77 protein-coding genes, 2 tRNA genes, 1 rRNA gene and 3 pseudogenes are annotated in these 93,057 nt (G+C 65.1%); 37 read left to right on the top strand and 46 right to left on the bottom strand.

Going from position 1 to position 93,057, the window contains the following annotated elements; all coding sequences use genetic code 11:
• The first annotated feature begins 5 nt into the window (after nt 1-5).
• Nucleotides 6-119, top strand: a 5S ribosomal RNA gene (gene rrf, locus LJ656_RS31335).
• A gap of 323 nt (nt 120-442) precedes the next feature.
• Here rrf and LJ656_RS31330 read toward each other — a convergent pair.
• The gene (locus LJ656_RS31330; RefSeq protein ID WP_230513346.1) at nt 443-904 is read right to left on the bottom strand and encodes a hypothetical protein; all 462 of its coding nucleotides are present in this window, start codon (nt 902-904) and stop codon (nt 443-445) included.
• Between the two features lie 358 nt (nt 905-1,262).
• On the opposite strand from LJ656_RS31330, the pseudogene LJ656_RS31325 reads away from it, so the two are divergent.
• The 3 genes and pseudogenes from LJ656_RS31325 to dhaK all read left to right on the top strand — a co-directional run.
• Nucleotides 1,263-1,409 (top strand): annotated as a pseudogene (locus tag LJ656_RS31325) (M81 family metallopeptidase); the annotation flags it as partial.
• A gap of 196 nt (nt 1,410-1,605) precedes the next feature.
• Nucleotides 1,606-1,682 (top strand) — tRNA-Val (locus tag LJ656_RS31320).
• Between the two features lie 257 nt (nt 1,683-1,939).
• Nucleotides 1,940-3,646: a dihydroxyacetone kinase subunit DhaK gene (gene dhaK / locus LJ656_RS31315; protein WP_230513342.1), complete on the top strand. Its 1,707-nt coding sequence runs from the start codon at nt 1,940-1,942 to the stop codon at nt 3,644-3,646.
• 106 nt (nt 3,647-3,752) lie between these two features.
• On the opposite strand, the gene LJ656_RS31310 is transcribed toward dhaK, so the two are convergent.
• From LJ656_RS31310 to LJ656_RS31275, 9 genes are all read right to left on the bottom strand, one after another.
• A complete protein-coding gene (locus LJ656_RS31310; RefSeq protein WP_230513341.1) occupies nt 3,753-4,049 on the bottom strand; it encodes a YciI family protein in 297 nt (98 codons plus the stop codon).
• Between the two features lie 43 nt (nt 4,050-4,092).
• Nucleotides 4,093-5,430 carry a short-chain fatty acid transporter gene (locus LJ656_RS31305; protein WP_230513340.1) on the bottom strand — a complete coding sequence of 446 codons (1,338 nt, stop codon included), beginning with the start codon at nt 5,428-5,430 and terminating at the stop codon, nt 4,093-4,095.
• Between the two features lie 60 nt (nt 5,431-5,490).
• Nucleotides 5,491-6,546 carry a cyclase family protein gene (locus LJ656_RS31300; protein ID WP_230513339.1) on the bottom strand — a complete coding sequence of 352 codons (1,056 nt, stop codon included), beginning with the start codon at nt 6,544-6,546 and terminating at the stop codon, nt 5,491-5,493.
• A 72-nt stretch (nt 6,547-6,618) separates the two neighbouring features.
• A complete protein-coding gene (locus tag LJ656_RS31295) occupies nt 6,619-7,362 on the bottom strand; it encodes an IclR family transcriptional regulator (RefSeq protein ID WP_230513338.1) in 744 nt (247 codons plus the stop codon).
• Nucleotides 7,363-7,605: 243 nt separating this feature from the next.
• A complete protein-coding gene (locus tag LJ656_RS34925; RefSeq protein ID WP_256701958.1) occupies nt 7,606-7,740 on the bottom strand; it encodes a hypothetical protein in 135 nt (44 codons plus the stop codon).
• Between the two features lie 26 nt (nt 7,741-7,766).
• Entirely contained in the window at nt 7,767-8,822 is a 1,056-nt protein-coding gene (locus LJ656_RS31290; protein WP_230513337.1) for a permease, read from the bottom strand.
• Nucleotides 8,823-8,844: 22 nt separating this feature from the next.
• A complete protein-coding gene (mnmH, locus tag LJ656_RS31285) occupies nt 8,845-9,909 on the bottom strand; it encodes a tRNA 2-selenouridine(34) synthase MnmH (protein WP_230513336.1) in 1,065 nt (354 codons plus the stop codon).
• A gap of 117 nt (nt 9,910-10,026) precedes the next feature.
• Nucleotides 10,027-11,085 carry a selenide, water dikinase SelD gene (selD, locus tag LJ656_RS31280; RefSeq protein ID WP_230513335.1) on the bottom strand — a complete coding sequence of 353 codons (1,059 nt, stop codon included), beginning with the start codon at nt 11,083-11,085 and terminating at the stop codon, nt 10,027-10,029.
• Between the two features lie 122 nt (nt 11,086-11,207).
• Nucleotides 11,208-11,501 carry a beta-xylosidase gene (locus tag LJ656_RS31275; RefSeq protein ID WP_230513334.1) on the bottom strand — a complete coding sequence of 98 codons (294 nt, stop codon included), beginning with the start codon at nt 11,499-11,501 and terminating at the stop codon, nt 11,208-11,210.
• A 293-nt stretch (nt 11,502-11,794) separates the two neighbouring features.
• Between LJ656_RS31275 and fdnG the strand changes: the two genes are divergently transcribed.
• The 10 genes and pseudogenes from fdnG to LJ656_RS31225 all read left to right on the top strand — a co-directional run bounded on the left by fdnG (nt 11,795) and on the right by LJ656_RS31225 (nt 23,991).
• On the top strand, nt 11,795-14,863 hold the full coding sequence (gene fdnG, locus LJ656_RS31270) for a formate dehydrogenase-N subunit alpha (protein ID WP_230513333.1): 3,069 nt from the start codon (nt 11,795-11,797) through the stop codon (nt 14,861-14,863).
• Nucleotides 14,864-14,872: 9 nt separating this feature from the next.
• Entirely contained in the window at nt 14,873-15,793 is a 921-nt protein-coding gene (fdxH, locus tag LJ656_RS31265) for a formate dehydrogenase subunit beta (RefSeq protein ID WP_230513332.1), read from the top strand.
• Entirely contained in the window at nt 15,790-16,446 is a 657-nt protein-coding gene (locus LJ656_RS31260; RefSeq protein WP_230513331.1) for a formate dehydrogenase subunit gamma, read from the top strand. The genes fdxH and LJ656_RS31260 overlap by 4 nt, the downstream gene beginning before the upstream one ends.
• A 112-nt stretch (nt 16,447-16,558) precedes the next feature.
• Nucleotides 16,559-17,554, top strand: coding sequence for a formate dehydrogenase accessory protein FdhE (gene fdhE, locus LJ656_RS31255; protein ID WP_230513330.1), 996 nt, complete (start codon nt 16,559-16,561; stop codon nt 17,552-17,554).
• Between the two features lie 75 nt (nt 17,555-17,629).
• Nucleotides 17,630-19,102 (top strand): L-seryl-tRNA(Sec) selenium transferase, encoded by a 1,473-nt coding sequence (gene selA, locus LJ656_RS31250; RefSeq protein WP_230513329.1) that lies wholly within the window; start codon nt 17,630-17,632, stop codon nt 19,100-19,102.
• Between the two features lie 24 nt (nt 19,103-19,126).
• Complete coding sequence (gene selB, locus LJ656_RS31245; RefSeq protein ID WP_230513328.1) at nt 19,127-21,040, top strand: selenocysteine-specific translation elongation factor; 1,914 nt, start codon at nt 19,127-19,129, stop codon at nt 21,038-21,040.
• Between the two features lie 31 nt (nt 21,041-21,071).
• A tRNA-Sec gene (locus LJ656_RS31240) sits at nt 21,072-21,167 on the top strand.
• A gap of 29 nt (nt 21,168-21,196) precedes the next feature.
• A pseudogene (locus LJ656_RS35165) lies at nt 21,197-21,307 on the top strand (IS6 family transposase); the annotation flags it as partial.
• 116 nt (nt 21,308-21,423) lie between these two features.
• The gene (locus LJ656_RS31230) at nt 21,424-22,323 is read left to right on the top strand and encodes an NAD-dependent epimerase/dehydratase family protein (protein ID WP_230513326.1); all 900 of its coding nucleotides are present in this window, start codon (nt 21,424-21,426) and stop codon (nt 22,321-22,323) included.
• Between the two features lie 165 nt (nt 22,324-22,488).
• Nucleotides 22,489-23,991: an HD domain-containing phosphohydrolase gene (locus LJ656_RS31225; RefSeq protein WP_230513325.1), complete on the top strand. Its 1,503-nt coding sequence runs from the start codon at nt 22,489-22,491 to the stop codon at nt 23,989-23,991.
• A gap of 7 nt (nt 23,992-23,998) precedes the next feature.
• Here the strand turns inward: LJ656_RS31225 and LJ656_RS31220 are convergent, their stop codons facing one another.
• From LJ656_RS31220 to LJ656_RS31210, 3 genes are read right to left on the bottom strand one after another with little or no spacing between them, the layout of a single operon-like run.
• On the bottom strand, nt 23,999-24,613 hold the full coding sequence (locus LJ656_RS31220) for a hypothetical protein (protein ID WP_230513324.1): 615 nt from the start codon (nt 24,611-24,613) through the stop codon (nt 23,999-24,001).
• Between the two features lie 56 nt (nt 24,614-24,669).
• Nucleotides 24,670-25,461, bottom strand: a complete 792-nt coding sequence (locus LJ656_RS31215; protein WP_230513323.1) for a molybdopterin-dependent oxidoreductase — start codon at nt 25,459-25,461, stop codon at nt 24,670-24,672.
• Nucleotides 25,462-25,463: 2 nt separating this feature from the next.
• Nucleotides 25,464-26,057 carry a cytochrome b/b6 domain-containing protein gene (locus LJ656_RS31210; RefSeq protein ID WP_230513322.1) on the bottom strand — a complete coding sequence of 198 codons (594 nt, stop codon included), beginning with the start codon at nt 26,055-26,057 and terminating at the stop codon, nt 25,464-25,466.
• Nucleotides 26,058-26,247: 190 nt separating this feature from the next.
• On the opposite strand from LJ656_RS31210, the gene LJ656_RS31205 reads away from it, so the two are divergent.
• Entirely contained in the window at nt 26,248-27,063 is an 816-nt protein-coding gene (locus tag LJ656_RS31205; RefSeq protein ID WP_230513321.1) for an SDR family NAD(P)-dependent oxidoreductase, read from the top strand.
• A gap of 76 nt (nt 27,064-27,139) precedes the next feature.
• Here LJ656_RS31205 and LJ656_RS31200 read toward each other — a convergent pair whose 3' ends face one another.
• From LJ656_RS31200 to LJ656_RS31185, 4 genes are all read right to left on the bottom strand, one after another.
• Nucleotides 27,140-27,847, bottom strand: coding sequence for an alpha/beta fold hydrolase (locus LJ656_RS31200; protein ID WP_230513320.1), 708 nt, complete (start codon nt 27,845-27,847; stop codon nt 27,140-27,142).
• Between the two features lie 55 nt (nt 27,848-27,902).
• Nucleotides 27,903-28,781 carry a DMT family transporter gene (locus tag LJ656_RS31195; RefSeq protein WP_230513319.1) on the bottom strand — a complete coding sequence of 293 codons (879 nt, stop codon included), beginning with the start codon at nt 28,779-28,781 and terminating at the stop codon, nt 27,903-27,905.
• A 64-nt stretch (nt 28,782-28,845) separates the two neighbouring features.
• A complete protein-coding gene (locus LJ656_RS31190) occupies nt 28,846-29,463 on the bottom strand; it encodes a TetR/AcrR family transcriptional regulator (protein ID WP_230513318.1) in 618 nt (205 codons plus the stop codon).
• A gap of 131 nt (nt 29,464-29,594) precedes the next feature.
• Nucleotides 29,595-30,497 carry an AraC family transcriptional regulator gene (locus LJ656_RS31185; protein ID WP_230513345.1) on the bottom strand — a complete coding sequence of 301 codons (903 nt, stop codon included), beginning with the start codon at nt 30,495-30,497 and terminating at the stop codon, nt 29,595-29,597.
• Between the two features lie 188 nt (nt 30,498-30,685).
• On the opposite strand from LJ656_RS31185, the gene LJ656_RS31180 reads away from it, so the two are divergent.
• The 3 genes from LJ656_RS31180 (at nt 30,686) to LJ656_RS31170 (ending at nt 33,602) form a co-directional block, all read left to right on the top strand.
• The gene (locus LJ656_RS31180; protein WP_230513317.1) at nt 30,686-31,453 is read left to right on the top strand and encodes an SDR family NAD(P)-dependent oxidoreductase; all 768 of its coding nucleotides are present in this window, start codon (nt 30,686-30,688) and stop codon (nt 31,451-31,453) included.
• A gap of 115 nt (nt 31,454-31,568) precedes the next feature.
• The gene (locus tag LJ656_RS31175; protein WP_230513316.1) at nt 31,569-32,741 is read left to right on the top strand and encodes an SGNH/GDSL hydrolase family protein; all 1,173 of its coding nucleotides are present in this window, start codon (nt 31,569-31,571) and stop codon (nt 32,739-32,741) included.
• Nucleotides 32,742-33,041: 300 nt separating this feature from the next.
• On the top strand, nt 33,042-33,602 hold the full coding sequence (locus LJ656_RS31170) for a DUF2242 domain-containing protein (RefSeq protein ID WP_425606049.1): 561 nt from the start codon (nt 33,042-33,044) through the stop codon (nt 33,600-33,602).
• A 30-nt stretch (nt 33,603-33,632) separates the two neighbouring features.
• Here LJ656_RS31170 and LJ656_RS31165 read toward each other — a convergent pair whose 3' ends face one another.
• Complete coding sequence (locus LJ656_RS31165) at nt 33,633-35,072, bottom strand: glycosyltransferase (RefSeq protein WP_230513315.1); 1,440 nt, start codon at nt 35,070-35,072, stop codon at nt 33,633-33,635.
• 345 nt (nt 35,073-35,417) lie between these two features.
• Between LJ656_RS31165 and LJ656_RS31160 the strand changes: the two genes are divergently transcribed.
• On the top strand, nt 35,418-35,843 hold the full coding sequence (locus LJ656_RS31160; RefSeq protein ID WP_230513314.1) for a VOC family protein: 426 nt from the start codon (nt 35,418-35,420) through the stop codon (nt 35,841-35,843).
• 39 nt (nt 35,844-35,882) lie between these two features.
• Here LJ656_RS31160 and LJ656_RS31155 read toward each other — a convergent pair whose 3' ends face one another.
• The 3 genes from LJ656_RS31155 to LJ656_RS31145 all read right to left on the bottom strand — a co-directional run bounded on the left by LJ656_RS31155 (nt 35,883) and on the right by LJ656_RS31145 (nt 38,414).
• Nucleotides 35,883-37,550: a hybrid sensor histidine kinase/response regulator gene (locus LJ656_RS31155; RefSeq protein ID WP_230513313.1), complete on the bottom strand. Its 1,668-nt coding sequence runs from the start codon at nt 37,548-37,550 to the stop codon at nt 35,883-35,885.
• 133 nt (nt 37,551-37,683) lie between these two features.
• Entirely contained in the window at nt 37,684-37,923 is a 240-nt protein-coding gene (locus LJ656_RS31150) for a hypothetical protein (protein WP_230513312.1), read from the bottom strand.
• A 47-nt stretch (nt 37,924-37,970) separates the two neighbouring features.
• Nucleotides 37,971-38,414 carry an NUDIX hydrolase gene (locus LJ656_RS31145; protein WP_230513311.1) on the bottom strand — a complete coding sequence of 148 codons (444 nt, stop codon included), beginning with the start codon at nt 38,412-38,414 and terminating at the stop codon, nt 37,971-37,973.
• A 394-nt stretch (nt 38,415-38,808) separates the two neighbouring features.
• On the opposite strand from LJ656_RS31145, the gene LJ656_RS31140 reads away from it, so the two are divergent.
• Nucleotides 38,809-41,640 carry an ATP-dependent Clp protease ATP-binding subunit gene (locus tag LJ656_RS31140; protein ID WP_230513310.1) on the top strand — a complete coding sequence of 944 codons (2,832 nt, stop codon included), beginning with the start codon at nt 38,809-38,811 and terminating at the stop codon, nt 41,638-41,640.
• Nucleotides 41,641-41,688: 48 nt separating this feature from the next.
• On the opposite strand, the gene LJ656_RS31135 is transcribed toward LJ656_RS31140, so the two are convergent.
• From LJ656_RS31135 to LJ656_RS31120, 4 genes are all read right to left on the bottom strand, one after another.
• Nucleotides 41,689-42,318, bottom strand: a complete 630-nt coding sequence (locus LJ656_RS31135; RefSeq protein ID WP_230513309.1) for a 2OG-Fe(II) oxygenase — start codon at nt 42,316-42,318, stop codon at nt 41,689-41,691.
• A gap of 57 nt (nt 42,319-42,375) precedes the next feature.
• Complete coding sequence (locus LJ656_RS31130; RefSeq protein WP_230513308.1) at nt 42,376-42,726, bottom strand: hypothetical protein; 351 nt, start codon at nt 42,724-42,726, stop codon at nt 42,376-42,378.
• A 257-nt stretch (nt 42,727-42,983) separates the two neighbouring features.
• Nucleotides 42,984-44,045: a 3-hydroxybutyryl-CoA dehydrogenase gene (locus LJ656_RS31125; protein WP_230513307.1), complete on the bottom strand. Its 1,062-nt coding sequence runs from the start codon at nt 44,043-44,045 to the stop codon at nt 42,984-42,986.
• On the bottom strand, nt 44,042-45,142 hold the full coding sequence (locus tag LJ656_RS31120) for an NAD/NADP-dependent octopine/nopaline dehydrogenase family protein (protein WP_230513306.1): 1,101 nt from the start codon (nt 45,140-45,142) through the stop codon (nt 44,042-44,044). The genes LJ656_RS31125 and LJ656_RS31120 overlap by 4 nt, the downstream gene beginning before the upstream one ends.
• 240 nt (nt 45,143-45,382) lie before the next feature.
• Between LJ656_RS31120 and LJ656_RS31115 the strand changes: the two genes are divergently transcribed.
• Together LJ656_RS31115 and LJ656_RS31110 are read left to right on the top strand one after the other, a co-directional pair.
• Nucleotides 45,383-46,381 carry an AraC-like ligand-binding domain-containing protein gene (locus tag LJ656_RS31115; RefSeq protein ID WP_230513305.1) on the top strand — a complete coding sequence of 333 codons (999 nt, stop codon included), beginning with the start codon at nt 45,383-45,385 and terminating at the stop codon, nt 46,379-46,381.
• Nucleotides 46,378-47,403 carry a LysR family transcriptional regulator gene (locus tag LJ656_RS31110; protein WP_230513304.1) on the top strand — a complete coding sequence of 342 codons (1,026 nt, stop codon included), beginning with the start codon at nt 46,378-46,380 and terminating at the stop codon, nt 47,401-47,403. The genes LJ656_RS31115 and LJ656_RS31110 overlap by 4 nt, the downstream gene beginning before the upstream one ends.
• Before the next feature lie 33 nt (nt 47,404-47,436).
• Here LJ656_RS31110 and LJ656_RS31105 read toward each other — a convergent pair whose 3' ends face one another.
• Nucleotides 47,437-48,534, bottom strand: a complete 1,098-nt coding sequence (locus tag LJ656_RS31105) for a porin (protein ID WP_230513303.1) — start codon at nt 48,532-48,534, stop codon at nt 47,437-47,439.
• Nucleotides 48,535-48,922: 388 nt separating this feature from the next.
• Here LJ656_RS31105 and LJ656_RS31100 point away from each other — a divergent pair, with 388 nt between their 5' ends.
• Nucleotides 48,923-50,359, top strand: coding sequence for a spinster family MFS transporter (locus LJ656_RS31100; RefSeq protein WP_230513302.1), 1,437 nt, complete (start codon nt 48,923-48,925; stop codon nt 50,357-50,359).
• A 43-nt stretch (nt 50,360-50,402) separates the two neighbouring features.
• Here LJ656_RS31100 and LJ656_RS31095 read toward each other — a convergent pair whose 3' ends face one another.
• Together LJ656_RS31095 and LJ656_RS31090 are read right to left on the bottom strand one after the other, a co-directional pair.
• Nucleotides 50,403-51,815 carry a heavy metal sensor histidine kinase gene (locus LJ656_RS31095; protein WP_230513301.1) on the bottom strand — a complete coding sequence of 471 codons (1,413 nt, stop codon included), beginning with the start codon at nt 51,813-51,815 and terminating at the stop codon, nt 50,403-50,405.
• Nucleotides 51,806-52,495, bottom strand: a complete 690-nt coding sequence (locus LJ656_RS31090; protein ID WP_230513300.1) for a heavy metal response regulator transcription factor — start codon at nt 52,493-52,495, stop codon at nt 51,806-51,808. Before LJ656_RS31090 ends, LJ656_RS31095 begins: the two co-directional genes overlap by 10 nt.
• Before the next feature lie 385 nt (nt 52,496-52,880).
• Here LJ656_RS31090 and LJ656_RS31085 point away from each other — a divergent pair, with 385 nt between their 5' ends.
• The 6 genes from LJ656_RS31085 to LJ656_RS31060 all read left to right on the top strand — a co-directional run bounded on the left by LJ656_RS31085 (nt 52,881) and on the right by LJ656_RS31060 (nt 59,025).
• Complete coding sequence (locus LJ656_RS31085) at nt 52,881-53,258, top strand: DUF4148 domain-containing protein (protein WP_230513299.1); 378 nt, start codon at nt 52,881-52,883, stop codon at nt 53,256-53,258.
• A 172-nt stretch (nt 53,259-53,430) separates the two neighbouring features.
• The gene (locus LJ656_RS31080; protein WP_230513298.1) at nt 53,431-54,021 is read left to right on the top strand and encodes a carbonic anhydrase; all 591 of its coding nucleotides are present in this window, start codon (nt 53,431-53,433) and stop codon (nt 54,019-54,021) included.
• A gap of 86 nt (nt 54,022-54,107) precedes the next feature.
• A complete protein-coding gene (locus tag LJ656_RS31075) occupies nt 54,108-55,595 on the top strand; it encodes a SulP family inorganic anion transporter (RefSeq protein WP_230513297.1) in 1,488 nt (495 codons plus the stop codon).
• Between the two features lie 373 nt (nt 55,596-55,968).
• Complete coding sequence (locus LJ656_RS31070) at nt 55,969-57,702, top strand: pyrroloquinoline quinone-dependent dehydrogenase (RefSeq protein ID WP_230513296.1); 1,734 nt, start codon at nt 55,969-55,971, stop codon at nt 57,700-57,702.
• Nucleotides 57,699-58,334 (top strand): c-type cytochrome, encoded by a 636-nt coding sequence (locus LJ656_RS31065; protein ID WP_230513295.1) that lies wholly within the window; start codon nt 57,699-57,701, stop codon nt 58,332-58,334. The genes LJ656_RS31070 and LJ656_RS31065 overlap by 4 nt, the downstream gene beginning before the upstream one ends.
• A gap of 16 nt (nt 58,335-58,350) precedes the next feature.
• Complete coding sequence (locus LJ656_RS31060) at nt 58,351-59,025, top strand: ankyrin repeat domain-containing protein (protein WP_230513294.1); 675 nt, start codon at nt 58,351-58,353, stop codon at nt 59,023-59,025.
• A gap of 15 nt (nt 59,026-59,040) precedes the next feature.
• Here the strand turns inward: LJ656_RS31060 and gph are convergent, their stop codons facing one another.
• The 5 genes from gph to LJ656_RS31035 form a co-directional block, all read right to left on the bottom strand.
• The gene (gene gph / locus LJ656_RS31055; protein WP_230513293.1) at nt 59,041-59,754 is read right to left on the bottom strand and encodes a phosphoglycolate phosphatase; all 714 of its coding nucleotides are present in this window, start codon (nt 59,752-59,754) and stop codon (nt 59,041-59,043) included.
• Nucleotides 59,745-60,596, bottom strand: a complete 852-nt coding sequence (locus LJ656_RS31050; RefSeq protein WP_230513292.1) for an HAD family hydrolase — start codon at nt 60,594-60,596, stop codon at nt 59,745-59,747. Before LJ656_RS31050 ends, gph begins: the two co-directional genes overlap by 10 nt.
• 125 nt (nt 60,597-60,721) lie before the next feature.
• Entirely contained in the window at nt 60,722-61,144 is a 423-nt protein-coding gene (locus tag LJ656_RS31045; RefSeq protein ID WP_230513291.1) for an ExbD/TolR family protein, read from the bottom strand.
• Nucleotides 61,135-61,902 carry a MotA/TolQ/ExbB proton channel family protein gene (locus tag LJ656_RS31040; RefSeq protein ID WP_230513344.1) on the bottom strand — a complete coding sequence of 256 codons (768 nt, stop codon included), beginning with the start codon at nt 61,900-61,902 and terminating at the stop codon, nt 61,135-61,137. The genes LJ656_RS31045 and LJ656_RS31040 overlap by 10 nt, the downstream gene beginning before the upstream one ends.
• A 98-nt stretch (nt 61,903-62,000) precedes the next feature.
• Nucleotides 62,001-62,819, bottom strand: coding sequence for an energy transducer TonB (locus LJ656_RS31035; RefSeq protein ID WP_230513290.1), 819 nt, complete (start codon nt 62,817-62,819; stop codon nt 62,001-62,003).
• A 178-nt stretch (nt 62,820-62,997) separates the two neighbouring features.
• Between LJ656_RS31035 and LJ656_RS31030 the strand changes: the two genes are divergently transcribed.
• Entirely contained in the window at nt 62,998-64,173 is a 1,176-nt protein-coding gene (locus LJ656_RS31030; RefSeq protein WP_425606048.1) for a YVTN family beta-propeller repeat protein, read from the top strand.
• A 54-nt stretch (nt 64,174-64,227) separates the two neighbouring features.
• Here LJ656_RS31030 and LJ656_RS31025 read toward each other — a convergent pair whose 3' ends face one another.
• Nucleotides 64,228-66,543, bottom strand: a complete 2,316-nt coding sequence (locus tag LJ656_RS31025; RefSeq protein WP_230513288.1) for a TonB-dependent receptor — start codon at nt 66,541-66,543, stop codon at nt 64,228-64,230.
• Between the two features lie 180 nt (nt 66,544-66,723).
• Between LJ656_RS31025 and LJ656_RS31020 the strand changes: the two genes are divergently transcribed.
• Nucleotides 66,724-67,761: a histidine kinase gene (locus LJ656_RS31020; RefSeq protein WP_230513287.1), complete on the top strand. Its 1,038-nt coding sequence runs from the start codon at nt 66,724-66,726 to the stop codon at nt 67,759-67,761.
• On the opposite strand, the gene LJ656_RS31015 is transcribed toward LJ656_RS31020, so the two are convergent.
• The 12 genes from LJ656_RS31015 to LJ656_RS30960 form a co-directional block, all read right to left on the bottom strand.
• Entirely contained in the window at nt 67,731-68,393 is a 663-nt protein-coding gene (locus LJ656_RS31015) for a response regulator transcription factor (RefSeq protein ID WP_230513286.1), read from the bottom strand. The two genes, LJ656_RS31020 and LJ656_RS31015, sit on opposite strands and share 31 nt — an antisense overlap.
• Nucleotides 68,390-69,610, bottom strand: a complete 1,221-nt coding sequence (gene pqqE, locus LJ656_RS31010; protein ID WP_230513285.1) for a pyrroloquinoline quinone biosynthesis protein PqqE — start codon at nt 69,608-69,610, stop codon at nt 68,390-68,392. The genes LJ656_RS31015 and pqqE overlap by 4 nt, the downstream gene beginning before the upstream one ends.
• Before the next feature lie 4 nt (nt 69,611-69,614).
• A complete protein-coding gene (gene pqqD, locus LJ656_RS31005) occupies nt 69,615-69,914 on the bottom strand; it encodes a pyrroloquinoline quinone biosynthesis peptide chaperone PqqD (RefSeq protein WP_425606046.1) in 300 nt (99 codons plus the stop codon).
• Nucleotides 69,911-70,672 carry a pyrroloquinoline-quinone synthase PqqC gene (gene pqqC, locus LJ656_RS31000; protein WP_230513284.1) on the bottom strand — a complete coding sequence of 254 codons (762 nt, stop codon included), beginning with the start codon at nt 70,670-70,672 and terminating at the stop codon, nt 69,911-69,913. Before pqqC ends, pqqD begins: the two co-directional genes overlap by 4 nt.
• 97 nt (nt 70,673-70,769) lie before the next feature.
• A complete protein-coding gene (pqqB, locus tag LJ656_RS30995) occupies nt 70,770-71,684 on the bottom strand; it encodes a pyrroloquinoline quinone biosynthesis protein PqqB (protein ID WP_230513283.1) in 915 nt (304 codons plus the stop codon).
• The gene (locus LJ656_RS30990; protein ID WP_230513282.1) at nt 71,681-72,646 is read right to left on the bottom strand and encodes an alpha/beta fold hydrolase; all 966 of its coding nucleotides are present in this window, start codon (nt 72,644-72,646) and stop codon (nt 71,681-71,683) included. Before LJ656_RS30990 ends, pqqB begins: the two co-directional genes overlap by 4 nt.
• Before the next feature lie 38 nt (nt 72,647-72,684).
• Nucleotides 72,685-73,287 (bottom strand): cytochrome b, encoded by a 603-nt coding sequence (locus tag LJ656_RS30985; RefSeq protein ID WP_230513281.1) that lies wholly within the window; start codon nt 73,285-73,287, stop codon nt 72,685-72,687.
• 132 nt (nt 73,288-73,419) lie between these two features.
• Nucleotides 73,420-74,379, bottom strand: coding sequence for a formylmethanofuran dehydrogenase subunit C (locus LJ656_RS30980; protein WP_230513280.1), 960 nt, complete (start codon nt 74,377-74,379; stop codon nt 73,420-73,422).
• Nucleotides 74,376-75,335, bottom strand: coding sequence for a formylmethanofuran--tetrahydromethanopterin N-formyltransferase (fhcD, locus tag LJ656_RS30975; protein WP_230513279.1), 960 nt, complete (start codon nt 75,333-75,335; stop codon nt 74,376-74,378). The genes LJ656_RS30980 and fhcD overlap by 4 nt, the downstream gene beginning before the upstream one ends.
• Nucleotides 75,336-75,393: 58 nt before the next feature.
• Complete coding sequence (locus LJ656_RS30970) at nt 75,394-77,094, bottom strand: formylmethanofuran dehydrogenase subunit A (protein WP_230513278.1); 1,701 nt, start codon at nt 77,092-77,094, stop codon at nt 75,394-75,396.
• Entirely contained in the window at nt 77,091-78,530 is a 1,440-nt protein-coding gene (locus tag LJ656_RS30965; RefSeq protein WP_230513277.1) for a molybdopterin-binding domain-containing protein, read from the bottom strand. Before LJ656_RS30965 ends, LJ656_RS30970 begins: the two co-directional genes overlap by 4 nt.
• A 294-nt stretch (nt 78,531-78,824) precedes the next feature.
• Nucleotides 78,825-79,553: a HisA/HisF-related TIM barrel protein gene (locus LJ656_RS30960; protein ID WP_230513276.1), complete on the bottom strand. Its 729-nt coding sequence runs from the start codon at nt 79,551-79,553 to the stop codon at nt 78,825-78,827.
• Nucleotides 79,554-79,566: 13 nt separating this feature from the next.
• On the opposite strand from LJ656_RS30960, the gene LJ656_RS30955 reads away from it, so the two are divergent.
• From LJ656_RS30955 to LJ656_RS30930, 6 genes and pseudogenes are all read left to right on the top strand, one after another.
• Nucleotides 79,567-80,697 (top strand): ATP-grasp domain-containing protein, encoded by a 1,131-nt coding sequence (locus tag LJ656_RS30955; RefSeq protein ID WP_230513275.1) that lies wholly within the window; start codon nt 79,567-79,569, stop codon nt 80,695-80,697.
• Nucleotides 80,694-81,788 carry a hydantoinase/oxoprolinase family protein gene (locus LJ656_RS30950; protein ID WP_230513274.1) on the top strand — a complete coding sequence of 365 codons (1,095 nt, stop codon included), beginning with the start codon at nt 80,694-80,696 and terminating at the stop codon, nt 81,786-81,788. The genes LJ656_RS30955 and LJ656_RS30950 overlap by 4 nt, the downstream gene beginning before the upstream one ends.
• Nucleotides 81,789-81,960: 172 nt before the next feature.
• On the top strand, nt 81,961-82,551 hold the full coding sequence (locus LJ656_RS30945; RefSeq protein ID WP_230513273.1) for an amino acid kinase family protein: 591 nt from the start codon (nt 81,961-81,963) through the stop codon (nt 82,549-82,551).
• 520 nt (nt 82,552-83,071) lie between these two features.
• Nucleotides 83,072-83,368, top strand: coding sequence for a DUF3828 domain-containing protein (locus LJ656_RS30940; RefSeq protein WP_230513272.1), 297 nt, complete (start codon nt 83,072-83,074; stop codon nt 83,366-83,368).
• 109 nt (nt 83,369-83,477) lie between these two features.
• Nucleotides 83,478-83,951, top strand: a complete 474-nt coding sequence (locus LJ656_RS30935; protein ID WP_230513271.1) for a DUF3828 domain-containing protein — start codon at nt 83,478-83,480, stop codon at nt 83,949-83,951.
• A gap of 345 nt (nt 83,952-84,296) precedes the next feature.
• Nucleotides 84,297-91,978: pseudogene (locus LJ656_RS30930) on the top strand (two-partner secretion domain-containing protein); the annotation flags it as partial.
• Nucleotides 91,979-93,057: the final 1,079 nt, after the last annotated feature.

Raw genomic sequence — 93,057 nt, 5'->3', positions numbered from 1 at the left:
TCATGCCTGATGACCATAGCGAGTCGGTCCCACCCCTTCCCATCCCGAACAGGACCGTGAAACGACTCTACGCCGATGATAGTGCGGATTGCCCGTGTGAAAGTAGGTAATCGTCAGGCTCCTTATGCTGTATGTCCAGAACCCCGGTGTCTCCGAAAGAGCGCCGGGGTTCTGGCGTTTACGTGGCTGTTCCCGAATAGAACCTCACCCCGGCGGTGGGGTTTTTGCGTTTACGCGCGGACAAACCCGCTGTGTGCGGAGCGCAAACCCATCGTGGCTCCTCTCATCACAGCCTGCCAATCCGTAACGCTTTCGCGTAGCCGGTTAGTTCCAGGTACGCGTGCCCGAATTAGGTATTCGCACCGCTAATTCGGGCCGAACCGGTTCAATCACCGGTGAGCCTTGTTCGAAAAGGCCCTGCCCGCATGTTGTCCACGCGCCGTTAAGCCCGCTTACGTGCCGGGGCAGGGTCGGGCGAGCCGGCCATGAAGCGGTCGAGTCGCTCGCTCGCTTCCGTGATCGCCCATAGCGGCGCGCGATGCAGTTGCCGGTCGTAATTCATTGCGATCGACGCGAACAGTTCGAATCCCGCTTCGTCCAGTTTCCACTCGTCGTGGGTTCGACCGATGTCGAATACCGCCGACGCCGTCCGATCAGCGGCACAGAGCTCTTCGCGGCTCATCGAGCCGAAACCCGCTTCTGCCAGGTGCGCGGTCAATAGCATGATCTGCGTGAGCGTCTGCGCGTCGGTCTTGCTGCCGACGCCGCGGCGCAGTGCGTCGAGCGACAGATGGACCCGCAACGCGAGGTCGTCGGCGATCGCGCGCGCGATCGGCAGCAGCATGGCTTTGGCGTGTCGAGCGCGCGCTGCACCGGAGTTGCGAAACGAAATAGGTTGTGCCATGGAAGTCGATGGATTGCCTGAGCAAATGCAATAACGGCGCGTCCGGCAAAAGGTTGAGCCCTGATTGCAGTTAACTCGCATCGATGGACGAAAACGTTTGCTGGCAGTCAATTCCGCGCAGATCGGGTTTGTACGAGGGCCAGCAAAGCTTCGGTATTCGATACGTCGATCACGACGCATTGCGCATATCCGCTGGTGCCGCGATAGCAGTCCTCCGGGCGCGTACGCGCCGTAGCCGAGCACCCGCCCGCGCAAACCTCTCTGGCCCGACAAGTCGAGCAGCATCGAACTGACGAAAAGTGGCCAGCGATCGCGGCCATCGTGACGAGCCGCGATCTAAGACAGGGAGCGTACCCACATGAAGATCCTGATCGCGCGCATGAACCACGAGACCAACACGTTCTGGCCGGTCGAAACTCCGCTTACCGCATTCGGTCGCAACGGACCGAGCTATGGCCGCGATACGTTCGTCCAGAACCATCGGATGCGGACCGCGATGACCGCGGGGTGACGAATTCCAACTACGCACGGTTCAACTTCATGCACATCAAGCGGCTTGTTTATCCGTTGGACCCACACACCGCACGCACCGAATGGGCCGCGCCAAACTGATTGCACGAGGTAATTGCACCTGTGTCGCGATAATTCGCGCGAAGGGCTTGTGCGGCGCGCGACGAGTCTCTATAATTCGCGCTCTCTAAAGGCTCGTAGCTCAGTTGGTTAGAGCACCACCTTGACATGGTGGGGGTCGTTGGTTCGAATCCAATCGAGCCTACCAACGCATCTGTGACGTAGAAGAAAGCGGTTCCGCTTTCTTCTACGCTCCAGTCAAACGCAGTAGTCCCCGCAGTTCTTCATTCCGCATTACGTCCCCCTGCTTTCGTAATCAGCTCGACGCTCGCATGCATTCGCGCGTTCGCGGTATCGCATTGTCGTGGCGAAGGCGCGGTACAGTTAAGCCTTCCGGTTTCGCCATCGACCCGGCTGCCCCACGTATCGTCACGGAGCGCGGCAGCATTGAACGGAGCTGATGCAATGAAGAAGCTCATCAACGATGTGTCCACCGTGGTCCCCGACATGCTCAAAGGCCTCGTGGCGCTCAATCCCCAACTCTCGCTGTTACAGGGCGGCTCGATCGTCGTGCGCGCCGATGCCGAGGCTGTGGCCGCGCGCGGCGAGGTCGCGCTGATCTCGGGCGGCGGTTCGGGCCACGAACCCGCTCACGGCGGCTACGTCGGCGACGGCATGCTGAGCGCGGCGGTGGCCGGCGAGGTGTTCACGTCGCCGTCCACCGACGCGGTGCTCGACGCGATCCGCGCGGTCGCCGGTCCGGCTGGCGTGCTGCTGATCGTCAAGAACTACACCGGCGATCGCTTCAACTTCGGGCTCGCGGCGGAGCTCGCGCGCGCCGAGGACATTGCGGTCGAGATGGTGATCGTCGCCGACGACGTCGCGCTGGCCGCGAGCGGCGACCACGCGGGCCGTCGCGGTCTCGCGGGCACGGTGCTGGTTCACAAGATCGCGGGCGCGGCGGCCGCGCGCGGGCTGCCGCTGAGCGAGGTCGCAAAGCTCGCGCGCGATGCCGCCGCGGCGCTCGGCACGATGGGCGTCGCGCTGACGCCGTGCACGGTGCCGGCTGCGGGCAAGCTGGGCTTCGAGCTGGCCGATGGCGAGATCGAATGGGGGCTCGGCATTCACGGCGAGGCGGGTGTCGCGCGCGGCGCGCTGGAGCCGGCCGATGCGATCGCCGGCAAGCTGCTCGCGAAGATCGTCGGCGATCTCGCGTTGCAGGCGGGCGAGCGCGTGGTGCTGCTCGTGAACAACCTGGGCGGCACGCCATCGAGCGAACTGGGCATCGTCGCGGGGGCCGCGCTGCGCGAGCTCGACAAGCTCGGCATTGTGGTCGAGCGTGCGTGGGCCGGCACGTTTCTGAGCGCGCTGGAAATGGCCGGCGTGTCGCTGACGCTGTTGCGTGTCGATGACGAACGGCTCGCATTGCTCGACGCTCCCGCTCAGACCAGCGCGTGGCCCGCGCTGAGCGGCCGGGTCGCGCGAGTGTCGGTGCGCGCCGCGCCCGCGCCCGCGCAACCGCATCCGAAAGGAGCGACGCTTACGCGCGAAGCGACGCTGCGTCGCGCGATCGACGCGGTGTGCGCGTGTCTGCTGCAAGCGGAGCCGACGTTGACCGAAATGGATCAGCGCGTCGGCGATGGCGATCTCGGCATCAGCCTCGCGCGCGGCGCCCGCGCGGTGCAACAGGAACTCGACACGTATGCGGTCGAGACGATGCCGGGTGCGGTGTTGCGCAGCGTGTCCGCGACGCTGCGGCGGGTCGTCGGCGGCACCTCCGGGCCGTTGTATGCGGTGCTGTTGCTGCGCGCGGCGGCCGTGCTCGAACAGTCGGGCGGGACCACCGCGCGGCAATGGGCGCAAGCGTTCAGCGCCGGCGTCGACGCGTTGATGGAACTGGGTGGCGCGAAGCCGGGCGATCGCACGATGGTCGATGCGTTGAAGCCCGCCGCCGACGCATTGGAAACCGCTCTCGCCAACGGCGCAACGACGAATGCCGCCCTGACGGCAGCGGTCGATGCGGCGACCGATGGCGCATCACGCACCGCGTCGATGCATCCGCGCCGCGGACGTTCGAGCTATGTGGGCGACCGCGCGCTCGGTCACGCGGACCCTGGCGCGCATGCAATAGCGTTGTGGCTCGCGGCGCTTCGCGACTCGCTAGCCGATTAGCCACGCACGCCACGCACGCCAGGCACGCCATGCAAACAGAAGCGGCTAACAACGCCCCGCGCTGTTAGCCGCACACATCACGCGAAGCAAAGCCCTTCGCCTCTCGCTACAAGTAGCACTCCCGATCGAAATAAGCCTTGCGCCAGCGCGTAATCGTCACACGCTCGAACAGCCCGACCACTGAAAACGGATCGGCCGCGATAAAGCGCTCGGCCTCCTCGCGCGTTTCGACATCGATCACATACATGCCGCCGCCCGCGCCACTGCCGTCGTCGTTCAGCTTCGCGCCGCAGGCGAGCAGCAGTGCTTTGTGTTGTTCGAGAAACGCCAGATGCGAGTCGCGCTCGCGAATACGTACGTCGGCGTGACCGGGTTTGTCGAATGTCTCGATGATGTAGGGCATCAGTTCTCCAGTTGAGTGGGCGCGCGCGTCGAGGTCGAACGCATTAGCGCCACAATAGAATGGCCGCCGTGTACACGATGCCGATCCAGAACATCATGATGACCGTATAGCCCATGATGTCCTTCAGTTTCAGCTTCGACAGCGCGAGCGCGGGCAGAATCCAGAACGGCTGCACCAGATCGTTCCACGCGTTGCCGAGCATCACGGCGGTCGCGGTATGGCCGACCGATGCGCCGAGCGACTGCGCGGCCTCGATCATGAACGGCCCCTGGATCACCCAGTGTCCGCCGCCCGACGGCGCGAAAAAGTTGATGAAGAACGAACTGACGAGACCCCAGAACGGCAGCGTCGCGGGCGTCGCGATCTTCACGAACCAGTGCGAGAACGTGTTGACGAGACCCGACGACGCCATGATCGCCATGATCCCCGCGTAGAACGGGTACTGCAAAATGATGCCGCTGATCGTGCGGATGCCTTCGTTCAGCTTCTCGACGTAGCGAATCGGCGTGCCGAGCAGAATGATGCCGAGAAACAGGATGATGAAGTTGATCAGGTTCAGGTCCATCGAGCCGCCGCCGTGGAAATACAGCACGACGTACACGATGCCGGCCGCGCCGATCAGATAGCTGAGCAGACGGCTGTTGTTCAGGCGATGGGCGAGCGTACCGCGTTCGTCGTAATCGGCCGCGGACGTTGCAGGCGTGGCGGCTTGCGGCGTGTCGTACAGCGCGCGGTCGATTTCCTTGACCGGCTGGCCCGGCTTCGGATGCAGCCACGCATTGAGCAGCGGCAGCGTGACGATCACGACGAGACTCGTGATCAGCATCGTCGGCGCAAAGATCGTTTCCGCGAGCGGGATCACGCCCATCTGCGCTTCCATCGGATGGCCCTTGGTCGAGATCAGCACCGGAATGCTCGCCGACAGCCCGAGCCCATACATCGTGAAGCCGCTATAAGCGGCCGCGATGATCAACGGGTAATGCACGCCCTTGATGCTCATCGCGAGCTTGCGCGCGACGATCCCGCCGATCACGAGCCCGAAACCCCAGTTCAGATAGCTGCCGATCCCGCCGACCAGCGTCGCGACGATCACCGCCATACGCGGATCGTGCACCCGCGCGACCAGCCGGTCGAGACAGCGCTCGGTCAGCGGCGCGGTCGCGAGCACGTAGCCCATCGCGAGAATCACCGCCATCTGCGTGGTGAAGGCGAGCAGCGCCCAGAAGCCCTTACCCCAGCTCAGCGTGAGCGCGCTGAGTGCCTGGCCCTGCACGAGTACCGCGAGGATCATCGTGAGTAGCGTGAGGCCGATCGCGAAGACGAACGGATCGGGCAAATACCGGCGCATCAGCTCGGTAAAGAAAGCGGTGATTTTCTGCATCAGACTGTCCCTGACTTTGGTTCTTGTTGTGACTTCGTGTTGTTGCGGTTTCGTGATTCGTTACACCGTCGCGATCGGCGTGACCGGCGAGCCCATCGCGCCCGGCAGCCGCAGCGGCGGCGCTGTCAGCATGAAGCGCGAGCGGCCATTGGCGCGCAGCCACGTCGCCAGTTCGCGCAGATACCAGAGTTCGCCGAGCGGCAAACCGAGTTTGAACAGGCAGTGGTGATGCAACGGCAGCAGCGGATGCTCGCCGGCTTCGACGGGCGGGCGCGCCGGATAGCGTTCGACCGCGTAGTTGTCGGCGGCGAGCGCGGCGATGCCCGAATCGGTCAGCCATTGCAGCAGCCGCTGGTCGCGGCCGTCGAGCGCGCTGCAATGGCTGTTCAGCACCGCTTCGTCGGGCTGGCGGTTCATCGACAGCAGCAGTTCCGCGAAGCCGGTGCGCAGCACCAGCATGTCGCCCGGTTCGATTTCCACGCGATCGGCGTCGATCGCGAACATCAGGTCGTCGTAGCCGAGCGTGCGATACGCGTTGCCGTAGTGCGCGACCAGGTCGATCAGCACGCCGCGTCCTTGCATGCCCTTCACCGCGAGGTTTTCGATGCCGAGCACGTCCGCGTGGCTGTGCTCGCCGCAGCCGCACGCGTACGGCGCGTAGCCGTCGTCGGCGCGATATTCGACCGGTCCGACGATATCCTTCTGCGCGCGATAACCGTTGTAGTAGACGCTTTCGGGCACGCCGTCGCCGTCCGCGTCGAAGCGCGCGCCGACGTGCGCGAGCGAATCCCATTGAGTCGAGTATTGCAGGCTCAGCAGCACCTGATCGTCGCTGACGATGTCGGTCGCGCTGGCTTCGGTGCGCGCGAACGGGAAGTTCACATAGGGCAGGCCGTCCCGGACCGTCGGCCGCAGCACCGGCGGATGGCGTCGCGGATTCAGCTTGTTTTCGCCGGGCACGTCGAGCGGTAGCGACAGACAGAAGCTCAGGCCCGCGCGGATCTCGCGCGCGCCCTTTAGCACCTGGTCGGTGCCGAGCAGGTTCGGCCGGCCGAGTTGATCGTCGGCGCCGAATTCGCCCCAGTTCGATCCTTCAGGTCTATTTTTCCAGCGCATCGCAACGTCCTTTGGCAAAGAGGGCTGGGGTGCGCTGATCGTTCGGATCCCTATTGAACGAGCAGCGCGCCTTCACGCAAGCAGGGTCGGTGGAATCTGTCGGTAAATTTCCAGCAGGGCGGCGCCCGCGCCCGGCTCGTTTTGCAGCAGCCGCGCTTTCGGGCCGCCGATCACCAGCGCGAACGCCTCGCCATGAATCAGGAAGCCGCGCGCGAGGGCCGCGACGTCCTCGACGCTTTGCCCGGTCGAGCGATGCCAGCCGTTTTGCAGCCCTTCGTCGATCTCGGCTTCGAGCGCGGCGCGCTCGATCACCGAACCGTCGGCCGACGCGCTCAGCGGTTCGCAACTATCGAGCAGCGCACGCCGCGCGGCGGCCGGCAGCGCGCCGAGCAGCGCCTTGCCCGCCGCGCTCGCATGCACCGGCATGAAGCCGCCGGGCTCGTCGCTATAGCGGATTTTCTGGCGCGATTCGAGCACTTCGAGATACACCACCCGGTTGCCGGCGAGCGTCGCGAGCGCGGCGGTCTCGCCGGTCGCATCGCGTAGCGCGCTGAGCAGCGGCTGGAACAGCAGCGTGAGCGGGTCCTCGCCGCAGATGTCGCGCGCGACGTGCAGCAGCCGCTGAGTCGGGTAGTAGCCGGCCTTGACGCCCGGCGCGTACAGATAGCCCTTCGCGACCATCGTTTGCAAAAGGGCGTGGCAACTCGACAGCGGAATGCCGGTGCGACGGGCGATTTCGCTGTAGATCATCGGTTGCCGCAGTTCGGCAAACAGGTTTATCACGTCGAAGACGCGTGCCGCGGTTTTCACATCCATGAGAGCATTATCGACAGGCTGATAATGCGGTGACAATAGCTGGCGACGCGGGGTATACACCTAAGTTCGCCGAAGGCGGGGAACCAGAGAGGACAGGCGCGACTATGCAAGTCGCGCTGCGCTGGCGAGAAAAAGGGAAACGGTGGAAGCGGGGGAGCGGCACGGAAACGGCGATGCAACATCGCCGCCGTCACACCGCCGACAAAGAACGAAACGGAGGAGAAAAAGACTGCGCCGCGGCCGTTACGGCCGCAGCAGATCGAAGCCCGCGAACGCGACCACACCGCTCAATGCGATCAGCGCGAGCGAGTGCTGACCGACATAGAGCAGCCCGGCGGCGGACCAGCAGGTTACGGCGAATGCGGCGATGCGTTTCATACTCGAAAATCCACAACCTCTCAAACTCAGAATCCCAGCGCCACCGCCAGCAATCCGCTAACCACCCCGCACGCCATCACCGCGCACGCGACCACCGTCAGCACGCGGCGCGGGAACGAGCGCGCCAGCATCGCGAGCGACGGCACGCTGACGAGCGGCAGCGTCATCAGCAGCGCGCCGGCCGGACCGGCCGCCATGCCGAACGACAGCATCGCCTGAATGATCGGCACTTCGCCGGCGGTCGGAATCACAAACAGCGTGCCGGCAATCGCCAGCGCGACGATCCACAGCAGGCTGTTGTCGATGTCCGGTCCGATGTGCGGGAACAGCCACGCGCGCGCCGCGCCGAGAATCAGCACCAGCACGATGTACTCGGGCACGAGCCGCAGCGTCATGCGGCCGAGAATCTTGACCCAGCGCGAGAACGCGGTGCCCGGATCGTCGCTTTTAACCAGTTCGGCGATGGCCGCGCGCGATGCCTCGGCTTCTTTCGGCGTGACCATCCGGTTCACCAGATAGCCGAGGCCGAACACCATCACGATGCCGAGCGCGAGCCGCAGGCCCATCCACTGCCAGCCGAGCACGAAGCCCATGAAGATCAGCGTGGCCGGATTCAGCGCGGTATTGCCGAGCCAGAACGCGATCGCCGCGCCCGGCGCCGCTTCGCGCGCGCGCAGGCCGGCGACGACCGGCGCCGCGCAGCAGGTGCACATCATCCCCGGCAACGACATCAGGCCGCCCTTCACGACGCTGCTGAAGTCGCTGCGGCCGAGCGCGCGCGCGACCCACTGCGGCGGAATCAGCGCCTGCACCGCGGAGCCGAGCAGCAGGCCGAGCACCATCGCCTGCCAGATCGCCTTGCCGTAGGCGAACGCGTAATCGATCGCCGACTGCCACGAAGCCGCGGGCGCGCTCGCCGACGTGCCCATCAGGATCGACTTGCCGATCGAATGCTGGCTCGCGGCGACGAACGCACGGTTGTAGTACGGAAACCACTTCACATAGAACAGGCCGACGACCGCGATCAGCAGGAAGACGATCCAGCCGGCGGCGACGCGAGGTTGCCGAAGAGTTGATTGCATGATGATCCTGAGGTTGTTTTTGTTAGCCGACGACAAGCGTGCGGCTGTCGAGCTGCGCGAGCAGCGCTTTCGCCTGCTCGACGACGTCGTCGTCGTTAGGACGGAAATCGAGTCGCAGCGCGTTCGGCAACTGGTCGAAATGCTCGCCGCTGCTGCGCGCGTAAGCGGGATCGTAATGGCGCTCGATCAGTTCGTGGGCGAGTTCGGCGCGCCGGTTCTCGTCGACCAGCCGTTGCCAGCCCGTCACCCGTTCGCGGCTGTGCAGGCCGATCATCCGCTGCAGCTGCCCCTTCAGATAGTCGGGGTGATCGAACAGGTGCGCGTAATCGTGCAGCAGGAACGCCGCGCGATCTTCGAGACTCGAGTGCACTTCGACGCACGCGCCGCGATGAAACGTTTCGAGCAGCGCGAGCGGCAGCGTGATCGAGCCGATGCGCCGGCTTTCCGCCTCGACGAATACCGGCCGGTTCGCATCGAAGCCGCGCAGCGCGCTTACCAGCCGCGTGTCGAATGCCTTCTGCGACGGCTGCGGCACGCCGCTCCACGCGCCGAGCAGCGAGCCGCGATGCGCGGCGAGCGCTTCGAGATCGAGCGTCTGCGCGCCGGCCTCGGCGAGCGCCGACAGCAGGCGGGTCTTGCCGCTGCCGGTCGGGCCGACCAGCGCGATGTAGCTGAAGCGGCGCGGCAGGGTTTCGAGCCGTTCGAGCGTCGCGCGCCGGTAGCTCTTGTAACCGCCTTCCAGTTGCCGCGCCGACCAGCCGATCATGTTGAACATCGTGGTCATCGAGCCAGAGCGCTTGCCGCCGCGCCAGCAATAGATCAGCGGCCGCCAGTTGCGCGGGCGATCGGCGAAGGTGGTTTCCAGATGATGGGCGATGTTGCGCGCGACCAGCGCCGCGCCGAGCCGGGTGCCCTCGAACGGCGACTGCTTGTAAGCGGTGCCGACCAGCACGCGCTCTTCGTTGCTCAGCACCGGCGCGTTGATCGCGTCCGGCAGATGGTCTTCGGCAAACTCGAGGGGCGTGCGGACGTCGACGATTTCATCGAAATCACCGGCTTTGTCGAGGGTGACGAGAAGGCTTTTCAAGGGAATAGGGACGAAACGGACCGCGGGAAGGGTGAAATTATCGCATGGGCGTCGCCAGCAAGCGCTGGTCAGCGCCGCGAAACCGCCCTTCGCGCGGCCGTGCGTCCCCTGGACGCGTCAAACCACCTCGACGCGCGGCTCGCCGTCCACCATCTCGCCGATCACGCGCGCGTCGTCGAAGCCGTCGGCGCGGAACACCGCCAGCACTTCATCGACCGCTTCCGGCGCGCACGACACCAGCAGGCCGCCCGACGTCTGCGGATCGGTCAGCAGCGCGCGGCCGGCGGCCGGCAGCGTCGCCGGCAGCACCACGTCGCGGCCGTAGGCGTCCCAGTTGCGGCCCGACGCGCCGGTGAAGATGCCGGCTTCCGCGAGGCTCGCGACGTTCGGCAGCCACGGCAGATCCGCATAGCGCACCCGCGCGGTCAGTTTCGAGCCGCGCGCCAGTTCCAGCGTGTGGCCGAGCAGCCCGAAGCCGGTGATGTCGGTCAGCGCGTGCACGCCGTCGAGGCGCGCGAGTTCGGCGCCCGGCCGGTTCAGCTTGGTGGTCGCGCCGATCATCGCCGCGTAGCCGGCCGCGTCGAGTTGGTCTTTCTTCAGCGCCGCGGACAGGATGCCGACGCCGAGCGGCTTGCCGAGGATCAGCACGTCGCCGGCCCGGCCGCCCGCGTTGCGCTTCACGCGCTTCGGATCGACCACGCCGAGCGCGACGAGCCCGTAGATCGGCTCGACCGAATCGATCGAATGGCCGCCCGCGAGCGGGATGCCGGCGTCCGCGCAGACCGACTCGCCGCCTTTCAGCACGGCCGCGATCACGTCGTGCGGCAGCACGTTGATCGGCATGCCGACGATCGCCAGCGCCATGATCGGCTTGCCGCCCATCGCGTAGACGTCGGAGATCGCGTTGGTCGCCGCGATGCGGCCGAAGTCGAACGGATCGTCGACGATCGGCATGAAGAAGTCGGTGGTCGCGACGATCGCCTGGTCGTCGTTGAGCTTGTAGACGGCGGCGTCGTCGGCGGTGTCGTTGCCGACCAGCAGGTCGGGGAAGAACGGTAATGGCGCGCTACGCTTGAGCAGGTCGGCGAGCAGGCCGGGGGCAATCTTGCAGCCACAGCCGCCGCCGTGCGACAGACTCGTGAGACGGGGGGGCTGGCTGGCTTGAAGTTGGGTCATGAGAGCGGAAATCCGGTTCTTCGAATCACCGCATTATGAGGGTTGTTTTCGTGCCGTGCAGCATCGCGCCGGGCCGCTTGTCCCGCCCGCCGGATTGATACCCGTCGACGTTTTAATCGGACCTACTTATTGCTGCCCGCGCCGGTTCCGTACAAACCATTGTCAAATCCGCCCGCACCTTTCGAGTTCTGTTTCTGACCGGCGGTTTTGCCGCGCGAATTACCTTGACCGCTATCTTTCGATTGCGATTTCAGCGATTCGTGCAACTCCGGCGTCGACGACGCCGGTTTCGAACCCATCTCCGATACGCGATTCTCCTGTGAGTTCGTGCCTCCGCCCTGCGGAATCTGCGCGTGACCGGGCGCGCTGGCGGTCAGCATCGCCGCGCCGGCGAACGCCAGCGTCGCGATGCTCACGACCGCCGAACGGGTAGAGCCGATGTAAAAATTGCACAGTCGCGCACGCGCAACGCGGCTAGACAATGACCAGGAGAACGGGCGGGACAGAGGAAGAGTATTCATGGCAGCGCAATAATCCGTCGTTAAGGTGGATTTATTGCTGATCGATGGAGCATGAACAATGCCCGCCGTCCGCCACCCGGACAGATTTATAAATATTTAGCGCTGGCAATTGCTTTACGATCTTCACTGCGTGCTGCGAAATCGGCACCTATAATCATTTTTGTCCCCAAAAGAGCCGAGGCCATTCAATGACCCAAATGACCCGGCGACAATTCCTGAAGGTCTCCGCCACCACGCTCGCCGGATCGAGTCTTGCCCTGATGGGCTTCTCGCCGACGCGCGCGCTGGCCGAAGTCCGGCAGTACAAATTGTCGCGCGCAACCGAAACCCGCAACACCTGCCCGTACTGCTCGGTGGGCTGCGGCATCCTGATGTATGGCCTTGGCGACGGCGCCAAGAACGCGAAGACGAGCATCTTCCACATCGAGGGAGATCCCGACCATCCGGTCAATCGCGGCACGCTGTGCCCGAAGGGCGCGAGCCTGATCGACTTCATCCATAGCGAGAGCCGCCTTCATTACCCCGAGTACCGCGCGGCCGGATCGAACGAGTGGAAGCGCATTTCGTGGGAAGACGCGCTCGACCGCATCGCCAAGTTGATGAAGGAAGATCGCGACGCGAACTTCGTCGAGACCAGCGCGGACGGCAAGAAGGTCAACCGCTGGCTGACCACAGGCATGCTCGCGGCGTCGGCCGGCAGCAACGAAGTCGGTTATCTGACGCACAAGGCGGTTCGCAGCCTTGGGATGCTCGCATTCGACAATCAGGCGCGTGTCTGACATGGCCCGACGGTGGCAGGTCTTGCCCCGACGTTTGGCCGTGGAGCGATGACGAACCATTGGGTCGACATCAGAAACGCGGACGTGATTCTCGTGATGGGCGGCAATGCGGCCGAGGCACACCCATGCGGTTTCAAATGGGTCACCGAAGCCAAGGCGCACCGCAAGGCGCGTCTGATCGTGGTCGACCCGCGCTTTACGCGCACAGCATCGGTAGCGGATTACTACGCACCGATTCGCACCGGCACGGACATCGCGTTCCTTGGCGGCGTGATCAACTATCTGCTCACGAACGACAAGATCCAGCACGAGTACGTGAAGAACTACACGGACATGTCGTTCATCGTCCGCGAGGATTTCGCGTTCAACGACGGTCTGTATTCCGGCTACGACGCCGGGAAACGCAGCTACGACAAAACCTCGTGGGACTACGAGCGCGGCGACGACGGCTTCGTGAAGGTCGATCCGACCATGCAGGATCCGCGTTGCGTGTACCAGCTGATGAAGCGGCACTACTCGCGCTACACGCCCGAGCAGGTCGAGAAAATCTGTGGCACACCGAAGGATAAATTCCTGCACGTGTGCGAGATGCTGGCGTCCACGGCGGTGCCGGGACGCGCCGGTACGATCCTGTACGCGCTCGGCTGGACCCATCACTCGGTCGGCGCGCAGAACGTGCGCAGCGGCGCGATGGTGCAGCTGCTGCTCGGCAACATCGGGATTGCCGGCGGCGGCGTGAACGCGCTGCGCGGCCACTCGAACATCCAGGGGCTGACCGACCTCGGGCTGATGTCGAACCTGCTGCCGGGCTACATGACGCTGCCGATGGAAGCGGAGCAGGACTTCGACGCGTACATCACCAAGCGCGCCACCCAGCCGCTGCGACCGAACCAGTTGAGCTACTGGCGCAACTACCGGGCGTTCCACGTCAGCCTGATGAAGTCGTGGTGGGGCGACAACGCGACCGCCGAGAACAACTTCGGTTTCGACTATCTGCCGAAGCTCGACAAGTCGTACGACCTGCTGCAGGCCATCGAGCTGATGAGCCAGGGCAAGATGAACGGCTACATCGCGCAGGGCTTCAACCCGCTCGCGGCGGCGCCGTGGAAAGCGAAGGTCGGCGCGAGTCTGGCCAAGCTCAAGTGGCTGGTCATCATGGATCCGCTCGCCACCGAAACCTCCGAGTTCTGGAAGAACTACGGCGATCACAACGACGTCGACGCCGCCTCGATCCAGACCGAGGTGTTCCGTCTGCCGACCACCTGCTTCGCGGAAGAACGCGGCTCGCTGGTCAGCTCGAGCCGCGTGCTGCAGTGGCACTGGCAAGGCGCGGACGGCCCGGGCGAAGCGAGGAGCGACCTCGAGATCATGTCGGAGCTGTGGCTGCGCATCCGCAACGCGTATCGCAAGGACGGCGGCAAGTATCCCGATCCGATCCTGAACCTGAGCTGGCCGTACTCGAACCCGGCAAGCCCGACTCCCGAAGAACTCGCCATGGAGTTCAACGGCAAGGCGCTCGCCGACGTCACCGACCCGACCGACAAAACCAAGGTGCTCGCGAAACGCGGCGAGCAGCTCGCGGGCTTCGCGCAGCTGCGCGACGACGGCTCGACCGCGAGCGGCTGCTGGATTTTCTGCGGCTCGTGGACCCAGGCGGGCAACCAGATGGGCCGCCGCGACAACTCGGACCCGACCGGCATCGGCAATACGTTGAACTGGGCCTGGGCGTGGCCGGCCAATCGCCGGGTGCTGTACAACCGCGCATCGTGCGACGTCAGCGGCAAGCCGTTCGACCCGACCCGCAAGCTCGTTGCGTGGAACGGCAGGACGTGGGGCGGGGCCGACGTGCCGGACTTCAAGCTGGACGAGCCGCCTGAAAACGGCATGAGTCCGTTCATCATGAATCCGGAAGGCGTGGCGCGGTTCTTCGCGCGCGACGGGATGGCCGAAGGGCCGTTCCCCGAGCACTACGAACCGTTCGAAACGCCGCTCGGCTACAACCCGCTGCATCCGGACAACAAGCTGGCCGTCAGCAATCCGGCGGCGCGCGTGTTCCCGGGCGACAAGGCGGCGTTCGGCACGCACGAGAACTTCCCGCACACGGCGACCACCTATCGTCTGACCGAGCATTTCCACTACTGGACCAAGCACGCGCGGCTGAACGCGATCATCCAGCCCGAGCAGTTCGTCGAGATCGGCGAGGACCTCGCGAAGGAGATCGGCGTGGTCGCGGGCGACCGCATCAAGGTGTCGTCCAACCGTGGGCACGTGGTCGCGGTCGCGGTCGTCACCAAGCGGATCAAGCCGCTGATGATCGAGGGCAAGAAGGTTCAGACCGTCGGGCTGCCGCTGCATTGGGGTTTCAAGGGGCTTACGAGGCCGGGCTATCTCGTCAATACGCTAACGCCCTCCGTGGGCGACGGGAATTCGCAGACACCGGAATTCAAGTCGTTCCTCGTCAAGGTCGAAAAGGCATAAGGAAAAGAGATGGCACTCCAATCACTGGATATCAGACGTATCTCCGCGACGACCGTCGAGCCGCCGCAGGCGCGCGCGCCGGCCACCGGCACGGTCGCCAAGCTCATCGACGTATCGAAGTGCATCGGCTGCAAGGCCTGTCAGACCGCCTGCATGGAGTGGAACGACCTGCGCGACGAAATCGGCGTGAATGTCGGCGTCTACGACAACCCGGCGGACCTCACCGAGCATTCGTGGACCGTGATGCGCTTCTCGGAATACGAGAACTCCGCCGGCGATCTCGAATGGCTGATCCGCAAGGACGGCTGCATGCACTGCGACGAGCCGGGCTGCCTGAAGGCCTGTCCGTCGCCGGGCGCGATCGTGCAGTACACCAACGGCATCGTGGATTTTCACGAGGAAAACTGCATCGGCTGCGGCTTCTGCGTGACCGGCTGCCCGTTCAACGTGCCCCGCATTTCGAAGCAGGATCGTCGCGCGTACAAGTGCACGCTGTGCTCCGACCGCGTCGCGGTGGGGCAGGAGCCGGCTTGCGTGAAGACCTGCCCGACCGGCGCGATCATGTTCGGCACCAAGGAGGACATGACGCAGCAGGCCGAGGAGCGGATCGTCGACCTGAAGGATCGCGGCTTCCAGAACGCCGGCCTGTACGATCCGGCGGCGGTCGGCGGCACGCACGTGATGTACGTGCTGCATCACGCGGACCGGCCGTCGCTGTATCACGGGCTGCCGGACAAGCCGCGCATCGATCCGATGGTCAGGGTGTGGAAGGGCATTGCGAAGCCGCTCGCGCTCGCCGGCATGGCGCTCGCGGCGGTGGCCGGCTTCTTCCACTACACGCGTGTCGGTCCGAACGAAGTCAGCGAGGCCGACGAACTGGCGGCCCACCAGGAAGCCGACGAAGCACGCCGTTCCCGGGAGGCATCATGAAGCACACCGAGCATAGCGACCTCATCGACGTGAAGGGTCACCGCCTGATCGTGCGTTACACGCCGAACGAGCGCACCAATCACTGGATCACCGCGCTCACGTTCATCCTGCTCGCGCTGTCGGGCCTCGCGATGTTTCATCCGGCGATGGCATTCCTGTACTTCGTGCTCGGCGGCGGGCAGTGGACGCGGATTCTGCATCCGTTCATCGGCTGCGTGATGTTCATCTCGTTCCTGATTCTTGCGCTGCGTTTCTGGCATCACAACTATCTGGACAAGGCGGACATCCAGTGGATGAAGCAGATGTGCGACGTACTGAACAATCGCGAGGAGAAGCTGCCCGCGATCGGCAGGTACAACGCCGGTCAGAAGCTGCTGTTCTTCGTGATGGTGATCTGCATGATCCTGCTGTTGCTGAGCGGCATCGTGATCTGGCGGCGCTACTTCTCGCTGTATTTCCCGATCGAACTCATCCGGCTCTCGTCGCTCGTGCATGCGGCGGTCGCGTTCGTGCTGATCGTCGGCATCATCGTGCATATTTACGCGGCGCTGTGGGTCAAGGGCTCGATCGGCGCGATGACGCGCGGCACCGTCACGTACGGCTGGGCTCGCAAGCATCATCCGAACTGGTTCAGGGAAATCATCGGTAAATAAACGTGCTGCGCCGGCGCGAGCAATCCATCGCGCCGCTCGCAGTGCCCCGCACCGGGCCGCCGCTCCTCGTCGATGACGGGCGGCGGCTCTTCAGTTTTCAGAGGTCGATACTTTGGTTCAACGCATTCTCGAAGCCGCCGACATCGAATCGCTCGACCCCTCGGCGATTCCCCGCCTGCGCATGCCGGAACGGCTCGCGGTGTTCGCGCCGCGCGCCGCGCGGCTGCGCCAGCTGGCGGCGCGCAGCAATCCGATCGCCGGTTATCTGCGGCTGATGGCGGCGCTCGCCGACGCGCAGCAGGCGATCATCACCGGCTTCAAGGCGCAGCCGCCGAGCGCCGAGCTGATCGCGAGCGCGCAGCAATACTCGATGCCGCTGGTGCCGGCGCTGTCCGGCGCGCGCGATCCGGCGTGGCGCGACGTGCTGCGGCAACTGCTCGACAAGGTCGAGGCGGCCGGCCCGCTGACGCCGCCGCTGGCGGCGCTATTCGCGCAACTGCGCGCGCTCGGCGCCGACGCGCTCGAAGCGCAGGCCGACGCGATCTTCGCGCAGCGCTTCGACGAGGTCGATCCCGCTGGCGCGCCGTTCATCATGGCCGCGCTGCAGGTGGTGTGGACCGATCTGGCCGCCGACATCGACAAACGCGCGGTGCCCTATCTCGACACGCCGGGGCTGTGCCCGGTGTGCGGCTCGCATCCGGTCGCGAGCACGGTGCGGGTCGGCGGCGCGTACGACAACTACCGCTATCTGCAATGCGGGCTGTGCGCGACCGAGTGGCATATGGTCCGCAGCAAATGCTCGAATTGCGATTCGACCAAGGGCATCGCGTATCACGTGGCCGGCTCGCCCGAGGCCGACGCCGAGGCGCGCGAAGCCGAAGCGAAGAACGCGGCGCTAAAGGCGGAGTCGTGCGACGAATGCCATACTTACCGCAAAATCGGCATTCAGGCGAAAGACTATGACTTCGAACCGTTCGCGGACGACCTCGCGAGTCTGACGCTCGATCTGCTGATGGGCGAGGAAGGCTACCGGCGCGCGTCGCCGCATCCGTGGCTGTGGCCGGAACGCACGGCCGGCGCGGCGGCGGACGACGACACGTCGGCCTGACGTCAAGGCGGCGGCAAGCAGGCAGGTACATGACCGTGATTGGCCCGAGAGGGATTGCCTGAGGGGGAGGGCTTCGTGAGCGATGTGAGCGGCTCGGAATTGCGCGCGCTGATGGCGCGCGTGCCGTCGGTGGAAAAGGTGATGGCGTCGGCGGAATTCGCGGCGCTTGTCGATGAATACGGGCGCAGCCAGGTGCTGAACGCGCTGCGCGATGCGCTCGACGCATGGCGAATCAGCGCGAAAGCGGCCGACGCCGCGGCCAGCCCGCCGCTCAGCGCGCTCGATACCGCTGGCCTGCACGAGAGCGTCGCAGCCGCGCTGCGCCAGCGCAACCGGTCGCAACTGCGCAGCGTGTTCAATCTGACTGGCACCGTGCTGCATACGAACCTGGGCCGCGCGCTGCTGCCGGACGAGGCGGTGCGCGCGGTGATGGGCGCGCTCACCCAGCCCGCGAACCTCGAATTCGATCTGGCCACCGGCAAGCGCGGCGACCGCGACGATCTGATCGACGAACTGATCTGCGAGCTGACCGGCGCCGAGGCGGCGACCGTGGTCAACAACAATGCGGCCGCGGTGCTGCTGACGCTGTCCGCGCTCGCGGCGAAGAAGGAAGTGGTGGTGTCGCGCGGCGAGCTGGTCGAGATCGGCGGCGCGTTTCGGATCCCCGACATCATGAGCCGCGCGGGCGCGAAGCTGCGCGAGGTCGGCACGACCAATCGCACGCATCTGAAGGACTACGACGAAGCGATCAACCCGAACACCGCGCTGTTGATGAAGGTGCACGCGAGCAATTACGCGATCAGCGGTTTCACCAAGGAAGTCGGCATCGACGAGATCGCGCCGCTCGCGCATATCCGCGGGCTGCCGGTCGCCGTCGATCTCGGCAGCGGCACGCTGGTCGATCTGAGCGAATGGGGTTTGCCGCGCGAGCCGACCGTGCGCGAGACCGTCGAGGCCGGCGCCGACGTCGTCACGTTCAGCGGCGACAAGCTGCTCGGCGGCCCGCAGGCGGGGCTGATCGTCGGGCGGCGCGATCTGATCGCGAAGATCAAGAAGCATCCGTTGAAGCGCGCGCTGCGGGTCGGCAAGCTGACGCTCGCGGCGCTGGAGCCGGTGTTGCAGCTGTATCGCGCGCCGGAGAAGCTGCGCGAGCGCCTGACTACGTTGCGTCTGCTCACGCGTGCCGCCGACGAAATCCATGGCGCCGCGCTGCGCGTGCAGCCGGCGTTGCAGCAGGCGATCGGCGCGCGCTATACGGTGGCCGCCGAGCCGATGTTCAGCCAGATCGGCAGCGGCGCGTTGCCGGTCGACGTGCTGCCGAGCTACGGGCTGGTTGTCAGGATGACGGACGGCAAGCGCGGCGGCCGGCACCTGCTGGCGCTGGAAAAGCAGTTGCGCGAAATGGCGCGGCCGGTGATCGGCCGGATCGCGGACGATGCATTGCGGCTCGATCTGCGCTGTCTCGAAGCGCCCGACGAAGCGCAACTGATCGCGCAGCTGGACGCGAAAACCGGCGCGCAACCCGGCACGCCGACCGATGGCAATTGATGTGAAATCGAAGGGCGGATACGCATGATCGTCGGTACAGCCGGGCATATCGACCACGGCAAAACGAGTCTGGTGAAGGCGTTGACCGGGGTCGACACGGACCGGCTCAAGGAAGAAAAAGCCCGCGGCATTTCGATCGAACTCGGCTACGCGTACGTGCCGCTCGACGACGGCGAGGTGCTCGGGCTGATCGACGTGCCGGGCCACGAAAAGCTCGTGCATACGATGGCCGCGGGCGCGAGCGGGATCGATTTCGCGCTGCTGGTAATCGCCGCCGACGACGGCGTGATGCCGCAAACGCGCGAGCATCTGGCGATCGTCGAGTTGCTCGGCATCCGGCGCGGCGCGATCGCGATCACCAAGGTCGATCGCGTCGATGCGCAGCGTCTTCGGGAAGTTCAACAGGAAGTGAGTGCGTTCGTCGCCGGCAGCGTGCTGCGCGATGCGCCGCTGTTCGACACCTGCGCGACGCAGGCCGGCGATCCGGGCGTCGCGGCGTTGAACGCGCATCTGCGCACGGAAGCCGCCGCGTGGCGAATGAGACGAGACGATGGACTGTTCCGGCTGGCGGTCGACCGCGTGTTCACGTTGGCCGGGCAGGGCACGATCGTGACCGGGACCGTGGTTGCGGGCAGCGTGAGTGTCGGCGACACGATGCTGCTCGCGCCGAAAAATCAACCGGTTCGCGTGCGTAGCATCCATGCGCAGAATCGCGCTGCCGACACTGGGCGTGCCGGGCAGCGCTGCGCGCTGAACCTCGCGGGTATCGAGAAGAACGCGATCGAACGCGGTGACTGGATCGTCGATCCGCGTCTGTCGCAGGCGAGCGAGCGGATCGACGTCGCGTTGACGCTGCTCGCCGACGCGCCGCAGGCACTCGAACAATGGACGCCGGTACACGTGCATCTGGGCACCCAGCATCAGGTTGCGCATGTCGCGCTGCTCGAACGCGATGCGCTCGGCCCGGGTCAGAGCGCGCGCGTGCAGCTGGTGTTCGAGCGACCGCTATGCGCGGTGCCCGGCGATCGTTTCGTTGTGCGTAACGCGCAGGCCAGTCGGACGATCGGCGGCGGCCACGTGCTCGATCCGTTCGCGCCCGCGCGCAAGCGTCGCTCGCCGGAACGGCTCGCGTGGCTCGATGCGATGCAGACGTGGCTCGACACCGGCACGCTCGACGCGCTGTTCGCGCGCGCGCCGCACGGTGTGTCGCGCGCGTTGCTCGAGCGTTTGACGGGGATGCCGGCGGCGGCGCTGGCGCTGCCGGCGGATACGCGGGTGGTCGAACGGCCCGGACACGATGCGCTATTGGTAGCCGGTGTCGCCTGGCAGACGCTCGCGGAACGGCTCACGAGCGCGCTCGCGCAATATCACGAGCGCTCGCCCGACGAACTCGGGCCGGACGGCTCGCGCTTGCGGCGCATCGCGGCGCCGCTGGTCGACGACGCGCTGTGGCGTGCGTTGGTCGATGACGCGGCGGCGCGCGGCGAACTCGTCAAACGCGGGCCGTGGCTGCATCTGCCCGGCCACACGGTGACGCTCGATGCCGCCGACCAAACGCTCGCGGCGGCGCTGCTGCCGCAGATCGAGGCCGGCCGTTTCGATCCGCCGTGGGTGCGCGATCTGGCCAACGCGCACAACGTGCCCGAAGAGCGGATGCGTCAGTTGCTGCGCAAGCTCGCGCGCCAGGGCGAACTGTTCCAGGTCGTGCACGACCTGTTCTATCACCAGCAGGTGATACGCGAACTCGCTGCGATTGCGGCCAGCGAGGCGCAGAAGAATGCGGGCACGGTAGCGGCCGCGCCGTTTCGCGACGCGACCGGACTTGGCAGAAAACGCGCGATCCAGCTTTTGGAGTTCTTTGACCGCGTTGGTTATACTCGCTTCCACCGTGGCCTGCACCTGATGCGCACGGATAGCCGCTGGCTCGATCTGGTTTGAGCTTCGCGGCGAGTACACAGCAATCACCTTAGGAAGGCATTCGTATCCGGTGGTGCGGCCGGGCTTCAAACCCGGTTGGGGGCGTCAGACGCTCTCAGGATGGTTCGACTCCATCTGCCTTCCGCCAACTCATGGTTCTTCCATAATTCGTTCAGGCGGTGTCGTTGTGGAAGAAACCATAAGACTTTCACCTGGCATCTGGACGAACTGTTCTTGACGCTGCGCGCCGAGCATGGCGCCGAACCCGATGTGCTGATGCAAAAGCGGTGCATTCACTTCGCGTTGCCCTGCCATCGAATGAACGCGGCCTGTCATCGTGCCGTACTCGGAGAACGCTTCGCCGCATGCCATGTTAAGTGGGAAAAACATTAAAGGAGGAGCACATGACGAAACGAGTGATTGTGACCGGCGGCAGCGGCCTGGCCGGAAAATGGGTCGTCCAGGACCTGGTCGAGCACGGTTACGAAGTGATGAATCTTGATCGCGTACCCATGGCCGAACGCACGGCGCGCACCTTGATCACGGACATCACCGATGCGGGTCAGGTATTCAATGCGTTGGCATCGAGCACGGCGCCGGGAGAATTCGCCGACGACCTCGAACCAAAGCCGATCGATGCGATTGTGCATTTTGCGGCGATCCCTCGGATCATGATAACGCCCGACAACGAGGTCTACCGGATCAACGTGATGGGCACGTACAACATCCTCGACGCAGCGTCGAAGCTTGGCATCCGCAAGGTGATCGTGGCATCGAGCGAAACCACGTACGGTATGGTGTTCGCGCACCGGGATCGCAGTCCAGAGTACTTCCCGCTCGACGAGGACTACCCCGTGAACCCGATGGACAGCTACGCAACGTCAAAGGTTATCAACGAAGTGACGGCGAAGGCGTTCCACGCGCGCACCGGCTCTGACATTTACTGCTTTCGTATTGGTAACGTGCTCGAACCCAGCGACTACGCGAAGTTTCCGGCGTGGCTCAAGGATCCAGCACTGCGCAAGAGGATTGCGTGGAGCTATATCGACGGCCGCGATCTCGCGAGCGCGTGCCGGCTCGCCATCGAAAAGGACGGCCTCGGTTTTCAGATCATGAACGTCGCGTCGGACGACGTGTCGTCCGACGTACCCACCGCGGAATTGCTCCGACACTACTACCCCGGCGTGCCGCTCAAAAAGCAACTAGGCGAATTCGAGACCCTGCTCAGCAACGAGAAGCTCAAGCGCCTGCTTGGTTGGAAACAGCAACACTACTGGCGCGACGAAGCGAAAAGGATCGTCTAGTAGACAGCGGCCCGCGGCCCGCCATCAAGCTGGCCAACCGCGCCTCGCGGGTCTTCATGGACTGCTTTGCAACGAAGATGACCCGCGCAATGGTGCCGGTCTCGCAGTGAGGTGGTGGGGCGCCCCGGTCGTTCGTCGCCGCTCACCCATGTAATCGGTGGATCTGTGAAGGGAAACGAAATCGCACCACTCGTACACACCGAGCTTCGCGCATACGACGCCGTCAAGGCGCTCGCCTTCGTCGGCGACCTCAGCATGGGGCAGCCGACCGACCATTCGCCACGAACGGCCTGGCTCGCTGCCCGGTTAGCCCACGCAACCGGCGAGGGCGGCGCGCTCGCCGCCACCGCTGCACAAGCGGCGCTGCTGAGGTGGTCGGGGTGCACGGCCAACGCGTCGGGATTCGCCGATGTGCTCGGCGACGATGTGGCCGGCCGCGACGCGATGCTCGCACAGCGGCAGGACTGGACGACGACAGTCGAACCGCAGGCCTTCAAAGGCGCGCTCCAATCGCTGGCGCAGATTCACTGCGAGGTCTCCGGTGAAGTCGCACGAATCCTGTGCCTTGGGACCGACACCGAAGCGACGCTGCGCCATATCTTCGAAACGTGGGACGGCACCGGCATCCCGGACGGCCTCGCAGGCGCGGCAGTGCCGCGCGCGGTGTACGTGGTCTCGCTGGCGGGCGATCTGGAAGTCCTTAGCCGCGTCTATGGCTTGCCGCGCGCGCTCGCTTTGATTACCGCCCAGCAGGGGACGCGTTATCCGGCCGAACTCGTCGCGCTCGTCGCCGAACAGGCGGCCGATTGGCTGGAGGCACTGGCGAATACCGAGCCCGCCGGATTCGATGCGTCGATGCAGACACCGCAGATGCAGGAAACCTCTTCGACCGAACTGATCGGCGATGTGATCGACCTCAAGCTGCCGTGGATGACCGGCTACTCGCGCGCGGTGGCGCGCGCCGCGGCGGCCTGCGGCAAGCAGCTCGGCGCCGACGCGGCGTGTCAGGCGCGTCTGTATACGGCGGCCCTGATTCACGGCATGGGGCGCGCCGCCGTGCCGAATGCGATCTGGAATTCGCCGGCGCGCCTTTCCGCCGCCGAGTGGGAAAAAGTGCGGCTCGTCCCGTACTGGACCGCACGCGCCGGCAAACAGACCGGCTCGCTTGCGCAGGCCGCTGAACTGGCTTCATATGCGTTCGAACGGCTCGACGGCTCCGGCTATTTCCGCGGCGTGAGCGGGACGGCGTTGTCGTTCGAAGCGCGCGTGCTCAGTGCCGTGGTCGCGTTTGTCGCGCTCGGCCAGAAGCGGCCGTGGCGCGACGCATTGCCTTCCGGCGAAGTCGCCCAACGGTTGCGCAGCGAGGCGGACGAAGGACGCTTCGACGGCGACGTCGTCGCGGCGTTGATCGACGCGGGAGACCCGCCGCCACCGGGTGCACGCGGCACCCGCGCTGCGCGTGCGCGCCAGCCAGCCGTCCGGCTTTCCGCGCGCGAGATCGACGTGCTGCGCTCGATCAGTCGCGGCGCCAGCAACAAGGAAGCGGCCCGCGAACTCGAGCTGAGCCCGAGCACCGTGCGCACGCACGTCGAAAGCGTATTTCGCAAGCTCGAGTGCTCGACGCGTGCCGCCGCGACGTTGAAGGCTTCGACGTTGGGCTTGTTGTAGAAGCGAGTTACATCGGGGGCGCGACGCCGTCCTTCTCGACGACGATCACGTGTCCGTCGTAGGAGCCGTTCTTATCCGGGGTGGCCACGACGAAGACCTTTTTGCCGGTCGTCAGGTCGGCGCGCGTCGCGGGAATGAGCGTCACGACCGGGACATTGACCGGCACGTTGATCGTGTTGCTGCCGCCCTTGTACGAAAGCTTCAGATCGCGTCCGCTCGTGCCTTGCACGACCGTGTCCACGTTCGCGTTCGTCATCGTGCTGTTGGCACCGAGATCCCACGCATAGTGACCTTCGCCCGTGCCGCGCGCGGCTTCGGGAAAGACCACCACTTCCTTCGCGGTCAGCTTGCCGTCCGGGCCCGGCATCGCGGCCGCGCCCACATACGAGCCGGCTTTGATATCGGCAAGCTCGATTTTCTTCACCGCGTTGACGCCGGCCTTCTGGTCGACTTCGATGGTGACGGTGTCGCCGCTGCGGCGGTGGACCTGGAGAGTGTCGCCGGACAGCGAGACGATCTCGCCACGAATCCGTTCGGGCTTGCCCGCGGACGCTTGCGCGAAGGCAGTGCCGGCGAGCGTCAGCGCGACAAAGGAAACGGCGAGTTTGAGTCGAATGGACATGGGTGCTCCGTTGGGTGGGTTGCGGTTAGATGATTCAGCGGCGCTGGGCTTAACGCTCAGCTACCGCCGAACCAGTTGTATCCCTGGTTTTCCCAATAGCCGCCAGGGAAGGTGTTGGTGACGGTGATCGCGACGATATGTTTCGGGTTCTTGTAGCCGAGCTTGGTGGGGATGCGCAGCTTCATCGGAAAGCCGTACTTCGCAGGCAGGGTATCGCCGTCGTATGTCAGCGTGAGCAGAGTTTGAGGATGCAGCGCGGTCGGCATGTCGATGCTGGTCCAGTAGTTGTCCGCGCAGTGCAGGGCCACGTATTTCGCGGTGGTATCGGCGCCGGCTCGCAACAGGAAGTCGGCGAATCGCACGCCGCCCCATTTGCCGATCGCGCTCCATCCCTCGATGCAGATGTGCCGCGTCACCTGGCTTTCCTGCGGCAGCGCATGCAGTTCGTCGAGTGTCCATATGCGTTTGCCGTTCACGAGTCCGCCGAGTTCGAGGCGATAGCTGTGCGCATCCACGGCCGGCACCTGATCGATGTCGTAGTACGCATTGAAGGGGAACGGCCGCGTGATCGTCGATTCCGGGTAAGTCGGCGCGAGCTTGCGCGGATCGAACAGCAGCGCTTGCGCGTCGTCGTTGAACGACGACACCCGGCGCAGCATGGTATTGACCGACTTGTCGTTCGTGAGGTCGCAGCCCGACAGCAGCATCAGGCCGCCCAGCGTGAGGATGCGCTTGCCGAGCAGGCGGCGCTGCGGCGATTGCAGTGCGTTTCGCGCGTCCTTGACGATGGATTGCGCGTCGGGATTCCATGCCGAACCGGGCTTGCGAACATGTTTCGGATTATTCATGATCATCGGCCTCGAATCATGGTGAGCAGCGAGCGTGGAACGAGCGCGACCATCGCGACGTGAATCGCGGTAAAGCCGATAAGCACGCTCATCGCGGCGAAATGGACAACGCGCGCGTTATCGAATCCGCCCATCAAGGTTCGCAGCACTCCGAACTGCACCGGCTTCCAGATAGTCAGACCCGACACCACCAGAAGCCCGATGTCGGCGATCACGACCAGGTAGGCGAGCTTCTGCACCGCGTTGTAGCGGCCGGGGTCGCTGTGGCTGAGCTTGCCGCGCAGCGCCGCGACGAAGTCGGCAACGACGGCCCGCGCGCCGACCGGCAACAGTGTCTTGCGCAGTCGTCCCGTCGCGATGCCCAGCACCAGGTAGGCGAGAAAGTTGGCGACCAGAATCCACATGACCGCGAAGTGCCAGAGCAGCGCGCCGCCCAGCCAGCCGCCGAGCGTGATCGATAGCGGAAACCTTACTGCCGGAAAAATCGGGGAGGCGTCATACACCAGCAAGCCGCTCAGACACATGGCGATAGCGGCCGTGGCGTTGACCCAGTGAAAAATGCGGACCCACGCGGGGTGTATCGTCGAATGCTTCAAAGCGACCTCTGTCGTTGGCGAATGACTCGTGCCTACTGCCTCGGGGGCGTTCGGCATGGACAGTAGGATCGCAGCGCCGGCGGCTTGCCGGTATCGGTCGAATGACGGATCCTGGCCATCGCGAGCTTGCGCTACATTCCTGGCTTTTTCTGCGCTGGAAAACTGCTACTTCAAAAATGGAGTACATACGATGGATCTGCAATTGCACGGCAAGAAGGCTCTCGTCACCGGCAGCAGCAAAGGAATTGGCGAAGCAATGACGAGGAAACTCGCGCAGGAGAAGGCAACAGCCATCGTTCACGGTCGCAACGAACGGCAGGCAGAGCAGGTGGCCAATGAAATCATCGTGCAGGGCGGGCACGCGTATGTGGTCGTGGGCGATCTGACGCGCGACGACGATGTGCAGCGATTGGTCGAGGACGCGGTAAAGCTCGCCGGCCCTATCGATATCCTGGTCAATAACGCCGGCGGGTCGGGCGGCTCAAAAGAGCTGTGGGCAAATACACAACCGTCTTCGTGGGCGTCCGCTTACGATCGCAACGTGCTGGCCGCCCTTCGTGTCACTAACCGGCTGTTGCCCGGGATGAAGCAGTCTGGCTGGGGACGTATCGTGAATATTTCGAGCATCGCGGCGACGATGCCACCACCGGCCGCGCCCGACTATTCCGCCTGCAAGGCCGCGATAAACGCGATGACCGCGTCGATGGCGAAGGCAGTCGCCGCAGACGGGATCACGGTCAACGCCGTCTCGCCCGGCACGATACACAGTGCGGCACTCGATAGCCGTTTCCGCGAAGTTGCGGCGGAGCGCGGCGTGGCCGATAAGCACGCGCCGTGGCCAGTTACCGAGCGCGCGGTTCTGCCGATGTTCGCTCAGGTTCCCGTCGGCCGGGTGGGGCGGCTGGACGAAATTGCGGATGCGGTCGCGTTTCTCGTCAATCCGCTCGCGGGATATATCACCGGCGCGAATCTGCGAATCGATGGCGGTTTGTCGCCGGGTTTGTGAGTGTTTGTCCGCGCGAGCGGTACGTTGGAACCACGTTCGTACCGTTGGCGACGATATTAAAGAGGACAGCGAAACCTCAATGCGGCGCTTCCGCCAGCAGTAGCGCCGCCAACTCCGCGGGACGGTCCAGCATGATCGAATGTCCACACGCGATTTTCTGGACTTTCCATCCGGGGGCGTTCTTCAGGCGGGCATGCGTGTCCACGAACCAGTCGCCGCCGTTCTCACTCGCGAATACATAGGTGCGATTGGCCACCGGCGCCGCATCCACGCCCGCTCGAACGCCCTGAACGAAAGTGGCCAGCGGCTGCGGCCCCGACATCCGGTTGACCCACGCGGCGTCCGCACCATTCACGTTGAAGACGGAGGCTGGAATAGGCGGAATCATTCCGTCGTGTTCGCGCGCCTGCGACAGGAATGCCAGCGCGGTGTCGGCGCCTGTAATGTCGACGAGCGACTGCCCATCGGCTGGCGCATACGCGTCGAGATAGAAAAGCGTGCGAATGCGATGGCCGATTTCATGCGCGACGCCAGTGATGACCAGACCGCCATACGAGTGGCCACATAAGATTGCATCGGTTATGTCTTCGTACTTGAAGACGTTGACGATGTCCTGAATGTGCGTGTCGAGGTTGATCGCCCGGTCGGCCAGATGAGAGCGTTCTCCGAGGCCGGTCAGCGTGGGCGTGTAGACATCATGTCCGGCCTTGCGTAGCCGGCGGGCGACTTGTGCGTAAACCCAGCCGCCCTGAAAAGCGCCGTGAACCAGCACGAATTTCGCCATGATTATGTGTTCCTTTGGTTTGTAGTGAAAAAAGCGTGGCGGTTTTGCGAATGCTTTATTGCGTGTTGCCTGCCGTGCGCAGCCGGGCGGGGACAGGCCACTGGCTGAGCGCGACTCCGATAACACAGATAACGGCGCCCCAGATCAGCGCCGGCGTAACGGGTTCATGTCTGAAGAGCACCCCAGCGCTAATTGCGAAAAAGGATTGCAGCAACGCGTAGGGGGCAACTCGCGCCATCGAAAATCGCGCGATAAGCCAGAACCATGTGATGAATGCCGCGATACCGCCGAGCATCACGGTAAAAGCGAAAGCCAGCCATTCAGAACTCGATGCTCTCTGAAGCGCTTGAACCTGACCGCTCTCCACGATCAGGGAAAGGCCAAGAAGCTGGATTGCGGTGAAGAACGACATCCACGCAAACAGCTTTACTGGGTCGAAAGGGCCGAACTTCTTGGCCAGTACATTGCCCATCGCCAATCCGAGCGCGGAGCCGATCACAAAGAGCGTTGGAATAGCCGGCACCTTCAGCCTGGGATCCGCGATTGAAAGCGCTACACCAACCAGCGCGATACCGACGCCGAGCACCGTACGGGCAGAGGGTTTCTCGCCGAGCATGGGCCACGCAAGCAGCAGCGTGAACGGAGTCCAAAGCTGATTGGCAATCCCGGCAACGCCCGCCGGCGCCTGCGTCAAGCCGACAAAAGCGCACGCGAAATTCACCCCGCCCATGAAACATGAGATGACGAAGATTGGCCTGATCTCCGGCGCCCGAATTCTCCCGACAAAGGGGATGAGAATCGCGGCAATCACCGCGAATCGCAGGCCGGCGAAAAATAATGGCGGCAATACCGTGAGCCCCGCTTTGATGACGGCGTACTGCAATCCCCACAACAGAGGGACAAGCAGGGCCGCTGCGATATGGATGGCTTTCATGGATTGTGGACTATTTGGTTTAAAAATGGGCGCGAGATAACGCGGCGCACCGCATTGCCAGGAGTTAAGTGGTCAGGCTGCTGATAAGCGCTCGCACGGCATCTCTTGCCTTGTCGGGCTCGGAGCCTGTCTTGCGAACGACACGTAGTCCTTCCAGAAAGCAAACGAGCAGGTGAGCCGTCGCTACGGGGCTAGCGTTCCTGAGCAGAGCGCCTTCTTTCTGCGCATGCTGCAAGGCCCTCGCCAGCCGGGCTTCCATTGCCGCAAAGAAATGAGCGATCCGTTTCGACACTTCCTGGTCGTGTGCCGCCAATTCCATTGCCGTAGCCACCACCAGGCAGCCGCGCTTGCCGGCCGCGCCATCGGTACGCGCGACATAACCGTCCAGACACGTCTGCAACCCGGCTAGCGCTGTCTGGCCCGACGCAAGCTCATCGTCCAGACGCTTGAGCGCCTGGACGATGTAGCGATCGAGAGCGAGCAGGAACAGCCCGTGTTTGTCGCCGAAAGCTGCGTACAAACTGCCTCGGGAGAGCCTGGTCGCTTCCAGCAAGTCCGGTAAGGAGGTGCCTTGATAGCCGCGCGTCCAGAAGATCTGCATTGCCCGCTCGATAATCCGGTCGGGGTCGAACTCGCGGGGGCGGCCGCGCTGGCGGTCGGCGGGGATGGTGGTGTTAGGCATGGGTGATTTATAAACCATTCAGTCCACAATGGTCAACACCCGCGAAAAATCTGGCGCCGTACATGCGTTCGCGGCCCGAATCATCGCCTGGGCCGGCGGCATCGGGCAAATGATCCAATGCGCTCAGGCGTTCACATTGGTTCGGACCATGCAAACGCGGCCTTCATCTGCGCGACTTCTTGCGTGGGCGCGCGGCCGAACAAACGCTTGAATTCCCGGCTGAATTGCGACGGACTTTCATAGCCGACTCGTGCCGAAGCGGCGGACGCCGTCAACCCGGTGCGGATCATCAGCAGACGGGCCAGGCGCAACCGCGTCGACTTCAGATATTGAATCGGCGTGGTATGGGTCACGGCCTTGAAATGGCGGTGAAACGTCGGGGCACTCATCCCGCATTCGCCGCACAACGTATCGACATCGATAGGCCGATCGTAATCGGCATGGATGCGCCGCAACGCTCGCGCGATCTGCGAGAAGTGTCCGGTGGTGGCGAGCGACGCGCGCATCGCGTCGCCTTGCTCGCCGGTCAACACGAGGAAGCAGATCTCGCGTACCACCAGCGGCGCGACGATCTTCGCTTCCAGCGGCGAGGCGAGCGCCTCGACCAGACGCAGCAGGGCGCCCGCAAGCCGCTGGTTGATCGGAGTGGAATAGATGCCGCGCGGCGCCGCTGGTAGTGGGGTGCCCGTGGCATCGACAGCAAGCATCAGGTCGGTGGTGATGCCCGGATCGAGACGGAGTGTGACCGCGAGCAGTGGTTCGTCTGGTGTCGCTTCAGTCTCGGTGGAAAACGGCAACGGCACCGAAAGCACCAGATAGTGGTTCGCATCGTAGAGAAAAACATCGTCGCCGAGAAAGCCGCGTTTGCGTCCCTGGCAAACGAGGACGATGCTCGGTTCGTATAGAACCAGCGTGCGACCAAGAGAGCGATTCGAGCGCATGAAGCTGACTCCGGGCAGCAGCGAGGCCGTGTATCCCTCGTTCGGCGCGAGCCGCTTGATCAGTCCGATGATTCGCTTTTGCCGCGCGAGCATGCGTGTTCCTGGGATGGCATTACCGGTGGTAGCCACTATAGACGAAGCGCAGAGTCGCTTCTTTCTGCTGATACTTTTAGGCAAGCATGCGAGAACCGTAGCTATGGTTCCGCGGGTCCGGCACACGTACATTTCTTTCTGCCATTTCGAACTGGGCGTCAGTTCGACCGACAATCAGCTATGAGGAAATGAACATGTACGGTATCGAAGAAGAAGTCGCCGGCAAGGTTGCGATCGTCACCGGCGCGGCAAGCGGGATTGGGCGCGCGATCACGGAGCTGCTCGTAGCGCGCGGCGCGCGAGTCGTCGCCGAGGACATCGATCCCGCGGTCGAGGCGCTCGCCAGTGCCAACATCGTGCCGCTCGTTGCGGATATTTCCGCCGATGGCAGTGCCGAGCGAGCCGTCTCACTCGCTATCGAGCGATTCGGGCAAGTGGATCTCCTCGTGAACAACGCGGGCATCATCATCAACAAGCTCGTGGTGGACATGTCGCGCGCCGATTGGCAGCGAATCATCGACGTCAACCTGACCGGTGCTTTCCTGCACTCGCGTGAAGCGATGAAGGCAATGATCCCCCGCCGCTCAGGCGCTATCGTCAATGTAGCGTCATACGCGTCGTACTTTGCGTTCCCCACGATCGCGGCCTATACCGCGTCCAAAGGCGCGCTTGCGCAACTGACGCGAACGCTTGCGCTGGAGGCCATCGAGTACGGCATCCGGGTCAACGCGGTGGGCTCCGGCGACGTACTCACGAATATCCTCAACACCGTGGCCGCCGATGGCGACGGCGTCGCCGCGCTTGCCGCTCACGGGCAGAGCGCACCGATCGGGCGCGCAGCCGATCCGAAGGAAATAGCGGAAATCGTGCTGTTTCTTGCGTCCGCGCGAGCCAGCTTCATGGTTGGATCGGTCGTGATGGCGGACGGCGGAATGAGTGTGAAGGTCGGCTCCTAGCAATCCAATAGTCCCATAGTGCCGGGATGAACGAATGACTCCCGGCACCATCGACTGCTATGCTCACGCGCTCTTGATACGCTATCGATCACACAATGCACGACCGGAGCGCCTTGTGATTACCACGCTTATTAGCCACGACCTGTTGCGCGGCGCTCTCGAACTCGAGCGGACCGAGCGCGGGATCATCCCGCATCGCCTGCCTGCCCGGGCGCGTGCTCAGTGCGCGGATGCTCAATTGGCGATGGCCGAGTCGCAACCTTCTGGCGTGCGCCTTGTGTTTCGCACCCAGGCGACGGATATCGAACTCGATGTCTTGCCCACGCGTTACGTCTATGCGGGTATCCCGCCGCGGCCGGCCGGTGTGTACGACCTGCTGATCGACGGCCGTCTCGTTTGCCAGAGTCGCGCAGGCAGCGGCGACATAGTGACGATCGACATGGCGACCGGCACGTCGTCGAAACAAGCGGGGCCGTTCGATACGCTCCGGTTCGCCGGTTTGCCCGGCCACGACAAGAGAGTTGAGATCTGGCTGCCGTACAACGAAACCGCGGAACTCGTCGCGCTGCGCTCGAACGCCCGCGTCGAACCGGTGGTGAACGACGGTCGAAAGATCTGGTTGCATCACGGCAGTTCCATCAGCCACGGCTCCAATGGAGACAGCCCCACGTCGATCTGGCCCGCGCTCGCCGCTTCCCTCGGTGAGGTGGAGCTAATCAATCTTGGCTTTGGCGGAAGCGCGTTACTCGACCCGTTCACCGCACGAACGATGCGCGACACGGCCGCCGATATGATCAGCCTGAAAATCGGCATCAACCTCGTCAACACTGATCTGATGCGGCTGCGCGCATTCACGCCGGCAATGCACGGTTTCCTCGACACCATCCGCGACGGCCATCCGACCACACCGCTACTGGTCGTCTCACCAATCTATTGCCCGATTCACGAACATACACCCGGCCCAGGGGCGTTCGATATGGATGCACTGGCGACCGGCAAGATTTCGTTTCGGGCAACCGGCGATCCAGCTGAGTGCAAGGCTGGGAAATTGACGCTGACCGTCATTCGGAAGGAGTTGCAGCGCATTGTGCAGCAGAGGGCGACGAACGACCCGCACCTGCGTTATCTCGACGGGCGCGAGCTTTACGGTCAACAGGATTTCGACGAACTACCGCTTCCCGATCAACTGCACCCGGACGGACGCGCGCACCGTCGAATCGGCGAACGGTTCGCCAGTCTCGCGTTCGGCAGCGAAGGCCTGTTTTCCACGGTGCGCCGAATGCGTTGACGCAGACAACCCGCGTCGAAGCTTCCTGTAGGGAAACCAAACTATAATGACGCCGCCTATTCACTTTCGGATCGGTGCATGATGTGTCCCTCTCATGCAGTGCAAGAGCCTTGGGTGTCCTGATCGTTTTAGTGCCGGACCCCGCTTCGCTCGCGCCGATCCACACTCTCAGCCATGCACACTCAGTCCCGCGTTTTTTCAGCGGCTGTCGTTCTTGCGCTCGCGAGCGCACTGTCCGCGTGCTCGACGCCGAAGCCGCTTTATCAGCAAGAACAGTTCGACTCAGCCGATAGCCCCTATGTGCACAAGTTCGACGCGAAGGCGGACGTCGCTTGTGAAGCCGCCCGCCGCGCATTGCTCAGCCAGGGCTATATCGCCAACTCGCCGAGGTCCGATGCGGTCGACGGCTCTAAAAATTTCCAGCCGAACGCCGATTCGCACGCGGTGATCGAAGTCCACGTCGTCTGTACCGCAGACGACCCCAGCAGCAATCACAGCACCGCCTACGTGAATGCGGTGCAGGATCGTTATGCTCTGAAGAAAAGCAACACGTCGGCGAGCGTCGGTTTGAGCGTGTTCGGCTCGTTGTCGCTGCCGATCGGGTCGAGCGACGACTCGATGGTGAAGGTCGCGAGCGAGACGATTCCGGCCGGTGTGTTCTATCAGCGTTATTTCGCGCTGGTCGACCATTATCTGAAGGTGCGGACGCTTCGCACGGACACCGTGGCGGCGACCGCCGGCGCGACCGAGGCGCGGGCGGCGCAGGAGCCTCAGCCGCTGCCGTCGATCAACGACGCGATTCCGCCGATCGGCGCATCGCAGCCGACTGGCGATCAAGGCAGCGCGCCAGCCACGAAATGAGCGACCACCGGGCTGCCGTCCGGCCCTCAGCTATGTCGCAACATCGTTAGCGCCAGACTCACACTCGCACGCCGAGCCGCGCCGCCGCTCCGCCCCCGTCGCATCGCCCCGCTGCGCCGGCACGCGCTGCCTGAAATGCCCGTCGATGTCCATCGTCTCGACGAGACGCTGCAGATAGCGCTCCGGCAGGTATTCGCCGACCGAATACGTTCTGCCGTGGTCCGCCAGATGTGCGGCCAGCCGGTCCAGCGCGAGCTTCAAACTGTCGGGCCGCGACAGGAATTTGATCTTGTTGCCGACTTCGTCGCCGGTCGTCGCCATGCTGCCGCTGTCGTGAACCAGTGCCGGCATGCCGAGCATCGCCGCCTCGATGATGACGAGCGGCGCGTTCTCGGCGCCCAGCGAAGGGACGACCACCGCGTCGGCGAAGCGCCGCATCTGCGCAAACAGTTCCTGCTGCGGCAAGCGGCCGAAAAAGATCAGCTTGCGCTGCCCAATCAACGATCCGAAACGTTGCTCCAACGCCGCGCGCTCCGGACCGTCGCCGAATACACCGATCACGCCGATACGATGAAAATCGATCTGTTGCGCGAGTTCGACGAATTCCCCGAGCCCCTTTTCCTGCGAAATTCGGCCGACGAAAGCGATATTCAGACTCGACGTGCCATTGGTCACCAATGGCTGCAGCGCTTGCGGCACTGAAGACGGATTACGCACCACTTTCGTATTCATTACCCCAACCCGGTGCAGTGCTTTCTCCATGAATTCGCTGGGGCACAGAATGGTTTCGAAGACACGCGTCGGATTGAATGCGCCGCGTACCGCATGCCAATACAGCTTGGTCATCAGATCGTGCACCATCCCTTTCGGCGTGGGCCGGCGCGTGAGCGCAGCGCGTGTGCCCAATGCCTCCAACGGAAAGATCACCGCGCGCCGCTTGTCGAAATACTGCAGCGCGGGGTTGTAGTACACCAGATGGTAGTCGTGGCTCGTGTGATAGACGCGATAACCGAGTTCGCGCTTGAGCCGCGCGATCACGTTCAGAATCGAGTTGGACAGAGCATTGTGGTAGTTGTGCACCATCAGCCGATGAGGCCTGAAAGCAAGGATCGTTTCTTCCAGCGCCCGGGCGGCGCGAACATTCCACGACCTCGCCCACATTGTGGTGCCGACGGGGAAATGGCTGTCGTCGAAGCATCTGACGTCGACTTCCGGCAGCGTGCCGAGAAGCTCGGCCGATTGCTGATAGACAACCTCCGCGCCGCCCATCTTTGCATAATCGTTTATTACCAGTACTCTGCAACGCTCCATGTCGAACCCTGATTGATAGCGCGTTAGCCCGAATTGTCGGGCAATAGCTTTAAGCCGGCCAATGTTGTCGAATAGTAGAGAGCCAATTTCGGTACTTATGTATGCCGGCGCACCAAGCAGGCGATTTACACGGTTTTTTATAATTGCAAAAGTGTCCAAAAAAATCGCAATCGAAAGGTATCTTATCGCTGGTAAGAATTGGTAATTTTCGGTGAGGTTTCTTTTAACAATTTTGATTAAGGAAAATTTAATCGCCGATATATTGGGAGGTAACCGGTAAAAGCGTTTTTGCAGTGATTACGGTTTGCTGACGCGTGCTTGCCGTGCGGACCTTTTGTTTTTTCGACCGGCAATTTAGTATGGTGGCAGTTGCGCTGACGGTTTCGGCTTGCCGCTCGCACCGTGTTGACCGGGCGACGCGAGTTCCGCCTCGCCGCTCCCCCAAAATTACGTCCGCCTGGATCGATCCACGGCAAAGACGTCACAACCTGGCCTTGTACAACCATGAGTCTTTCTCCGTTTCACCTCGCCATCCCGGTGTACGACCTTGCCGCCGCGCGTAATTTTTACGGCCACGTTTTCGGTCTCGCGGAAGGCCGTTCCAGCGCGCAGTGGGTGGACTTCGATTTCTACGGACATCAACTGGTCATTCACGAGCAGCCGAAAACGCCGGCGCAGGAAAAGCTCGGCAGCAATCCGGTGGACGGCCACGACGTGCCGGTGCCGCATTTCGGCATCGTGCTGAAGTGGGACGAGTGGGAAGCGCTCGCGGAGCGCCTGAAGTCGTTCGGCACCGAGTTCGTGATCGATCCGTATATCCGCTTCAAGGGCGAGGTCGGCGAACAGGCGACGATGTTCCTGCTCGATCCGTGCGGCAATGCGCTGGAATTCAAGGCTTTCAAGGATATGAGCCAGTTGTTCGCGAAGTAATTCGCGCGTTCGGCGCGGGCGCTTACGCGTGCTTGCCGCTCAGCGCGCGTCCGCGGCTTGCGCCAGAATCCCTCGCAACAACTCCAGCGACAACGGCTTGGTCAGATGATGATCGAAGCCGGCGGCCAGCGCCCGGGCCTTATCCGCCGGCGCTCCATAGCCTGTCAACGCGACCAGCGTCACCGCATCGAGGTCCGGATTCGCGCGGATCGCGCGCGCCACTTCGAAGCCGTCCATATCCGGCATGCCGACATCGATGATCGCGATCTCGGGCCGGGTCCGCGCGATCAGCGCAAGCGCGCCGCGCCCGCTATCGCTGATCGTCACCGCATGGCCGTCGAGTTCGAGCAGCACGGTCAGCACGTTCAGCGCATCGGTATTGTCATCGACCAGGAGCAGACGGGCCGGCCGCGGCGGCGCCGGAGCAGCGGCCGCTTCGGCGGGCGCTTCGGCTTGCCCGGCACGCAGGATCGGCAGCCGCAATGAAAACCGGCTGCCTTTGCCGGCCCCTTCGCTATGCACGCCGATCGAGCCGCCGTGCAGTTCCACCAGCCGCTTCGCCACCGCCAGCCCGATCCCGAGACCGCCTTCCGAGCGCCGGGCATCGCCGGCCGATTGCGCGAACAGATCGAAGATTTTCGGTTGAATCAGCGGATCGATGCCGATGCCGTTGTCCTTCACGTCGATCGCGACGATGCCGGCATCGTCGCCCGCGAGCGGCGCGACCGCCAGTTCGATCACGCCGCCGGCCGGCGTGTATTTCGCCGCGTTCGACAGCAGATTGCCGAGGATCTGACTGAGTCTGACGGGGTCCGCGTGGACGGCGAGCGGCGCGTCCAACCCGGTCCGGATCAGCGTATGGCCGCGCGCCGCGAGGTCGTGGCTCACCAGAGCGAGCGCATCGTCGACGATCTCGTTCAACCAGCCGTCGCGCGGCTTGAGGACCAGCTTTCCATGCTTGAGTCGCGCGGCATCGAGCAGTTCGTCGAGCAGCGTGCGCAAATAGCCGCATTGCCGTTCGGCGATGGTCAGGACCTTGTCGATCCTGGCGTCGCTGGACGGCATGCGCCTGGCGACGGCGAGCGCCCCGTCGATCGACGCCATCGGATTTCTCAACTCGTGTGCGAGCATCGCGATAAATTCGTCATGCCGACGATCGCTCTCCGCGCCGGCGTCGCGCACGTTGACCATCGTGACGGCCGCGCCGGCGACCGCCGCGAGATTCGACAGCAGCCGCAAGTCTTCCTGGTCGAAGCGTTGTTCCGCGCGGTGCGCCATCACCCAGACCGCGCCGAGATGACCGCTGTCCGATGGAATCGGCACGACGATTCCCTCGGGAATGTCGATCTCCAACGCGCGCAAACAGGCGAACTGCTGCTGCGGCGCGACGAACAGGCGCGGCAGGCCGGCGTCGAGCGTGATACCGCATGGACATTCGTTCCAGGCCGTGGTGCGGCCCTGCAGCCCCGCGCATTGGCCGGCCACCGACAGCCAGCGGAAACAGCGGCCGCCCGCCGTTTCTTCGACGAGGCTGATGCCGGCGCTGCCGGCATTGCACAGCTCTAACGCTTCGCTCGCAATCGCGTTCAGCAGGTCCGCGCGCGAACCCATCTGCGCGCGCGCGAGACGGACCAGCGCGAGGTTCTCGCGCGCGAAATCGGGCGTCCTCGGCAAGCGTTTCGCGAGTTCGTCAGCGTCGATCGACATGGTGGAAAATCAGGCAGAGAGTGGGGGCACGGCCACCGGTAACGCCCTCCAGTGAGTCTGGCCCTGGCGAGTATAGTGGACTTCGGGGCGGTTTCCGTGACGGCCAAAATATACTGCGCATACGGCCAGCCTATTAGAGCCGGCGCCGCTGGCCCATCATCCGGGTCAGATTCGCGACGATCAGCTCGCGATGATCCAGCATCGCCTCGCGGGTTTCCTGAAGTACCAGCAGCAGGTCCAGCGCGATCGAAATGTCGTGGCCGTCGCGGCGCATTTCTTCCGTCAGATGCTCCTGCCGCAAAATCCGCTCGTCGGCATGCCGCAGGTCTTCCTCTGCTTTCGCGAGTGCTTTCAGCTCCAGTTCAATGTCCATGATGACTCCGGTTGATCTGCCTTCTCCCGTCGGTCAAAGCGCTCCGCTCAGTTGCCGCTCGCCGCGGATTCGTCGTGCGCGTTCGTATGGAGTCCCGAGCGACGCTGCAGCGCGTCAGCGCCGGCGGTGCTCGCGGCGACGAACAGCAGAGCCACGATCTCCCGCGTCGGCACGCTGGTGACGAGCGTGCCCACCTTCGCGGGCCGAAACCACCGGCACCTGAGAATCTCGTTGCTCGGCGCCGCTTGCGCGTGGTCTGGCAGGATCGCGTGGAACACGTGATGGCGTTTGTTCAGTCCGCCGAACTGAAACAGATAGCGCAGATCGTGCGCGATGAGGGTGGCTTCTTCGCTCAGCTCGCGTTTGCCGGCGTCGGCCGGCGATTCGTCGCGCCGGATCGTGCCGCCCGGCAACGACCATCTCGAGCGCGCTCGTTGGACCAGCAGAACCTTGCCGCGCTGCCAGCACACGATGGTGGCTCGCTGCCTCATGCTTGTCGGTTTCCTCTCTTGAATATAGGCTTCCAAACGGCCGTCGAACAGCCGCACCGGGTCGGGCGGCTGCTTCGCGCATCGTTCAGCATAGCTTGAGCAAGGTGCAGGCCCGGCCTTTCAGTATGACGCCGCAGTGACGCCCCGTTGACGAAGCGGGCCGCGCGCGCGGGCGGCCCGCCCGGCGTGGGCGCGGGGGCTGCCGCAACGCCGGCGGGCCACCCGAGGAATAGTCGTTGCTGTTTGTCGTAAATCGTCGTAGAAAAGCCTGTCGAAAACCTGCTGTTCGCAACTGACCCGTAAGCGATCCGCGAGCGATAGACCGACGCGGATCGCTCGCACCAGACGACGGCGAGCCCGCGCCCGCCGCGACTCCGACATAGGGATAACTCAAATGCCACAACTGCTTTGCGATATCTGCGGCGTGCGACCCGCCACCGTTCGCCTTGCGTTGCTTCAGAACGGCCAGCGCAGAATCGTCGATGTATGCGATTTTCATTATGGACAACTGACCCGGCATCAACGCTCGCTGTCGCCGCTCGAAGCGCTGTTCCGGGCCGGCGCGCTCGACGGCGGCGAGCACGGCAAGCCCGGTGACGCGGACGCCGCCTTTCCGGACAGTGCGCCGCGCCAGCAGGTGGAGGGCGTCGAAGGCGCGGCGATCGAGCAGTACTTCAGCGACCTGACCCGCGAGTTATTGCAGCGCTCGGTGGAGCGCGCCGCGCAGTTCGGGCGGCGCGAGGTCGACACCGAGCATCTGCTGTACGAGCTGGCCGATCACGCGGTGGTGATTTCGATCCTCAAGAGCCTGGGCATCTCGGCCGACGACGTGCGCGCGTTCATCGACGCGAACGCGCAGCGCCGCGAGCCGCTCGACGCCGCGCACAGCGGCCCGATGGGCGTGTCGCCGCGGCTCAAGAGCGCGCTCGATCGCGCGTTGGCCGCGTCGCGCCAGCTCGGCCACAGCTATGTGGGCCCCGAGCACCTGCTGATCGGCCTCGCGCAGGTGCCCGACAGCTTCGCCGGCGATCTGCTCGCGCGCCTCGGCGCAACGCCGCAAACGCTGCTGCAACAGACGCACCGGGCGGTGGGCGCGGGCAGCGAGCCGCGCAAGGCGAGCGAGCCGTCGCGCACCCCGCACCTCGACAAATTCAGCCGCGACCTGACCGCGCTCGCGCGCGACGGCCGGCTCGATCCGGTGATCGGCCGCTCCGGCGAGATCGAGACCGTCGTCGAAGTGCTGGCGCGGCGGCGCAAGAACAATCCGGTGTTGATCGGCGAGCCGGGCGTCGGCAAGACGGCGGTCGTCGAGGGCCTCGCGCAGCGGATGATCAGCGGCGACGTGCCCGAATCGCTGCGCAACAAGCGGCTGGTCGAACTGAACGTGAACTCGATCGTTGCCGGCGCCAAGTATCGCGGCGAGTTCGAGGAGCGCGTGAAGCAGGTACTCGACGAAATCACCGCGCAGCGCGACACGCTCGTGCTGTTCGTCGACGAAGTCCACACGATCGTCGGCGCGGGCCAGGGCGGCGGCGAGGGCGGTCTCGACATCGCCAACTCGTTCAAGCCGGCGATGGCGCGCGGCGAGCTGAACCTGATCGGCGCGACCACGCTCGCCGAATATCAGAAGCACATCGAAAAGGACTCCGCGCTCGAACGGCGCTTTCAGCCGGTGCTGATTCCGGAGCCGAGCGTGGTGCAGACCATCAACATCCTGCGCGGCTTGCGCGACCGGCTCGAAGCGCATCACAAGGTGACGATCCAGGACGACGCGATCGTCGCCGCAGCCGAGCTGTCGGACCGCTATATCAGCGGGCGTTTCCTGCCGGACAAGGCGATCGATCTGGTCGACCAGGCGGCCGCGCGCGTGAACCTGTCGGCGACCTCGCGCCCGGCGGCCATTCTGGAGTACGAAGCGGAACTGGCGCAGTTGCGGCGCGAGCAGGACTATGCGGCGTCGCGCAAACAGTACGACCGCGCGCATACGCTAGGCGACGAAATGAAGGACAAAGAGCGCCAGCTGAGCGACGCGACCGACGCGTGGAAAAAACGCGTCGGCTCCGATACCTCGGAGGTGACGATCAAGCAGATCGCCGAGATCGTCGCGAAACTCACCGGCATTCCGGTCGCGCAACTGACCGCCGAGGAACGCGAGCGGCTGCTGAACATGGAAGCGCGCCTGCATCAGCGGGTGATCGGCCAGGACGAGGCGGTCACCGCGGTCAGCGATGCGGTGCGGCGCTCGCGCACCGGCTTGCAGGGCAAGCAGCGGCCGACCGCGGTGTTTCTGTTTCTGGGGCCGACCGGGGTCGGCAAGACGGAGCTTGCGAAGGCGCTGGCCGAAGTCGTGTTCGGCGACGAAAACGCGATGCTGCGCGTCGACATGAGCGAATACATGGAACGTCACGCGGTCGCGCGGCTGATCGGGTCGCCGCCGGGCTATATCGGCCATGACGAAGGCGGCCAACTGACCGAGCGGGTGCGCCGCCGTCCCTACAGCGTGATCCTGCTCGACGAGATCGAGAAGGCTCACCCGGACGTCTACAACGTGCTGCTGCAGGTGTTCGACGACGGCCGCCTGACCGACGGCAAGGGCCGCGTGGTCGATTTCAGCAACACGCTGATCATCGCGACCAGCAACCTCGCCGCCGATTTGATCAGCGGTCAGAGCCGGGTCGGTCCGGGCTTTCTGAATAGCGGCGCGGTGTCGGTATCGAGCGGCGTGATGGCGACGCTGCGCCAGCATTTCCGCCCGGAGTTTCTGAACCGGATCGACGACATCATCGTGTTCAAATCGCTCGATCGCGAGGAGACGCGCCGGATCGTGCTGCTGCAACTCGAACAGGTGCGGCGTATCGCGCATAGCCAGGACATCGAGATTACGTTCGACGCGTCGATCGTCGACTATCTCGCGACCGAAGGGTATCGGCCCGAGTACGGCGCGCGCGAGTTGCGCCGGCAGATCCGCCAGCTGATCGAAAACGAGTTGGCCAAGGAGATTCTGGCGGGGCGGGTCAGCGAAGGGAGCAAGGTGCTGTGCCGCTACGATGCGAACGCCGCACGGGTGGTGTTCGAGCCGTCCGGCAGCGGTGGCAGTAGTGGTGGAGAAAGCGGTGGAGAAAGCGGCGCCGCAACCAGCGCCGCAACGAGCGCCGAACCTGGCGGCAAAGCGAGTGGCGAAATCGCTGCGCCGCCGGCCGGTATCAACCCGCCGGCGGCGCAGTGAGGTCGCGAGCCGCGTGACGTGACCGGCGGCTGACGCGCGTCGAACGCGTCAGTTCGCCGGCACTTTCTCGGTCTTGAACATCAGCGTCACGCGCAACTCGGGGCAGGTGCGCGACACACCGCGGGCCACATGCGGAATGTCGCCTTTGAAGAACAGCAAGCGGTTCGGCTTCGGATAAATCGACGCGACGATATCCTTTTGCGCCCGATCCAGCAGGACGGTTTCGCCGGCCCAATTCGGATTCCACACGGGCTGCGGGTAGTAGATGCAGGTATAGCTGTTGGGCGAATCCGAGTCGGTGTGAATCGTTCCCTCGGTGCCGAACGGCATCCCGTTCGCATAGCAGCGCACCAGCGTATGGCCGGCCAGCAACGTGCTTTGCAGAAGCGTCCAGAAGCGGTGGATCGGTTCGGCCTCGCGCTTCAGCTCTTCAGCGCAATCCGGCGGCGGCCATTTGCCCGACGAGTAGCTATACGAAGCGGATTTTCTATAGCCGGCGAAATGCTTATGCCAGAACGAATAGATATCTTTTTTCGATTGGGACTTCCAGCCGAAGTCCCAACCGGGCGCATCGAGGAATGAATAAATAGCGTGTTGATCCACGATGTCGAGTACTTCGTCGTAGCACTCGAAGAAAGGCATCTGCGGGTCAACGCGTTCAACACTTTTGGCAGACAAGGCGGGACTCCGTAAAGAGGGCGGTGGTGGGGGGGGGGCTGGCGTGTGCGACGATGCTTAGTCGTCGCCGCCGTCATCGCCACCGTCGTCGCCGTGGCCCTTGGCGCGCGATTTCCCGTGAGCTGTGGCAGGGGCTTTGGCGGGCGCCTTGGCGTGGCCGCCACCGTCGCCGTCGCCGTCGCCATCATGGCCGTCGTCGCCATCGTGACCGTCGTCGTCGCCATGACGCGTCGCGGCCGCCATCGTGAAGCTGTTCATGCCGGGCACGCGTTGCTCGGCACTCGCCGGGCCGGCCGCCGGCGATACTGGCGGGCGGACAGTCTCGCTCGCCACGGCGTTCGCAATGCCGAGTTTTCCCAATATGCCGACTGTCGTCACCATCGTCGCAATATGACGTCGCTTGATCATCTCGAATGCCTCCGTTCAGTGAATTGGCAGCATTGGAATTTATCAAGCAAGTCAGGCGGCGCAATAGAACAAGTATTAAAGTCTGTTCGCCTAAATAAAGATATAAAGTGCCGGTCGCTTTTTGACGCGCATCGCGCATCGCGCGTCGGTCGCGCTAATTTTGCGACGCGCATCAGCGTGTCGAAGCGGCCGCTGTCAGCACGTCGTCGATAAACGCGCCGACGCGTCGATGCAAAATCCGCCGGCGCGTTGCACGCTCAGCGGCTGCGCGATGCGTTCGTGGCCGCGGCCGGGCAGCAGCGGGGTGTTGCGTCGCGGTGAGTCAGGGCCGACTGATAGCGCGGCGCGAGTTCGAGATGATCGAGCAAACCGCCGAATTCGCCGAGCCGGCGTTTCACGTAAGCCGGCACGTCGACCCCCGCGTAATCGTAGAAGCCCTCACCGGTACGGATCCCATCGCGGCCCTGCTCCATGTTTTGCGAGACGATCGCCGCGGGTTCGAAGCGCGGCCCGATCTCGCCGGCCAAGTAGCGCGACGCGTAATAGAGAATGTCGCAACCGCCCCAATCGATGAATTCGAGCAGTCCTAGCACCGAGAAGCGCAAGCCGAAGCCGGTGCGCACCGCGGTGTCGATATCCTCGACGCTGGCCACGCCTTCTTCCACCATCCGCGCTGCTTCGTTCATCACCAGCGCTTGCAGACGCGGCACGATATAGCCGGCCGCCGGCGCGCACTCGACGGGCGCCTTGCCCGCGCGCCGCAACAGCTCCTTGAGTCGCGCCACCACGGCGGGATCGGTGATCTCGCTACGGCTGATCTCGACCAGCGGCATCAGATGCGCGGGATTGAGCCAGTGCGCGTTGATGAAGCGCTGCGGCTGCGTGACGAGTTCGTGCAGATCGGTGACGAGGAACGTCGACGTGGTCGACGCGATCGTCGCCGTGCTACCGACTCGTTCGCACAGCCATGCGAAAGCGTCGCGCTTCGCGTCCATCACTTCGGGCACCGCCTCGAACACGACCTCGCAGTCGGCCAGCCCCGCTTCGGCGCGTCTACGATCGACCACCTCGACACGCGCGAGCGTGTCGGCGGCCTGCGCCGCATCGAGCCGCCCGAACTCGACCAGCGAGCGCAACTGCCGCTCGATCTCGCCGAGGGCGCCCTTCGCGAATGCCGCGCGCGCGGCGTCGTCGCGCTGCTTGAAATCGATCAGCGTGACCCGCAAGCCGGCGAACGCAAACGCGAGCGCGATCCCCTGGCCCATGCGGCCGGCGCCGAGCACATGCACATGGTTGGGCTGAGCGGCGCGCGTCGTCATGCGAGCCCCCGCTTCAGCAGCTCGCGCATCGCATCGCGCGACAACGACGCGAGCCCGAGGTTTTCGAGCGTGCGCCCCTCGCGATACAGATCGCGTTGCGCCACCGCGCTCGCGATACTCAGGAGTCCTTGCGCGACCGGCGTCGGCACGCCGGCCCAGCGACCGGTCGAGACGATCAGCGACAGCCCGAGCCGGGTGTCCTCCAGCATGTAGCGATGCGCTTTCAGGTCGATCTTCTCGCGCCAGTCGCCGCTGTCGGTCAGCTTGCCGTGCGCGCCCCGGCCGTACATCCATTCGTCGCCGTCGCTCGCGTAGTGGTCGGCGAGCGGAAAATGCGGCGCCGCGTAGCCGAGCGCTTCGCGCACCGCGATACGTTCGGCGTCGAGCGCATTGGTCACGCGGCGGATCGATGGCTGGGTGCCTTCGTTGTGAATGTCCCACGCTTCGAAATGTTCGAGCGGTCCCGCGTTCATCATGATCAGCGGCGGATGAATCACCGGGCCGGCATTCATCAGCGCGCCGCTCAGTGCATCCTCGATCGGCTCGACGCTCGGGTAGCCGTCCTTGAGCACCGGAAACGCCCAGTCGGCCGCCGCCGGCAATACTCCGGTCGGCAGGCGGGTCGCGTAGGCGCTGATCACCACCTGGTTTTCACCGTGACGGCGTACCAGATACGGCAGCGTGCCGGTTTCCGCGAACGCGACGTTCGCCCGATTGCCCGCGTCGGCCAGCGCCTTCGCGAACACATAGCTGCCGAACGTGCCGGGCGGCAGATACACGACCTGGCCATCGGCGAGCAGCGGCGCGAGCTGCTGCGCGAGCGCTTCGTGCGTGGTGGACGGCAGCGGGATCACGATCAGGCGCGCGTCGCGCACCGCGCTGCCGAGCTCGTCGGCGAGATGAATCGCGCCGCCGGCGTCGCCGACCGGCACGCGCCGCGTGCCGCGCCAATCTTTCACGTTCAGCTCGCCGAGTTCGCGCAGCCGCGCAGCCGCGTCCGTATCGCGCCGCCACCACGTGACGTCGTGGCCCTTTTCCAGCATGTCGATGGCCGCCGCGAAACAGCCGTGCCCGCCGCCCAGTACGCTTACCTTCATCGTTCGCCTCCTTATCCAGTGGTAGCGCCGAGATTAAGCGGGCGGCGCGGCGGCCGCACTTCAACACGCGCAAACGTTGTTCAACAGCGGCAACGCAATCGCGCCGGCCGCAATCGGCGCGATCTATAGGCGCCGTCCGGGCGAGCCGCGCTATACGGGTCAATCCGTTCTTGCGCTGAGATTTTGGTCAACCGATGATATGCGTGAGGCATTTCGCCGTCTTCTTGTGGCCATTGAACGATGGAAATTTCGATTCCGCGCAAACACAGCAACCGGCTCGGCGCGACCCGCGCGCGCGAGGACGTCCAACGCGAAGTCGCGAAACTGCTTTGCGAGCACCGGATGGAAGTGGCGGGCCACGAACCGCTGCATGCCGAGCTGTATGGGGTGCCGCTGCATCGCGCGAGTCTGCTCGAGCTGTGCTACGGCCGCGCGACCCGGATCGATGCCGGCGAACTCGACGATCACTTCCTGTTTCGCAGCACGCTCGCCGGCCATTGCGAACTGCAATCGGGCAGTCAGCGCGTGTCGCTGTCGGCCGGCAGCCTGAGCGTGTCGTCGCCGTCGCGCGCAAGCCGCATCAGCACGGACACCGACTGCCGCAGCCTGCTGCTGCGGGTCGATCGCGCCGCGCTCGAACTGCGTCTTGCCGACATGCTGCAAAGCTCGCTGCGCCAGCCGCTGGTGTTCGATCTCGAAGTTGGCCGCGCGCATAGCGGCGCCGCCGCGTTTCATTCGACGCTGCGCTATCTGTGCAACCTGTGCGAGCAGATCGACGCGAGCGCGCGCGACAGTCTGCTCGGCCCCGAACTCACGCAATGGCTCGTCACGCTGTTGCTGCTGCAGTTGCCGCATTCGTACAGCGACGCGCTCGCGCGCGGCGCGAAGCCGCCGCTGCCGACGCACGTCAAACGCGCGCGCGACTATATCGACGCGCATCTGGGCGAGCCGCTGTCGGTCGCGACGCTCGCGCAGGCGGCGGGCGTATCGCCGCGCACGCTGCAAAACGGCTTCAGCCAGTTTCTCGACGTGTCGCCGGCCGAGTACATCCGCGAGCGGCGGATCGAAGCCGTGCACCGGGTGTTGCAGCAGAACCCGCAGCGCAGCGTCACCGACGTGCTGCTCGAACACGGCGTGCACAGCTTCGGCCACTTCGCGAAAGCGTATGCGCGCCGTTACGGCCAGCCGCCTTCGGCGACCGCGAAGCGCGGCGCGTCGTCGTTGCGAGCGTCGTCATGAGCCACGCAGGCGATTCGCTGCCGCGCCCGGGCGACGAACCCGAGGGCGCGTTGCGCGTACAGGACCTCGACCTGAACCTGCTGAAGACCTTCAACGCGGTGTACGCGGAGAAGCACGTGGGACGCGCGGCGCTGCGTCTGGGCATCACGCAGCCGTCGGTCAGTCATGCGCTCGGCCGGCTGCGGCTGCTGTTTCGCGACGCGCTGTTCGTGCGCACCGGCGGCGGGGTCGAACCGACGCCGCGCGCGCAGCGGCTGGCGGCGTCGATCGAGCGCTCGCTGTCGATTTTGCAGGCGGTGCTCGACGAAGGCGCGCAGTTCCTGCCGGCCAGCTCGCGGCGCACGTTCCGCCTGTATATGAGCGATTTCGCGGAGAGCGCGTTTTTACCGACACTGCTGCGCGAACTCGACGAGCGCGCGCCCGGCGTCGTGATCGAAACGCTGCAGATCGACGACAGCCAGTTCAACGGCGCGATCGAGTCGGGCCGCATCGACTTCGCGCTCGGCAATTTTCCGCAGGCGTTCAGTCACTTCCATAGCTGCGAACTGCTGCGCGAGCGCTATGTGCTGATGATGCCGCGCCGCGTCGCCGAGCGTTACGCGCTGACCGACCGCTTCGTGCTCGACGCGACGGTGCCGCCGACGTTGCAGTTCATCTCGGTCAGTTCGCATCCGCAGGCGAGCGCGCTGCTCGACGAGCACGGGCTGACATCGCGGGTGCGGGTCGCGGTGCCGAACTTCATGGTGGTGCCGGCGATTCTGTATCGCTGCGATTACGCATTGATCCTGCCGCGCACGGTCGCGCGCGCGTTCGCGCCGCTCGGCGAGATGGCCGCGTTCGAGATTGCCAATGCATCGACGTGGCCGGTCAGCGCGTACTGGCATCGGCGCTTCGACGCGGACCCGGGCCACCGCTGGCTGCGCGCGCTGCTGATGGAACTGTTCAGAATCGGCGCGCGCGAGCCGTACGAAAGCTGGCTCGCGATTCCTCCTAATTTGCGGCCGCCGGCGTCCGGCGCGTGAAGCTCTGAACGCCCCGACACGCGCCGCGCGGCTTTAGAACGACGTCAGCACCCCCGCCACGATCGAGCTGGCGGTGGCACCCGGCTTGCCCACGGCCACACCGCCGCCGCCCGCGCCGTTGATCGTGAACGCCGCGTGCTCGCCGTTATGCACCATCGCCGCGCCGGTATAAAGGACGGTGCGTTTCGACAACGGATAGTCGAGCCGCAGTCCGTACGAGTCGGCATTGCCTTCGCTGTCGGCGATCTTGTGATAGTGGCCGTAGCTCACGAGCAGCGACGCGCGCCCGAGCGGCACCGTCGCATTCACTTCGAAGAAGTCGTTGTGCGGGTTCGAGAACGCGCTGGTCACCGCGGTCGTCACGTCCGGGCCGCCGCGATGGCGCAGATAGACGAACGCCGGCTTCACGAAGCCGAAGTCGTACGAGATCGCGCCGAGCGCGTAATTGCCGGTGGCGGTCGGGCTGGCCGGCGACAACGCGGCCGCCGACGCGGTGCTGAACTCCTGCTGCATGTAATCGATATCGATCGACAGCGGCCCGTTCCCGTAGTTAATGCCCGCGCCATAGCTGTCGCCGAGCGTCGACGGCACGTTGGTCGCGCCGTTCGCGCCGCGCGACGCGGTCGCGCGCAGCAGGAAGCCGGCGAGGCGCGGCGACGTATAGCGCAGCGTATTGCTGGTGCGCAGAAAAGTCGGCAGCACGAAGTTGTTCGCCGCATTGCCCCACGCGAGACCGGCGCCGTAGCCGGGCAGGCTGTAAGTGACCAGCGACGTGTGCAGAATCGTATAGGTCTGGCCGGCCTGCAAGCCGCCGAACGGCCCGGTCAGTCCGACCCAGGCTTCGCGGCCGAACAGCGCGCCGTTGCCGCTGATCGCGCCGGTGGCCGAATTGAAGCCGTTTTCGAGCTTGAAGATCGTCGCATAGCCGCCGCCCAGATCTTCGACGCCTTTCAAGCCCCATTGATTCGCGAACAGATTGCCGCCGCCGATCCGCGCAACGTGATTGGGCCCGAAGTTCACGAATTCGATCGACGTATCGATCCGGCCATATAGCGTGAGGCTCGATTGCGCGAGCGCCGGCATGGCCGCGGCCATGCCCGCCAGCGAAATACACCACTTCCAGTTGGTCATTCTGTCGTCCCGGCGAGAATCGTTGATCGTCGCCTCGCACAAAAAAGCCGCGAAGCGCGTGTTTTGTCGAACAGCCGGCAAAGCCTGCGCGGTGCGCGAGGAGTTGCCGGATAAAACCGGGGCGAGTCTAGGAAGACCAATAGTGGCCGTCGATCAAAGCGGGCGCATATCACTTATAGATGCGATTGATACGCGCCGCGGCGGCCCGTGTGCAGGCCCTGAACGCCCGTGTGGCCGTGGCTTGCCACGCGCGCGCCTGGTAAAACCTTTAGCCGGGTCGGTAATTGCCCCCGTATCAACAAGGGCACAGCCACCTTTGTTGCGGAAATTTGTTTGCGTACGCTGGTTCGCACTCACAACAAAAGATCGATACCCCGGAGAACCTGCGATGACGAACCCCACCGCCAGCCCACCCGCCAGCGCACCCGCCAGCGCACCCGCCAGCGCGAGCAGCGCGCCGCGCGCAGCCAGCACAGCGAGCGCACCCGCTGCAACCAGCCCGGTCCGCACGCGCGGTTACGCGTACGAGTGGTATGTCGTGCTGATCTGCATGCTTGCGTATATCTTCTCGTTCGTCGACCGCCAGGTGCTCGCGCTGATGATCGAGCCGATCAAGCGCGATCTGCATCTGACCGATACGCAGTTCAGTCTCGTGCACGGTTTTGCGTTCTCGCTGTTCTACGCGGTGATGGGCATTCCGCTCGCGTATCTCGCCGACCGCTTCGCGCGGCCGCGCATCATCGCGACCGGCATCGCGTTGTGGAGCGTCGCGACCGCCGCGTGCGGGATCAGCCAGAACTTCGTGCACATGTTCATCGCGCGGATGAGCGTCGGGGTCGGCGAAGCGTCGCTGTCGCCGGGCACGTACTCGATGCTTGCCGACTACTTCCCGAAGGAGAAACTCGGCCGCGCGGCGGGCGTCTATTCGCTCGGTTCGTTCATCGGCGGCGGGATCGCGTTTCTGATCGGCGGCTATGTGATCGCGCTGCTGAAACAGGCTTCGATGGTGACGTTGCCGATCGTCGGCGACGTGCACGGCTGGCAGGTCACCTTCTTTATCGTCGGCTTGCCGGGTCTGCTGGTCGCGCTGCTGTTCATCCTGACCGTGCGCGATCCGCAGCGCAAAGGGCTCGTGCAGGATGCGAGCGGCAACGCGCGGCGCGTGTCGCTGGCCGACTCCGCGCGCTTCATCCGTTCGCATGGCAAAACGTTTTTCTGCCACTACGTCGGCTTTTCGTTCTATGCGATGACGCTGTTTTGCCTGATGAGCTGGACGCCGGCGTTCTACATCCGCCGCTTCGGGATGTCGCCGGTGGAGGCGGGCTATACGCTCGGCACGATCCTGCTGGTGGCCAACACCGCCGGCGTGTTCTGCGGCGGCTGGCTGAACGACTGGCTGCTGCGTCGCGGGCGCAGCGACGGCCCGATGCTCGCCGGTTGCATCGGCGCGGCGGCGATGGCGCTGCCGGCCGCCGCGTTCACGCAGGTCGATAGCCTCGGCGTGTCGCTGACGCTGCTGGTGATCGCGATGTTCTTCGCGTCGTTCCCGATGCCGACCTCGACCGCCGCGATGCAGACGCTCGCGCCGAACCAGATGCGCGCGCAGATTTCGGCGGTGTTTCTGCTGATCTCGAACCTGATCGGTCTCGGCGCCGGCACGACGCTGGTCGCGTTGTTGACCGACAAGGTGTTCGGCTCGCCGCTCGCGGTTGGACATTCGATGTCGGTGGTCAGCCTAGTCGCGGCACTCCTCGCGACAGTGCTGCTGTGGTTCGGCTGCCGCCAGTTCCGTCTGAGCCTCGAACGGGAAAGCCGCCGCGCGTAGCGTGCCGAGCTCAGCGCGACGCACGCATCGCGTGTGCGAGAAATCAACCCGGCGCGAGCTGCTGCTCGCGCGGAAAGCACAGCGTGAACACGGTCCGGACGCCGGGCACGCTGTCCACGTGGCAACTGCCGCCGTGCTTTTCCATGATCGACTTGACGATCGCGAGGCCGAGACCGCTGCCGAGCCCCGGATTGTGGCGCGCCGGATCGACGCGATAGAAGCGGTCGAAGATGCGCGGCAGATGTTCGGCGCCGATCCCCGGACCGGTATCGGCGACCGACAGCACCGCCTGCTCGCCGCGATTCTCGCCGCTGATCGTGACGACCGAGCCGGCCGGCGCATGGGTGATCGCATTCGACAGCAGGTTGTGAATCGCCCGCGTCACCAGCCGCTCGTCGCCGGCGAAGTCCGCCGAGCCGTGCACCTCGATCGCGACGCCGGCGTCGTTCGCCATCGGTTCATAGAGCCGCGCGATCGCATCGATCTGCGCGCCGGCATCGACGCGGCTCAGATCGAGCCGCTGCTGCTTGCTGTCGGCCCGCGCGAGAAACAGCATGTCGTTGACGAGATGCGAGAGCCGCTGATACTCCTCGACGCCCGACTCGATCACTTCGCGGTACTGCTCGGCCGAGCGCGGCCGCGCGAGCGCGATCTGCGCGGACGCGAGCAGGTTGGTGAGCGGCGTGCGGATGTCGTGCGCGAGATCCGACGAGAACTGCGCGAGCTGCGTGAACGAGTGATCGAGACGCGCGAGCATCCGGTTGAACGACTCGGCCAGTTCGCTCAATTCTCCGGCCATGTCGTCCTTCGGCAATGCATGCGCGAGCCGGTTCCACGAGATCTCGTCCGCCTGTCTGGCGAAATTGCGCAACGGCCGCAGCGCGACGGAGGCCACTTGCCACGCGATCACCGCCGCTGCCGCCGACGCCGCCAGTACGACCGCCAGAATGAACAACGCCGAGCGCCGCAGGAATTCGCATTCCTGCGTCAGGTCGTGCTGGACGACGATCCGCAGCGCGTCCTGGCGATCCGCCGGCACCTGCGTTTCAGCCACCCCATAGCGCCGCGCGCCGGCGCTGTCCGCGATGACTTCGGAGGTGCCCTGCGCGTTCGCCGCGAGTGCGGGCGCGTACGGCAGGTAGCCCGCGCTCGACGCGAGCAGGTTGCCCTTGTGGTCATAGATCGCGATTTCCGTGTGTTCTTCGGTGCCGGACGGGATGTAGACCGAGCGGTCGTTGTCGGCGATCGCTTCGGCAGGCACGTCGTGTTCGAGGCGCACGATCACGCTGTTCAGATTGTTGATCACCGCCTGTTCCGACGACACGGTGATCGAGCGGTCCAGCACCTTGTACAGCACGAGACCGCTCAACGCGAGAATCGCCGACGTGGTCAGCGCGAACAGAATGGCCAGCCGCGCGCGCAGCGTGCGCGGAACGAAGCGGCCCATCACACGCATACTTCGCTCCGGTCTTCGAGCACATAGCCCATTCCGCGCACGGTGTGAATCAGCTTCGGTTCGTAGTCTTTATCGATTTTCGCGCGCACCCGCTTGATTGTCGCGTCGACGATATTGGTGTTGCAGTTGAAGTTGATGTCCCACACCTGCGAGGCGATCAGCGAGCGCGGCAGCACTTCATTCTGACGGCGCATCAGCAGCCAGAGCGTCGAAAACTCTTTCGCGGTCAGGAGAATCGGCACGCCTTGCCGGCGCGCTTTTCTCTGCACCAGATCGAGTTCGAGATCGGCGACGCGCAGCACCGAGGTTTCGAGACCGTGCTGATTGCCGCGCCGTAGCAGCGAGCGGATTCTGGCGAGCAGCTCGGCGAAATCGAAGGGCTTCGCGAGGTAATCGTCGCAGCCGATATCGAAGCCCTTCACGCGGTCGCTCACTTCGTCGCGCGCGGTCAGCACAAGTACCGGCGTGCGATGGCTCTTGCGCAATTCGGAGAGCACGGTCCAGCCGTCGATACCGGGCAGCATCACGTCGAGTATCGCGAGGTCGTATTCTTCCGTTTTCAGCAGATGCAAACCGGTAATGCCGTCCTCGGCCCAGTCGCACACGAATCCGGCTTCGGTCAGGCCCATTTTCAGATAGGCACCGGTCTTGGCTTCATCTTCCACGATCAGAATTTTCATATTGTTGTCGAGCAGAAAGCAGGTTGTTGCGCTGCCGATGACCGGCACGCGCGCACCTGGAATTACAACGGGATGAATGGAACGGAGCGGAACCGCCGCTGACTACCACGGGGGTTGCGTCGCGACGGTATGCGCAATCAGCGCCTCCGTATAGGACTCAGCTTAAAGGGACCGCACGATTATCGGAATAGTTCCATCTGAAACGCACTGTTGAAAATCGCAGTTATTTCAAGATATTAGGCCGCGTGCGAGCCGATTAATTTTGAGACAAAGGGATTTCGCTTGATGACGTAAAAGTCATGTTCATGTCAGAACGACGCGGAGAGTACCAGGCAGAATAGTCCCAAGTGGTACCGCCCCGGTGCCTCATTCAATGGAGAAACATATGAATGCCAAACTGGTAATTGCGATTGTTCTGGCGGGTGCTTCCATCCAAACCGCATTCGCGGACCCGAGTTTCGCGAAAACTCGAGCACAGGTTTATCAGGAACTGATCGAAGCACAGAAGAATGGTTGGACGGCAGCTGTGTCGGATGCATCTTATCCGGAAGTCGCGCGCATTTACGAGCATCAGTACAGGAAGACTAGCGAGAAGACCGCAACGGCGGCCACCGCCGCGACCAGCGGCGAGGGACCGGAGGCGCGCGGCACCAGCCAGTCCGGTGCGCCGAAGTCCGGTATGCCGAAGTCGGGCCGCGCGCAGATCCGTACCGATGATTGCGTCGGGCCGGTCAGCTACTGCAACGTCTACTTCGGTTCCTGATTTGCCGGCGGCCGCGAGGTTCGATCGTGAGGCTTGCAACTGACGAACCATCGGTTAACTCAAGCGGGTTCGCTCGGCGCCCGCCGCTGGATTTTTTTTCGGGTTCATCCGCGCGCGCTCGCACCGCGTGCGGATGGTTTGTCTACCCGCTGTACATGAAGGAAATCACGCGATGCAATATTCAACGCAAATGCTGGCGCAAAACAAGGTATGGGCGTACGAAGCCGCGCTCGCCGACTCTACGCTGTTTGGCCGGATTTCGCGCGGGCAGTCGCCGCGGGTGCTGTGGTTTGGTTGCTCGGATAGCCGGGTGCCGGCTGAATCCGTGACCGGCTGCGGGCTCGGCGACCTGTTCGTACATCGAAACATTGCCAACATCGTGTCGCCCGACGATCCCAGTGCGATGAGCGTGATCGAATACGCGGTCGTCGCGCTGCAGGTGGAGGAGATCGTCGTGTGCGGCCATTACGGCTGCGGCGGCGTGCGCGCGTCGCTGCTGCCGGCGCCCGACGAGCTGCCGCATGTCGGCAGACGCATCGGACCGTTAAGGGCACTAGCCTGTCGCTGCGGCGGCGAGCTCGATCGGCTGGCCGACGTCGACGCGAAGACCAACCGGCTCGCCGAGCTGAACGTGCTCGAACAGGTGCGCTCGCTGCGCGCGATGGACGTGATCCGCGACGCGCCGCAGCCGCCGAAGATACACGGGTGGATCTTCGATACTCGCAGCGGCCTGATCAAGGTGCTCGATCCCACCGACGAATGAAGCTGCGCGCGCGCACATGGCCACCCGCATCGCGGGTGCGCCTTTTTTGTTTGTGCGCCGCTAACAAGAACATGCCGGGAGAATGAATGAGTTTCAAAAAGTATCTGACCACGCTGCCGCAAGATGGCTTTGCCGGAGTGGTGGTGTTTCTTGTCGCGTTGCCGCTGTGCCTCGGGATTGCCAATGCGTCGGGCGTCGATCCGCTCGCCGGCTTGCTGGCCGGGATCATCGGCGGGCTGGTCGTGGCGTTGCTGAGCGGTTCGCAACTGAGCGTCAGCGGTCCGGCCGCGGGCCTGATCGTGATCGTCGTGACCGGCATGGAGCGGGTCGGCGGCTTCCAGGGTTTGATGGTCGCGGTGTTGCTGGCCGGTCTGCTGCAGGTCGGCTTCGGGATGCTGAAAACCGGCCGGTTCGCGGGCTACGTGCCGGCGTCGGTCACGAAGGGGATGCTCGCCGCGATCGGTGTGCTGCTCGTGATCAAGCAGCTCCCGGTTGCATTGGGCATTTCGGACACACCGGTCAATGCGCTGCCTGGCGGGATGATCGATACGCCGCTCGGCCAGGTGTCGATCGTCGCGTGCGTGATCGCGGTCGTGTCGGTCGCGCTGATCATGGTGTGGGACAAGCCGGCCATCAAGCGCGTGCGCATTCTGCGGCTGATTCCGTCGCCGCTGGTGGTGGTCGCGCTCGGTATCGTCACCGTGCTGTTGCTCAATTCGAGCGCGCCGCAGTTCGCGCCGCCGGCCGGGCACCGGGTGATGTTGCCGTCGCTGTCGTCGCTCGGCGATCTGTTCGCAGGGTTCTCGCTGCCGCGCGTCGAGCAGCTGGTCAGCTTCGACGTGTGGAAGCTCGCGGTCACGCTGGCGATCGTCGCGAGTCTGGAAACGCTGCTCAGTCTCGAAGCGCTTTATCAGATCGATCCGGCCAAACGCAAGGTGCCGGCCGATCAGGAGCTGAAGGCGCAGGGCGTCGGCAATATGGTGGCCGGCATCTTCGGCGGACTGCCGATTACGTCGGTGATCGTGCGCAGCTCGGTGAACGTCAGCGCGGGTGGCCAGACGCGCATGTCGGCGATCGTGCACGGCATCCTGCTGCTGGCGAGCGTGTTTCTGCTCACCGGTCTGATCAACCTGATCCCGTTGGCCAGCCTCGCGGCGATTCTGATCGCCACCGGTATCAAGCTCGCGAAGCCGTCGCTGTTCGTGCACGTCGCGCGCGAGGGCAAGGTGTCGTTCGTACCGTTTCTTTTCACGCTCGGCGGCGTGCTGGTGTTCGACCTGCTGATCGGCATCTGTCTCGGGGTGATCTGCAGCCTGGTGTTCGTTCTGCTGATCAATATCCGCCGGCCGTTCACGATGGTCGAGCACGACGATCACATGCTGCTGTCGTTCCGCAAGGACGCACTGTTCGCGGTGGCGGTCGGACTGAAAGAGCGTCTCGCGCATGTGCCGGACAACACGAAGCTGGTCGTCGATTATCGACGCGCGGAGTTTATCGATCCTGAGGTCAAGGAGGTGATCGACCGCTTCGCGGTGGAATCGACGATTCGCGGCGTGTCGGTTCAGTATCGTTGAATGTAGCCGCCGGTTCTCCGCAAGGGGGCCGGCGGTTTTGCCGTTAACGCGCGCTCACACGCTGTGTTTGAGCACCTTAAATAAAAGAAGAACCGGCGTTATCTGGCTAATTTTATGCGCCGATTTACGCTAGGAAATCCGCACCGCATCGTCTACGCTTAAGCGAGCCGGTTTTCCGCGGACCCGTGCGTCACCTCTCCCCACTCTGCGAAGCCGACCCGTCGTGACAAGGCCATAAACGATTCGAGTCGTACGCTTTTGTTGACTGCGAAGGGTTGCGCCATCCTGCTTTTCCACGCCGCATCGCGCGTGGACGATTGCCGCATTCCTGCGCTGCAATTCATCGGAACACATAAAAAGCACGGAGACGCTCATGCCCATCAAGCGCATTCAAGGAATTGTCGGCCTGCCACTGCTTGCGGTCGCGTTCGGCCTGCCCGCGGTGTACGCCGCCGACGAAGTTCAGAACACCACGACCGTCACCGCGTCGCCGGTGCCCGCGACGCTGCAACCGGTGAGTCAGGATCAGCTCGACCGCGCCGCCGGCAATCAGGCGGCGTGGCTGCATTCGAACGGCTCGTACGCGCAGACGCGCTTTTATCCGGGCACGCAGATCAACCGCACCAACGTCGCCAGGCTGAAGCCAGCTTTCATTGTGCAGACAGCGGTCAACGAGTCGATGGAAACCGCGCCGATCGTGTCGAACGGCGTGATGTTCCTGACCACCTCGTACAACCACGTGTACGCGGTCGATGCGACCACCGGCAAGGAGTTCTGGCATTACAAGCACAAGATGGGGCCGGTCACGACATTCTGTTGCGGGCCCAACAATCGCGGCGTCGCGATCTCGGGCGACCGTCTTTATATGGGCACGCTCGACGCCAAGCTCGTCGCGCTCGACGCGAAGACCGGCAACGTGGTGTGGCAGAAAGAAATCGCCGACCCCGACCAGGGCTATTCGGAAACGATGGCGCCGGCGGTGGTCGACGGCAAGGTGCTGATCGGCACGAACGGCGGCGAGTACGGGATTCGCGGTTTCGTCAAAGCGTTCGATGCGAATTCCGGCGACCTGCTGTGGACCTTCTACACGATTCCGGACAGCGGCCATGAAGGCGTATGGGCAACCAAGGACGCGACCGGCCGCGACGAGAAACGCGACATCGCCGCCGAAAAGAAGCAGCTGGCCGACAAGGGCGGTGACTTCTACAAGACGCTCGGCGGCGGCGTGTGGATGACGCCGGCGATCGACCGGCAAACGCAAACGGTGTTCTTCGTGGTCGGCAATCCGTCGCCCGACCTGTACGGCGCGATCCGCCCGGGAGACAACCTGTACACCGATTCGCTTGTCGCGATCGATCTGAACACCGGCAAATACAAATGGCACTACCAGTACGTACCGCATGACGTGTGGGATCTCGACGCGGTGAGTCCGCCGGTCCTCGTCGACGTGCGCGACACCGACGGCAAGATGATTCCGGGCGTCGTGCACGCGGGCAAAACCGGCCACGTGTACGTGCACGATCGCGCGACCGGCCGGCTGATCCGCTTCTCGCAGGCGATGATTCCGCAGGAAAACATGTGGACGCTGCCGACCGCGGCCGGCGCGCGGATGCTGCCGGGCGCGAACGGCGGCGTCGAGTGGTCGCCGATTGCGTTCGATCCGCACACGCGGCTCGTCTACGCGGCCAACCTGCATCAGCCGATGACCTACCAGGTCGAGGAAGCCGCTTACCCGGGCGGCAGCAAGCTGTGGCTCGGCGGCGCGTTCAAGACGATTCCGAGCGAGCAGCAGTGGGGCAAGCTGTCGGCGGTCAACATCGACACCGGCAAGATCGCGTGGGACTACAAGACCGAACAGCCGCTGATCGGCGGCGTGCTCGCGACCGCCGGCGGGCTCGTGTTCAACGGCGAAGGCAACGGCCTGTTCCGCGCGTTCGATGCCGCCAACGGCAAGAAGCTGTGGGAGTTCCAGTGCGGCGCGGGCGTCAATGCGCCGGCCGTGTCGTACACGGTGAACGGCAAGCAGTACATCGCGGTGGCGGCGGGCGGCAATACCCAGCTCGACTTCAAGCGCGGCAATAGCGTGATCGTGTTCGCGCTGCCATGACGGCGCGCGGACCGGGGGTAATTGCCCGCGTGGCGCTGCCGCTGCCGGCGCGCCTCGCCAACGCGGCAGTGCTGTGCGGCTGCTTGCTGGCCGCGGCGCTGCCGCCGGCCGCGCGCGCCGATGCCGCGGCGGGCCAGGCGAAGGCTCAGGTGTGCGCGGCCTGTCATGGGCCGATGGGCAATTCGACCACGCCCGATTATCCGAGTCTGGCCGGCCAGAGCGCGCGCTATCTGTATCTCGAACTGAAGGACTTCAAGGACGGCCGACGCAGCGATCCGCGCATGTCGCCGATGGCGGCGAACCTGTCGCGCGAGGACATGCAGGATCTGGCCGACTACTTCGCCGCGCAGACGCTCGTACCGGTGCCGTACAAGGCCGACAGCGCGAGCATCGACGCGGGCCGCAAGAAAGCCGCCGAAGTGCTGTGCACGATGTGCCATCTCGGCGGTTTTGCCGGGCAGAACGAGATTCCGCGCGTCGCGGGCCAGCACTATCAGTACATCGTCAAGCAGTTGCAGGATTTCCGCTCGCATACGCGGACCAACGACGCGGGCAACATGACCAGCGTGACGCGCAATCTGAGCGACGACGACATCCACAACCTCGCCGCCTATATCAACAATTTGCAGTGACACGGGGGGAGACGCGATGAAACCGCTACTCGTGCGTTCGTTCTCGCCGGCCGTCGCGCTGGCCGTCGTGCTTGCCGGGATGTTCGGCGCGGGCGTGCCGGCGGCCGCGCAGGATCAGGGAGAGATCAACCGGCAACTGCTGGCGGCCGCCAAAGACGACGACCCGCAGGCGCTGCTGGCCGCGTTGCAGCGCGGCGCGTCGGTCGATGCGATGAACCGGATCGGCGACACGCCGCTGATCACCGCGTGCAAGAAGGGCGATACCGCGATGGCGCGCACGCTGCTCGAACACGGCGCGAGCGTGCAGCACGCGAGCGCGCCGGGCATCACGCCGCTGATGGCCGCCGCTTACGGCGGCTTCGATGAAATCGTCGCGTTGCTGCTCGCGCACGGCGCCGATCCGCTCGCGACCGACCGGGTCGGCAAGACCGCAATGGAATACGCGGCTGGGCAGGGACAGACGAAAGTCGTCGCGCGTCTGCTCGATGCCGGTGTCGACGTGAACCGCGCGTACAAGAACGATCTGACCGCGCTGATGTGGGCGGCCGGCTACGATCGCGCGGAGACCGCGCAACTGCTGCTCGAGCGCGGCGCGAACCGCGCGCTGAAGGATAACCGTGGGATGACCGCGAAAGACATTGCGGTGCAGACGAAGTCGGCGCGGGTGGCGGGCTTGTTGTCGGCGGGGTAGCGCGGGGCGCGGGCGTTATTTGACGCTGGCGTCGGCGTTGAGCTGCGCGATCACCGGCATTAGTCGCGCGAGCAGTACCGGTAGTTCGTCGAACGAATCGATCAGCGCATCGCCGCGCAACGCGCCGGCCTCGCCATGCGCATAGCCGTAACCGGCGATCACCACCGGCAGCCCCGCCGCGCGCGCGGCCGCGACATCGACCGGCGAATCGCCGACCAGCACGCTGCGCGCGGGCTGCGCGCCGAGCAGGCGGCACGCGTGCCACAGCGGCTCGGGCGACGGCTTCATGCTGGCCAGCGTGTCGCCGGCCACCAGCACGTCGAGAAACACGGCGAGCCCGCTGTTCTCCAGCAGCGCGGCCGCCAGCGCGCCCGGCTTGTTGGTTACGCACGCGCAGCGGTAGCCGTGCTGCCGCAACGCGCGCAGCCCGCTGGCGACGCCCGGAAACACGCGCCCCAACCGGCCGTTGGTTTGCGCATAGTGCCGTCCGAACACCGCGTGCGCATGCTCTAGATCGATCCGCGCGTCGAGCCCGGTCGCGTGAAGACAGCGGCGCACCAGATTGCGCACGCCGTTGCCGATGAAACCGGTCACCGTGTCGAACGGCAACGGCGCGGCGTCGAACTCCTGCAGCATCCGGTTGGCCGCGGCGGCGATGTCGGGCGCGGTGTCGACCATGGTGCCGTCCAGGTCGATCAGGACTGCATCGTAAAGACGCTTCAGTGCCATGACGCGCTCCCGCTTCCGCTGGCGCCGTCGTGCGTGCTCGCACTCGCGCGTGCGCCGGGCGGCGCGCCTGGCGCGGCTGCCGCCGCGTGCCGCGCGGCGGCGCGATGCCAGCGGCGCAGCATCGCCAGATCGACCCACGGCTGCGTTTCGCCGTGCACCGCCGCGGGCAGCGGCTGATGCGGATCGCCCAGATGCGGCAAGACCGCGAGCGCGCCGTCGAAGCTTTCGTGCGCGGTGAACGCGCTCGGCGTGACGATTGCTGGCACCTGCGCGGCGCGCGCGGCCTGCAGGCCGTTGGCCGAATCTTCGAAGGCGACGCAGGTGGCGGCCGGCAGACCGAGCTGTTGCAGCACGTAGCGATAGACGTGCGGCGCCGGTTTTTTCTCCGGCGTGGTGGCGGCGTCGCCGATTGCCGCGAAACGGCTGCGCCAGTCGGCGCCGAAATGCGCTTGCAGCAACGCGTCGAGATTGGCCGGCGTGGTGGTCGTCGCGATCGCCACCGGCACCCCGGCCGCGTTTGCTTCGTCGATCAGACGCGCGATGCCGGGGCGCAACGGCAAGCCGCTGTCGCGCATCCGCTCCGTGTAGTGACGCGTTTTCAGCGCATGCAGCGCGTCGACCACTTCATGCGCGCGCGGGCCGTCGGCCTGTGAATCTTCGAGCGTGCGCCAGTAATGGAGCAGCCGCTCCTTGCCGCCCGCCACTTTCAGCAGACGGGCGTAGAGCGGTCGATCCCAGCGCCAGTCGAGGCCGGCTTGCGCAAACGCGGCGTTGAATGCGTGCAGATGGGCGGATTCGGTATCGGCGAGCGTGCCGTCGACGTCGAAGATAAGGGCCTGCATCGTCGGGTCCTTGCGCGGCGCGATGCCGTCAGATACGGACCACGATAGCCGAGCCGCCAGGCCACGCAAACTCAGAGATTCTTTCGCCTGCGCTAAGGCGGTCTTTATGTGCGCGCCGCGCTAGCTCACCGGCGCGGCTGCGGATCGGTCACGAAGCCGATCTTCGTGAGCCCGCCGCCTTGCGCCGCCGACATCACCAGCGCGACCCGCTCATACGGCACCTTGCGGTCCGCGCGCAGATGCAGTTCCGGTTGCGGCTGCGCCAGCGCGGCCTGCGCGATGCGTGCGCGCAAGCCGTCGTCGCTGACCGGCTGGCCGTCCCAGAGCAGCGCGCCGTCGGCCTGCACCGCGACGTCGACGTGCGTCGGCTTGAGCGCTTGCGGCTGGCTGCTTGCGTGCGGCAGATCGATCCTGACCGCATGCTGCAGCGCCGGAATCGTGACGAGGAAAATGATCAGCAGAACCAACATCACGTCGACCAGCGGCGTCATGTTGATCTCGTTCATGAGCGCCTGATCGTCGTCGTCGGAGAACGGGGTCATTGCCATTCGAGGTCTCCGTCGCGGCTCGTTTGCGCGTTGTCGGCGCGCGTCACCACGCGCATGTGCGGGCCGGCGCTCGACGGCAGTTGCGAGCCGGTCACGAAGTACGCGTGCAGCCCGTGCGCGAAGCGCTTCAGACGCGCGACGATCGCGCGGTTCGCGCGGGTCAGCCCGTTGTAGCCGAGCACCGCCGGAATCGCGACGAACAGGCCGAACGCCGTCATGATCAGCGCTTCGCCGACCGGCCCCGCAACGTGATCGATCGAGCTCTGGCCGGTCTCGCCGATCACGATCAGCGCGTGATAGATGCCCCACACGGTGCCGAACAGTCCGACGAACGGCGCGGTGCTGCCTATCGACGCGAGCACCGCGAGCCCGCTTTGCAGCCGCGCGATCGTTTCGTCCATCGTGTCCTGCAGGCGTCGCGTGATCCAGTCGGACACGTCGATGCGGTCGTGCAGATGCTGCTGCGTCTGTCGATGATGAGTGGCCGCCTCGTGGCCGGCCAGCGCGAGCGCGAGCAGCGGGTTGTCGTGCGCGTCGGCGTCGGGGTCGCCGAGACTGCGCAGGCCGTCGTCGAAGCGGCCGGCGCTCCAGAAGCGCGCGTCGTTGCGGGCCGTCGCGCGCCGCAGCCGCAGCACCTGCCACAGCTTGACGACGATTACCGTCCACGACAGCACCGACATGATCACCAGCACGCCGAGAATGCAGCGGGTGACGAGGTCGCCGGATTGCCAGACGTTTGCGATTCCGTAATGCTGGATCGATTGGATCGGTTGGATGGGCTGCATGGCGCTTTCCTTGGTACGTGGTCCTGTCTATTCGTCGGCGATGTTGCTCGCTACTCGCTACTCGCTGCGCGTTACTCGCTCAGTCCGAACACGAACGACTGCGCGTATGCGGCGCGCACCGGCGTGCCGTTGTCGCGGTACGGCTGGCACGAGCCGGCATGGACGGCCGCGAGCGCGGCGTCGTCAAGGCGCGTCGAACCGCTGCTCTGTTGCAGTTGCGCGGTTTCGATCCGCCCGCTCACGCCGACGACGAAGCGCACCACGGCCGTGCCGTGTTCGCCGCGGCGTTGCGAGATGTCCGGGTAGTCGGGTTTCGGAATCGAACAGTCGATGTGCGGGACGTTGCGCGGCTCGGTCGACGCGGCGGCCGGGTTCGCGGCGGCGGCCGTGGCGGTCGCGGAGGGCGCGGGTGTCGGTGCGGCTGGCGTGGCCGGCGCAGCGGGCGCTGTGGCCGCCTGTTGGGCCGCTGGCGGCGTGGCGGACGGGGCCGCGCTTGCGGACGGCGGCGAGGGCACAGGCGTCGCCGCACTGCGAGGTACGGGCGGACGCGGCTGCGGCGCCGGCTTCACGCGGGCGGCAGGATGAGCCACCGGCGGCGGAACGGCAGCAGCGGGAACGGCCGGCGCGGGCAGCACTGACGTGGGCCGCGCAACCTCAGGCGCAATCTCACGCGCCGGCTTCACCGGCTCCGGCTCGGGACTCAGCAGCACCGCGGTTATCGTGCGCGGCTCGACCGGCCGCTCGACGATCGTGTCGCGCGCGCTCAGCGCAAGCGCCAGCAGCACCAGGTGCGCGCCGATCACCGCGCCGAGCACCAGCGCCGCGCGCCGGTAAGCGGGCGCGGAATTGACCGGCTTTGCGGGACCTGTCACGGCAACCTGGAGCATCATCGCCACCTCCGCGTTCATTGTCCTCCGCTGCCTGGGCATTTCAAACTCACGGCGGCCGGCGTCGCGCAATTCGGGAAATTCTCCCGGCGCCGCGCGTTGTCAAACAATCGCGCGGTGGGCTAACTTCGATAAATGACGCGAACGATCGCGGCGTCACGCAGTTACCACGGAGAACACGATGCAGGAGACCCGCATGCCCAGTTGGAGACCCCGCCGCTCGCTCGCGCTGGCCGGCGCGCTGGCGCTGGCCGCGAGCGCCGCGTGCGCGGCGGCCGCGCCGCTCGCCTACGTGACGAGCGAGAAAGCCGGCGTCGGCGTGATCGACCTCGACACGATGACGCTCGCGCAGACCTTTCCGGTCGGGGCGGACGGTCCACGCGGACTGAGCCTGAACGCGGACGGCACGCGTCTGCTGGTCGCCAACAAGAACACCAACGATCTCGCGGTGATCGACACGGCCAGCGGGAAGGTCGTCAAGCGCGTGAAGATCGGCAAGAACCCGGAATACGTGCGGGTGCACAACGGCTACGCGTACGTGACCTACGAGCCCGGCGAGGACGGCGGCCCGTCGGGAGCCAAAGCCGGCTCGCAAGCGGCGGACAAATCCGACGGCAAACCGCAAGCGCATGCGGAAACACACGCGGAAACACACGCGAATGCGAAAGGCAGTGGCAAGGGCGGCGCCGATGACGACGACAACAAGCTGCCGGCCGAAATCGCGATCGTCGATATGAAGAACTGGCAGGTGGTGCGCTCGGTGACGAGCGGCCACGAAACCGAGGGCATCGAGTTTTCGCGCGGCGGCGAGCAAATGCTGGTCACCAACGAAGGCGACGATACGGTATCGGTCTATCACGCGCGCACCGGCGCACCGGTCCGGACGATCAAGCTCGCGCCCGGCGGCCGGCCGCGCGGCATCCGGCTGTCGCCCGATGGTAAGTACTACGTGGTGACGCTCGAATCGCTGAGCAAGTTCGTCGTGATCGACGCGCACACGTTCGACGTCGTGAAAACCCTCGATACCAAACTCGGACCGTATGGCGTCGCGTTCGGCCCGGACGGCAACCGGCTGTTCGTCGCGGCGTCGCGCGACAAGACCGTGCAGGTATTCGACGGCCACAGCTTCGAGCACGTCGCCGACGTGCCGGTGGGCCAGCGCTGCTGGCACTTCAGCTTCACGCCGGACGGCTCGAAGCTGATGGTCGCGTGCGGCCGTTCCGACGCGGTCTACGTGCTCGACGCGAAGAGTTACCAGCCGCTCAAGCAGATCGGCGATTTGCCGCTCGCATGGGGCATCGTCACCTACCCGCACAGCGACGGTTCGATCGAATCGAATGGAGCGCCGGCGCATTGACCCCGTGCAACGCGGCGGCAACGGGCCGCCGCGTTGCGTTCGTGCTAGCCGCTGTCACTTCCACGCATAGCGCAAGCCCACCCAGAAACCGCGCGGCGCGCCCGGTCCGACGAACTGCTCGTTGACCGGATTCGCGCCGTTGAAGGTATTGCTCGGCCCGGTGAAGAAGTTCTGCCCGAGCGCGCCGAAGCTTGCATAGCGCTTGTCGAGCAGGTTCGACACCGACGCGAACACCTGCAACTGTTTGGTCACCTGATAACTGGTGTCCAGATCGATCAGCAGATAGCCGGAAATCCTGCCGTTCGCGTCCTGGTTGTTCTCGTCGCCCTGCGCGTAGACGCTGCCGCGCCACGTCAGGTTGGTGCCGATCCGCCATTTCGGCAGCGCCTGATAGTCGAGCCGCAGCTTGACGGTGGTCGCGGGAATCCCCGGAATGTGATTGCCCGGCTTCACGGTGATCTTGCCGTTCGCATCGGCGCTCGAATTGCTCGGACTGCTTTCGGTCCATGTCGATTGATAAGTCGCGTCCACATAGCTGTAGCTGCCGGTCACGGTCAGCGGACCGTATTTGGTCTGCCCGGCCAGCTCGATACCTTGCCGGCGCGTGCGCCCGACGTTCTGGAAGAAGCCGAGCGAACTGCCGGCGCCGTTGCTGCTGACGAACTCGATGTCGTTATCGAGCGTGGTCCGGTAGGCGGCCGCGCTCCATGACGTGTGCGCGCCGATCTTGCCGCGCGCGCCGATTTCATAGGTCTTCGAAATGACCGGCGCGAGCGGCGGATCGGAGATGAACTCGTTCGGCAGCGAGCAGGGCGCGTTCGGGTCCGCGCAGGCCAGCTCGATCGCGGTCGGCGAGCGCATCCCTTCGTTGTACGTCGCGTACGCGGTGAAGCCCGGCGTCGGATTCCAGTTGATGCCGACCGCCGGGTTGAAGCGCGAGAACGTGTGGTGGCCGTCCAGCTCGGGTTGCGTGCCGCTTTCGTCGCCGATCGTCGCTTCGGCCCAGTTGTAGCGGCCCGATAGCGTGAGGGTCCAGTGCGGCGTCAGCGACAGGATGTCCGACAGATAGATGCCGTAGTTGGTGTTGTGGGTCTTCGCATAAGTCTGCTGGGCGAAATCGCCGATGCCGACCGTCGCGCGCGAAGCGGTGAACGCCGCGTCCTGCGACGACTGCGTGAAGCGCGAATTGGCGGCATCGAGGGCCATCCCCGCGATGAACTGGTTCTTCATTCCGCCGAGCTTGCCGAGCAGCGTCAATTGCAGGCTCGCGCCGTAGCTGTCGGTGCTGACCACCGACTTTTCGTTGGTCGCCTGCAGCGTGTTGACGTCGCCGTCGTCTTGCAGCGTGCCGTAGTCGTCGTTGACGTTGCTGCTCGTGTTGGTGTTGCGAAAGTGCCGGAAATACGCGTTGCCGCTCAGTTCGACGTTGTCGTTGAAGTAGTGGTCGCCGGACAGCGTCAGGTAGCCGACCGTGTTCTGGTTGCGGTCCGGGTACGTGTACGGTTGTTTCGGGTTGCCAAGGAACGAGCGCGGAATCGTCTGCGTGCCGTGCAGGTCGTTGTCCGCGCCGCCCGCCGATAAGGACAGCGTAGTGTCGGCGTCGGTATAGCGCAGCTTGCCGAACGCCTGGCGGATGCGGCTTTCGTTCTGCTCGGCCCAGCCGTTGTCGTTCGCGGCATTCGCGGTGAAGTAGTAGTCGAGGTTGTGGCCGATCGTGCCGCCCTGTTCGATCTGCGCGGCCTTGCGGCCCCACGAGCCGCCGCTGATTTCGGCTTCGCCGCCCGGGTCGTCCTTGCCGTTCTTGGTCGTGATCGACAGCGCGCCGCCGAGCGTGTTGAAGCCGAAGGTCGGATTCGAGCCGGGGATCAGCTGGATCGTGTCGATCGCCTGTTGCGGCAGCAGGTCCCAGTTCACGACGTCGCCGAACGGTTCGTTCACGCGCACGCCGTCGACGAACACCGACAGCCCCTGCGGCGTGCCGAGCAGCGGCGACGCGGTGAAGCCGCGATAGGTCAGGTTCATCTGATACGGGTTGCCCTGCGCATCGGCGATGTCGACGCTCGGCAGATTTTTCGCGAGGTAGTCGGTCAGCGTCTGGCGTTGCTGCTGCTGGATGTCGGCCGCGTGGACCGTCTGCACGTTGGCCGGCACCTGGTCGAGCGGCGTGCCGATGCCGAGCAGCGGCGTGGTGCCGACTACGACGATCGGCGCAAGCAGGGTGGTGGGGGTGGTGGGGCCGGTCGGGTTTTCGGCCGCTGCCTGCGCCCACGCGCCGGCGCTCAACCCCGCGACAGCGCCGCCGATACAGACGGTGATGCCGGCCCGCCGCCGCAGGCGCCGTGGGCGGCGTGCTGGTGTGCGCATGCTCATTGTTGTTGTCTCCTGCCGGCTCGTGCGCGCGTTGCGCGTGTTGTTGTGGCGATGCCGTAAAGCTTCGCATACGCGTCCGTCGAACGGCGCGGGAGCTTTTCCCGATCTGCGCGGGAAGCGTTCCCAAAAGCCGCGCAAAAGTGCGCCGCGCGCGCCGGCGCTGGTTAGAATGCAAACGCCATGTCCAGCGAACCGCTCCGCTCATCCTCGTCAGAACGCTCGCCGCCGCCGTCGACGGTATGGCGCGATCTCACATGGGTCGTCGCGCTGACCGTGCTCGCGGCCGCGCTCGGCGCCGCGTTCGACCTCAGCGAAAAGCTGTACCGCTTCACGCGCGGATTGGAGCGCTTCCAGCTCGACGAATTGCCCGGCACGCTGTTCGTGCTGTCGGTCGCGCTCGCGTGGTTCGGCTGGCGCCGCTACCGCGACGCGCGTCGCGAAGCGCGCCATCGCCGCACGCTGGAAGAGCAGGCCGAACGGCTGCTTGCCGACAACCGGCGGCTGGCCAGTGAGGCATTGCAGGCGCAGGAGCTCGAGCGCCGCCATATGGCGCGCGAACTGCACGACGAACTCGGCCAATACCTGAATGCGATCTCACTCGATGCCGCGCGCATCCGCGATCTGTCGAACGGCCGCGAGCCGGAGATTCACCGCATCTCGCTCGGCGTGCTGCACAGCGCGAGCCATGTGTACCGCGAAATCGGCGGGATGATTCGCCGTCTACGGCCGATCGGTCTCGACGAATTCGGTTTGCCGAGCGCGCTCGAGCATTGCGTCGACGGCTGGCGCGAACGGCTGCCGAATGCATCGTTCGCGGTGACGATCGAAGGAGATTTCAGCGGCCTGTCCGACGTGCTGACGATCACGCTGTACCGGCTCGTGCAGGAAGGGCTGACGAACGTGTCGAAGTACGCACGCAATGCGCGCGTGGAGTTGTTCATGGTGCGCGCGCCGCGTGCGGTGCAGCGCTCGGATGAGGAGGCCACCGCGCACGACGCCGCGAACTCCACCCCGATCGACGAAATCGTCGTGACGATGGCCGACGACGGCCCCGGCACCGATCTGAGCGAGCCGCGCAAAGGGCTCGGACTGATCGGCATGCGCGAGCGCGTCGAAGCGCTCGGCGGCGAGTTTCACGTCGCCAGCGAGCCGCAACGCGGTTTTCTGTTCTGCGCGCGAGTCCCCGCTCAGGCCGGACTCACCGAGCCGGTGAACTGAAGGCCGAGCCGGCTCGCCATCTGCGCGAGTTGTACGCCGTTGTCGGCGCCGAACTTCTGGCGGATCACCGATTGATGATTGGCCACGGTCTTCTGGCTCAGTCCGAGTTTCTCGGCGATGCTCGGCAGCGTGTAGCCCTGCACCAGCAGCCGCAGCACCTCGAACTCGCGCGCCGACAATTGCCGTCCCGGCGGCCCTTCGTTGAACGCGGTGCGCATTGCCAGGGTCTGCGAAATATCCGGGCTCAGATAGCCGGCGCGGCGCGCGATCGAACGCACCGCTTCGACCAGCACGTCGGGCGCGCTGGCCTTGGTCACATAGCCGAGCGCGCCGGCGTCGAGCGCGCGGCGCACGAAAATCGATTCCTCATGCGCGCTGAAGATCAGCACGCGCGCGGCCGGCTCGCGCGCGAGCATCCGGCGCATCGCTTCGATTCCGCTCGCGCCCGGCAGCGACACGTCCATCACGACCACGTCGGGCCGCAGCGCGCAAAAGCGCTGATAGGCCTGGGCGGCGTCGGCGGCCTCGCCGCACACTTCGACATCGGGATTCAGTTCGAGCAGACGCCGGTAGCCTTCGCGCACGACCGCATGGTCGTCGACCAGCAGAACGGAGATGATGTCGGCACTCATGGTTGGCCTCCGTGATCGCCGCGGACGTTGGCAGCGCCACTCGCGGCCGCGAACCTGCGCGAGTTGGCGTCGTTGCGAAACACGATCGGCTGCTCGCGGGCCGTTGCTGCCGCTGCAGAAGTCGATGCGTCGGCCGCGCGTTGCACGACCTTGACCACCTGCTCGTGAAACGGCGACTTGTCGCAAACGGGATCGGCATTGGCGGCGTCGCCGGTCAGCAAAAACGCCTGGCAGCGGCAGCCGCCGAGGTCGCGCTCTTTTTCCTCGCAACTGCGGCACGGCTCCTTCATCCATTGCAGACCGCGAAAGCGGTTGAACGCGTCGCTCTCGTACCAGATCTCGCGCAGCGGCGTGTCGTTCACGTTCGGCAGCGTCAGGCCGGGCAGCCCGCGGGCCGCGTGACATGGCAGCGCGGCGCCGTCCGGCGCGACGCCGAGAAATACCGCGCCCCAGCCGTTCATGCAGCGCTTCGGGCGGTTCTCGAAGTAGTCGGGCACGACGAAAAAGATCTTGCAGCGCTCGCCGTGTTCGGCCCGATAGCGCGCAACCACCGCTTCGGCTTCCACGAGCTGCTCGCGAGTGGGCATCAGTTGCGGCTGGTTTTCGCGCGCCCAGCCGTAGTACTGCGTGTTCGCGAGTTCCAGATATTCGGCGCCGAGCGCGAGCGCCATCTCGATGATCTTGTCGACGTGCGGCAGGTTATAGCGATGCAGCACGCAGTTCATCACCATCGGAAAGCCGTGCTTTTTCAGCGCGACCGCGACGCGTTGCTTCAGCTCGAACGTGCGGGTGCTGCTCAGAAAATCGTTCAGCTGCTGGGTCGAATCCTGGAACGACAGCTGGATATGGTCGAGGCCGGCGTCCTTCAGGTTCCCTAAGCGTTGCTCGGTGAGGCCGACGCCCGAGGTGATCAGATTGGTGTAGAAGCCGAGCTTGTGCGCCTGTTCGACCAGTACTTCGAGGTCGTCGCGCAGCAGCGGCTCGCCGCCCGAAAAGCCGAGCTGCACCGCGCCGAGCGCGCGCGCGTCGCGCAGCACGTTGAGCCATTGCGCGGTGCTCAGCTCGCGATGGTGGTCGGTGTAGTCGAGCGGGTTGTAGCAGAACGCGCAGTGCAGCGGACAGCGGTAGGTGAGTTCCGCGAGCAGCCAGAGCGGCGGCGGCACGCCGGTTTCGGCCTGCGCGCCGGGTATTGCGCCGGGTTGAGAAAGATCGGTCATCGCGCTACTCCAGCCAGCCGCGTGTGTGCGCGTCGGCGAGAAAAGCCCGCACTTCGCCGCCGATGCCGGTCGCGTTGAACGCCTGTTCCAGTTCGGCGATCAGCGTATCGACATCGCGGGTGCCGTCGCAGCGCTTGAGGATTTCGCCGGCGCTCTGGTTCAGCTTCACCATCCCCTCCGGATACAGCAGCACGTGCGCGTTCTGCGCGGCTTCCCATTGCAGCCGGAACGGTTTCCTGATCATCAGCGGCGTCGCGGGTTCGGCGGCGCCCGGGCGAGCGCCTTCATGGGTAAGGTCGGTCATTGCGGGAACGCCTTTTCGATCGAGTCGAGCATCGTCCACAGAATGTCGAGCTTGAATTGCAGGATGTCGAGCGCGCGTTCCTGCTGCGCGCGCCGGCGGAAATGTTCGAGCGTCACTTCGAGCCCGTGTTCGACGTCGCGCTGCGCGAGGGAGATGCGCGAGCGGAAATACGCGAGACCGTCCGCGTCGATCCACGGGTAATGTTCGGGCCAGCTCGCGAGCCGGTCGCGATGCACCTGCGGCGCGAACATCTCGGTCAGCGACGAGCACACCGACTCCTGCCACGGCGCGCGGCGCGCGAAGTTCACGTACGCATCGACCGCGAAGCGCACGCCCGGCGTGACGTGTTCGAGCGACCACAGTTCGTCGCGCGACAGGCCGACCGCGTCGGCGAGGCGCGCCCAGGTTTCGATCCCGCCTTCCGCGCCGTCGTAACCGTCGTGATCGAGAATGCGCAGCACCCAGCGGCGCCGCGTTGCGCGGTCCGGGCAATTGGACAGCACGGCCGCGTCCTTCAGCGGGATATTGATCTGATAGTAGAAGCGGTTCGCGACCCAGCCCCGAATCTGCTCGCGCGAGCAGCCGCCGCTATTCATCTTCACGTTGAACGGATGATGGATGTGATACGCGGTGCCTTTCGCGCGCAACTGGGCCTCGAATTCCTCGCGGCTCCATGCCGGCCGGTCCGCGTCCGACCCGCTGGCTGACGCGCTCGCGGCGCGCATCGGGATCGTGTCGAAGGTGTCTTTCGCGTTCATGCTCTCTCCGTTATTTTCGTCTCGTCGTTCACTGCCGCGCCTCGTTACTGCGACTGTCTATTGCGTATTGTTTTGCGTACTCTTTTGCGACCCTGCTTCAAAGTTCGAAGCTCATCCCGTCATAAGCGACTTCGATGCCATGCTCGGCGAGAATGCGCCGCTCGGGGCCGTCCTCGACCAGGATCGGGTTGCTGTTGTTGATGTGAATGAGCACCTTGCGCCGCGCGCTCAAAGCATCGAGCGTTTCGATCATTCCGCCCGGACCGCTTTGCGCCAGATGCCCCATCTCGGCGCCGGTCTTTTTCGACAGGCCGAGCCGGATCATTTCGTCGCCGGTCCACAGCGTGCCGTCGACCAGCAGCAGATCGGCGTCGCGCATCGCCGCGAGCACGTGCTCCTCGATCGCGCCGAGTCCCGGCGCGTAGAACGCGCGCTTGCCGGAGCGCAGGTCGGTCAGCAGCAGGCCGAGGTTGTCGCCGCGCTCGGGCGCCTCGCGATGCGGAGAGTACGGCGGCGCCTTGCTCGACAGCGGCAGCGCATCGATACGGATTCCTTGCAATGCGTCGACGGCGAGCGGCGCGCCATCGAGCGCGATGCGGCGATGCTCGACCCCGCAGTAGTGCGACAGGATCGGCGCGACCGGAAAGCCGGTGCGCAGGTCTTGCCAGACCGCGTCGGTCGCATACAGCGGCAGCGGCGTGTCGCGCTCGCGCAGCATCAAGAGGCCGGTCACGTGATCGATCTGCGCGTCCATCACGAGGACCGCGGCGATGCCGCTGTCGCGCACGCGCCTGGCGGGCTGCAACTCGGGATTCGCGGCGATCTGCGCGAGCAGGTCGGGCGAGGCGTTGACGAGCAGCCAGTCCTCGCCGTTCGCGCTGACCGCGATCGACGATTGCGTGCGGCGCGTCGCCTTCAGCGTGCCGCGCCGCACGCCGTCGCAATTGCGGCAGTTGCAGTTCCACTGCGGAAAGCCGCCGCCCGCCGACGAGCCGAGCACCTTGATCTTCATGCCGCGCGACGCATGGTGCGCCCCTCCTCGATGGCCGGAAGCAATAGGGCGGCGAGCGCGTGCGCGACGCGCGCATGCAGCGCCGGGTCGCTGGTTAGATGACCGGCGCGCACGGTTTCGACGCGCGCCGCCGGCACCGCGCGCGCCAGCCGCCGCAGATTCGCGGGCGGGCAGACCGGATCGCGCGACCCGTGGACGGCGGCGAGCGGCACGCCGGCCGCCGCCGCGCGGCGCGCGAGCGACAGCAAACGGGTTTCGCCGAGCCAGCAGCGATGCGCGAGGTAGTGCGCCTGAATCCGGTATTTGCGGACCAGCTTGCGGGCGTCGCGCGGCGACACCCGCATGCCGCGCGGTTCGCGCCGATGCGCGGTGGCGCTCGCCAGCACCGCGTTTTCATAGTCATGCCAGGCAACTGCGAGCGCGCGTTGCCGTGCGTCGCTGACGCCGCTGCGCAGCGTCGCCGCGCAACGCGCGGCCAGCTTCGCGGGCTGTTCGCAGCGCGCGGCCGCGCACAGCTTCGACCACGCATGCGGCGCGCGGCGGCGCGAGCCGATGAACAGGCCGCGAACTTCGCGCGCCGAAGTCAGGAACAGCCCGCGCAACACCACGCCGATGACGGCTTGCGGATGTTGCCCCGCATACGCGAGCGCGAGCGCCGCGCCCCACGAGCCGCCGAGCACGCCCCAACGCGCGATGCCCAGGTGTGCGCGAAGCGCTTCGAGGTCGGCGAGCAGATAGCCGGTGCTGTTGTGGCGCAGAGTGCCGCGCGGCGTCGATGCACCGGCGCCGCGCTGGTCGATCAGCACCACGCGAAAGCGGCTCAGATCGAACAGCCGCAGCACGCCCGGCTGACTGCCGCTGCCGGGGCCGCCGTGCAGCACCGCGACCGGCACGCCGTCGCGCGCGCCGGCCACCGCGTAGCTCAAGCGCTGCCCGTCGCGCGTGCGCAATGTCTGGAACATGAGCGAAGCGGCGGCGGCCCGGCGGGAGCGCGGCGGCGTCATGGCAGCATCCTCGCGAGCAGGTTGTCGCGATCGATCCACTGATGCTTGAGTGCGCCGGCCACGTGCAGCACGATCAGCGCGATCAGCAGCCACGCGAATACCGTATGGAATCCGAAGAACAGTTCGCGCAGCTGCGGATCGTCCCAGCCCCACTTCGGCAGCGGGATGCCCCAGAAGCGCGTGCCGTAGCGATTGAACGACGAACCCAGATAGCCGGCGAGCGGCATCGCCACCATGCTGACGTATAAAAGAACCTGCGTGATGCGCGCGGCGGCGCGTTGCCACGGTGGCATCGGCGGAAGCGGCGGCCGGTGAAGGACCCCCTTCGCGACGATGCGCAGAAGCACCAGCAGGAAAACCGTGAGGCCGAGCGACTTGTGCAGATTGATCAGCGTCGCTTTGACCGGCAGACCCTTTGGCAGGCCGACCATATAGAGCCCGAGCGCGAGCAGGCCGATGATGCCGAGCGCGATCAGCCAGTGCAGCGCGATCAGCGGGCCGGCATAGCGCTGCGCGCCCGCGTTCGAGGCCGCGCGCGGGTTCGCGGCGGCGTTCGCGTCGAGGCGGCGCTGCGTGTCCGGAGAGTTCGCTGTCGTCATGGCTGTCTCCTTGGTGGTCCGGGTGTCCTGCGTCGAACTCCTGTTGCTGACGGTCGCTGCCGCGTGCTGTCGCTCGTTGCTGCCTGTTACCCGCTTGTTCCCGCTTATTACCGATGGGCCGGACATGCGGCGCTATCCGGCGCACAGGATTTCGCCGCAGCCGCCGACCGCGAGGTCGCCCGTGTAGCGGGCCGGCAACCGGTCCGCGCGCCACTGCGAAAACGGCGCGATTTCAGCGGCCAGACTGCGCACGAGCAACGACCAGAATACGTCGAATCCGCGACCGCCGCCGCTGAAGGTCGGCGGCGGCAGCGGCGCCGGCGGTTGCGCGAGCAACAGGGTGCCGCGCCTCATTCCATATGCATAGTGCGCGCCAAGCCGGCCGGCCACGCCGACCGTGCCGGCCACCAGCCGCGACGCCGCGAAGTCGCCCGCGTTGCCGCCGACCAGCACGAGGCCGCGGCGCATCCGGTCAGCGACGCGCGCGCCCGCGTTGCCGTGGATCGTCAGCGTGCCGCCGGTCATTCCTTCCATGTCGCCGGGCAGTGCGCCGGCCACGAAATCGCCGCTGTCGCCGCGCACCGTCAAGCGGCCGCCGCGCATTTCGCAGCCGGTGAAGTGGCCGGCGTCGCCGTCGATCTGCAGCACGCCGCCGCTCATTCTGAAGCCGCTGTAGTCGCCGGCCGCACCGCGGATCACCAGCCGGCCGCCGTCCATTTCGGCGCCGACGCGGTCGAGCCAGCGGCCGGCGCCGTCGATGATCAGGGTGGCCAGGTCGGGGCCGGGGGCGGCACTCGCGGTGCCGGCCGAGGCCGCGGAGGCAGTGGAATCCGCCGAGCCCGCCGACGCAAAATTCGCCGCCGCCGCGCCGCGCAGCACCTCGAACACATCGCCGACCACGCAGCGCTCGTTGCCGCCCGGCAGCACGACGCGTTCGATCTCGGCGACGCTCAGCGCGGCCAGCGCAGCCGGCCGCAGCGCGGCGGCATCGACGCGAAAGCCGGGCGCGTTTTTCACGCGCAGCACTATCGTATCGGCCGGGACGCCTGTGCTGATGCCTGCGCCTGCACCCGTATTCGCGCTCGCGCTCATGCGCCTCTCCCGCCGAGCCCCGCCGCCAACTCGTGCAAATGGAAGTGATACGGCCCGAGCTTGCCGCCGTAATTGCCGGCCGAAATGCGCAGCATCCCGGCCGCGCGGCCGAATTCGCAGGCCGCCGCAATGCCGGCCGTCATCGCCGCGCCGACATCCGCGTCGGTCAGCCCGTCGATCACGATCTCCAGCACGCAGCCGACCTCCGCGCTCAATTCGCTGCGCGGCGACAGACCGATCAGGCTCGGGCAGAACGCGTCGTTGGTCGACGCGGTCGCGCCCGCGTACTTCGAACCCACTTTGGACCCCGAACGAACGATGCCGCCCGGAAACGGCATGATCACGTTCGGCAGCCGGCGCATCGCGGCGACCGCCGCCTCGGTCGCGGCGAGCGCGGCGTCGAGGTCGCGCGCGAGCAGCAGCAGGTTGCCGCCGCCGACCGCCTTGACCGTCTGCGCGGTGTCCTCGCAGACGAATTCGCCGTCCATCACCGGCACCCGCCAGTAGCGCGTGCTGCCGATCATCTTCGCGATCTGGTAGCCGTCGCCGAAAAAACGCAGCCCGCTGCCGAGCGGCGCCGCGTCCGACAGCGGCGCGCGGCTCGCGGACGGATCGATGCCGCCGAACACCGCGGTGCTCGGGCAGGTCAGCACGCACTGGCCGACCCGTCGGCCGATCTGCTTCGCAAGCTCCTTCGACGACACCGCGAACAGCAGCACCGCGACGCCGGGCCGGCCGTCCGGGGTTTCGTCGCCGCTCAACTGGCGCTCGATGCCCGCCTCGCAGCCGCAGCCGATCACCGACGTCGCGAAGCCCGCCAGCGAATTCGCCGCGTGCATCGCCCAGGTCGGCGAATGCGCGGTGATCACGAGCCGGGTCGCCTTCATCGGGAAGGCTTCCGCGAAGGTCGCGTCGATCGTGGTGCCGTTGATCTCGAGCGGGGCCGGGGCGTTCATCGTGGTCGCGCGTGGGTCGGGTTCGTGGGGTGGGCCGGTGGCATAGCTGTTCAGCCGCTCATCCGTGGGCCAGGCATTCGACCGGCAACAGCCGGCCGCCGCGGCAACAGCGGCACGCTTCGTCGTCGCTGATCGCGGCGTGCGCGAAGTTGTTCGCGAGCTTCGCGTCGGTATACGCGCGCACCGTTTTCTCGATGCCGCGATCGAACTGCGGCGTGACGAAATGAATTCCGCCGGTCGGCGTCGCGACCAGCGTGCCGTCGCGCGCGACGAGCTCGCCATCCTTGAACACATACGCGGGCGACGTGAACATCCGCTCGCGGTCGGGTTCGTCGCGATACACGGCGATGTCGGCCGCCGCGCCGGCGCCCAGGTGGCCGCGGTCGCGCAGACCGAGCAGCCGCGCGGGACCGGCGCGCGTGATGATCGCGATCTCGTACAGCGAGAATTCGCGCGTCAGTTCGGGCAGCGCGCTCGCGACCGGCGCTTCCGGGTGGAGCCTCGCGAGCTGTTCGTCGCGAAACGACTTGTCCATCAGCAGGCGGATCAGATGCGGATAGCTGGTGAACGGGCCGCCGTTCGGGTGATCGGTGGTCATCGCGACGCGCCACGGGTCGTCGACCAGCAGGAAAATCTCCAGCCCGATGATCCATTGCAGCGCATTCACATAGCTCTGCTCGCGATACCGGAACGGCACCACGCCGCAGCCCGCGTCGCACTCGATATCGCCGACCACCCACTTGTGCGGCCGCGCGAGCGGGGTGTTGCGGAACTGCATCATCGTGTCACCCGAGGCCGTGACGGTCTGTCCGAAGATGATCTGGCCGACGTCGATCGACACGTTCGGCCGCGCGTTGAGCGCCTCGGCGATCTGCCGCGCGCCCGACGAAAACTTGCGCGGCCCCTCGACGCCGTAGCTGTGAAACTGGATGTGAGTCAGGTGGACCGGCAGGCCGTCGGCGGCGTCCATCGTCGCGAGCGTCGAGACGATATTGCCTGGCACGCCCAGGTTACTCGCGTGCACGTGCAGCGGATGCGGCACGCGCAGCTCGGTCAGCGCGCGGGTCAGCGTGTGCAGCACGTCGCGCGGGGTGATCCCGTAGTGTGCGTGCGGCTCGTCCACGTCCAGCGAGCGCTGGTTGAACTTGAACGCGGAGATCCCGCCGGGATTCACCACCTTCACGCCGAGCGCCTTGCTCGCATGGATGGTCCAGCCGACGTAATCGCGCAGACGTTCGAAGTCGTCGCGCGCGGCCAGCATCTGCAGGAACATTTCGTCGTTGCCGAGCATCACGTAGGCGCCGTGATCGATGATCGGCGTGTCGCCCATTTCGAGGTGGGTGTGGCGCGCGTTGGACGGCATCATCGCCGGTTCGAACGCGGCCGTGTAGCCCATTTCGGCGTAGCGGTAGCCGGTCGCGAGCGTGCCCGGCGTGCACACGCCGCACGACGGCAGGCGCAGATAGCGGCCAGCGTCGTCCCGCACCGCTTCGTACGCGGGGTCGCGTACCGGGTCGGCGCGATGGTCTTCGGGCAGCAGCAGGCGCGACAGATTAGTCTTGCCGCCGCCGATATGCGAATGCATATCGATGCCGCCCGCCATCACGATCATTCCGGTCGCGTCGTATTCGCGATCGACCGGCGTGTACGCATCGGCGTCGACGATGCGGCCGTCGCGGAACACCAGGTCGCGGCGCTCGCCGTTCACGTTGTGCACCGGGTCGAACAGCGTGCCGCCTTTGAGTCGGACGATGCTCATCGCGAGGCCTCGCGGGTGGTGGGCTGCGTGGTCAGGCTCGCGGCGAGCTTCGCGTTCAGCTTCGTCGTCAGCTTCGCGGCCACCGATGCGACCGATTCCAGCGGCGCGCCGCGCGCGGCGGTCAGCGGCAGCACCACCGAGCTGTCGACGCGGAACAGATGGCCGTCGCTGTCGATGCCCGGCGTCGCCGCGGGGATGAACACGGTGTTCGCGCCGCGCGCCTGCGCGGCCGGCGCGAGCGCCGGGTGACCGAGCACGATCAGCGGCAGCGCCGGGTCGAGCGCTTCGGGCCACGCGTGCGGCGCGAAGCTCGCGATCCACAGCAGCGCGTCGACTTCGCGCTCGGCGAGCAATCGGGCGGTACGGTAGCGGTACGGGTCGTGATCGAGCGGCGGCGTGCCGGCCATCCGCGCGGGCGTCGCGACGCGCGTGCGCAGCGGCAGACCGGCGAGCCAGGTCACGGTCTGATTGACCGACAACGCGCCGTCGTCGCCGCCGAGCGCGAGACAGGCCGCGCGCGTCGTGCGGTTCGCGGCTTTGACGATGCGGTGCAGTGCTTCGATCAGCAGCGCCGCGTGGGGGGCGGGTAGCGCGGCGGGCTCGTAGACCACGACCGTGTAGCGGGCGGACAGGATGCGGGCGTGCAGCGCGGCGAGCGCTTCGGCCACGCTGTTTGCTTCGCTTCCGGCGTTGCCGTTTCCGTTGCCGTGCAGCGCGGCGGCGTCGCGCCCTTCGGCGAGCGCCGACCACAGCGCCAGCAAGTCGTACGGATCGGCGTCCGGCAGCAGCGTTTCGACGCGTGCCTGCGCGAACCCATCGGCCGCCGGGTCCGCCGCGCCGCCGACGAACACCAGCTCGCGCGCGATCTCGATTTCGCCGCCCGCCAGCGTCCGCGTGAAAAAGCGCGGATAGCGTTGCGCCGGCTGGCAACCGAAAAACACCAGCAGATCCGCACGCGAGCGTACTTCCGACAGCGTCGTGAAAAACGCGCCGCGGTCCTGGAGCGCGAGCGTCGCGGGCGTCAGCGCATCGCCGTGCTGGTGATCGAGGATCGCGCCGCACGCGGCGGCGAGCGGATAGAGCGCGCGGGTTCCGCCGACATCGGTCGCGAGACCGCCGAACAGCGGACGGCGCGCGTTCGCGAGTCGCTGCGCGGCGTGCTCCAGCGCGTTATCGAGCGATGCGTCGTTGCCGTCGATCAGGCTCGCGCACTGCGCGTCCGCCGCGCCGTAATGCGCGAGCGCCTGCGCAAGCCGCGAACATTCGGTGTCCTGCACAGCCAGCGAGCCGTCGCTGGAGACGGCGGCGTTCAGGTCATCGCATAGCAGCGGGCAGAACGGGCAGACCCAGTCGCGTGTGATCGTTGCGGCGCGCGCGCCGGGACTGTCCGGGGCGTTTGTGCTGGCGGTCGACGGATCGTTGGGCGAGAGGTGCATCGCGCACTTTCAGCAAGGTCCATGCCGATTTGTTTCGAATCCCTAAGCGCGCCGCAACGCGACGCGCCGCGAATCTCTGCGCACGGTCGTGCGGCGTTGCTTTTCGGAGTTCGCCGCGCACGCGGGTTCGCCGGTCTTGCGCCGGATTCGCTACGCAGGCGACTGTCCTCTAGCCGCTGCGCCGCACAGCTTGTGTGCCGTTCTGGAGCAGAGTGTCACGAGAAAGAGCACCAGCCTGTTGTTTCCTGACATCCCCCGAGTGCCGATCGCGTGGCATGGAAATTGTATGGTGGGCTACGCCGAAGCGCGGTGCGTGCAGTCGATCTGAAGGTCGTGCAGCGCCGATGCGACGAGCCACGCGCTCGCGCCGCTGCTTGCCGCGGCGGCCAGATCGTCGCGATCGCGGATGCCGCCCGCGCCGATCACGATGGTGCGTGCCGGTGCCTGCGCGCGGATGCGTTCGACGCTTGCCAGATCGGGGCCGGCGTAGCTGCCGACCTGATCGAGCGTCATTGCGATCACGCGCGACGGCCACAGGGCCGGCGAGCGGTCGAGTCCGGCGGCGGCCAGCGGTTGGCCGGCGCGCTGGTCGAGCGACAGGATCGGCGCGAGGCCAGCGGTTTGCGCCGCGCGCACGGCCTCGATGTCGTGCAGCGATTCGGTGCCGAACACCGGCACCAGCGGTGCGAGGTTGGAGTGGGCGGCGGGCGCGTCGAGTTGCGCGAGCAGCGTGCGCATCGATGCGTAGTCGGTGAAGCCGGCGTCGAGCCAGAGTTCGACGGCCGGCAGTGCGGTGCGCAGCTCGGCGAGCGTCGCCAGATGCGCGCCGCGCCGCAGGATCGCGCCGAGGTCGGCGATATAGAGGGTGCGCGCGCCGCTCGCGTCGAGCAGCGCGCGGGCGATGGCGAGCGGCTCGCTGGCCGCGGTAAGGCGCGACTGGATCGGGCGGTACGCGTTCCGTTCGCCGCGCACCGCGCGCACGACGTGGCCGTCGAGAAGATCGAGAACCGGTATCACCTGCATAGGGGCGCGTCCTTTGACCAAGATCTTGGTGTACGAGTATCTCACCGGCGGCGGCATCGACCCCGGCCTCGCCGGGCCGGGCAGCCTGGCCGATCTGAGCGCGCTGATCGTCGAAGGACGGGTGATGCGCGACGCACTGGTGGCCGGTCTGCGTGCGGTCGATGACGTTCAGGTCACCTACGCGACCTCGCGCTTCGAGACGCCCGCCGCGGGCGACGCTCATTGTAGGGCGGCGCCCGGCGAATCGATCACGGCTTTTGTCGCGCGCGCGGCGCGTGAGCACGACTACGCGTGGATCGTCGCGCCGGAATGCGATGGCTTGCTGCTGCGCTTTTACGATGCGGTGGGCGCGGCGCGCTGGCTCGGTTGCGCGAAGGAGGCGATTCGCGTGACTTCCAGTAAGAGCGCGACGGCTGCGCGGTTGGCCGCTTGTGGGATTGCGGTGACGCCGGCGCTGGAGGCGGTTGATTTGAGCGAGGCGGGCGATTCGAGCGATGCGGGCGACATGGCCGGCGCGCGCGATTCATTTGCACTGCAAAAAGGCCGCTGGGTCGTCAAACCCGACGACGGCGCCGGCGGGCTCGACACCATCGTGTTCGACCGCTATGCCGATGCGTGCGCCGAATATCACGCCCGCGCGGCGGCGGCGCGCAATCCGGTGTTGCAGGCATGGGTCGATGGCGAGCCGTTGAGTCTGTCGCTGATCTGCGGCGACGGCGGCGCTTGCGAACTCATCAGCATTAACCGCCAGCAGATCGGTTTGAGCGGCGACGACGATAGCGCTCACCGGATCGTCGAATTCGACGGCGTGCTGGTCGATCAGATCGAGCTGCGCAGCGAGCGCGGCCGCACGCTCGATGCGCTCGCGCAACAGGTCGCCGGTGCGATTCCTGGGCTGCGCGGTTTCGTCGGTATCGATGTGGTGTGGCATCCGCAGCGCGGGCCGGTCGTGATCGAAGTGAACCCGCGCGTGACTGTCGCGTATGCGGGGCTCAGCGCCGCGCGCGGCGGCGAGCTTACGCGTGCGTTGCTGGCCGCGCATGGGGTGCGTGTCGAGCGCTCCGCTGGGACGGGGGGGCAATTGCAGTCGGAGCCACAGTCGCAGTCGCGGCCCATGCCGTCGTTCGCCCAGGTGCGGTCTTGAGTTCCGCGCAATCCTCTTCAAACACCGCCGCGGCGCTATTCGGCTGGGACGTCGGCGGCGCGCATGTGAAGGTGTCGCTGGCCGATGCTCGCGGCGCGGTGCACGACGTCGCGCAATGGGCGTGTCCGCTGTGGCAGGGACTCGATCATCTGGAACGCACGATCGATCTCGTGTTCGAGCGCTGGCCGCAGGCTCATACCGCCGATGCGCGTCACGCGGTGACGATGACCGGCGAGATGGTCGACCTGTTCGCCGACCGCGCCGAAGGGGTACGCGCGATCGTCGCGACACTCGCGCGGCGGCTCGGCGCGCGTCCCGATTTCGCGTCGCATGCGTCGTTGCGCTTCTATGCGGGCGACGCCGGCTGGCTCGCCGCCGACGCGTGCGCGGCCGGCTGGCGTCACGTCGCGTCGGCGAACTGGCTGGCCACCGCGAACTGGCTCGCGACGCGCGTCGCGGACGCAGTGTTGATCGACATCGGCAGCACCACCACCGACATCATTCCGATCGTCGCCGGACGGGTTGCCGCGCGCGCATCGACCGATGCCGGCCGCCTCGCGACCGGCGAGCTCGTTTATCACGGCGTGGTGCGCACGCCGTTGTGCGGGGTCGCGCATCGCATCGAATTCGACGGCGCGACGGTCAACGTGATGAACGAATGGTTCGCGACGACCGCCGACGTCTACCGGCTGACCGGCGAACTCGAGCCGCTGCACGACGCGTATCCGAGCGCCGACCAGGGGCCGAAGACGCCGGCGGGCAGTCGTGCGCGCATCGCGCGGATGATCGGCCGCGACGCGCACGAAGCAGCGGACGCACACTGGCTGTGTTTCGCACAGCGCTGGCGCGAATTGCAGTTGCGCGAGATCGGCAGGAATCTGGCGAATGTCGTGGCCGCGCATCCGGCGCTCGCGACAGCGCCGCTGGTGGGGGCCGGCTGCGGGCGCTTTCTGGTTGCCGCGTTGGCGCGCGACGACGCGCGTGACTATCTCGACTTTGGCGCGCTGGCGGGGGTGCCGGACGTGTGCGCCGGGTGGGCGGCGACCTGTGCGCCGAGTGTGGCGGTGGCCTTGTTGGCGGCGCGCGAGTAGCGGTCGGCGGGGAGGGGGTGGGCGATCTAAAAGCAGGAGCGGGAGCAGGAGAGTGAGCGCGAGCGCGCGGCCGGCGGCGGGGCGGTACGCGCGGGGGCAGGTTCGGCGTCGAACGCGGGATCAACATGACGGAACCCAACTGGGCATACGACTGGACGCGAGGAAAACAGCCATGTGGGTGATCAAGATCGGAGGCAGTCTGAGTCACGACCCGGCGCTGCGCGATTGGCTCGGCGAATTGTGCGAAGTCGGCGGAGGGCGCGTGGTCATCGTGCCGGGAGGCGGCGATTTCGCGGACAAGGTGCGGCAGTACCAGGGCGAATGGCAATTCGACGACCTCGCCGCGCACAACATGTGTCTGCTCGCAATGACGCAATACGCGCTGCTGATGCAGGGGGTGTCGCCGGAACTGGTGCTGGCGTCGAGCGAGGCGAAGATTCGCCGCACGTTGCGCGACGGCCACGTTGCCGTGTGGGTGCCGACCGCGTTGATGCGCGACACCCCCGATGCGATGAGCAACTGGGACACGACCTCGGACAGCCTCGCGGCCTGGCTGTCGACGATGCTCAACGCGGAGCGGCTGGTCGTCGTGAAGTCGTGTGCGATTGCGGCGGACGAACCGCTGGAGGCGCTGGCCGCGGCGGGGGTGGTCGATCGGCGGTTTGTCGGTTATGTCAGTGATGCGAACTATGTGGTGGAGCTGCTCGACAAGGATAGCGTGGCGTTGATGCGGGATCGGTTGTTGAATATTCCGGTGATTTGAGGGGGCGCGTGTGATATGGGTCCGTCTGCGATTGCTTTCGGCTTCTCGCGTGAAGGTGCGCGGCAGGTAAGGGTTGCTGTCTCGAAATGCGGAAACCTCTATTTTTTGACCTAGATCAACGGAACGGGAGGTTATTGTCGAATTGATTTCGGGATACTTATAAATGCCATTACCCTCCAATTTTTTCATGGAGGAGAAACCCGATGGAATGGGACAAGATCTCAGCCGTGGCATATCTCCGATCGAACGCGCGAGCGCATAGTGATTCAAATTGCGCGGCTTACGTTCGTCGGGCGATCGAGCGTGGCGGGATCAGGTTTTATCGGCACGACTGAAAGATGATCATGAAACAACGAACGCTTAAAACTTCTTTCTCGGCGTTGCTGATCGGCATGACTTTGGCGTTATGTCAGGTGACAGTCGCTAATCCAACACAGCAATATGCAACACCTGAGGCGACCGTCAAATCGTTTGCGAATGGTTTATACCGCGCATTGAGAAAATTCACGGCGATCCAGTCATGGATAAAGAAATCATGCGCTACGTCAATCCGGCAACAGTAGAGCAATTGAGAGAGCTGTATCTAAATGACGCGTTGCCCGGCGACGCGAACTACTTTACCAAAGCGCAGGACGTCGATGAAAGAAACTGGCTTGCACATACGATAGTGCATCCGGCGCTCATGCTTGCCGATGGAGCCCTCGTTGCGGTCACGTTCGGAACCGGTGGTATGAGGACAAGTGCCGTCGTGATTCTGCGCAAAATCGACAGCAACTGGCGGATCACGAAAGTCATCGATCCCCGCGGCGGGCCGTAATCCCGTTCGTATGGGTCTATTCGTCACGTCGTGTAGAGGCGCTTTCCGGTCACGCCGGATTGGACTTCTCCCATCCTCTCACAGGTTTTTTCGTTAAGGTTGTACGCATATGAAGCGTCTGAATTCCGCCGGCTTCTGTTCGGTGCTGTCCATTGTTGCGGGCCTGCTTTTCTGTCAGCCGTCGCTCGCGCAAACCACATTTCAACCGGCACCACCGGAAGCGGTTGTTAAAGCGTTCTACGGTTGGTTTATCGAGCGTGATACCGACGATCAGATATATCCACTGATGGACAAGGAAATACGGCGATATGTCTCTGGAGAGACGGTTGAGCGACTGAGAGAGCTTTACCTGCACAGGGCGCTACCGGGCGAGGTTGATTACTTCACCAAAGTCAAGAACTACTACGCCGAGGACTGGCTTGCTCACACCGTGGTAGAACCGGCGATCATGCTGGATGACACAGCGCTCGTTGCCGTTACGTTTGGTTCGGCCGACAGACGAAAAAGCGTCGTCGTGTTTTTGCGCCAGATCGATGGTATGTGGAAGATAAGCAAGGTCGCTAATCCGTGCTGCAGCCTGTAACCGGTTCCGTCCGGCCCGGGTCGTCCGCACTGGCAGCACCGGATGCACGTCGCGACCGCCACATCTGCCGATTGATATCAAGGAGCCCCATGCTCCGATTTTTTTAGCTGAATCAATGCCAGTGCGCGAACGGAAGCGGCTAATGCCGCCTTATCAATTGCACGGCGGGGAACAGACGTTTATTCGTTTGTACGCAGCATCCGCATTTATTAGCGCTTATCACCCATCGGACAAGTCTCATTTCCAGTTTCGATTTCCGCTTTTGCATGAACTTTGCAATAGTTAACACACCCGGAACGGTGGCATAAGGTATTTTCTGGCGCATTAATAATTACGCTACGCAGAATGAATACCAAGATGTTCAGGCTGGTTTTCAGCCGATGCCGGGGTATGCTGGTCGCTGTTGCAGAAACCGCCATTTCCCACGGCAACCCAGGTCAGGGCGAAAACCACCCATCGCCCTCGCGGTCTCCGGTCACGCTGTTCTCGATGCGTCACACGGCATTCGCCGCGCTGATACTCGCCGGATTCGCTCCCGCTTTCTCGAATGCGCAGATCGTGCCGTCCGGTGCGCACGCGCCGAACGTCATGGATACGGCCAATGGCCTGCCGCAGGTGAATATCACGAAGCCGTCGCGCGCCGGCGTATCGCTCAACACGTATTCGCAGTTCGACGTGTCATCCGGCGGCGCAATTCTCAATAACTCGCCCGTTAATACGCACACCGAACTCGCGGGACAGATATCGGGCAATAAGAATTTCGGCGCAAACGATGCCGCGAAGCTGATCGTCAATCAGGTCAACAGCAATAACCCGTCGTTGCTGCGCGGCTATGTCGAGGTCGCCGGACAGAAAGCGGGCGTCGTGCTGTCCAACAGCGCGGGCATCGTGGTCGACGGCGGCGGTTTCATCAACACCACGCGCGGCATTCTGACGACCGGCAATCCGCTGATCGATGCGAATGGCAATCTCACCGGCTTCGACGTTACCGGCGGCACGATCACGGTTCAGGGAGCGGAATTCAATGCGTCGAATATCGACCAGGTGGATTTGATTGCGCGCGCGGTGAAGGCGAATGCCGCGATCCGTGCGAATACGCTGAACGTCGTGGCCGGCGCGAATCATGTCGATTACGCGACGCTGAAGGCGACGCCGATCGCAGGCAATGGCGCGGCGCCCGGTGTGTCGATCGATGTCGCGCAGCTCGGCGGGATGTACGCGAACCGTATCGTTCTGGTGGGCAATGAGTACGGCGTCGGGGTCGCGAATGCCGGCACGATCGCCGCGCAGGCCGGCGATCTGACGTTGACCACGTCGGGACAGCTCGTCCAGTCGGGCAGGATGACCGCAAGCGGCAATCTCGCGATCGACGCGGCAAGCGTGGCGAACAGCGGTACCGTCTACGCGCAGCAGTCGACCTCGATCGCGACGACCGGCGCGCTGGCGAATAGCGGCACGCTGGCCGCGCAACAGAGCACCACCATCACCGCCGGGTCGCTTGACTCGACCGGAGTCCTGGGCGCCGGTGTCAACAACGACGGCACGGTCGCCAACTCCGGCGACCTCAGTGTGTCGACCACCGGCCAGCTCAACGCGAGCGGAGAAAACGTTGCCGGCGGCAACGCGACGCTCGCCGGCAACGGAGTAAATCTCGCCGGCAGCGAGACGGCGGCGAACGGCAACCTGTCGCTGACAGCACAGTCGGGCGATGTGAACCTCACCGGTGCGGCGACGAGTGTCGGTGGCGTGTTGAACGCTCATGCAGCCGGCGCGCTCATCAATGACCACGCAACGCTCAACGCGGGTAGCGGCATCGCGCTCGATGCAGGCAGCGTGTCGAACGGGAGCGGTGCGCTCGTGTCGGGCGGCGCGATGCAGGTGCGCGCAGGCGTCATCGCGAACAGCCAGGGGACGATGGAGAGCGCTGCGGCGATGTCGGTGGCGGGGGCATCGCTCGACAATACGGCGGGGCGCATTACGTCCCTGAACGGCGACGGCCTGACGGTCACGACCACGGGCGCGTTGACCAATGCGGCCGGCACGACCGCAACCGGTGCGCAGGGCGGCGTGATCGGCGGTGAGGGCGCGGTGACGCTGCAGGCCGGCAGCATCGCCAACCACGGCGCGGTGGTCGCGCAGACCGACCTCCAGCTCGACGCGCAGTCGATCGACAACAGCGGCGGTGCGCTCCAGACAGCGGGCAACGCGACGGTCAACGCCGGCACGCAACTGACGAACAACGGCGGCACCCTCGTTGCAGGCGAGGCGGCGACATTGAGCGCCGCGACTCTCGACAACAGCGGGGGCGTCACCGAGGCGGCGCAACTATCGCTCAACGCGACCAACCTCGTCAACCATGCCGGCACGATCACGCAGACGGGAACCGCAGCGATGAACGTCGCCGTCTCCGGCCTGCTCGACAATTCGGCAGGCGGCACGATCCAGACAAACGGCACGGACCTGACGCTGGCGCCGGCCACGCTCGTCAACGACGTAGGCACTATCACGCACGCGGGCACGGGCACCCTCACGATCGATCCGGCCAATGGTTCGGGCTCTTTCTCGAATGCGGGCGGCACGGTGTTGACGGCGGGTCAGCTGGCAATGCAGGCCGCGAGCCTGAACAACCAGGCCGGCACGCTGGCCGCGCAACGGGCGATTGCCGCGAGCATTGCCGGCGACGTGAACAACGCGCACGGACAGGTGCGGTCGCTCGCGACGATTGCGCTCGCAAGCGGCGGCACGCTCAGCAATACGAACGGCCAGATCCTGGCAGGGACGGGCGCGGCGGGTGACACCAGCACGCTTTCGCTTCAGGCGGCGGCGATCGACAACACGAACGGCGTGATCGGCAACTATGGTTCGGGCGACACGACCGTGCAGGGCGGCAGCGGATCGTCGACAGCGGCGGCCAGATCGCGGGCAACGGCAACGTGACGCTGGCCGCATCGGCGATTTCGAATACCAATGGCGGCCGGGTCAGCGGCGCGACTGTTGCAGTCCACACCGCTACGCTCGATAACACAGCGGGCACAATCGGCACCTTTACCGGTTCGGGCGGCGATGTCGCGATTGCGGCGACGGGCGCGGTCACGAACACGAACGGCCAGATCGGGGCGGCGCATGACCTCGACATCTCCGCCAGCACACTGTTGGGCGGCGGCGCTTACTCGGCCGCCAACGATGTCGCGGTGACCGTTCAGGGCGATTTCGCACCGACACCGGATCTGCAGTTCAACGCCGGTCACGACCTCGGCTTTACGTTGCCCGGCACGTTCAGCAATTCCGCGTTGCTACAGGCGGTCAACAACCTGACCGTCGACGCGAACGATATCGCCAACAGCGGCGCGATGATGGCGGGCGGCACGCTCTCCACCCACTCGAATACGCTGGAAAACACGGGCGCAATCGTCGGCGGCAGCGTGTCGCTGAATGCCACGAGCCGCATTGCGAACGTCGGGGCGACCGCGCTGATCGGCGCAACCGACAGCACCGGCACGCTCGAACTGCTCGCGCCCGCCATCGAGAACCGCGACGACACCACGGCCACCGATACGCAGGCCAGCACCGCGATCTTCGGCCTTGGCAAGGTCGTGCTCGCGGGCGGCAAGGACGCGAACGGCAACTACACCAACGCGAACCTGATCGATAACGTATCGGCGCTGATCCAGACCGCGGGCGACATGGCGCTGCACGCGAACCAGATCACGAACACGCGGCGCGTGATGACGACCCATGGGGCGTACACCGGGACGGTCGATCCCGCGCTGCTGGATCAGCTCGGCATCAGCATGTCGGGCTGTACCGCGACCTACATGGCGGCATGCGGTCCGGGCAATCCGCAGGTGCTCGGTTCGACGGGCGATCCGTCGGTGATCGGCGGCGTGCCGACCGATCCGCCTCACGGCGGCCAGTGGAACAGCACGTACCAGTACACGACCTACACGGGCGTCGCGCTCGGCAACCTCGTGACGGGGATCAGCCCGCAGGCGCAGGTCATCGCGGGCGGCAACCTCGATACATCGTCAGTAGTCCTGTTCCGCAATTACTGGAGCGCGGTCGCGGCGGCCGGCGACATCGCCGCGCCGGTGACGCTCGATCAGGATAGCTGGCGCGGGCAGCTGGCACCGGGTGTGCAGGTCACCTACTCCGGCCAGTATCACTACAACAATTACGACAACACCGAGCACAACTGGCAATTGCCGTTCGGCGACGCCGGGTTCATAACGTCGAAGCCGGGCGGCTACACGCAGGCGGCGCCGGCCGATATTCGCACCTACGCACTGCCCAGCTACGAATCGACTTTCGTGGCCGGCGGCACGCTCGCGGGCACCGGCGTGAACATCGAGAACACCGCGGGCAATGCGGGGCTGCCGTCGTTCGGTCTTGCGCCCAGCCAGCCGGCGACGGGCGTGAGCGTCGGCGCGGTCGACGGCGGCGCGGCGCAGATCGATCCGGCCATTGCGCGCGCGACCGCGGTGAACGTGCTGAGCAATCTGTCGATCCCGCAGGGCGGCCTGTTCAGGCCGGCCACGGCGCCGGGCGCAACGTACCTGATCGAATCGAACCCGGCCTTCACGAGCGCGAAGACGTTCCTGTCGAGCGACTACTACCTCCAGCAGCTCGGCCTGAACCCGCAGTCGGTGGAAAAGCGTCTCGGCGACGGCATGTACGAGCAGCAGCTCGTGCAGAACGAAATTACGTCGCTGACGGGCAAGGCGGTACTCGGCCCCTACACCGACACGCAGGCGATGTACGAAGCGCTGCTGGCCGCCGGCGCGTCGCTCGCGCAGTCGCTGAATCTGCCGCTGGGCATGGGGCTGTCGGCGGAGCAGGTGGCCGCGCTCACCAGCAACGTGGTCATCATGCAGACCCAGGTGGTCGACGGACAGTCGGTGCTGGTGCCGGTCGTCTATCTCGCACAGGCCAGCCAGCAGAACATGAATGGACCGCTGATCGCGGCGACCGACATCGATCTGCGCAACGCGCAGAGCTTCTCGAACAGCGGCACGCTGCAGGCGGGCAATTCGCTGACGATCGATGGTAAGGCCATCGACAATACGTTTGGTATGTTGCAGAGCGGTGGGGTGATGGCGCTCAGGACGGAGGGGGATGTGAACCTGACGTCGGCGACCGTGAAGGCGGGTAGCCTCGCGCTGAACGCGGGCGGCAACGTGCTGCTGAACACGGCGACCAATACGCTCGATCAGGTCAGCGCGACGGGCGCGACCCGGACCACGACGACGCTCGGCCCCGTTGCGAGCGTGAACGTCGCCGGCGATGCGGCGATCGTGACCGGCGGCAACTTCGAGCAGAACGGTGCGAACCTGAATGTCGGCGGCAACCTTGGGATGGCCGTCGGCGGCAACTACGACATCGGTACGGTACAGACCGGAGAACACAAGGTGGTCGAGCGCGCGAACGGCGTGTCGAACACGAATATCAACAGCGCGACCGGCAGTTCCGTGAAGGTCGGCGGCGTATCGCAGATCGGCGTGGGCGGCAACCTGACCGCGACCGGCGCCGACATCAGTCTCGGTGGCGGCGGCACGATCGCCGCGATGGGCGACGTGATGCTGCAGGCCGCGAAGACGACCTCGACCGTCGACAGCAGCAGCGCCGGCAGCGACCGTCACGGCAGCTATGCCGAGTCGTCGCATGCGTCGGGCGAATCGCTGAGCGGCACGGTGCTGACCAGCGGCGACACGCTGAACGTGCTGTCGGGCAAGGATATCAACGTGACGGGCAGCGCAATCCTGCTCGATCAGGGCAATGCGAACCTGCAGGCGGCGGGCGACGTGAATATCGGCGCCGCCACTGCGACGCAGGTCGCCAACTCGCAGGAGACGCACAGTCACAGCGGCGTGCTGAGCAGCACGCAGATCGCCAGTTCGAGCGACTCGACCATCACACAGTCTCTCGGCAGCACGGTTTCCGCTGACGGCGTGACGATTGCGAGCGGCCACGATCTCAACGTGACGGGCAGTACGATCGTCGGCACGAACGACGTGGCATTGAGCGCCGCGCATGACGTGAACATCACGACGTCGCAGGACATGGAGAATACGTCGACGAGCTACGAAAAGCATCAGTCGGGATTGATGTCGAGCGGCGGAATCGGGTTCTCGATTGGCAGCGCGTCGCTGAAGCAGACGACGCAGACCTCGCAGGTGACGAACAACGCGAGCACGGTCGGGTCGCTCGACGGCAACCTGAGCATCAGCGCGGGTAACGACCTGCATGTAACGGGCAGCGACATGGTGGCGGGGAAGGACGTCACGGGCACCGCTGCGAACGTAACGATCGATGCCGCGACGAACCGCTACCAGATGGCCGAGACTCAGGAGACGCACAAGAGCGGCGTGACTCTCGCTCTGTCGGGTAGCGTCGGCGATGCGATCAACAGTGCAATCCAGCAGACCCAGGCTACCCGCGACAGCGCGAACAGCGGCAACGATCGCGCGGCGGCGCTGCATGCGATCGCTGCGGCAGGCAATGCGGGGATTGCGGTTGCCGGCGTGACGGGTGGTGCACTGGCCGGACAGAACCCCAGCATTGCGGTGCAGTTCAGCGTCGGATCGAGCCAGAGCAGGAGCAACTCGTCGGAAGTCCAGGCCACTCAGCAGGGATCGGGCTCGACAGCGGGCGGCGCGGCAACGTTCGTCGCGACCGGCGACGGCACGGCGGCCAGCGGCAACATGACCATTGCCGGCTCGAACGTCAATGCGAACGATGTGCTGCTTGCCGCGAAGAACCAGGTGAACATCGTCAACACGACGGATACCGATTCCACACGTAGTTCGAATTCCTCATCGAGTGCGAGCGTTGGCGTGTCGTACGGTACGAATGGCTTTGGCGTCTCCGCGTCGATGTCGAACGCGCATGGAGATGCGAACAGCGACGCGGCGATCCAGAACAACTCGCATATTACGGGCACGAATAGCGTTGCGATGGTTTCGGGCCGCGACACGAATATCATCGGTTCGGATGTCGCGGGCGGGACGGTGACGGCGAATGTCGGTGGCAATCTGAACATCGCAAGCGTGCAGGATACGACGGCGAGCGCCGCGCATCAGAGCAGCGCGGGCGGCGGATTCAGTATCAGCCAGGGTGGTGGGAGCGCGAGTTTCAGTGCGCAGAATGGCCATGCGGATTCGGACTATGCGCAGGTCAAGGAGCAGGCGGGTATTTATGCGGGAGATGGCGGGTTCGATATCAACGTCAATGGCAATACCGATCTGAAGGGGGCGGTGATTGCCAGTGATGCGGATGCTTCTGAGAATTCGCTGACGACCGGCACGCTTACCTTTAGCGATATCGAGAACCGGTCGCACTACAGTGCGACGAGTAATGGTGTCAGCGTGGGTGGAGGCGTCGGCAGCACAGGCAAGGCAACCGGCCCCGGCTCGGTCGGCGGCTCCGGTGGCGTGGTGCCGATGATGTCGCAGAACGAAAACGGCGACGAGAGTGCGACGACGCGAAGCGCGATTGGTGGGGGCGCGATCAATATCACGAATGGGGCTGCGCAGACGCAGGACGTGGCGGGCCTGAGTCGTGATACGTCCAACACCAATGGCACGGTGTCGGCTACGCCGGACGTGAATAATCTGTTGTCGCAACAGGCTGACACCATGGCAGCCGCGCAGGCGGCGGGTCAGGTTGTGGCGCAAGGGATTGGGGCGTATGCGGACGTGAAGCGGAATGTGGCGCTGGCGTCGGGTGATCAGGCGACCGCTGATGCATGGGATGAGGGTGGGACGAATCGCGTGGGGCTGCACGTTGCAGGCGGAGCGTTGATGGGCGGGCTGGGCGGCGGCAGTGTGTTCAGTACAGTCGGCGGTGCAGCGGGTGCCGGGGTATCGTCAGCGTTTGCGGGCAAGCTGAACAGCTTGGCTGATTCGATTGGCGACAGCACGGGCTCGATGACGCTGGGCAATGTGGCGTCGAACGTGCTGGCCGGCATGGGCGGCGCTCTGGTTGGAGGCAGCGCGGGAGCGTTCACGGCGTCGAATGCGGACCTGTATAACCGCAGCACCGGCAATGGCGATGGCAAGGGCGGCACGGGCAGCGACTTCCTGGATCGTCTGGGCGATGCGCTCGTGTCCACGACGACAGATCCGCTTGGTGCGGTGAACCATGCACTGAACAGCATCTTTCCGTCGCCTTCGGCTCAGAATCCTCCGGCCGATCCGAATCCGTTGGTGCAGGCGAACGACAACGGCAATCCGCCAGCCACGGGCGGGGCCGTGGTCACCCCGCCAACGATGATTTGCACCCCCAATGCGGGTTGTGTAACGATGCCTGCTATTGCGACGCCGGGAACGCCGGGGTATGAGCCCGGTAATGCGACGTTGAGCAGTGGCGGAGATAATGGCAATGCGCAGGGCTCAAACGGGAGCGCCGGTACGACCAATACCAGCGACCTACAAAATGCAGCGAATCAACCGATTAACGATTCTGGTCTGTCGGCTGCTGCGAGAGCGTGGGACAAACATGCTGGCCGTCCCGGCGGCACATTTGAACCACTTACGGGCTCTATTACGGATAAGAATGCTGCAGCAAGCGAGTTTGTGAACCAGGTCTTAAACGACCCGTCTACAACGCAGACGAACCTTTCGCGTGGAGGTGTTGAATTCCGTTTGCCCAATGGACAGGGGATAAGGTTTAATGCCGACGGTTCGTTCTCTGGCTTCTTGGATCCGAGGAAATAAGGTGAATCGAATGACTGGATTTAGTATCGACTTCGTTAGTGACATGGATCACGAACACCTTATGGCCGAGATAAGCTTCAACGGTCAGCGGCTCTGCGTTTTAGACAAAGAAGGTGGAAATGACTCGATGGAAATCGAGTTCCTGGCTGATCTGTATGTCTTGCCAGAGAGTGTGAGAATGAAGTTCAGTCTTGCAGAGTTTCTGAAAACTATCGAGATTGCACGGTCTGACTTGGAAAAGTGTGCATAGAGACGTAACAAGACTAACAAACCCGGCCTCGAGCCGTAATGCCGTTCAGTTAAGCGACTGAACGGCATTTTTGTTTCCCGCGCAAAGTAGTTGTAAACGGGGCATGGCGATGTTAACTTGCATCGCCATGCTGGTTGATGATCTG

This window comes from Paraburkholderia sejongensis, from assembly GCF_020880815.1.
Lineage (GTDB): Bacteria > Pseudomonadota > Gammaproteobacteria > Burkholderiales > Burkholderiaceae > Paraburkholderia > Paraburkholderia sejongensis.
This window is presented reverse-complemented; position numbering and strand designations above follow the sequence as displayed.

Coding starts and splice junctions, on each gene's coding strand:
- LJ656_RS31305 (WP_230513340.1), bottom strand. CDS start 5,430: ATGCAGAAAATCACCGCTTTCTTTACCGAGCTGATGCGCCGGTATTTG.
- LJ656_RS31035 (WP_230513290.1), bottom strand. CDS start 62,819: ATGATGCTCCAGGTTGCCGTGACAGGTCCCGCAAAGCCGGTCAATTCC.
- LJ656_RS30945 (WP_230513273.1), top strand. CDS start 81,961: ATGTGGGTGATCAAGATCGGAGGCAGTCTGAGTCACGACCCGGCGCTG.
- pqqC (WP_230513284.1), bottom strand. CDS start 70,672: ATGAACGCGAAAGACACCTTCGACACGATCCCGATGCGCGCCGCGAGC.
- fhcD (WP_230513279.1), bottom strand. CDS start 75,335: ATGAACGCCCCGGCCCCGCTCGAGATCAACGGCACCACGATCGACGCG.
- LJ656_RS31045 (WP_230513291.1), bottom strand. CDS start 61,144: ATGGCAATGACCCCGTTCTCCGACGACGACGATCAGGCGCTCATGAAC.
- pqqB (WP_230513283.1), bottom strand. CDS start 71,684: ATGAAGATCAAGGTGCTCGGCTCGTCGGCGGGCGGCGGCTTTCCGCAG.
- LJ656_RS31155 (WP_230513313.1), bottom strand. CDS start 37,550: ATGTCGATCGACGCTGACGAACTCGCGAAACGCTTGCCGAGGACGCCC.
- LJ656_RS31075 (WP_230513297.1), top strand. CDS start 54,108: ATGAGTTTCAAAAAGTATCTGACCACGCTGCCGCAAGATGGCTTTGCC.
- LJ656_RS31300 (WP_230513339.1), bottom strand. CDS start 6,546: ATGCGCTGGAAAAATAGACCTGAAGGATCGAACTGGGGCGAATTCGGC.
- LJ656_RS31050 (WP_230513292.1), bottom strand. CDS start 60,596: ATGCAGGCCCTTATCTTCGACGTCGACGGCACGCTCGCCGATACCGAA.
- selD (WP_230513335.1), bottom strand. CDS start 11,085: ATGACCCAACTTCAAGCCAGCCAGCCCCCCCGTCTCACGAGTCTGTCG.
- LJ656_RS31195 (WP_230513319.1), bottom strand. CDS start 28,781: ATGAAAGCCATCCATATCGCAGCGGCCCTGCTTGTCCCTCTGTTGTGG.
- LJ656_RS31080 (WP_230513298.1), top strand. CDS start 53,431: ATGCAATATTCAACGCAAATGCTGGCGCAAAACAAGGTATGGGCGTAC.
- LJ656_RS31070 (WP_230513296.1), top strand. CDS start 55,969: ATGCCCATCAAGCGCATTCAAGGAATTGTCGGCCTGCCACTGCTTGCG.
- fdxH (WP_230513332.1), top strand. CDS start 14,873: ATGGCACTCCAATCACTGGATATCAGACGTATCTCCGCGACGACCGTC.
- LJ656_RS30980 (WP_230513280.1), bottom strand. CDS start 74,379: ATGAGCGCGAGCGCGAATACGGGTGCAGGCGCAGGCATCAGCACAGGC.
- LJ656_RS31085 (WP_230513299.1), top strand. CDS start 52,881: ATGAATGCCAAACTGGTAATTGCGATTGTTCTGGCGGGTGCTTCCATC.
- LJ656_RS31110 (WP_230513304.1), top strand. CDS start 46,378: ATGAGCCACGCAGGCGATTCGCTGCCGCGCCCGGGCGACGAACCCGAG.
- LJ656_RS34925 (WP_256701958.1), bottom strand. CDS start 7,740: ATGAAACGCATCGCCGCATTCGCCGTAACCTGCTGGTCCGCCGCCGGG.
- LJ656_RS31160 (WP_230513314.1), top strand. CDS start 35,418: ATGAGTCTTTCTCCGTTTCACCTCGCCATCCCGGTGTACGACCTTGCC.
- LJ656_RS31190 (WP_230513318.1), bottom strand. CDS start 29,463: ATGCCTAACACCACCATCCCCGCCGACCGCCAGCGCGGCCGCCCCCGC.
- LJ656_RS31130 (WP_230513308.1), bottom strand. CDS start 42,726: ATGATCAAGCGACGTCATATTGCGACGATGGTGACGACAGTCGGCATA.
- LJ656_RS31060 (WP_230513294.1), top strand. CDS start 58,351: ATGAAACCGCTACTCGTGCGTTCGTTCTCGCCGGCCGTCGCGCTGGCC.
- pqqE (WP_230513285.1), bottom strand. CDS start 69,610: ATGACCGATCTTTCTCAACCCGGCGCAATACCCGGCGCGCAGGCCGAA.
- LJ656_RS30940 (WP_230513272.1), top strand. CDS start 83,072: ATGGATAAAGAAATCATGCGCTACGTCAATCCGGCAACAGTAGAGCAA.
- LJ656_RS31095 (WP_230513301.1), bottom strand. CDS start 51,815: ATGCGTGTGATGGGCCGCTTCGTTCCGCGCACGCTGCGCGCGCGGCTG.
- LJ656_RS31205 (WP_230513321.1), top strand. CDS start 26,248: ATGGATCTGCAATTGCACGGCAAGAAGGCTCTCGTCACCGGCAGCAGC.
- LJ656_RS31145 (WP_230513311.1), bottom strand. CDS start 38,414: ATGAGGCAGCGAGCCACCATCGTGTGCTGGCAGCGCGGCAAGGTTCTG.
- LJ656_RS31020 (WP_230513287.1), top strand. CDS start 66,724: ATGTCCAGCGAACCGCTCCGCTCATCCTCGTCAGAACGCTCGCCGCCG.
- LJ656_RS31030 (WP_425606048.1), top strand. CDS start 62,998: ATGCAGGAGACCCGCATGCCCAGTTGGAGACCCCGCCGCTCGCTCGCG.
- LJ656_RS31290 (WP_230513337.1), bottom strand. CDS start 8,822: ATGCAATCAACTCTTCGGCAACCTCGCGTCGCCGCCGGCTGGATCGTC.
- gph (WP_230513293.1), bottom strand. CDS start 59,754: ATGGCACTGAAGCGTCTTTACGATGCAGTCCTGATCGACCTGGACGGC.
- LJ656_RS31090 (WP_230513300.1), bottom strand. CDS start 52,495: ATGAAAATTCTGATCGTGGAAGATGAAGCCAAGACCGGTGCCTATCTG.
- LJ656_RS30990 (WP_230513282.1), bottom strand. CDS start 72,646: ATGTTCCAGACATTGCGCACGCGCGACGGGCAGCGCTTGAGCTACGCG.
- LJ656_RS30960 (WP_230513276.1), bottom strand. CDS start 79,553: ATGCAGGTGATACCGGTTCTCGATCTTCTCGACGGCCACGTCGTGCGC.
- LJ656_RS31220 (WP_230513324.1), bottom strand. CDS start 24,613: ATGTCCATTCGACTCAAACTCGCCGTTTCCTTTGTCGCGCTGACGCTC.
- LJ656_RS31120 (WP_230513306.1), bottom strand. CDS start 45,142: ATGAAGGTAAGCGTACTGGGCGGCGGGCACGGCTGTTTCGCGGCGGCC.
- LJ656_RS31100 (WP_230513302.1), top strand. CDS start 48,923: ATGACGAACCCCACCGCCAGCCCACCCGCCAGCGCACCCGCCAGCGCA.
- LJ656_RS31015 (WP_230513286.1), bottom strand. CDS start 68,393: ATGAGTGCCGACATCATCTCCGTTCTGCTGGTCGACGACCATGCGGTC.
- LJ656_RS30985 (WP_230513281.1), bottom strand. CDS start 73,287: ATGACGACAGCGAACTCTCCGGACACGCAGCGCCGCCTCGACGCGAAC.
- LJ656_RS31215 (WP_230513323.1), bottom strand. CDS start 25,461: ATGAATAATCCGAAACATGTTCGCAAGCCCGGTTCGGCATGGAATCCC.
- LJ656_RS31105 (WP_230513303.1), bottom strand. CDS start 48,534: ATGACCAACTGGAAGTGGTGTATTTCGCTGGCGGGCATGGCCGCGGCC.
- LJ656_RS31180 (WP_230513317.1), top strand. CDS start 30,686: ATGAACATGTACGGTATCGAAGAAGAAGTCGCCGGCAAGGTTGCGATC.
- LJ656_RS31230 (WP_230513326.1), top strand. CDS start 21,424: ATGACGAAACGAGTGATTGTGACCGGCGGCAGCGGCCTGGCCGGAAAA.
- LJ656_RS31330 (WP_230513346.1), bottom strand. CDS start 904: ATGGCACAACCTATTTCGTTTCGCAACTCCGGTGCAGCGCGCGCTCGA.
- selB (WP_230513328.1), top strand. CDS start 19,127: ATGATCGTCGGTACAGCCGGGCATATCGACCACGGCAAAACGAGTCTG.
- LJ656_RS31185 (WP_230513345.1), bottom strand. CDS start 30,497: ATGCTCGCGCGGCAAAAGCGAATCATCGGACTGATCAAGCGGCTCGCG.
- LJ656_RS31140 (WP_230513310.1), top strand. CDS start 38,809: ATGCCACAACTGCTTTGCGATATCTGCGGCGTGCGACCCGCCACCGTT.
- LJ656_RS30965 (WP_230513277.1), bottom strand. CDS start 78,530: ATGCACCTCTCGCCCAACGATCCGTCGACCGCCAGCACAAACGCCCCG.
- LJ656_RS30935 (WP_230513271.1), top strand. CDS start 83,478: ATGAAGCGTCTGAATTCCGCCGGCTTCTGTTCGGTGCTGTCCATTGTT.
- LJ656_RS30970 (WP_230513278.1), bottom strand. CDS start 77,094: ATGAGCATCGTCCGACTCAAAGGCGGCACGCTGTTCGACCCGGTGCAC.
- LJ656_RS31150 (WP_230513312.1), bottom strand. CDS start 37,923: ATGGACATTGAACTGGAGCTGAAAGCACTCGCGAAAGCAGAGGAAGAC.
- LJ656_RS31200 (WP_230513320.1), bottom strand. CDS start 27,847: ATGGCGAAATTCGTGCTGGTTCACGGCGCTTTTCAGGGCGGCTGGGTT.
- pqqD (WP_425606046.1), bottom strand. CDS start 69,914: ATGACCGACCTTACCCATGAAGGCGCTCGCCCGGGCGCCGCCGAACCC.
- dhaK (WP_230513342.1), top strand. CDS start 1,940: ATGAAGAAGCTCATCAACGATGTGTCCACCGTGGTCCCCGACATGCTC.
- LJ656_RS31065 (WP_230513295.1), top strand. CDS start 57,699: ATGACGGCGCGCGGACCGGGGGTAATTGCCCGCGTGGCGCTGCCGCTG.
- LJ656_RS31260 (WP_230513331.1), top strand. CDS start 15,790: ATGAAGCACACCGAGCATAGCGACCTCATCGACGTGAAGGGTCACCGC.
- LJ656_RS31295 (WP_230513338.1), bottom strand. CDS start 7,362: ATGGATGTGAAAACCGCGGCACGCGTCTTCGACGTGATAAACCTGTTT.
- LJ656_RS31115 (WP_230513305.1), top strand. CDS start 45,383: ATGGAAATTTCGATTCCGCGCAAACACAGCAACCGGCTCGGCGCGACC.
- LJ656_RS31125 (WP_230513307.1), bottom strand. CDS start 44,045: ATGACGACGCGCGCCGCTCAGCCCAACCATGTGCATGTGCTCGGCGCC.
- LJ656_RS31310 (WP_230513341.1), bottom strand. CDS start 4,049: ATGCCCTACATCATCGAGACATTCGACAAACCCGGTCACGCCGACGTA.
- LJ656_RS31025 (WP_230513288.1), bottom strand. CDS start 66,543: ATGAGCATGCGCACACCAGCACGCCGCCCACGGCGCCTGCGGCGGCGG.